This window comes from Pelomonas baiyunensis, assembly GCF_043555935.1.
GTDB lineage: Bacteria > Pseudomonadota > Gammaproteobacteria > Burkholderiales > Burkholderiaceae_C > Pelomonas > Pelomonas baiyunensis.
This window is the reverse complement of sequence record NZ_JBIGIB010000004.1, coordinates 390524-505866: the sequence shown is the minus strand read 5'-3', so window position 1 is coordinate 505866 and position 115343 is coordinate 390524. Positions and strand designations below refer to the sequence as shown.

General features: G+C 67.8%; 88 protein-coding genes and 1 pseudogene (2 of these 89 running past the window's edge). 49 read left to right on the top strand and 40 right to left on the bottom strand.

Annotated elements, in window-relative coordinates:
* Nucleotides 1-232, bottom strand: the 5' portion of a protein-coding gene (locus ACG01O_RS16385; protein WP_394386201.1) for a TMEM165/GDT1 family protein. 344 nt of this gene lie to the left of the window's left edge; 232 of the gene's 576 nt are visible here — the first part of the coding sequence; it begins with the start codon at nt 230-232; the stop codon falls past the left edge of the window.
* 82 nt (nt 233-314) lie between these two features.
* Between ACG01O_RS16385 and ACG01O_RS16380 the strand changes: the two genes are divergently transcribed.
* Nucleotides 315-710: a VOC family protein gene (locus tag ACG01O_RS16380; RefSeq protein WP_394386200.1), complete on the top strand. Its 396-nt coding sequence runs from the start codon at nt 315-317 to the stop codon at nt 708-710.
* A 44-nt stretch (nt 711-754) separates the two neighbouring features.
* On the opposite strand, the gene ACG01O_RS16375 is transcribed toward ACG01O_RS16380, so the two are convergent.
* Together ACG01O_RS16375 and ACG01O_RS16370 are read right to left on the bottom strand one after the other, a co-directional pair.
* Entirely contained in the window at nt 755-1528 is a 774-nt protein-coding gene (locus ACG01O_RS16375; protein ID WP_394386198.1) for a substrate-binding periplasmic protein, read from the bottom strand.
* 38 nt (nt 1529-1566) lie between these two features.
* Nucleotides 1567-1776 (bottom strand): hypothetical protein, encoded by a 210-nt coding sequence (locus tag ACG01O_RS16370; protein ID WP_394386197.1) that lies wholly within the window; start codon nt 1774-1776, stop codon nt 1567-1569.
* 69 nt (nt 1777-1845) lie between these two features.
* On the opposite strand from ACG01O_RS16370, the gene ACG01O_RS16365 reads away from it, so the two are divergent.
* The gene (locus tag ACG01O_RS16365) at nt 1846-2547 is read left to right on the top strand and encodes a helix-turn-helix transcriptional regulator (RefSeq protein WP_394386196.1); all 702 of its coding nucleotides are present in this window, start codon (nt 1846-1848) and stop codon (nt 2545-2547) included.
* Nucleotides 2548-2571: 24 nt separating this feature from the next.
* Here the strand turns inward: ACG01O_RS16365 and ACG01O_RS16360 are convergent, their stop codons facing one another.
* Together ACG01O_RS16360 and ACG01O_RS16355 are read right to left on the bottom strand one after the other, a co-directional pair.
* Nucleotides 2572-5364, bottom strand: coding sequence for an ATP-binding protein (locus ACG01O_RS16360; RefSeq protein ID WP_394386195.1), 2793 nt, complete (start codon nt 5362-5364; stop codon nt 2572-2574).
* A gap of 88 nt (nt 5365-5452) precedes the next feature.
* Nucleotides 5453-6547 (bottom strand): acyltransferase family protein, encoded by a 1095-nt coding sequence (locus ACG01O_RS16355; RefSeq protein WP_394386194.1) that lies wholly within the window; start codon nt 6545-6547, stop codon nt 5453-5455.
* A 180-nt stretch (nt 6548-6727) separates the two neighbouring features.
* Between ACG01O_RS16355 and ACG01O_RS16350 the strand changes: the two genes are divergently transcribed.
* The 3 genes from ACG01O_RS16350 (at nt 6728) to ACG01O_RS16340 (ending at nt 9572) form a co-directional block, all read left to right on the top strand.
* Entirely contained in the window at nt 6728-7264 is a 537-nt protein-coding gene (locus ACG01O_RS16350) for a DUF924 family protein (RefSeq protein WP_394386193.1), read from the top strand.
* Between the two features lie 161 nt (nt 7265-7425).
* Nucleotides 7426-9234, top strand: a complete 1809-nt coding sequence (locus ACG01O_RS16345) for a hypothetical protein (RefSeq protein WP_394386191.1) — start codon at nt 7426-7428, stop codon at nt 9232-9234.
* Nucleotides 9235-9356: 122 nt separating this feature from the next.
* Nucleotides 9357-9572 (top strand): hypothetical protein, encoded by a 216-nt coding sequence (locus ACG01O_RS16340; protein ID WP_394386189.1) that lies wholly within the window; start codon nt 9357-9359, stop codon nt 9570-9572.
* 99 nt (nt 9573-9671) lie between these two features.
* On the opposite strand, the gene ACG01O_RS16335 is transcribed toward ACG01O_RS16340, so the two are convergent.
* The gene (locus ACG01O_RS16335; RefSeq protein WP_394386188.1) at nt 9672-11555 is read right to left on the bottom strand and encodes a phosphoenolpyruvate carboxykinase (GTP); all 1884 of its coding nucleotides are present in this window, start codon (nt 11553-11555) and stop codon (nt 9672-9674) included.
* A gap of 431 nt (nt 11556-11986) precedes the next feature.
* Here ACG01O_RS16335 and ACG01O_RS16330 point away from each other — a divergent pair, with 431 nt between their 5' ends.
* From ACG01O_RS16330 to ACG01O_RS16305, 6 genes are all read left to right on the top strand, one after another.
* On the top strand, nt 11987-12763 hold the full coding sequence (locus ACG01O_RS16330) for an RNA polymerase sigma factor (RefSeq protein WP_394386186.1): 777 nt from the start codon (nt 11987-11989) through the stop codon (nt 12761-12763).
* Nucleotides 12763-13329: a hypothetical protein gene (locus ACG01O_RS16325; protein WP_394386185.1), complete on the top strand. Its 567-nt coding sequence runs from the start codon at nt 12763-12765 to the stop codon at nt 13327-13329. Before ACG01O_RS16330 ends, ACG01O_RS16325 begins: the two co-directional genes overlap by 1 nt.
* A gap of 2 nt (nt 13330-13331) precedes the next feature.
* Nucleotides 13332-16715 (top strand): UvrD-helicase domain-containing protein, encoded by a 3384-nt coding sequence (locus ACG01O_RS16320; protein WP_394386183.1) that lies wholly within the window; start codon nt 13332-13334, stop codon nt 16713-16715.
* 86 nt (nt 16716-16801) lie between these two features.
* On the top strand, nt 16802-17542 hold the full coding sequence (locus ACG01O_RS16315; protein WP_394386182.1) for a multiubiquitin domain-containing protein: 741 nt from the start codon (nt 16802-16804) through the stop codon (nt 17540-17542).
* Nucleotides 17517-18698 carry a ThiF family adenylyltransferase gene (locus ACG01O_RS16310; protein ID WP_394386181.1) on the top strand — a complete coding sequence of 394 codons (1182 nt, stop codon included), beginning with the start codon at nt 17517-17519 and terminating at the stop codon, nt 18696-18698. The genes ACG01O_RS16315 and ACG01O_RS16310 overlap by 26 nt, the downstream gene beginning before the upstream one ends.
* Complete coding sequence (locus ACG01O_RS16305; protein WP_394386180.1) at nt 18695-19150, top strand: ubiquitination-like system serine protease family protein; 456 nt, start codon at nt 18695-18697, stop codon at nt 19148-19150. Before ACG01O_RS16310 ends, ACG01O_RS16305 begins: the two co-directional genes overlap by 4 nt.
* Nucleotides 19151-19698: 548 nt before the next feature.
* On the opposite strand, the gene ACG01O_RS16300 is transcribed toward ACG01O_RS16305, so the two are convergent.
* The 6 genes from ACG01O_RS16300 to ACG01O_RS16275 all read right to left on the bottom strand — a co-directional run bounded on the left by ACG01O_RS16300 (nt 19699) and on the right by ACG01O_RS16275 (nt 25653).
* Nucleotides 19699-20388: a TniQ family protein gene (locus ACG01O_RS16300; protein ID WP_394386354.1), complete on the bottom strand. Its 690-nt coding sequence runs from the start codon at nt 20386-20388 to the stop codon at nt 19699-19701.
* Nucleotides 20389-20429: 41 nt separating this feature from the next.
* On the bottom strand, nt 20430-21386 hold the full coding sequence (locus ACG01O_RS16295; RefSeq protein ID WP_394386178.1) for a TniQ family protein: 957 nt from the start codon (nt 21384-21386) through the stop codon (nt 20430-20432).
* Nucleotides 21386-22321 carry an AAA family ATPase gene (locus ACG01O_RS16290; protein WP_394386177.1) on the bottom strand — a complete coding sequence of 312 codons (936 nt, stop codon included), beginning with the start codon at nt 22319-22321 and terminating at the stop codon, nt 21386-21388. The genes ACG01O_RS16295 and ACG01O_RS16290 overlap by 1 nt, the downstream gene beginning before the upstream one ends.
* Before the next feature lie 31 nt (nt 22322-22352).
* Nucleotides 22353-24218, bottom strand: coding sequence for an integrase catalytic domain-containing protein (locus ACG01O_RS16285; RefSeq protein WP_394386175.1), 1866 nt, complete (start codon nt 24216-24218; stop codon nt 22353-22355).
* Nucleotides 24219-24524: 306 nt separating this feature from the next.
* The gene (locus tag ACG01O_RS16280; protein ID WP_394386174.1) at nt 24525-25100 is read right to left on the bottom strand and encodes a Tn7 transposase TnsA N-terminal domain-containing protein; all 576 of its coding nucleotides are present in this window, start codon (nt 25098-25100) and stop codon (nt 24525-24527) included.
* Between the two features lie 259 nt (nt 25101-25359).
* The gene (locus ACG01O_RS16275; protein WP_394386172.1) at nt 25360-25653 is read right to left on the bottom strand and encodes a DNA-binding protein; all 294 of its coding nucleotides are present in this window, start codon (nt 25651-25653) and stop codon (nt 25360-25362) included.
* 319 nt (nt 25654-25972) lie between these two features.
* Here ACG01O_RS16275 and ACG01O_RS16270 point away from each other — a divergent pair, with 319 nt between their 5' ends.
* Nucleotides 25973-27694, top strand: coding sequence for an AAA family ATPase (locus tag ACG01O_RS16270; protein WP_394386171.1), 1722 nt, complete (start codon nt 25973-25975; stop codon nt 27692-27694).
* A 928-nt stretch (nt 27695-28622) separates the two neighbouring features.
* The gene (locus ACG01O_RS16265) at nt 28623-30170 is read left to right on the top strand and encodes a methyl-accepting chemotaxis protein (RefSeq protein ID WP_394386169.1); all 1548 of its coding nucleotides are present in this window, start codon (nt 28623-28625) and stop codon (nt 30168-30170) included.
* A gap of 203 nt (nt 30171-30373) precedes the next feature.
* Here the strand turns inward: ACG01O_RS16265 and ACG01O_RS16260 are convergent, their stop codons facing one another.
* The 9 genes from ACG01O_RS16260 to ACG01O_RS16220 form a co-directional block, all read right to left on the bottom strand.
* A complete protein-coding gene (locus tag ACG01O_RS16260; protein ID WP_394386167.1) occupies nt 30374-31330 on the bottom strand; it encodes a substrate-binding periplasmic protein in 957 nt (318 codons plus the stop codon).
* A 641-nt stretch (nt 31331-31971) separates the two neighbouring features.
* Nucleotides 31972-33318 (bottom strand): sensor histidine kinase, encoded by a 1347-nt coding sequence (locus tag ACG01O_RS16255; protein WP_394386166.1) that lies wholly within the window; start codon nt 33316-33318, stop codon nt 31972-31974.
* Complete coding sequence (locus tag ACG01O_RS16250) at nt 33318-33974, bottom strand: response regulator transcription factor (RefSeq protein WP_394386164.1); 657 nt, start codon at nt 33972-33974, stop codon at nt 33318-33320. Before ACG01O_RS16250 ends, ACG01O_RS16255 begins: the two co-directional genes overlap by 1 nt.
* A gap of 8 nt (nt 33975-33982) precedes the next feature.
* Entirely contained in the window at nt 33983-34591 is a 609-nt protein-coding gene (locus tag ACG01O_RS16245) for a hypothetical protein (RefSeq protein ID WP_394386162.1), read from the bottom strand.
* Nucleotides 34584-35825, bottom strand: a complete 1242-nt coding sequence (locus ACG01O_RS16240) for a TolC family protein (protein WP_394386160.1) — start codon at nt 35823-35825, stop codon at nt 34584-34586. The genes ACG01O_RS16245 and ACG01O_RS16240 overlap by 8 nt, the downstream gene beginning before the upstream one ends.
* On the bottom strand, nt 35822-36124 hold the full coding sequence (locus tag ACG01O_RS16235) for a DUF3240 family protein (RefSeq protein ID WP_394386158.1): 303 nt from the start codon (nt 36122-36124) through the stop codon (nt 35822-35824). The genes ACG01O_RS16240 and ACG01O_RS16235 overlap by 4 nt, the downstream gene beginning before the upstream one ends.
* The gene (locus ACG01O_RS16230; protein ID WP_394386156.1) at nt 36117-39218 is read right to left on the bottom strand and encodes an efflux RND transporter permease subunit; all 3102 of its coding nucleotides are present in this window, start codon (nt 39216-39218) and stop codon (nt 36117-36119) included. Before ACG01O_RS16230 ends, ACG01O_RS16235 begins: the two co-directional genes overlap by 8 nt.
* Nucleotides 39218-40321 (bottom strand): efflux RND transporter periplasmic adaptor subunit, encoded by a 1104-nt coding sequence (locus tag ACG01O_RS16225; protein ID WP_394386154.1) that lies wholly within the window; start codon nt 40319-40321, stop codon nt 39218-39220. The genes ACG01O_RS16230 and ACG01O_RS16225 overlap by 1 nt, the downstream gene beginning before the upstream one ends.
* Nucleotides 40322-40522: 201 nt before the next feature.
* A complete protein-coding gene (locus ACG01O_RS16220; RefSeq protein WP_394386152.1) occupies nt 40523-41086 on the bottom strand; it encodes a winged helix-turn-helix domain-containing protein in 564 nt (187 codons plus the stop codon).
* A gap of 259 nt (nt 41087-41345) precedes the next feature.
* Here ACG01O_RS16220 and ACG01O_RS16215 point away from each other — a divergent pair, with 259 nt between their 5' ends.
* From ACG01O_RS16215 to ACG01O_RS16155, 13 genes are all read left to right on the top strand, one after another.
* Nucleotides 41346-42206 (top strand): hypothetical protein, encoded by an 861-nt coding sequence (locus ACG01O_RS16215; protein WP_394386150.1) that lies wholly within the window; start codon nt 41346-41348, stop codon nt 42204-42206.
* Nucleotides 42207-42251: 45 nt separating this feature from the next.
* Complete coding sequence (locus ACG01O_RS16210; RefSeq protein WP_394386148.1) at nt 42252-44081, top strand: cytochrome C; 1830 nt, start codon at nt 42252-42254, stop codon at nt 44079-44081.
* On the top strand, nt 44078-47863 hold the full coding sequence (locus ACG01O_RS16205; protein WP_394386146.1) for a cytochrome c3 family protein: 3786 nt from the start codon (nt 44078-44080) through the stop codon (nt 47861-47863). The genes ACG01O_RS16210 and ACG01O_RS16205 overlap by 4 nt, the downstream gene beginning before the upstream one ends.
* 92 nt (nt 47864-47955) lie before the next feature.
* Nucleotides 47956-50088 (top strand): tetratricopeptide repeat protein, encoded by a 2133-nt coding sequence (locus ACG01O_RS16200; RefSeq protein ID WP_394386144.1) that lies wholly within the window; start codon nt 47956-47958, stop codon nt 50086-50088.
* Entirely contained in the window at nt 50078-50701 is a 624-nt protein-coding gene (gene ccmA / locus ACG01O_RS16195) for a heme ABC exporter ATP-binding protein CcmA (RefSeq protein ID WP_394386142.1), read from the top strand. The genes ACG01O_RS16200 and ccmA overlap by 11 nt, the downstream gene beginning before the upstream one ends.
* Nucleotides 50702-50709: 8 nt before the next feature.
* Nucleotides 50710-51423, top strand: coding sequence for a heme exporter protein CcmB (gene ccmB / locus ACG01O_RS16190; RefSeq protein WP_394386140.1), 714 nt, complete (start codon nt 50710-50712; stop codon nt 51421-51423).
* Nucleotides 51424-51425: 2 nt separating this feature from the next.
* On the top strand, nt 51426-52205 hold the full coding sequence (gene ccmC, locus ACG01O_RS16185) for a heme ABC transporter permease CcmC (RefSeq protein WP_394386138.1): 780 nt from the start codon (nt 51426-51428) through the stop codon (nt 52203-52205).
* A complete protein-coding gene (gene ccmD, locus ACG01O_RS16180; RefSeq protein ID WP_394386136.1) occupies nt 52202-52429 on the top strand; it encodes a heme exporter protein CcmD in 228 nt (75 codons plus the stop codon). The genes ccmC and ccmD overlap by 4 nt, the downstream gene beginning before the upstream one ends.
* Nucleotides 52426-52860 carry a cytochrome c maturation protein CcmE gene (gene ccmE / locus ACG01O_RS16175; RefSeq protein WP_394386134.1) on the top strand — a complete coding sequence of 145 codons (435 nt, stop codon included), beginning with the start codon at nt 52426-52428 and terminating at the stop codon, nt 52858-52860. Before ccmD ends, ccmE begins: the two co-directional genes overlap by 4 nt.
* A complete protein-coding gene (locus tag ACG01O_RS16170) occupies nt 52857-54836 on the top strand; it encodes a heme lyase CcmF/NrfE family subunit (RefSeq protein ID WP_394386132.1) in 1980 nt (659 codons plus the stop codon). The genes ccmE and ACG01O_RS16170 overlap by 4 nt, the downstream gene beginning before the upstream one ends.
* Nucleotides 54833-55399 carry a DsbE family thiol:disulfide interchange protein gene (locus tag ACG01O_RS16165; protein ID WP_394386130.1) on the top strand — a complete coding sequence of 189 codons (567 nt, stop codon included), beginning with the start codon at nt 54833-54835 and terminating at the stop codon, nt 55397-55399. Before ACG01O_RS16170 ends, ACG01O_RS16165 begins: the two co-directional genes overlap by 4 nt.
* Nucleotides 55396-55908, top strand: a complete 513-nt coding sequence (locus tag ACG01O_RS16160; RefSeq protein ID WP_394386128.1) for a cytochrome c-type biogenesis protein — start codon at nt 55396-55398, stop codon at nt 55906-55908. The genes ACG01O_RS16165 and ACG01O_RS16160 overlap by 4 nt, the downstream gene beginning before the upstream one ends.
* The gene (locus ACG01O_RS16155) at nt 55898-57088 is read left to right on the top strand and encodes a tetratricopeptide repeat protein (RefSeq protein WP_394386126.1); all 1191 of its coding nucleotides are present in this window, start codon (nt 55898-55900) and stop codon (nt 57086-57088) included. Before ACG01O_RS16160 ends, ACG01O_RS16155 begins: the two co-directional genes overlap by 11 nt.
* Nucleotides 57089-57124: 36 nt before the next feature.
* Here ACG01O_RS16155 and ACG01O_RS16150 read toward each other — a convergent pair whose 3' ends face one another.
* Both ACG01O_RS16150 and ACG01O_RS16145 read right to left on the bottom strand, forming a co-directional pair.
* Complete coding sequence (locus ACG01O_RS16150; RefSeq protein ID WP_394386353.1) at nt 57125-57967, bottom strand: NAD(P)-binding domain-containing protein; 843 nt, start codon at nt 57965-57967, stop codon at nt 57125-57127.
* A gap of 210 nt (nt 57968-58177) precedes the next feature.
* Nucleotides 58178-58417 (bottom strand): annotated as a pseudogene (locus ACG01O_RS16145) (NAD(P)-binding domain-containing protein); the annotation flags it as partial.
* Nucleotides 58418-58798: 381 nt separating this feature from the next.
* On the opposite strand from ACG01O_RS16145, the gene ACG01O_RS16140 reads away from it, so the two are divergent.
* The 4 genes from ACG01O_RS16140 (at nt 58799) to ACG01O_RS16125 (ending at nt 62265) form a co-directional block, all read left to right on the top strand.
* On the top strand, nt 58799-59797 hold the full coding sequence (locus ACG01O_RS16140) for a cation diffusion facilitator family transporter (RefSeq protein WP_394386124.1): 999 nt from the start codon (nt 58799-58801) through the stop codon (nt 59795-59797).
* A gap of 404 nt (nt 59798-60201) precedes the next feature.
* A complete protein-coding gene (locus ACG01O_RS16135; RefSeq protein ID WP_394386123.1) occupies nt 60202-60447 on the top strand; it encodes a hypothetical protein in 246 nt (81 codons plus the stop codon).
* Nucleotides 60448-60532: 85 nt separating this feature from the next.
* The gene (locus ACG01O_RS16130; RefSeq protein WP_394386122.1) at nt 60533-61099 is read left to right on the top strand and encodes an MOSC domain-containing protein; all 567 of its coding nucleotides are present in this window, start codon (nt 60533-60535) and stop codon (nt 61097-61099) included.
* Nucleotides 61096-62265: a right-handed parallel beta-helix repeat-containing protein gene (locus ACG01O_RS16125; protein WP_394386121.1), complete on the top strand. Its 1170-nt coding sequence runs from the start codon at nt 61096-61098 to the stop codon at nt 62263-62265. Before ACG01O_RS16130 ends, ACG01O_RS16125 begins: the two co-directional genes overlap by 4 nt.
* Here ACG01O_RS16125 and ACG01O_RS16120 read toward each other — a convergent pair whose 3' ends face one another.
* Nucleotides 62266-63351: an alkene reductase gene (locus ACG01O_RS16120; RefSeq protein ID WP_394386120.1), complete on the bottom strand. Its 1086-nt coding sequence runs from the start codon at nt 63349-63351 to the stop codon at nt 62266-62268.
* Nucleotides 63352-63453: 102 nt separating this feature from the next.
* Here ACG01O_RS16120 and ACG01O_RS16115 point away from each other — a divergent pair, with 102 nt between their 5' ends.
* Nucleotides 63454-64311 (top strand): 23S rRNA (adenine(2030)-N(6))-methyltransferase RlmJ, encoded by an 858-nt coding sequence (locus ACG01O_RS16115; RefSeq protein ID WP_394386119.1) that lies wholly within the window; start codon nt 63454-63456, stop codon nt 64309-64311.
* Nucleotides 64312-64341: 30 nt separating this feature from the next.
* On the opposite strand, the gene ACG01O_RS16110 is transcribed toward ACG01O_RS16115, so the two are convergent.
* On the bottom strand, nt 64342-65592 hold the full coding sequence (locus ACG01O_RS16110) for a D-alanyl-D-alanine carboxypeptidase family protein (RefSeq protein ID WP_394386118.1): 1251 nt from the start codon (nt 65590-65592) through the stop codon (nt 64342-64344).
* Between the two features lie 384 nt (nt 65593-65976).
* Nucleotides 65977-66333 carry a hypothetical protein gene (locus tag ACG01O_RS16105; protein ID WP_394386117.1) on the bottom strand — a complete coding sequence of 119 codons (357 nt, stop codon included), beginning with the start codon at nt 66331-66333 and terminating at the stop codon, nt 65977-65979.
* Nucleotides 66334-66557: 224 nt separating this feature from the next.
* On the opposite strand from ACG01O_RS16105, the gene ACG01O_RS16100 reads away from it, so the two are divergent.
* On the top strand, nt 66558-67640 hold the full coding sequence (locus ACG01O_RS16100; protein ID WP_394386116.1) for an IS110 family RNA-guided transposase: 1083 nt from the start codon (nt 66558-66560) through the stop codon (nt 67638-67640).
* Nucleotides 67641-68652: 1012 nt separating this feature from the next.
* Entirely contained in the window at nt 68653-68832 is a 180-nt protein-coding gene (locus tag ACG01O_RS16095; protein ID WP_394386115.1) for a hypothetical protein, read from the top strand.
* Nucleotides 68833-68884: 52 nt separating this feature from the next.
* On the opposite strand, the gene ACG01O_RS16090 is transcribed toward ACG01O_RS16095, so the two are convergent.
* The 3 genes from ACG01O_RS16090 to ACG01O_RS16080 form a co-directional block, all read right to left on the bottom strand.
* Nucleotides 68885-70603, bottom strand: a complete 1719-nt coding sequence (locus tag ACG01O_RS16090) for a M14 family metallopeptidase (RefSeq protein WP_394386114.1) — start codon at nt 70601-70603, stop codon at nt 68885-68887.
* A 164-nt stretch (nt 70604-70767) separates the two neighbouring features.
* The gene (locus ACG01O_RS16085; protein ID WP_394386113.1) at nt 70768-71577 is read right to left on the bottom strand and encodes a LytR/AlgR family response regulator transcription factor; all 810 of its coding nucleotides are present in this window, start codon (nt 71575-71577) and stop codon (nt 70768-70770) included.
* On the bottom strand, nt 71574-72632 hold the full coding sequence (locus tag ACG01O_RS16080; RefSeq protein ID WP_394386112.1) for a sensor histidine kinase: 1059 nt from the start codon (nt 72630-72632) through the stop codon (nt 71574-71576). The genes ACG01O_RS16085 and ACG01O_RS16080 overlap by 4 nt, the downstream gene beginning before the upstream one ends.
* A gap of 135 nt (nt 72633-72767) precedes the next feature.
* On the opposite strand from ACG01O_RS16080, the gene ACG01O_RS16075 reads away from it, so the two are divergent.
* From ACG01O_RS16075 to pcaF, 3 genes are read left to right on the top strand one after another with little or no spacing between them, the layout of a single operon-like run.
* The gene (locus tag ACG01O_RS16075; protein ID WP_394386110.1) at nt 72768-73565 is read left to right on the top strand and encodes an enoyl-CoA hydratase-related protein; all 798 of its coding nucleotides are present in this window, start codon (nt 72768-72770) and stop codon (nt 73563-73565) included.
* Nucleotides 73562-75013, top strand: a complete 1452-nt coding sequence (locus tag ACG01O_RS16070) for a 3-hydroxyacyl-CoA dehydrogenase (protein WP_394386108.1) — start codon at nt 73562-73564, stop codon at nt 75011-75013. The genes ACG01O_RS16075 and ACG01O_RS16070 overlap by 4 nt, the downstream gene beginning before the upstream one ends.
* A gap of 8 nt (nt 75014-75021) precedes the next feature.
* Nucleotides 75022-76224 carry a 3-oxoadipyl-CoA thiolase gene (gene pcaF / locus ACG01O_RS16065; protein WP_394386106.1) on the top strand — a complete coding sequence of 401 codons (1203 nt, stop codon included), beginning with the start codon at nt 75022-75024 and terminating at the stop codon, nt 76222-76224.
* A gap of 232 nt (nt 76225-76456) precedes the next feature.
* Here pcaF and ACG01O_RS16060 read toward each other — a convergent pair whose 3' ends face one another.
* A complete protein-coding gene (locus tag ACG01O_RS16060; RefSeq protein ID WP_394386104.1) occupies nt 76457-77662 on the bottom strand; it encodes an NAD(P)/FAD-dependent oxidoreductase in 1206 nt (401 codons plus the stop codon).
* A 127-nt stretch (nt 77663-77789) separates the two neighbouring features.
* Complete coding sequence (locus ACG01O_RS16055) at nt 77790-80465, bottom strand: TonB-dependent receptor (RefSeq protein WP_394386102.1); 2676 nt, start codon at nt 80463-80465, stop codon at nt 77790-77792.
* Nucleotides 80466-81152: 687 nt separating this feature from the next.
* Here ACG01O_RS16055 and ACG01O_RS16050 point away from each other — a divergent pair.
* On the top strand, nt 81153-84125 hold the full coding sequence (locus tag ACG01O_RS16050; RefSeq protein WP_394386101.1) for a TonB-dependent receptor: 2973 nt from the start codon (nt 81153-81155) through the stop codon (nt 84123-84125).
* Nucleotides 84126-84285: 160 nt separating this feature from the next.
* On the opposite strand, the gene ACG01O_RS16045 is transcribed toward ACG01O_RS16050, so the two are convergent.
* On the bottom strand, nt 84286-86457 hold the full coding sequence (locus tag ACG01O_RS16045; protein WP_394386100.1) for a malate synthase G: 2172 nt from the start codon (nt 86455-86457) through the stop codon (nt 84286-84288).
* Between the two features lie 155 nt (nt 86458-86612).
* Between ACG01O_RS16045 and ACG01O_RS16040 the strand changes: the two genes are divergently transcribed.
* Nucleotides 86613-87530, top strand: coding sequence for a LysR family transcriptional regulator (locus ACG01O_RS16040; protein WP_394386098.1), 918 nt, complete (start codon nt 86613-86615; stop codon nt 87528-87530).
* Nucleotides 87531-88271: 741 nt separating this feature from the next.
* Here the strand turns inward: ACG01O_RS16040 and ACG01O_RS16035 are convergent.
* From ACG01O_RS16035 to ACG01O_RS16005, 7 genes are all read right to left on the bottom strand, one after another.
* On the bottom strand, nt 88272-88640 hold the full coding sequence (locus ACG01O_RS16035; RefSeq protein ID WP_394386096.1) for a DnaJ family domain-containing protein: 369 nt from the start codon (nt 88638-88640) through the stop codon (nt 88272-88274).
* A gap of 181 nt (nt 88641-88821) precedes the next feature.
* Entirely contained in the window at nt 88822-90522 is a 1701-nt protein-coding gene (locus tag ACG01O_RS16030; RefSeq protein WP_394386095.1) for an AMP-binding protein, read from the bottom strand.
* A gap of 119 nt (nt 90523-90641) precedes the next feature.
* Nucleotides 90642-93500, bottom strand: a complete 2859-nt coding sequence (locus ACG01O_RS16025) for a serine/threonine-protein kinase (protein WP_394386093.1) — start codon at nt 93498-93500, stop codon at nt 90642-90644.
* Nucleotides 93501-93552: 52 nt separating this feature from the next.
* On the bottom strand, nt 93553-94137 hold the full coding sequence (locus ACG01O_RS16020) for an ECF-type sigma factor (RefSeq protein WP_394386092.1): 585 nt from the start codon (nt 94135-94137) through the stop codon (nt 93553-93555).
* A 37-nt stretch (nt 94138-94174) separates the two neighbouring features.
* A complete protein-coding gene (locus ACG01O_RS16015; protein ID WP_394386090.1) occupies nt 94175-95458 on the bottom strand; it encodes a tryptophan--tRNA ligase in 1284 nt (427 codons plus the stop codon).
* 62 nt (nt 95459-95520) lie between these two features.
* Complete coding sequence (locus tag ACG01O_RS16010; RefSeq protein WP_394386089.1) at nt 95521-96543, bottom strand: LacI family DNA-binding transcriptional regulator; 1023 nt, start codon at nt 96541-96543, stop codon at nt 95521-95523.
* A 42-nt stretch (nt 96544-96585) separates the two neighbouring features.
* Nucleotides 96586-98538, bottom strand: coding sequence for a glycoside hydrolase family 3 protein (locus tag ACG01O_RS16005; RefSeq protein ID WP_394386087.1), 1953 nt, complete (start codon nt 98536-98538; stop codon nt 96586-96588).
* 220 nt (nt 98539-98758) lie between these two features.
* On the opposite strand from ACG01O_RS16005, the gene ACG01O_RS16000 reads away from it, so the two are divergent.
* The 10 genes from ACG01O_RS16000 to ACG01O_RS15955 all read left to right on the top strand — a co-directional run bounded on the left by ACG01O_RS16000 (nt 98759) and on the right by ACG01O_RS15955 (nt 114402).
* On the top strand, nt 98759-101509 hold the full coding sequence (locus ACG01O_RS16000; RefSeq protein WP_394386085.1) for a TonB-dependent receptor: 2751 nt from the start codon (nt 98759-98761) through the stop codon (nt 101507-101509).
* Nucleotides 101510-101570: 61 nt separating this feature from the next.
* Nucleotides 101571-102923 carry a GH1 family beta-glucosidase gene (locus tag ACG01O_RS15995; protein ID WP_394386084.1) on the top strand — a complete coding sequence of 451 codons (1353 nt, stop codon included), beginning with the start codon at nt 101571-101573 and terminating at the stop codon, nt 102921-102923.
* Between the two features lie 134 nt (nt 102924-103057).
* On the top strand, nt 103058-104296 hold the full coding sequence (locus tag ACG01O_RS15990; RefSeq protein WP_394386083.1) for an ABC transporter substrate-binding protein: 1239 nt from the start codon (nt 103058-103060) through the stop codon (nt 104294-104296).
* Nucleotides 104297-104430: 134 nt separating this feature from the next.
* Nucleotides 104431-105315, top strand: a complete 885-nt coding sequence (locus ACG01O_RS15985) for a carbohydrate ABC transporter permease (RefSeq protein WP_394386082.1) — start codon at nt 104431-104433, stop codon at nt 105313-105315.
* Nucleotides 105315-106178, top strand: a complete 864-nt coding sequence (locus tag ACG01O_RS15980) for a carbohydrate ABC transporter permease (RefSeq protein WP_394386080.1) — start codon at nt 105315-105317, stop codon at nt 106176-106178. Before ACG01O_RS15985 ends, ACG01O_RS15980 begins: the two co-directional genes overlap by 1 nt.
* Nucleotides 106175-107230 carry an ABC transporter ATP-binding protein gene (locus ACG01O_RS15975; RefSeq protein ID WP_394386078.1) on the top strand — a complete coding sequence of 352 codons (1056 nt, stop codon included), beginning with the start codon at nt 106175-106177 and terminating at the stop codon, nt 107228-107230. The genes ACG01O_RS15980 and ACG01O_RS15975 overlap by 4 nt, the downstream gene beginning before the upstream one ends.
* The gene (locus ACG01O_RS15970) at nt 107230-108729 is read left to right on the top strand and encodes a tryptophan halogenase family protein (protein ID WP_394386076.1); all 1500 of its coding nucleotides are present in this window, start codon (nt 107230-107232) and stop codon (nt 108727-108729) included. The genes ACG01O_RS15975 and ACG01O_RS15970 overlap by 1 nt, the downstream gene beginning before the upstream one ends.
* A gap of 2 nt (nt 108730-108731) precedes the next feature.
* Nucleotides 108732-110114 (top strand): glycoside hydrolase family 30 protein, encoded by a 1383-nt coding sequence (locus ACG01O_RS15965; RefSeq protein ID WP_394386074.1) that lies wholly within the window; start codon nt 108732-108734, stop codon nt 110112-110114.
* Nucleotides 110115-110119: 5 nt separating this feature from the next.
* Nucleotides 110120-112078: a sialate O-acetylesterase gene (locus ACG01O_RS15960; RefSeq protein WP_394386073.1), complete on the top strand. Its 1959-nt coding sequence runs from the start codon at nt 110120-110122 to the stop codon at nt 112076-112078.
* A gap of 56 nt (nt 112079-112134) precedes the next feature.
* A complete protein-coding gene (locus ACG01O_RS15955; RefSeq protein WP_394386071.1) occupies nt 112135-114402 on the top strand; it encodes a putative bifunctional diguanylate cyclase/phosphodiesterase in 2268 nt (755 codons plus the stop codon).
* On the opposite strand, the gene asd is transcribed toward ACG01O_RS15955, so the two are convergent.
* The gene (gene asd / locus ACG01O_RS15950; protein WP_394386069.1) at nt 114389-115225 is read right to left on the bottom strand and encodes an archaetidylserine decarboxylase; all 837 of its coding nucleotides are present in this window, start codon (nt 115223-115225) and stop codon (nt 114389-114391) included. The two genes, ACG01O_RS15955 and asd, sit on opposite strands and share 14 nt — an antisense overlap.
* A gap of 75 nt (nt 115226-115300) precedes the next feature.
* Between asd and trhO the strand changes: the two genes are divergently transcribed.
* Nucleotides 115301-115343: the 5' portion of an oxygen-dependent tRNA uridine(34) hydroxylase TrhO gene (trhO, locus tag ACG01O_RS15945; RefSeq protein ID WP_394386067.1), read on the top strand. 752 nt of this gene lie beyond the right edge of the window; only the first 43 of its 795 coding nucleotides appear in the window; the start codon lies at nt 115301-115303; the stop codon falls past the right edge of the window.

Sequence of the window (115343 nt, the reverse complement as noted above, 5' to 3'; positions counted from 1 at the left end):
CGATGAAGCTCACGCCCAGGCCCCAGCGCAGCGCGTCGGGGCCGATGAAGCTGGTCAGCCAGGTGCCCAGCGCGCCGGCGGCCGCATGGTTGAACACCGTGGCCACAAAAATGCCCAGGATGATGGGCACCGGTCGCTGAAAACGCGCCGCGAGCATGAAGGCCAGAAGTTGGGTCTTGTCGCCAATTTCGGCGAGGGCCACCAGACCGGTGGCAATGAGAAACGCTTGCATGCCGTGATTGTCTCCAGCCCTGCTGACAGGCTCTGACAGGCGACCCGGCGCAGCATGCGGGCTTTCCTTCCGGGAGCCCCCCATGCGCTTTGCCTACACCCTCGTCTACGTGGCCGATGTGGCTGCGTCGCTTGCGTTCTTCGATCGCGCCTTCGGCCTGAAAACCCGCTTCCTGGCCGAAGGCGGCGCCTACGGTGAGCTGGACACCGGCGCCGGCACCACCACGCTGGCCTTTGTGGACCACACCACCGCCCGCGACAGCGTGCAGCACGACTACGTGCCCGCCGACGCCAGCCCCCAGCCACTGGGCATGGAGATCGGCTTCACCGTGGCGGACGTGCCGGCCGCCTTCGAGCGTGCGGTGGCCGCAGGCGCCCGACCGCTGGCCGCCCCGCTCACCAAGCCCTGGGGCCAGACCGTGGCCTACGTGCGCTGCCCCGACGGCACGCTGGTGGAGTTGTGCACGGCGATGGGCTGAGGCCCGCGCCGGCATCAGGCGGCGCAGGTCGGCCCAGGTCCGCCTCAGTCGGCCGTGGCCTCCGCCATGCGCCGCGCAATGCTGCCGTCGGCCCGCAATGATTGCAGCGCCTGAGCGATCCGTTCCCGGCACGGGTGCTGGGCCAAGGCCGGCGTGAGCCACAGCCGCACGTCGCGGCTGCCCAGCACCAGCGGCGGTGCGAAGTGATCGGGCCCCAGCCGCAACGCGCGGGCGGCCACCTGGAAGTTCTGCTCCACGCCCAGCGCAGCGTCCACCCGGCCGGTGCGCAGCATCTCGAGTTGCTGGCGCGGCGAGCTCACCGGGTACTTCTGGATGCGGGTGTCGTTCTGCACGCCCTCGTGGTAGGTCGGGCCGCGCAGCACCGCCACCGTGCGACCGCGCAGCTGTTCCAGCTGCCGCACCGTCGAGCCGGCCGGCAGCCACAGCTGCACCGGCAGCTGCGTGACCGTGCCGATCAGCAGGCCCGCGTCGTTCATGTCCTTGCGGTCCAGCATCATCGTGAGCTGGCTGTCGTTGTGCCCCACGTCCACGATGGAGCGCAGGATGGGCACCACCCGCAGCTGCATCGCGCAGTGGCTGCGCTCGGCCAGCAGGCGCATCAGGTCGGCGTACACGCCCGCTGGGGCGCCGTCCGGCCCGCGTCGGCCCCAGGGCGGGATGTCGATCACATCGGCCGTCAGCACCCCCGGCGTTTCGGTTTGGGCGGGGGCGGCCGGCCACCACACGCCGGTCACGCCAGCCACCCCGGCGGCCAGACTCTGGCGGCGGGTGAGGCAGGGCGGGGCGGTGCGGCGCATGCCGCGGTTTTAACTCAACGTCTGCGCGGCGGCCAGCGTCAGGGCTGGTGCACGCCGGCCCCAGCCTGGGGCGCGGTGGCGCGGCGCTTGTGCAAGCGGTCGTGGCGTTCGGCCGCGGGCCGGGCCGAGCAGGCCACGCCCACCCCCCAGCCGCCGCCCAGCAGGCCGTGGCGGGGCGCCTGCACGGGGCCCAGGGTGACGAGATCGGTGACGGTGGTGCCGCTGGAGCGCGATGCGATGAGGGCCATGACGTGAAACTGCAAGGTCAGACGCTTCAGGCATCGCAAGCCGCGTGCCAGGGCCGCCACAATGCGCGCATGCGCCGCGCCGACCGCCTGTTCCAGATCGTCCAACTCATCCGCGGCCGCCGCCTGACCACGGCCGACTACCTCGCCCAGCGGCTGGAGGTGTCGATGCGCACCGTGTACCGCGACATCGCCGCCCTGGCCCAGCAAGGCGTGCCCATCGAGGGCGAAGCCGGCGTGGGCTACCGCATGCGCATGGGGTTCGACCTACCGCCGCTGATGTTCAGCAAGCAGGAAGCGCAGGCCCTGGTGGCCGCGGTCCGGCTGGCCGAGTCACGGCTGGACGCCGCGCTGGCGCGCGAGGCTGAAAACGCGCTGTCCAAGATCCTGGCCGTGCTGCCGCTGGATGCCCGGGCGGCCGCCGAGAGCCTGGCGCTCTACGCGCCCCTGCCCGCGCTCGACGCGGCCACCAGCGCCCACCTCACCGCCATGCGCGAGGCCACCGAGGCCCGCCGCAAGCTGCGTGTGGGCTACCTGGACCTGGGCGGCGTGAAGAGCGAGCGCACCGTGCGCCCGCTGGCCTGCCTGTTCTGGGGCCCGGTCTGGACGCTGGCCGCCTGGTGCGAACTGCGCGGCGACTTCCGCAGCTTCCGCGTGGACCGGGTGGAGACGCTGCAGGTGCTGGACGACACCTTCCGCGACGAACCCGGCAAGACGCTGGCGGACATGAAGCGCATGCACGAATCGCAGTCGCAGGAGCGCGGTGCGGCGTGATGCGGGGCCGCCGGCGCCCCAGCGTCAGCGCCGTCCCAACACCCGGATCACCTCGTCCTCCGCCACCGGCTTCGCGATGAAGCCGTTCATGCCGGCGGCCAGTGCGGCCTGGCGTTCCTGGTCGAGCACCGCGGCGGTGAAGGCGTGGATGGGGAGGTGGGCGGTGGTGGCCTCGGCGCGCAGCAGCTGGGTGGCCTGCAGGCCGTCGATCTTGGGCATGTGCAGGTCCATCAGCACGCCGTCCAGGCGGTCGGCTTGCTCGCGGGCCAGGCTGACGGCCTGTTCGCCGTCTTCGGCTTCCAGCACTTCGGCGCCCAGGCGTTGCAGCAGCGCGGTGATGATGAGGCGGTTGACCGGGTTGTCTTCGGCCACCAGCAGGCGCTGGCCGGCCAGCGGGTAGCGCGGGGCCAGCGGGATGCGGCGGCGGGCGGCGGTGTCGTCGGCCGTGAGCCCGGTGGGCAGGGCCAGTTCGGCCCAGAAGCTGGAGCCGCTGTGGCCGTCGCTGTGCACGCCCACGCGGCCTTGCATGCGGCTGGCCAGTTCGCGGCAGATGGACAAGCCCAGCCCCGTGCCGCCGAAGCGGCGGGTGGTGGAGTCGTCGGCCTGGGCAAAGGGCAGGAACAGGCGCGATTGCTGGTCCACCGGCACGCCGATGCCGCTGTCTTGCACCACGATGCGCACGCGGCCGGGCTCGGCCGGGCTGAGCTTGAGCCGGATGTGGCCGCGCTCGGTGAACTTGAGCGCGTTGACCAGGAAGTTGGCCATGATCTGCCGCACCCGCAGCGGGTCGCCCATCACGAGGCGGGGCAGGTCGGGCGCGATCTCCAGCTGCATGTCCAGCCCGCGCTCGCGGCCCAGCGCGGCGCAGCCCTCGAAGCTGGCCTGGGCGAGGGCGTGCAGGTCGAACTCGATCTGCTCCAGCTCCAGGTGGCCGGCCTCGATCTTGGAGAGGTCCAGCACGTTGGAGACGATCTCGTTGAGCGACTCGGCCGCGCTGACGAGGTGGGCCAGGTACTTGGTGCGGTGGGTGTCGTGCGGGTCGGACTGTTGCAGCAGCCGCGCCAGGCCCAGCACGCCGTTCAGCGGCGTGCGGATCTCGTGGCTCATGGTGGCCAGGAAGGCGCTCTTGGCGTGGCTGGCGCTTTCGGCTTGCAGCTTGGCGGCCTGGAGTTCGCGCTCCTGGCGGCGGCGTTCGGTCACGTCCTCGGCCAGCCACAGCGTGGCAGCGTCGTGGGCGCCGGCCAGCGTGGCGGGCAGGCCGCGTGCGTTGAATTGCACGGTCAGGCGCTGGCCGTCGGGGCGCATGAAATCGCGCTCGAAGGCCTGGGCCGCCTCGGCCACTTCGCTGGCGCTGGGCAGGCGCGGCTGCCCGGGCGCCAGCTGCGGCTGCGTGCCGCCGAAGATGTCTTGCCAGTGGCGGTTGCTGCGCTCGAAGCGGTCGCCCCGGGTCATGGCCAGGCCCACGCTGGCGTGGTCGAGGATGGCTTCGGCCTCGATGCGGTCGCGCTCGCGGTCGGTGATGTCGCGGCCGATCAGCATCACGGCGGGCTCGCCGTCCCAGTCCATCAAGGCGGCGGACAGCAGCAGTTCGCGCCACTGCCCGTGCACGAGGATGGAGGTGCGGAAGTCGCGCACCAGGCCTGATTGGCTGAGCGCCTCGCGCAGGCGGCGGGGCTCGGTGTCGTCGGGCCACAGGCCCAGCTCCAGGCCCGAGCGGCCCAGCAGTTCCTCGCGCGGGCGGGCCACCAGGTCACAGAAGCCGGAGTTGGCAAAGCGCACGCGGTCGTCGCCGGTGTGGGCCACGCAGATGGCGTCGGGGCTGGCGCGCAGCACGCGGTCCAGCAGCGAGGCGGTGCGCTGGTGCTGCTGCAGGGCCAACCGTTCGCCGGTGATGTTGTGGCTCACGCCGCGCCAGCCGGTGTGCCGGCCCTGGGCGTCGAACACCGGCTCGCCCGAGCTCAGCGTCCACAGCAGCCGGCCATCCGGGACACGAAAGCCGTTGACACGGTCCCGGTAGGGGCGCAGCGCGCGGATGTCGTCCATCAACGCCTGGTATTCCGCGTCTTTCACCAGCAGGGCGCCGCCGGGCTGGCCCATGCGCAGGAAGTCTTCGCGCTTGTGGCCGGAGAGGGCCTCGAATTCATCCGACAGCGACACGGCCTGGAACTGCGCATTGCACTCCCAGGCCCAGTTGTGCGACACGCGCACCAGCCGGGCCAGCCGGGCTTCTTCGCCAATCGCGCGGCGCAGCGCGGTGCCCAGGATGCGGTTGAGCAGCAGGGCCGAGGCCAGGCCGCCCACGGTCAGCAGCAGGTGGGCGCTGAGCCGGCCTTCCAGTGTGGGTTGCAGCGCCGCGGTCTGGCCCGGGATGACGCCGTGCACCTCCAGCACCCCCATGCCGAACACGGCCAGCAGGTGCAGCACGGCCAGCGCGCAGGCAGCCACGTTGCCCGCCACACCGCCGGCCACGGCCACCAGCAGCGGCCCGGCCGCCAGAGCCAGCGTGTGCACACCCAGGCCGCTTTGCGCGGCGTTGGCCACCACCACCATCAAACTGCCGGCCAGCACCACGGTGGCGGCGGAGCGCTGGAACTGCCGGCGGCGCAGCAGTTCGGCCACCAGGCCCAGCCCCAGCAGGGCCACGCCTGAAGTGACCCGCTGGCTGTCCCAGGGCGCCACGCCCACGCGGTGGGCCATCAGCAGGCCCACCAGCAGCGTGAAGGCACCCATGCCGGTGCTGATCCAGACGAGGATGCGAGAGGCTTTGTCTTGCAGCGTCTCGGGCGTGTCGGGGGCGAAAGAAGACAGGGGGCTCATCGGGCGGGTGGGGCGCCCGGGTCAGTGGCAACAGCGCGGGCGGCGCGCGACCTTAGCACGCAGTGTGGGCGGGGCCGCCCCGGCGGCCTCAGGCCGTGCGCAGGCGCGGCAGCCAGGCCAGCGGGTCCCAGCGAGCGGCGGGGGCTTCCACCCAGCGGTGGAAGGGGCGGGCCAGCACATTGGCCAGGGCCCAGGTGGCCAGCAAGGCCACGGCACCGGCGGTGGCCGTGGGCGCCCAGCCCTGCGACTGGCCGTGGGCCAGCAGCCCGTTGGTGATCAACAGCACCGGGAAGTGCAGCAGGAACAAGGCGTACGACGGCGTCGCCGCGCGGGCCAGGCGCTCGGCCCAGCGGGCCGACACCAGCGGCAGGCCCGCGCTGTGGCGCTGCTGCGCCCAGGCCAGCGCCAGCGCGGTGAGCAGCGCCAGCGCCAGGCGGTCGCGCCAGTCCAGCGCCAGCGCCGTGCCCATGGCCAGCGCGAGGGCCACGAGGCCCAGGCGGCGGTGCGTCCACAGGCCCAGCCAGTGCACCAGGGCGCCCAGGCCGTACGAGACGAAGAAGTACAGGCCCCAGGCGTCCAGCGACGGCTGGCGGTTGAACACGAAGGCCGAGGCCAGCACACCGCCAGCCACCAGCACCGGGCCCACGACCAGGCGGCTGGGGTGCCGCCAGCCGCTGCGGGCCACCCACAGCAGGCCCACCAGTAGCGCGAACAGTTGCAGGTCGATGGCCACGTACCAGGCGCCCACGGTCAGGGCCTCGAAGCCCAGCACATCGTGCAGCAGCAGCGCGTGGGCCAGCAGCTGGCCGGCCGTCACCTCGCCGGGCACCAGCTCGGGCCAGCTGGCGGCCACCAGGCTGCTGGCGCCCAGCGTCAGGCCCACAGCGGCCAGGAAGGGCAGCGTCAGCCGCAGGTAGCGGCGCCACAGCAGCTCGGGCACGCCCACTTGCAGCGCCTTGCCGCGCGGTGACAGGCCGCGCGCGCTCAGGTAGCCGCCCACCACCAGGAACACCTGCACCGCCATGCGGCCGTACTGGTGCAGCGCGCCGGCGAGCCACGGCATCACCTCGTGCGCGGCACGGGCGATGGGGCCGTAGCTGACGAGGTGGTGCAGCACGATGACCTGAGCGGCGATGGCCTTCAAGGCGTCAATGTGCGGCAGGCGGCGAACGGGGGTGGACATGGGCAAAAAAAGAACGGGCCTGCAAGCGCAGGCCCGTTGTTTCGGACTGATGACAATTCTAGCGGGCCTCCTTCGGGGAAACCCCATCCGTTTCAGGTGGTTGCCGGCGCTTCACACGACTTTGCAAGCCGGCCGACAGGCACGCGGGCGGCGCGCGCGGGCCGCGCTATCGTGGCCGCCATGCAAGACGCCGTGTTGGACTTCTGGTTTCGAGAACTGCAGCCCGCCCAGTGGTGGAAGGTGGACCCGGCGCTGGACGCCGCCATCCACACCCGCTTCGGCCCGCTGCACGCGCAGGCCTGCCGCTGCGAACTGCTGGCCTGGCGCGCGACGCCCGCCGGCCGGCTGGCCGAGGTGATCGTGCTGGACCAGTTCTCTCGCAACATCCACCGCGGCACGCCGGCGGCGTTTGCGGCCGACCCGCTCGCCCTGGCCCTGGCCCAGGAGGCCGTGGCCGCCGGGGCCGACCTGGCGCTGCCGGAAGCCCAGCGCGCCTTCTTCTATCTGCCCTACATGCACAGCGAGTCGGCCGCCATCCACGCGCTGGGCGCGCCGTTGATGGCCGAGCGGGCCAGCGCCGCCACGCAGAAGTCCGGGCGGCAGCACCGCGCCATCGTCGAACGCTTCGGCCGCTATCCGCACCGCAACGCCATCCTGGGGCGCGCCTCCACGGACGAGGAACGGGTCTTCCTGACCCAGCCCGGCTCCAGCTTCTGAAGGCCGGCCGCCGGACTAACCCGGGGCCGCCAAATCGCTCAGGCGTGATCCAATCCGCGAATTGGAACCGATTCCAATTTAAGTTGCCAAACGATGCGCTGCCTTGGGCGGCCCTCAAGAGCGGCCCCAAGAACGAAGCAAGAACGAGACAAGGACGAGACATGCGAAGCCCTGCAGCAAGCCCGCGCCGGCCCGGTGCCGGGCGGCGCCTTCCCACCCTGGCCGCCGGGGTGGCTCTGGCCGCGCTGAGCGGCACCGGCGCCCAGGCTGCGCCCGCCGCCCCGGCGCCCGATTTCGGGCCCCACGTGCACGTGGTGGACCCCGCCACGCCCGGCCTGCAGCAGCGCATCGACGCCATCTACGAGGCCCAGCAGCCCAACCACTTCGGGCCGCGGCGCGACGCCATCCTGCTCAAGCCCGGCACCTACCGCGACTTGCGCCTTCCAGTGGGCTTCTTCACCCAGGTGCTGGGCCTGGGCGCGCACCCGGACGACGTGCACGTGATCGGCGACCTGCGCTCCACCGCGCTGCTGGACAACGACAACGCCACGCAGAACTTCTGGCGCGGCGCCGAGAACTTCTCGGTCACACCCACGCTGGGCATCGGCAACAACACGCTGCAGTGGGCGGTGTCGCAGGCCATTCCGTTCCGGCGCATGCACGTGCGCGGCAACATCCGGCTCAACCAGAACAACGGCTGGGCCAGCGGTGGCTGGTTCTCGGATGTGCTGGTGGACGGGCAGGTCAACTCCGCCACGCAGCAGCAATGGCTGTCGCGCAACAGCGCCTGGGGCAGCTGGACGGGCTCCAACTGGAACATGGTGTTCGTGGGCGTGCCCCGCCCGCCCGAGGGCGAGTTCCCCACGCCGGGGGCGCGCTACACCAAGGTCGCCACCACGCCGCTGGTGCGTGAGAAGCCCTTCCTCTTCATCGACGCCCAAGGCCGCTACGCCGTGCAGGTGCCTGGCCTGCGGCGCGACAGCGTGGGCGTGTCCTGGGCGGCCGGTGCGCCGGGCACCCAGTCAGCCCAAGCGGGCGCCGGGCGCGGCCGCACGGTGCCGATCTCGCGCTTTCACATCGCCCGGCCGGGCGACACCGCGGCGTCCATGAACGCGCAGCTGGCCGCGGGCAAGCACCTGCTGCTCACGCCGGGGGAATACCTGCTGACCGACACCCTGCGCATCACCCGCCCGGGCACTGTGGTGCTGGGCCTGGGCTTCCCCACGCTGCGCTCGGACACCGGCGTGCCGCTGGTGAAAACAGCCGATGTGGACGGCCTCACCGTGGCGGGCCTCTTTCTGGACGCCGGCCAACAAGACTCCGGCGTGCTGATGGAAGTGGGCCCGCCGGGCAGCCGCCAGCGCCACCGGGCCGACCCGACCGTGCTGCACGACGTGTTCTTCCGCGTCGGCGGTGCCGCGCCCGGCCGGGTGCACACGGCGCTGCGCATCCATGCGCACGACACCGTGGTGGACCACACCTGGATCTGGCGCGCCGACCACGGCGAAGGCGTGGGCTGGGACAGCAACCCGTCCGACCACGGCCTGTGGGTGGAGGGCGAAGACGTGACGATGTACGGCCTGTTCGTCGAGCACTTCCAGAAGGCCCAGGTGGTGTGGCGCGGCAATGGCGGCCGGGTTTACTTCTTCCAGTCCGAGATTCCGTACGACCCGCCCACGCAGGCCCAGTGGCGCAGCGCCACCGGGCGCGGCCACCCGGCGTACTGGGTGGACCCTGCCGTGACGCGCCACCAGGCCTGGGGCCTGGGCATGTACAGCGTGTTCCTGAAGCCCGAGGTGGTGCTGGACCGCGCCATCGAGGCGCCGACCGCAGCGGGTGTGCGCTTCCAGCACATGATCACCGTGTGCCTGGTGGACAAGGGCAGCATCGAGCACGTCATCAACGACGCGGGCGACGCCGCGCGCTGCCAGGGCGGCAGCAACACGGCCACGCTCAAGGCTTATCCCTGACGCGGCGGCACTGACGGGAGGGGCGCCGTCGGCCCCGTCTGACAGCCGGGTGCGCGCTTGTGCACCGGGCGCGTGCGGCGGCCGTCCGTAACCTGGGGGCCTCTCAAGTCACGGAGGTTGCCATGGGTGCCACCAAAGTCATTGCCATCCTGCTGCTCGTCGGGGGTGCGGTCAGTCTGGCCTTGGGCGGGTTCAGCTACACGAAGGACACCACGGTCCTGAAGGTGGGCTCGCTGGAGGTCTCGGCGCAAGAGCGCGAGCATGTGAACCTGCCGGTCTGGCTGGGGCTGGGTGCCTTGGCGGTGGGCGGGCTGCTGCTGGTGTTCAGCCGCCGCTGACGGCGCGCAGCCGTCGGCGCAAAGGACGGTGCAAAAAAAGCGGGCGCCCGAAGGCGCCCGAAAGTTGTTGCACTTGAAACGTCAGAGGGAACTCGGGGCTCAGGCGGCCGGCGTGTCGAGGCCAGCCAGGCGCTGTTCGATGCGCGCCTTCACGGCCGGCAAGGCGGCCGGCAGGTGGTGGGCGAGCTGCGCGAACAGCTCGTCATGCAGCTTCAGTTCGGCCTGCCATTCGGCCGCGTCGATGCGGGTCACCGCGTCGAACTGGGCGGGCGTGAAGGCCAGGCCGTCCCAGTTCAGGTCGTTGTAGCCGGGCGTCACGCCGAACACGTGCTCTTCGCCGCCGCCGGTGCCTTCCAGGCGGTCCAGCATCCACTTCAGCACGCGCATGTTTTCGCCGTAGCCGGGCCACACGAACTTGCCGTCGGCTCCCTTGCGGAACCAGTTCACGCAGTAGATGGCCGGCAGCTTGGCGCCCGAGGCCGAGAGCTTGGCGCCCAGGTCCAGCCAGTGCTGGAAGTAGTCGCTCATGTTGTAGCCCATGAAGGGCAGCATCGCGAACGGGTCGCGGCGCACCACGCCCTGCTGGCCGGCGGCTGCGGCGGTGGTCTCGCTGCCCATGGTGGCGGCCATGTAGACGCCTTCGGTCCAGTCGCGCGCCTCGGTCACCAGCGGCACGGTGGTGGAGCGGCGGCCGCCGAAGATGAAGGCGTCAATCGCCACGCCGGCCGGGTTGTCCCAGGCCGGGTCCAGCGCCGGGTTGTTGGTGGCGGCCACGGTGAAGCGGGCGTTCGGGTGCGCGGCCTTGGCGCCGGTCGCCTTGGCGATCTCTGGCGTCCAGTCCTTGCCTTGCCAGTCGATGCAGTGCGCGGGCGGCGTGTCGGTCATGCCCTCCCACCACACATCGCCGTCGTCGGTCAGCGCCACGTTGGTGAAGATCACGTCGCGCTGCAGGCTGGCCATGCAGTTCGGGTTGGTCAGCGTGTTGGTGCCGGGGGCCACGCCGAAGTAACCCGCCTCGGGGTTGATGGCGTAGAGCTTGCCGTCGGCATGCGGCTTGATCCAGGCGATGTCGTCACCGATGGTGGTGATCTTCCAGCCGGCAAAGGTCTGGGGCGGGATCAGCATCGCGAAGTTCGTCTTGCCACAGGCGCTCGGGAAGGCGGCGGCCACGTGGTACTTCTTGCCTTCAGGGTTCTCGACGCCCAGCACCAGCATGTGCTCGGCCAGCCAGCCCTGGTCGCGGCCCATGGTGGAGGCGATGCGCAGCGCGAAGCACTTCTTGCCCAGCAGCGCATTGCCGCCGTAGCCCGAGCCGTAGCTCCAGATTTCGCGCGTTTCGGGGTAGTGAACGATGTACTTGGTCGGGTTGCACGGCCAGGCCACATCGGCTTGGCCTTCGGCCAGCGGCGCGCCCACGGTGTGCACGCAGGGCACAAAGTCGCCGTCGGTGCCCAGCAGCTCGATCACGGCGCGGCCCATGCGGGTCATGGTGCGCATGTTCACGGCCACGTAGGGGCTGTCGCTCAGCTCCACGCCGATGTGGGCGATGGGCGAGCCCAGCGGGCCCATGCTGAACGGCACCACGTACAGCGTGCGGCCGCGCATGCAGCCCTTGAACAGGGCGTTGTCGCCGGTCTGCAGCAGCTCGCGCATGGCGGCCGGGGCCATCCAGTTGTTGGTGGGGCCGGCGTCGTCCTTGTTCTGGGAGCAGATGAAGGTGCGGTCTTCCACCCGGGCCACGTCGCTCGGGTCGGAGTTGGCGAGGAAGCTGCCCGGGCGCAGGGTGGGGTTGAGCTTCTTGAAGGTGCCGGCGGCCACGAGCTGGTCGCACAGGCGCTGGTATTCGTCGGTGCTGCCATCGCACCAGTACACGTCCGCCGCTTCAGTCAGCGCGGCAATCTCGGCCACCCAGGCAATCAGCCGGGCGTGTTTCACGTAGCTGGGCAGACTCAGGCGCAGGCCCTGCATCACGGGTTGGTTCATGGTGGAAGCTCCGATCATGGGGATGTGTTTGGGTCAGCTGTTGCGAGCTGGCCGAAGCACACCGGGCCGAGACGTGGATTGTCCGATTCAATGTAATCATGCTGTAACCACCGAGGTCGGTGGGGTCATGCAAAACCGGAATAACGCCATGCGACGCCCGGGAAATTGCTGACGCGGCTCGCGAAGGCGGGCTCGGCGGGTGGCGAAAGCGGGTGTAACCCGTGGTGGCTGTCGAAGTTCTTTGATTTCTGAACTTTGTTCGCTGAATCCTGAACTTTGGCTGCGAACCGGATTGGGCCTCACCGCGACCCACCCCCGCCTAGTTCCAGCGCCACTTGCCGGGCGAGTCAGGCCAGCGGCAGCCTCGCTGTTACATTTCCGGAGGAGCCCTCGCAGAAAGGGCCACACGCACACGAGACAGAGGAATAGTCGTGTCACGCCCCCTCCGCAAGAACACGCTTGACGGCATTCCCTATTGCCGGCGCGATGTAGTCGAAGCAGAACTCGCTGACCTAGCCGCCATCAGCCCCCAAGAGCTGGAAGCGCGCGCGGCCGCACGGAAAAGTAGCGCGCCAGGCTTTGTGTCGCCAGAGGCGCTGCTGTACTTCATCCGCAACGCGCCTGCTGGCACTCACCGCGACAAGCTCACACAGGCGCTCCTTGACCGCGTTGTTCGACTGGCGAGGTCGACCTCCAGGTCGAGCGGTGCCGTCAGCTCTCTGACCGAGAAGAACATCCAGGAGGAAGTTGTCGACCACTTCGTCGACCTGCTGCTCAGCGATCGGGGGCAGTACGACGAGCGGCTCGACTACTACGAAGTCAACTTCAACTCGGCCGTCGCGAGTGATCGTTACGACGCAAGCGACCGCCATTGGAAGCACGAAAATCGGTCCGAGGAGCTTGGCACCAACGATGATGAGGTGCCCGAGCATGTGCACGAAGCCATGGGCGACTACGACCCATTCAACGCCGACGCGCTCGACGAAAAAGATTACTGGTTGCTCCTCGATGACGCGATTGACAACCTGCCTGAGTTCCAAAGGAGGATTGTCGTGATGCTGCGCCAGGAAGTTCCCATCGAGTCGAGCGACCCCTCAGTTAGCTCTATCAGCGAAGTGTTGTGCAAGACCCCGAAGACCATTGCTACGCATCGGGATAAGGCTTTCGCATCGCTGCGGCGTCGCCTCGAGCGCAAGGGGAGGTTGTGATGACCAGAAATCACGCAACCCCGGCAGAAGACGTCCTCAGGGCTTTCGCCATGGACTTTGAGCCTGGCGCAGGCGTCCTCCAGCGCTACCTCGCTAAGTACCCAGAGCACGCAATCGCGTTGGTCGATCTTTCCAGGGAACTGTCCCGTGAGATTGACGACGACGATCCGCCAAGTGCCGCGGAAGTAGCCCTCATTTCGTCACGTATGGAGCGACTTCGCGAGAGCACTGTGTCCCTTCAAGCCCTTCAGGTTGCACCAGCTAGGACCTTCACGGCGGCGTTCGATTTACTTGCCCTGCCTCTGCAAGTTGGTGTTGCGTTCCGCGAACGTCGAATAGACGTAGCGACCTTGCCTCGACGTGTGGCCGCGACGGTGGCGGAGGCACTGAAGACATCGACAGAGACACTTCTTTCGTATCTCATGCTTCCTCCGATGGTCTCAGCGGTCCGAGCAAAGAAGTCGACCGTCAAGCCAACAGCACCTGAGAAGGTGTCGTTTGAGAAGGTCTTGCGAGACGCCGGCCTCGACGACCAAAGCATTTCGAAACTGCTCCGCGAGGAGTAGCTGTGGACCCGATAGAGCTGGGTCGGCAGCACGCTCGGCGACTGCACGATGAGGCAGTTCAACGTGGGCGCAATCCATGGGAGCCGTACGCGTTCGCTGTCGGGATAGCCAATGATCTCGGCATCAGGGTCGAAAAGTGCGCTCCAGATAGTGAACTACTCGATGGGGGCCGAGCCTGTTTTGACCCGGACATTCCCCTCATCCTCCACGAGACCAAAGGGTCACCTTTCGACCAGGCGTTCCTGGTAGCGCACGAAGTCGGGCACGCGGAGCTGGGTGATGGCGAAGAGGAGGCTGAGCCCTCAACAAGCATCGACCCGGCGCGAACCTCGGAGGCAGCACCTGTCGGGATGGACCGCGTCGTCGACTACAGCCGGCGTCAGCGGCGGGAAGTCCAGATGGACCTTTTCGCGCGGGAGCTACTACTTCCAAGACACTTGGTGATCGACCAGCATGTAGCCCAAAGCCAGACCTGCTCCGCCATCGCCGCGCGACTCGGGGCTCGGTTTGAGGTTGTCGCGCAGCAGATGCTGGACGCCCTGTTGCTGCCTGCCTTTCCGAACGTCGCCGCGGCAGAACCGGTCGAAATCCCGCTGAACGACAAGCAGAGAACCGCCGCCGAGCACCGCGGCGCTGCTTTCTTGCTCCAGGCCGGTCCAGGTACGGGGAAGACGCGCACGCTGGTGGCCCGCGTCGAGGGACTCCTCGACGATGGCGTTGACCCCAGGCGCATCCTCCTCCTCACCTTCTCAAACAAGGCCGCCGGAGAGATGGCGGATCGGCTCGCGCAGGAGCGCCCAAAGCAAGCGGCCGCGTTGTGCATTGGCACGTTCCACAGCTTCGGCCTGGACATCCTCAGGCGCTTCAACGACCGGTGTGGGCTACCCGAAAACCCTCGGCTGATGGACCGCACCGAGGCCGTTGAGTTGCTCGAAAACGAGTTCCCTCGGCTCGGTCTGAAGCACTACCGAAATCTGTACGACCCCTCGCAGACCGTGGCCGATATCCTCACCGCGGTCTCTCGTGCCAAGGACGAAGTCAGTGACCCCCAGGCTTATCTTGCCCTGGCTAAGGGCATGCGCTCGGCGGCGACCGACCCGGCCGACCTCGAAGCAGCTGAGAAGGCAGAAGAGGTTGCCAAGGTCTATGCGCTCTACGAGGAACTCAAGGCCACGGCAGGATGCGTCGATTTCGGCGACTTGGTTATGCAGTCGGTGCTCCTGCTAGAGCGCGACGAAGCAGTCAGGACCCAGCTTCAGGGCGACTACGACCACATCCTGGTCGACGAGTATCAGGACGTGAACCGAAGCAGCGTGCGGCTGCTTACGGCCCTTAAGCCCACAGGGGAGAACCTGTGGGTCGTTGGGGATGCCAAGCAATCCATCTATCGCTTCCGAGGAGCCTCGTCGTTCAACATGGCGCGATTCGGCCACCAGGACTTCCCAGGAGGGGTCCGAGACAGCCTAGACATTAACTACCGCTCCACCTCGGAAATCGTCGACGCCTTCTCGACCTTTGCGACCACCATGAGCGCAGCGGACGGGCCTACGGCGCTCAAAGCCGACCGCGGCGCAGGTGGCGCAAGGCCTGAAGTCATCACGGTCGATGGTGGCGCGCTGGTGACGCCGGCGCTCGTCGACAGCATCGAGCGCTTCCGGACAGCAGGCTTCCGCTATTGCGACCAGGCGGTTCTCTGCAGAGGCAATGACAGGCTGTCCGACACCGGCCAAGAGCTTGAGCGTGCCGGCGTGCCCGTACTGTTCCTGGGCAGCCTTTTCGAGCGCACCGAGATAAAGGACCTGGTTGCGGTGCTGACGCTCCTCGTGGACCGGCGCGCAATGGGCCTGATTCGCACCGCTTGCTGGCCCGAGTTCGCGATGGCGCTTGAAGACGCAGCGTGCGTGTTTGAGCGCTTGCGCAGTGCAGAAGTTGAGCCTGGAGCATGGCGGCAAGGAGCACCCGACGTCACGCCCGACGGGCAGGCCGCCCTAGCTGCACTTGGGGCCGCGCTGGACGGCTTCACCGCCACTTCCCAGCCTTGGACGGTGCTGGCGACTCTCTTGCTCGACCGAACCAGACGGGCGGCGCGCATTGCCTCGTCGTCCAGCGTTCCCGACAAGGCACAAGGCATTGCCATCTGGCAGTTCATGAACTTCGTGCGGGTCCAACCCAACGGCCAAGGTCTCCCGATTCAGCGCCTGGCGGACCGCGTCCGGAGGCTCCTGCGCCTGCGCGACGACAGGGACCTAAGGCAACTTCCTGTCGCGGCACAAGGCATCGACGCGGTGCGCCTGATGACTATCCATGGGTCAAAGGGCCTGGAGTTCCCTGTCGTCCACATGGTGGGTGTGAATCAGGACTCAATCCCGGGCGCCATCCGGCCCTCCAAGTGTCCGCCGCCGAACGGCATGGTCACAGGCGGGCAGGGTAGCCCAGACGAAATTGCCCGAGCCGCGCACAACGAGGAGCAGGAGTGCCTCTTCTACGTGGCAATGTCGCGGGCCAGGGACCATCTAGGGTTCTACGCCGCCACGACGAAGTCCAACGGCGCGTCCAGACCATTGTCCAAGTTCCTTGAACGAATCGGCGGCATCAAGCCAGAGCTGGTCATGCCATCGACGGTGTTGCCGCCGGCCCCAGATGTTGCGCACATACCGGTGAAGTTCTCAGGTACGCCGCGCTTTAGCGCCGAGGCAATTGCCCTCTATGAGGGGTGCGGGCGGCGGTTCCTTTACACGCATCTGCTGCAGGTTGGCGGCCGCCGACGAGTGAGCGCCTTCATGTTGATGCATGAGGCCATCCGTTACGTCTATAGAGCGGTCATTGCCGAGGGCGCCATCTCGGCAGGTCAGTGCGACACACTGCTTGCAGAGGCGTTTGTCGCCCATGGACTTCATGACCACGGCTACGTTGAGGAATTCCGTGCCATGGCGTCGTCGATGCTTGGCTACTTCCTCGAGTCACGGGCCGGCGCTCTGGTGGAAGCTCCAACTGCGTTGCGAATCACCTTTGACAACCATGAGGTTGAGGTCAGGCCTGACGAGGTTTTGGTGCGCAACGGGGTTCGAACACTGCGTCGGGTCAAGACCGGGCACGCCGCCGCCAGCGAAGGCAAGGACGTCGGGGCCGCAGCGTTCGTCCTCGCGGCTCGCGCCGCATTCCCGGATGCGGTCGTGGAGTTGGTCTATCTGGCCGACGCTGAAGCCAAGCCGCTGGTGCTGACGCCCAAGGAATTGACCAATCGCCAGGCCAAGTTGAGCGGCATCCTGGGCGACATCCGTGCTGGCAACTTCCGGGCAGTGGCGTCAGACATGACGTGCCCCAACTGCCCGGCATTCTTCGTGTGTGGCGCCGTGCCGCTGGGGACGTTGTTGAAGGCCTTCTAGAAAAAGTTTACCGGCGGCGTCAGGTCGGTCCGATTGATGGGGTGTAGGGCAGCAATGGAGCTTCCTACAGACCTCACAAGGACTATATGAACTACGACGACGTTGGTGATGCGATCCGCGAGGGTCGTGCTTTGAGGGAGGCTTCCGCCTATCGCTTCCGGTTTGCCCTAGAGGGGCTGACCTTCCGCAACATTGATGTGCCGGACCCGGTTCCCACCGGTAGGCAAATCCTGGCCAGCGCAGGCCTGGACCACCGCGCTGATTACATCCTGTTCGCCTACCTGGACACGGGTGACTTCGAGGATGTCCGCCTGGACGAGACCTTCGACCTGCGCGGCAAGGGCGCTGAGCGCTTCATCGCGTTCAAGTCCGACCGCGACTTCAAGTTCTGGATGAACGACCGTCAGCTGGCCTGGGGCCGCGCCGAAATCCTGGGCAGCGTCCTGTATGACCTCGCCGACGCCGCGCCGGACGAGGCCGTCTTCCTGGAGGTTCGCGGCGGTGAAGACCGCCTGATCGACCCGGATGAGCGCATCAACCTCGACGCCCCCGGCATCGAGCGCTTCATCACCGCGCCCAAGCCGAACACGGGCTACGTCATCTTGGTCAACTCTGAAGAAAAGATCGTGCCGGACAAACACGTCACCTTCGAGCAGGTGGTCAAGCTGTACTACCCGAACGCGGGCAGCGAGACGAACGTCAAGTTCTCGATGACCTACCGCAATGCGGCCTCGCTCCCCCACGCCGGCGAGCTCGGCGAGGGCGGCTCCGTCGAAGTCAAGAAGCAAGGGACGATCTTCAATGTCACCCGCACTGTTCAGTCTTAATCCCGACCTCGCCCGCCTTCGTTCGGAGGGCTACTTCGTGCGCATCCAGGGCAGCCTCCTGGTGATGCTGGAAGTGCCCTACGTCAACGCGCAGCGCGAGGTGCGCTTCGGCACGCTATCGTCGGCCCTTGACCTGGCCGGCGACCGCACCCGCAAGCCCGAGACGCATGTCATCAACTGGGACGGCGACTTCCCCTGCAACGCTGATGGAACGCCCCTGCCGGGCATCTCGCACCAGGAGCCGAACACGGACCTTGGCCAAGGGCTCAAGGCGCGGTTCACGTTCTCCAGCAAGCCGAGCGACCTGGGCTACCCGGACTACTACGCCAAGATGTCGACCTACGCGACCATCTTGTCCGGTCCGGCAGCGGTGCTGCAGGCAGGCTTCAGCCCGCGCGTGTTCCGTGGCGGCGACGAGGAAGAGGAGGCCAGCGTCTTCAACTACCTCGACACGGCTTCCAGCCGCGTCGGGATCGGCGCGCTGGCCGCCAAGCTGGAGCAGGAGGTCGTGGCCATCATCGGCCTCGGCGGCACCGGCGGCTACATCCTCGACTTCGTCGCGAAGACGCCGGTGAAGCAGATTCGCCTGTTCGACCCCGACGTCTTCCTGTCGCACAACGCCTTCCGTGCGCCCGGCGCGCCGACGCTGGAGGAACTGCGCGATGCTCCGAAGAAGGTGCACTATCTGAAAGGCATCTACGAGCGCATGCACCGCTTCATTGAGGCGCACCCCGTGGAGATGAAGGCGGAGGCGCTGGGGCTGCTCGACGGCATCACCTTCGCCTTCCTCAGCATGGATGCCGGCGAGGAGAAGCGCGCCGTCGTGGCCAAGCTTGAGGCCCTGGGCGTGCCCTTCATAGACGTCGGTATGGGCCTGGAACTCACGGACGGCAGCCTCGGCGGCATCCTGCGCGTCACCACGAGCACGCCAGAGAAGCGCGAACACGTCCACCAGGGCCGCATCTCCTTCGCCGGCGGTGGTGGCCAGGACCTGTATGCGTCCAACATCCAGGTCGCCGACCTTAATGCGCTGAACGCCTGCCTGGCGGTGGTGAAGTGGAAGAAGCTTCGCGGCTTCTACCGTGACCTTGAGCGGGAGCACCACTGCACCTACACCACGGACGGCGGGATGTTGCTGAACGGAGACCAGTCATGATGCGGCACCGCACTCTCGAGCACCGGTTTGTCCGGAACGTTCCGCGAGAGCTGGAGCCCGGCGTCCTGTACATCTCGATGGAGTACGCGACCGCGGTGCACTCGTGCTGCTGCGGTTGCGGCGAGCGCGTGGTCACACCCTTCACACCGACGGACTGGAGCATGGAGTTCGATGGGGAATCGGTAACGCTTGAACCGTCGGTAGGCAATTGGAACCAGGCATGCCGCTCGCACTACCTCATCAGGCGAAACCAGGTCATCGAGGCTGGCCCCTGGTCTGCCGCTCGTATCGAAGCGGAACGGCGGCGGGACAAGAAGGTGAAGGCGGCGTACTACGGCACCAAAGTGCCGCCGGCACATGCACAGCCAGACGCGTCGTCGACCTCGTCTGCCGGAGGTAAGGCGCCAACCAGCGGTCCGTTGTCCCGCCTCTTAGGGTGGCTTTCGAAGTAGCCAAGCGCTGTTTTGCCAGCAATTTGAAGACGGCAGCCGATGGAGGCCGGCTCACCTGCAATTGGCATCACTAGTCCGGCATGCGAGGCATGTCCGGAGCCGTCTTTGACGTTTCACAGGAGTGACTATGGGCATCAGGAACTTCCACGCGCCGAAGCCCCCAAAGCCAATTGACCGAATGCAGAACATGAGGACTCTTCAGCCACTCCGCAAGACCAAGTGGGTCAAGGCTCACTGGCGCTTCGACTACAGCACGCATAGGTGGGAATGGGTGCTCGGCCACTGGAGCGCCTAGTCCCAAAACGGCTCACACTTAACGAGCTTTGCGGTACGCACTCAACGCAGGGTGGAATACGCCCACACCACCGAGGTGATCCTCCTCCATCAGGCGATCAAAGTCCGGGCTTCCGAACTCACGGCCCACAGCGGGCGTTCGATCCCACGCCTCTATTTCCAAGCGAGCGCGCTGCTGGCGCCGCAGGGTTTGTGCTCGGCAGCTCTGCCGCCGTCGCTGTCGCATCGAATGCATGGCCCTTCCTCGCTCCTAGCTACTCTTCAGCCAGTCGGCTGGGAATCAAACCCTCGCGGTCGAGCGTCCTTAAGCTCTTCAGCGGCAAATTTGCACCTGTTGGACTGAGTCGAAAGCCGCCGTGATACAGGGCTGCAAGGACCGCACGCCCGTTCGCGTAGTGCATTTGCACTTGCGGTGAGTCGTGCGCGAGGCTGGTGCCTATGGGTGCTGCTCGTGAGTCGGACAAGGCGTGACCGCAGACAGCGCACTCACTCAGCTCAGCGATTCCACTCCCTTTTGGGCCTGCGGTCACCAATGAGACCGGTAGTCGAACGAAGCGATCGCATGCCGGGCAGGTGTCTCTCATCTGGCACGAATGGTCGGGGCAGTAGAGCCAGCAAGCGAAGCGCCAATGGATCCGAAAGTAGGGACTTGGGTCTGTCGCCAAGCATCGGGGGCAATAGCGATACCGACACTTGCGCCCATCAAACAGCAGTAGCCGTTCACTGGCCAGGCCGGATGCCTTGAACGCTTTCATCACGCGGAGTGCCACCTGCAGACGCCGCAACTCAGGCACGTCGCTAGGTACGCCATCTGCGTAGAAGTCAGCGAACCACTGATCGAGGTCCCGGCTCATCCAGCCCAGATACCTGACCATGCGCAAGACCGTGGTTCCCTGGCGCAGCGTTGCACGTGTCAGCCACGAGGCGGGCGACTCCAGCGGCATCGCAAAGCTCAGCCCTACCAGTGCGTTCAAGCGATCGGCAATCACGCCCAGCCCTCGAACAGATCACCCTGCCGATGAAGCACGTGCTTGGCATTCCGCCACCTCGAGGGCAGGCGAAGCCGCATGCGCAGCCCGGAGGCTGCGTTGCGGTCCTCCAGCGTGATGCCACGCACAGCTTGCTCGGCGAGTGAGTCGCCGCAGCCCATACCCAGCGCGATGTGTAGCGGCCGGCCCGCATCCACGTCTCGCAGGGCCTCCAGCCCCTGACGCAGGATCTCATGCACAGCGGCGGTGTCGAGCCAGGGGCATGCCGCATTGAGGTGCGCCCCGCGCAGCGCCCGCACACCGCCGCCCAGGCAGATGCACAGGCGGTACCAGCCGTCGATGCTCAACCCGTCGAAGCTCGCCAGTAGCGGCTCCGGCCGCGTTTGCCCCTCTATGGCGCCCATAACGGCCTTGGACAGCCATTGGCACCAGGCCAACATGCCGGCATCAGCGTCCTGACCTGGAGTGTCAGGCCGGCTCAGAAAGGCTCCGCACCGGCAGACGTCCACCGCAGGCCGATTCGGCTGCAGCGCACGGCCGCAGTCCGCGCAGCGGTCAACGAGCAGCTTGCGATGTACGGGACACGCGGTGTAGCCCATCAAGTCCCACTCCACCCTGGCGACGGCGGACCGCTCCAGGCATTCGGGGCACACCTGGGTGTATTGACCGCGCAGCGTCCAGTCATCACGCCACCGGGTGCCGAACAGCTCGATCTCAGGCCAATGGTCGCCCTGCCTGACGTGTGCGATGCGGCGCACGAACCACTCGGCAGGCGTGCCAGTGAGTTGCTCGTAGAGCGGGGCGTCTTCCGGCAGGATCTGGCGCCTGGTACTCCCCCGGGTCAGGGACAACAGCTCTCGCACGTTGGCACCATTGGCTGACAGCGCACGCAGCAGGAAGCCGCCGGTCGATTCGTTTGCCGTCGGTGTGACCGGGTTGAGCAGCGCAGCCATCAGATGCTCCAGGGGTTGCTGGCCTGTGAGCCCGCGCCGTAGACACGCTCGTAGGCCAGCGCCATGGTGGGCGCGTCGATCTCCGTCTTGCCGGCATCGACACCGACGAGCACAACCTCGGTCACCAGGGTTTTCAGGTCGCGCAGATTGCCCTTTGTCGCCTCGTGCAACGGACGTCGCTGGTCATCGCGCGCGAGGAACGACAGATCGAAGGTCGTGCAGAGCTTGACCATCGCACGCACCAATCCAAGCCACGGACCCGACAGATCAAAGTTGCGCAGTTCCAAGCGCGTCTGGCATCGACTGGTCAGGTAGGGGTCTGTGTCACCGAGCTTCTCCAGCTGCGGGCCGCCACATAGACACAGGCCGACCCCGGTCTCATCCATCAACTGCATCAACAAAGTCGTGAGCGGTGTGCCAGCACCCTGGGCCCGTGACAGGCTGGACGAGCTCAGACACAGGTGGTGTGCCTCGTCGATGAAGATCAAGCGAGTGCCCCTGCGCTTCACCGCCTTGGCGACCTGAGGTGCCTTCATGCCCACGGTGTTGTTGGACACCTTTGGGAAGGCGTACTCCAGGCCAGCCAACATGGCCTCCACCACCGGGCCAAGCGCTTGGGACTTGGTCAGGCGGATGAACAGCGTTTCCGCGCCAGGCGTGATCGAAGCGGACGGGGGCAATGTGTCGACAAACGTCTTGATGAGCGTCGACTTGCCACTGCCAGGAGGCCCGAAGGCCAACAGTCCTTTAGGCACGCTGAACTCCGGCCCGAGTTGGTAGATCCGATCCAGGCTCTTGAGGCCTCGCTCGAACTCGGCGTGGCGGACGATGATCCGATCCACGATACGGGCCGCAGCGAGCGCTTTGGTCGAATACATCTCCAGCCGGCGCGCAGCCAACTTCAGGCCTGCCTCGTCGACGTCTGCGTCGGGCATGACAAATTCTGGTGAGGATGGCATGCCGACCTCACACCGCCACGTACGCGTCGAAGTCCGGAACCTCGATCTCGGGCACCTTCAGGTCCTCCGGCGTAAGCAGGCGCTTTGGTATTGGCGCAGAGGGTGGCGGCGAAGCGCCGGTGGCCGCCGCGGTGGCACCACGAAGTGCATGGCTCGAAGTCAGGCCGGACAGCGCGCGCAACTGAGCCGCTTTAAGCCGCTTGCCGATGGCAGCGCTGGAGTTCCACAACTCCGTCAACTCGGTCTTGGCCTTCAGCAGTCGGTCAGCAATGTCCTTGCGAGCAACTTTGCCTTGGAGCCGCGCGCGGATCGCCTTGTGCTGAACGATGGACAGGCCGTCGGTGTATTCAGGCATACAGCTTGGAACAGGCAGCCACCCCTTGGTTCGTGGATCCTGGATGTGGACCACGTTCAAGTCTTCCGGGTTGAACTTGATCAACGTGCGGAAGTTCGTGCCCACGGCCTTGAGCAGAGCCTGCAGCTCATCGCTGTTGAATCGCAGGGAGTTCGGCACCACACCCTCTCCGCTGACCGTGTACTCCTCGGTCACAGCCACGATGAGGTCCAGTTCGGCAGTGCTCGTGGGCAGCGAGGGCGGCAGCAGCTTCTCCATGCCCTCGCTGAACCGGTCGAACGGAAGCCAGAGCTTGCGCTCGTTGACCTCGAATGGATGGATTTCCACGAAGGCCTTGAGCAGACCAGTACAGAGCGAGCCGAAGGTGATCGTGGCGCTTTTCTCCGGCTTAGGAGGCAGGTAGTTGTTGAGACGCTTTTCAACGCGTCCCTGGTGGGGCAGGTAGCGATGCAACTCGCCCAGGGTCCGTTCGACGAAGGGCTTCAGCCAAGGCTGGCGGACAGCGCAGAAGCGCAGGTCCATGTTCAGGTGCATCGCGATGTCGTGGAACTGGGGGGAATGGAACTCCAACCCGTTATCCACGACCATGAGCCCGGGAATGCCGTACGGTAGCCAGTTCGCTGCCAGGTTGTTGCGCGTGACGTACTCGTCCTTGGGAGAGATCGCCACCTTCAGTGCCGACAGGGTGGCCGCAAGCCCGGTACCCCAGAACGAAATGAAGAATCCAGCCACCAAGCCGCTGAAAGCATCGACGACGATCGTGATGGTGGGTCGTCCGAGCGGCATGCCAGTCCGGTCGCAGATCACAACGATGTCCAGCACGGTGTGATCGATCTCGTACCGCTGCATGGGCCTGTCGGCGCCGATGCCCTTTAACGAGTAGCGCCATCTGTGGCGCGCATAGGCAGCCCCGAAGCGAGCCACGTCTCGCTCGTACGGACTGATCTCTTCGATCAGGCGCCGAACGGTGCTGATGCTGATCGTCTTGCTGTCGAGGCTTTTGTCTGCAGTGAGCACCCTCTCGATCTGTTCCTTCGCGTCCTTGATCGTGGGTCTGCGCTTCGTGCAGTAGAACGTGCGAACTTGTGCTCGACCGATCTTCAGCACGCGCGGGTCCAACCGCTTCGGCGTGACGCGGACCGCGTGCCGGGTCAGCAGGCTCATCAGATTGCCGCCGCTGGTTTCCCAGCGTCTCATCCATTCCATGACGGTGGACGCGCGTGGTGGGCGGGGCTCCTTCTCAGCAGCGTCCATGGCCTCACCCATGGGTACTTCGCCTTTCAGTTCCGCGAGGGCGTGGGAAATGCGACCACGCATACCGTGCCTCAGGCCCTTGCGCTTCATGTAGATCACGTAGCGATAGCGCCTGCGAACCTCTTTGGCCTGGTGCTCCGGCAGGTCATTCAAGGTCTTGACGAGCGGCGCCGACACGCCGGTCGACGCCTCCGATGCGGGGTCACCGCTGACGATCTCCAGATCCCCTGCAAGCACGAGTCGCTGCAGCACGGCGGGCGTCATGGTGTGGGGGGTGCCAGAGACCTCGTCGATGAAGACCAGTTGCCCATCTTCCAAGTGACGCTCAAGGCGTCGGGTTCGGTCGCCGCGCCTGACGACCAAACCAACGTTCAGTGAGTACGTTCTCATTGGCGCCCCCCGACGCATGAGGTTGCCGACCTCACCGCCGAAGCGACAGATTCCGCCGCAGCGCGTGGCATCACTGGATACGTCAGCGGCAGGCCGAACGGACGACGTGTTGTCGCCTCTGGACTCGGACGCATGCCGGCGTCGAAGCGCCTGGGCCGAAGGGCTTTAGCGAGAGCCGACTTAAGACTCGGTCTTGCCGGTTGTGCCGGGTGGCCAAGGCATGCAGCCAAGCCACGATGCAAGAGATAGAAGCTCATCAGCGGTGTCCTGCGTGGTGAGCCAACTTCCGGGATTCAGTTCGAGCGACGGGTCAGTCAGCAACTGTCGGCGGCCGACGGCGTGCTGCAGCAGTGGCTCACTGAAGCCTGCCCCCAGCACATCAGCCACTGAGGCGCTTCGGCGCTCACGCACCCAATCGACGAGTGCGGTCAGTCCATCCGCTGGGGCGGAGCGCTTGGCCATGTCGTAGATCGTCTGCGCATACCAAGCGCGCTTGGGCCCCACCTGCTCGTCCGTGACGACGAAGTAGTCGACGTCCTTCTTGCGAAGCAGTGCAGCGCAAGCGTTGAACTTCACCAGGTGTTCCGGCACGAACTTCTTGGGCTTCACCTCAACGTAGGCGGTGGTGCCGTCGGCAAGGGTCAGGCCCAGGTCGGGAATGTGCCTTCTTTCCTTGTCCCCATTTATATAAGTCAGCGTGACGGGCTGATGCTGAATTTTCCTGACAGCATGCGCCATCAGCAGCACCTTGATCACATTGGCTTCAAGATCTGACTCATGATGAATGGGCGTGTCCTGGAACCAGTTCGCGTGAACTGCTCCCACCGTGCGTGCCGGTGACCTCGAAATGACTTGTCGCGCTGGTTTCATGCCCGGAGTCGGCAATATGAATCCACCCCGATCGAAACCGGGGGCTTGACGACGGGCACAGGGAGGTGGAAACTTCAGGTGCTACCCTTGATCGTTTCAACGATCCCTGAGCGCCGACTGTCGTGAGATTGGTCGGCGTTCTTGTTTACATGATGCGCTCCTTGACCTGCTCTGCGGAGATCACGCTGGGCTGCGCTTTGAGGCCGAGCGCTACTGCGATCTGGTGTGAACGCCCGCGTCGCGCTTGGCAGTGGCCGTTCAAGACTTGATAAACCGCGTTCACCGGGAACGCGTGGTTGCGCGCCCAATCGGCAACGGATTCGCCGCGCAAGAAGAAGTCTTCTCGAACTCGGCTTAGGTCGCTTGGTTGAATTTGCATTGTTGCAAAGGTATTTCGCGCTTGCTGATGAAATTTATCATCGTGTCGAAAAATACTCAAGCATGCGTCCGTTGGGATATTTTCTTATCGATACTAATATGCGAACGTATTCGCAAGCATTCTTTGAATGAGCTGCCGTTTGGCAGCGGCTAGCTGTTCAAGCTTTGGTCGTTTAAACCAATAATTCTGCTGTTTGTTGACGAGTGCGGCGCTGCGTCAGCAGGGGGTTTCAACCCGAGACTGAATCCGTGCAGCCTGAGAAGTGCGTACTACCCTTCTGTGCGTGCAACGAGAACGTGGCATGGCTCACGCCATGAGCCAGTTGAACATGAGACTTCCCCAACCGTTGACCTCTTGTCTAAACGGTTGGAGAGGCGAAATGCAAGACAACTCCGAATTCCATGCCCGGCTGACGTCCATCTTCTCGGACCTGACAACGAATTGCGCTGACTATCAAACGTGGGCCTTCGTTCGGCGCAAATTCGCCGCCGTGCTGGATCCTGGCTTGCCCATCGAGGAGCGGCGGCAGAGCTTGCTCGAGGCTGTGAGGGTCTTCCAGGACTCCGAAAAACTGGAACTGGCAAATGCCCTAGAGCACCACTTGTTGCTCAAGCTCAGCGAGACGACGCGTTGCCCCGCGGTGCAGTACCAACTCGCGCAGCTGCTGTTACGCCTGGACCATGTCCCACTGAAGCCCATCTCTCTGGGTGGCCGCGTTCTGTCGTATGAACTTGGCACCATTTCCACGACAGACGCCGAGCGTTACAGCCGACTCCCGCGAAAGGACGTGCTGCGCGGCGCCGGTGAGTCGTCGCCGATCTCATGCTGGATTCGCGGCCTGGCGTTTGCTGAGGGCTTGGCCGTCGATCGATCCGGTGCCATGGACGCGCAGCAGGCGATCGCAGGGCTGAGTTGCTTGGCGCAGGTGATCCTGAACCTGCACTGCATTGCCGACCGCGCTGAGGCCGACCAATTGGCAGAGCACATCTCCCGCACTGGTCCTGAGCTTTGGCACCGGTTGCAACGGAAACTTGTACAGGCACAGCAGGCGCGAGCGGAATTCCGGACGCGGGTGCACTCGTTTTCTGACGACATGTACGACATGCTCAAGCTGCGTCTTCGCTCGGAGTTGTACGAAGCCCAAGCCCGGCGTACGGCACGTGTTCCGGAGGTGCTTCCCCCAAAGGAGCCTGACCCCCAACCGGCTACTTCGAAGGGGATGTCAGCGCGGGTGGTTACTGAGCCCATTCCACCGGCGGCGTACAAGGAAGATCGTGAACAGCTCAAGCTGTATGAGGCGCTCACGACTCCGTTGGAGTTACGTTGCCTGCTTGGTGTGGATGACCTGTCACAGCGATTGGATCGTTTGCACGCAGAGTTCCCATGGGCACATCAGGCCATCGCGGAAGTGCGAACCGTGCTGGAGCCGCGCGCGCTGCTGGGTCGGCTCGACGTCAAGCTACCCCACCTGTTGCTGGCTGGGCCCCCAGGCGCTGGCAAATCGCGATTGGCGAGAAGGTTGGCAGCGCTGCTCAACCTGCCTTTCATCCCGATCAACGTGGGCGGATCAGCGGATGTGAAGATGATCGTTGGGACAGCTCGTGGCTGGGCCAGCGCCGCACCGTCGCCTTTGCTGGCGTCCATGCTCACGCATAAAACACCATCTGGGCTGGTGTTGCTGGACGAGCTGGACAAAGGTGCAAGCTCGTTCGATGGTGCGCGAATTGTCTCGGCTGTATTGGCCTTCCTTGAACCTGAGACCGCCCGGCAGTACCGTGACGGCTACCTTAATGCTGCGTGTGACCTGTCATGGCTGAGCTTTGTTGGCACGGTCAACGCCCTAAAGCTGCCTGAGGCGTTGCTGTCGAGATTCAGGATCGTGTACGTACCCTCGCCTGGGCCCGAGCACCGGCCCATCCTGGCCAAGACCATGGCTGCTGAACTCGCCGAGCAATGGGGCGTGTCACCCGACGTGTTCCCGCCTTTACCCGCTGAGCTTCTGGCGCGGGCTGGGACATCTGCGCGTGACATGCGACGTGCCATTGAGGACTACTTGGCCGATTGGCTGCGAGACACATTGCGGCCAAGTGCGCTTCATTGAAGAAGTGAACGGCCTAGATCGCAAGCGCAGAATCAGAGTCAAAGATCCGCGAGGTCCCGCCATGAAGGTAAGCGGTCGGCAGTTCACGACATCGCTCAAGCGAAGGCAAGACGGCACCCAGGAGGTGGTTCTGCCAGCGGCGGCGTGCGGGTGGCGGTTGGGCCAGCGCGTGTGGTTTCAGTTGGTCGCTGGCCGCATCGAAATAACGCCGGAGCCGCGAGGGCGTCGAGGTTCCAGCCGTTGCAGCCGTCGCATACGCAGGGGAAAGTTGAGCTCAGTGTGTTGCTAACCGGCTGACCAGTATCCTCCTGCGAGCAATTCCATGCGCAGGGATGCGAAGGTACTGTCTTGTAACGCGATGGATTTCGCAGCGACCCTCAAACTGTCACCCTGCTTTTGGCCAACTGGCGCCGTTCATAGACTCGTTAGCCGTTCAGCTACACATTCCACGGATCGCTGGCGCTGGGCGAAGAAGACGGCTGCAAGCCGACCGACTGCGGACGCAGTTCGAACGGCTGTCATTCCTTATTCGAAGACAGGCGTTCTTCGAGTGCATCACGCTCGGCTGCTAGCAATTCGCATTGCCAATTCAGCTTAGCGTGCTCAAAGCCAAGGAAGCCGGACGAAATCGCGTAGTTGCGAGAGAGTGAGTCGCGATTGAAGAGTGCCCCGTAGCGCATCGTGGCTCGTTTCGCCACCGTCGCCGAGTTGGAGAGCCCCGGAGCCGAGCCCCTTGACTCTGCGGCCGGGCGCTGGTGTAGGGGTTCGCTTGGATGGTGTGGTACCCGACCTGCGAGGGTCTGGCTACGAGTGGGATGGCAGCAAAAGTGCGATATGCCAACGCTTTTGGCATCGTGGACAGGTTCCTGCATGGCACGTCGTAGGCGCATCGGGCACGATGGCCTCGCCTTCGCAACGGGTTCCTGCCATGAAAACGCTCACCGTCAAATCCAAGCTCATTGGAACTTTTGCCTTGTTGATCGCCTTGGTCGCTTGCATCGCAGTGGTGGCAAGTCACCAATTGAGTGCTGAAAACGAGCGGTTTTCAGATTTCGTCAACGGAGTAGCCGCTCGATCCGAGCAGGTGCATCACATCCACGAAGCGGTCGGCGCTCGTGCCGTCGCGGCGCGGAACTTGGTGCTGACAACGACGCCCGCAGATGTCGCGCGAGAGAAGGAGGCCGTTGCTCAAGCTCAGAAAGAAGTTGACGAGCACTTGGCTAAGTTGCAACAACTCGCAGCTGCAAACGGCGTGTCATCTGATGTCCGTCAGAAGGTGAGCGAGATCGCCAAAATTGAGCGCAGCTATGCGCCCGTCGCTGCCGAGATCGTCAGATTGGCACTGGCAAATGAGGGCGCGGCTGCAATCGAAAAGATCAATCGGGAATGCAGGCCTCTGCTGGCCGCCTTGGTTCGCGCCACGCAGGACTACGCAGACTTCACTTCGAAGCGTTCCGCCAGATTGATCGAAGACGCCGAGGCTTCGCATGCGTCGCGGCGAATGTGGCTGATTGGCGTTTCAATGGCTGTCGTCCTGTGCATCGTGGCTGCAGCGCTGGCAATCACCAAAGCCATCACGGCCCCCTTGGAGTCTGCGATTCAGGTGGTCGAGCGTGTTGCCGCAGGCGACCTTTCCAGGGCGATTCCGTCAAACGCTTCGGACGAATTCGGCCAATTGCTCAAGTCGCTTGAATCGATGCAGGCGAATTTGGTGAAAGTAGTTGGAGAAGTCCGCCAAGGCGCGGAGATGGTGTCGACTGCAAGCTCAGAAATTGCGCAAGGCAACCAAGATCTGAGCTCCAGAACGGAAAACCAAGCCAGTGCGCTGGAGGAAACTGCCTCGTCGATGGAGCAGTTGGGGGCCACAGTTCGGCAGAATTCCGACAACGCCCAGCAAGCCAATCAACTCGCTCGCAATGCGAGCGGTATCGCTTCGCAGGGCCGGGAGGTGGTGGTGCAAGTGGTTGAGACCATGCAGGGCATCACCGACAGCTCACGGAAGATCGCCGACATCATCGGAGTGATCGACAGCATCGCTTTCCAGACCAACATTCTGGCCCTCAATGCTGCCGTCGAAGCTGCTCGCGCGGGGGAGCAGGGCCGTGGCTTTGCTGTTGTCGCGAGCGAAGTTCGCACGCTGGCCAGTCGGAGTGCCGCTGCGGCCAAGGAGATCAAGGAACTGATCTCTGAAAGCGTGGACCGCGTGGAACGCGGGAGTCAACTGGTCACCCAGGCCGGTGCAACGATGGGCGACGTGGTGACCAGCGTGGTTCGCGTCACTGACATCATGGGGGAGATCAGCACTGCAAGCGTTGAGCAAAGTTCAGGCGTCGGCCAAGTCGGTGCAGCCGTGATGCAGATGGACCAGGTCACTCAGCAGAATGCAGCCTTGGTGGAGCAAATGGCAGCAGCTGCATCGAGCCTGAGCAGCCAAGCGCGTAAATTGGTTGAGACCGTCAGTGTTTTCAAGCTCTGAGCCGACGCAGACTTCCTGGGCCATTCACGGCTGATTCAGGAGGCGCAGGCTGGAGCGCGCGCGTGGCGGACTCCCACCTGTCCACCACAGGAGAGTCTTCCCTGCAATACCCAAGGACCGGCGGGATGTGCGTGAATCGGCCGTTGCCGGTTGCCAACTAGGGCGACCTGAGTTGGCATATGCGATGGGGAAAGCAGAAAAAACTATTTCGTTGCGTTAGATTGCTGAATTTGCTTTTGCACTGGATCGGCCCTTGGCATCTTTTTTTGAAGCACATGCTGAATCCATAGTTTTTCAAGTTGGCCGGTTTTCTCTAAATTCGAAACACCAGAATTTATCAACTCGAGAAGATCTCCGCCACTGCTTAAATTGCGCGAAATCAGCATATGAAATTCAAGTGGCGCAACTCCTGGCACCGGATCGTGCCGAATATCACCCCCTGCGGGCGCGATCATGCCTAACCGGTCAATGCCAGCCATGACTTCAATTTGTTCGATGAACAAATCACACCGCCCCATGCGCAGCCTCTTAATGAGATTCGCATGACTCCCGCTTGCCTGGTCTACATCATCGTGGCCTAACCCGTACGGTTCGTAATTGAACCCGAATAGTCCACATACTCTGTAGTTTTTCAGGTCTGACAATCGATGGATCGGCATTCCATCGGGAAAGCGCTGCCTCAAATAAAAAATGTGACTGGATGTACGATAATATGACCTGCTGACTAGGTACTTCGATGTCCGATCCTGATTGAGGCTGGCTTGGAGTGCCATCTGATAGTTTTTCCCTCGCTCGACCTCTTGAAGGCACCGCCTCCACGGCAGGAGGTCAATTTTGTAAGGAATATCAGCGGTTTTGAGAATGTTTTTCAACACCTCGACAGAAAAGCCAGCGACATCTGTTTCGGCGTCGGCTTTTGAATGATCTTTTGTGACATAAATAAATGGAGGCCACCCGGGAGCGCCGTCACAGATCGCCAGCGAATCCTGGGAATACTTGGCGGGCGCGCTCCTGACATTCGCTAGGCGGGGGACGTGCTTGAGGTCATCGCTCGCCGCAACTTGTCCATGCTGGATGGGTGGCAATGCAGCAACGACGAACACTATCGCCGAGCGCAAACGCGAAGCGCTATCGAAACGGCTCGCGTGGAGGAGTCTCATGTGACGAGTGTGTCCGGAGGTCAACCGCCACACATTAAGCCCGCAACGCAATCCGGGTCATTTGTGCCAACACGAAGTCATCTCTTCACCAACACTTGTGAACTTGGTCACAAATCAATCGTTGGATGCAATTTGACTATCGGCATGATTGAGGAAATTGTCGGCGACAGATGGTCGGTAGCACGCAGCCCACATCTGTTGAGGCTTGCAGCGAACTGACCCGGCACGCTCGTTCAATACTGAACCACCTGGGAAGGCCACCTGAGGCTAGGTACTCAAATCGTAGTTGTCGCGCGCTAGTCAATCCAAATCGGGATTCCATCAAAGGGATGCGGCCCACGTGACTACCCGGCGCAGACAAAAAGAAAAGTCCCTGTGGCCACAGCCACAGGGACACAACCGGCGATGCCGGCCTGCTCAGGGAGGAAAAAGCAGGGGCTACACGAAAAGCCGAACGCAGTTTGCACTTGACGGCTTAATGCTTCCTGAAGGCCCACACTGACTCACTTCATGGACGTGCAACGCTCACCGCCAAACGACACGCGCCATGCTTGGCCGCTAACGGCAACGCGCGAAACGTCGCAGCGCGCAGGGCCTGGCAGCGTGAATACAGCCGCTACAGACATCCAGCCCCCAGTCAGTTAACCCACTCGGAGCGGAACCCTCTCCGTGGCGTTTGTCGGCACTGCTGCAAACCAGACTTCCACCAAAAAGCCCAGCTGATCGTGCACGGGTGCGGGAAGGATCAGACACCCGCCATGCGCCTGAGCCACCATGGAGGCAAGCCGCAGTCCCAGCCCCACGTCAGCGCTGGATTCAGGCAACTGAAGTGCGCGAGTGACCGCTATCCAGCGCTCCTGCGTGATTCCATGACCATCGTCCTGAACGCGAATGCACACCCGACTGGAATCTCTCCCGCCGTGGACACGAACATGGCGAGCACCGAACCGCACAGCGTTGTCTAGCAAGTTGACCAACGCGATGGTGGTGAGATCTGGGTCAGCCAGAAATTCCACATCGTCTTCGACGGTCACCGTCAGCCCTTCGACGGGAATCTCAGCCAGCAGTTCGGTGAGACGGCAAGGACGCAAATCCAAGGCCCAGTGCTCGCCTGCTCTAAACAGCGCCAGCAGGGACTGCACCACGCGGGTCAAGCGCGTGAGAGCGGCGCGCACCCGCTCGAGACGCCCCGGTTGCGCTTCCGGCGGTTCACGTTGCGCCAACGCCAGTTGCGCGTCCATGCCTGCCAACGGGGTTCTGAGTGAATGCGCGGCGCACGCGGAAAAGGCCCGTTCAGCCCTGACCTTTTGCGCAAGACTTCGACCCAGCGTGCGCACGGCTTCAGAGATGGCTTCCGTCTCCGCACGATCTCCCGGCTCCGGCTCGGTGGACGCCTCCAATGGGTCGTAGGACTCGATTTGTCGCGCGAGCTGCGCAAGTGGTCGCAAGCCACGATCCACTCGCTGGCGAAGCAGCAGAACCCACAAGAGGCTGACAGTCAGCGCTGCCAAGAGTACGGTGCCAACGGCCTCGTAGCGTGCCTCGTTTCGCTCCCGAGCCACTTGGGCGACGTAAAGCATCCTAGGCAGTGGTCCAGTCATGGGAATGCCATACACGCGCCACTGGCCGCTCTGGTCAAACAAGCCGCGGCGCGTCACGTCGCTCAGCGCTTGCGGAGGCGCCTTGTGCGACCGGCGAACCACCTGTCCCCGTCCATCAACGATCTGCCAAACAAACTTCTCTTCATGCGCCGGGGCCGGCAAGACCTCGGGAAGCGCGGCGCTGTTCTCCGCCAACTCAGGCGCGGTGGTCAACACCCCATACATCACCTCCGCCGCTTCCCGCAGCGCTTCGTCCAGCAGGTCATCCACCTCGTGGCGAACAGCCCAGGTCACGGTAAAGCCCAGCACCACCAGCCAGCAAAAAGCCACGACCGTGGTGAGCCGCACCAGTTCACGGCGCAGCGAAGGCAGGCGGTTCGGGCTCATCACTTCGGCACCCGGTAGCCCAGGCCACGGACGGTTTCGATGAGGTCGCGCCCCAGCTTGCGGCGCAGGTTGGACACGTGAACTTCCAGCACATTGCTGATGGCGTCGCCGTCAAACCCTTGCGACAGTGACTCCAGTTCAGTACGGGTCACCACCCGACCGGCACGCGAGGCCAGGGCTTCCAGCAGGCTCCATTCACGCGCTGTCAGCTCCACCGGCTGCTCGTTGCGCCAGACCGCACGGCCTGGCAAATCGACACTGATGCCACCTGGCAACGGCAACCGCGGTGCGCCGTGAGCCAACTGCCGGCGACGCACCGCGCGCAGCCGTGCCACCAATTCCTCCGGCGGGAACGGCTTCACAAGGTAGTCATCGGCGCCGCTGTCCAGTCCGTGGATGCGGTCCTGCAACTGGTCACGTGCGGTGAGAACGAAGATGGGCTGCGTCCGGCCCTGGGCGCGCAGCTGCCGCACCCAGTCCACTCCCGATCCGTCAGGCAGCTGCCAGTCCACCAGCAGCACGTCAAACGGCTCGCCAATCACGGCTCGTGCATCAGCCAAGCGCTGGAACCAATCCACCACGTGACCTTCCAGGCGTAAGAAGCCGGCCAGCGCATCGCCCAGCGTGATGTCATCTTCAAGAAGCAGCAGCCTCATACGGTCTCTCAGGGAGAAGGGCTCACGCTACCACCAGGGGCTCCTGGCATGGCGGCTACCTGGCGCAAGTCCAGGTCGGCCAACACGCGCGCCTCCGCGGCTCGCTGGCGAAAGCCAACACCCTCGTCCAAAGTCCACGCGAAGTCGAGATTCCAGAACGAGAGCCTGCCTGCAACCTCCGCGAACTGCACCCGGCCGGCGGCCAAGCTCAAGGGCTGGCGGATCTGGCCCGACCCCCAGCTGACGCTCATCTCATGGGCGCCCGGATTCAGGCGCAATCGCACCAAGCCACCGGGCACCAGCTGCGCAACAGGCTGGCCGTCCACCCGCAACTCCAAAGGCCGGGTGGCACCTGCGCGTTCCCGCCAATGCACGATCACCACGCCGCTGTCCCGCTCGGGTAGGAACTGCTGCACCTGTTGGGCCAGTGCCGGCGACACCGCAGGCTGCGCTGCACAGATGCGGTTGGGCTGATGCGTCTTGCGAAAGGTCAAACACGGCAGGCCTTCGACGTCGCGCACCGGCGGCAAGGTGCTGCCGCACGCCGCCACGCCCATCAGGCAAGCCAACACCAGCAAAAGGCGCTGGAGTCCGGATCGAACGCTAAGGTCAGTCATGTTCAAGGTCCCAAATTTGGTGGGCGTCGATCAGCAGCCGGGCTGCCCACCGCAGGGCCTCGGACTGGGCCTCCAGCGCCGCCTGGCTGTTCAGGCCTGACTGGCGCCGCGCCATCAACAGTGATTGCAAATCCGCCTCGCCCAACGTGTAGGCGCGCTGCACCAGCCGCGCGTTCTCGGCGGCAAGCGCAGCGGTCTGGCGCGCCAGCTGCCAGCGCTCGCGGCTGCCGGTGGCATCTGCCCAGGTTTCGCGCGCCTGCTGCTCCACCTCACGCCGCATCTGATCCAGCGCTGCATCGGCCATGTCAGCCTCCCGGGCCAGTTGAAGCGACCGCTGCTCCCGGTGCGTGCCGCCGATCGGCAGGGTCAGGCTCAAGCCCACCAGCCGCTCCTGCCCCCGCGCCTCGCTGGCGGTGAACACACCCACCACCGGGTCGGCCACCCGGTCGGCACGCGACCGGCTGGCCGCCAGGCGCACCCGCTCCGCTTCCGCCTGGCGCAGCTTGATCGCGTCTGCCTCCTCCAGCACACGGGCCAACCACGCCGCCTGCGTCCAGCCCGGCTCATCCACGTCGCCCAGCCGTGCATCGGCATTGGCCTCGGCCGCAAAACGCGTGCGAAGCCCAGCCTGCGCTTTGGTCAGCACCGTGCGCGATGCCACCAGCTCGCGCTGCGACTCGCCCACATCAGCGCGGGCCTGCTGTTCGTCCAGCACGGCCGCGTCACCCGCACGGCGTCGCTTCTGCACGGCGGCCAGGTTGGCCTCGGCCAGCGCAACCTGGCTGACCGCCAACGCCTCGCGCTGTCGAGCCGCCAGCACGCCCACCCACAGGTCGGCCAACGCGCGTGCGGACTCATGCCGCGCCTCGCCCAACTGAGCCCGGGCCACGTCTTGCTCAGCGCGGCCCAACTGGGCGTCCAGCGCCGCCTTGCCGGCGCTGCGCCACGGCCGCTCGACATGGGCCTGCCATTCGCGCGACGCTGCCGGCCCGTCCTGGAACTGGCGCCGCTGCGCCTGCAGGCGCAGGCTCCACTCCTGCGACCCCGCCGCCAGGGCCTGGGCCGCGTGACCTGCCGCGGCCGTGCCGTGGCGCGCCAGGGCCACGGTGGCGTCCTGCTCGATCCATTCGCCCGCCTGCACGGCCGGTGGCAACCAGCCCGGAAGTGGGGCGTGCTGTGCCAACGCGGCCCAAGGCTGCACCGCCAACACCAGCGCACTCACCCAACGCTTCATGCGAACTCTCCGTGATGCACCACCAAGGTCACCCAATGGCGTACGCCACCGCCGCGCAACGCCTGCTGCAGCTCTGCCATCAACCCCGGCAACTGGGCCTGCGGCAGCACCAACTGGATCAGGCAGGCCTCGCTGCAGCCGCTGACCTGCTCAGCCGCACTCAACCGGCCATGGGCAAACCCGTGGGCCTGGCCGGGCGCGCTCGTGAACACGCCCGCCTCAGCGCGGGCCAGGAGCAAGTCGATGGTTCGCTCCTCCAAGGCCCGCGGGCACAGCAGATGCAGACAACAGTCATTCATGGGCAATCTCCGGAGTGGCCAGGCCCGCAGGCGTAGGCCGGCCGTAGCGCAGGTACAGCGCCGGCAACAAGATCAGGGTCAAGGCTGTGGCCGTGATGAGCCCACCGATGACGACGATGGCCAGCGGGCGTTGGATTTCCGAACCGGGGCCCGTGGCCATAAGCAAGGGAATCAGCCCGAAAGCGGTGATGAAGGCCGTCATGAGCACCGGCCGCAGGCGGCGCTGGCACCCCTGCACCACGCACTGCACCAGGCTCAGTCCTTCGGCGTGCAGCTGGTTGAAGTAGCTGACCAGCACCACGCCGTTCAACACCGCAATGCCCAGCAGCGCGATGAAGCCCACCGACGCCGGCACCGACAGGTATTCCCCCGTGACCCACAGGCCCACGATGCCGCCCACCAGGGCGAACGGAATGTTGCTCAGCACCAGCAGGGACTGGCGCACGGACCCGAAGGTGGAGAACAGGATGATGAAGATGATGCCCAGCGCCAGCGGCACCACCAGGCCCAGACGGGCCGCTGCGCGCTGCTGGTTCTCGAACTGGCCACCCCAGCTGAGCCGGTAGCCGGTCGGCAACTTCACTTCGTCGCTCACCTTGCGGCGCGCGTCTTCCACAAAGCCCACCAGGTCGCGTCCTTCAACGTTGGCGATGACTACGCTGTAGCGGCTGCCCAGTTCGCGGTTGACTTGCACCGGGCCGCCGGTGCGCGACAAGGTGGCCACGCTGCGCAGCGGCACCGTGCGCCCGTCCGGCGTTGCAATCTGCAAGGCTTCGAACTCGGCCGGCGACAGCCGCACCGACTCCGGCCCGCGCAGCACGATGGGTGTGCGCCGCACGCCTTCGATCAACTGCCCGGCGCGCTGCCCCTCGACCTGCGCACGCAACGCGTCCTGCACCTCCTCCACGGTCAAGCCATGCTGGCCGGCGGCCAGCCGGTCAATGGCCACGCGCAGGTACTGCACCCCGTCGTTGCGCACGGTGTAGACGTCCTGGCTGCCAGGCACGGTCTTGACCACCGCTTCAATGCGCGCCGCCAGGTCGCTCAGCACCGTCAAGTCGGGGCCGAACACCTTCACGGCCAGGTCGCCCCGCACGCCCAGGATCATCTCGGACACGCGCATGTCGATGGGCTGCGTGAACGCATACCGGATGCCCGGCAGGCCGTCCAGCACCTCGCGGATTCGGGCGATGAGGGCGTCCTTGTCGGCCACCTGCCACTCCTTGCGGGGCTTCAGCACCAGGAAGGTGTCCGTCTGGTTCAAGCCCATCGGGTCCAGGCCGATTTCGTCGGCGCCCGCGCGTGCCACCATGCCCTGGATGTCCGGGATCTGGCTCAGCAGGGCCTGCTGAACTTTCAGGTCCAGCGCCGCGGATTCCTCCAGGCTGATGGACGGCAGCTTCTCGATGCCGACGATGAGGTCGCCCTCGTCCATGGTGGGCATGAAGGTCTTGCCGACCTGCAAGTACACAGCCCCCGCCAACACCAGCAGGCCTGCGGCAAAGGCGTACACCGCCTTTTCGCGCCGCAGCGCAAGCTGCAACAGCGGCGCGTACACGCGCTGCAGCTGGCGCACCAGCCACGGTTCCTCGTGCGACGGGTTGTGGATCAGGAAGCTGGCCACCACCGGGATCACCGTCAGCGACAGCACCAGCGAACCCGCCAGCGCGAACACGATGGTGAGCGCCACCGGCACGAAGAACTTGCCTTCCAGGTTTTGCAGCGTCAGCAGCGGCAGGAACACCGTCACGATGATGAGCACGCCCGCCGCCACGGGAGACGCCACCTCGCGCACGGCACGCAGCAGCACATGCAGGCGCGGCAGTCGGCCGGTACCCTGCGCGTGCGCCAGGTGCTGCACCACGTTTTCGACCACCACCACCGCCGCATCCACCAGCATGCCCAGCGCGATGGCCAGCCCCCCCAGGCTCATCAGGTTGGCCGACATGCCCCACAAGCGCATCGCGATGAAGGTCCACAAAGCCGCCAGCGGCAGCACGAGCGCCACAGTGACGGCCGCGCGCAAGTTGCCCAGGAAAGCCCCAAGCAACACCAGCACCAGCACCGTGGCCTCCAACAGAGCCTTGGACACCGTGCCGACCGCCTGGTCCACCAGCCGCGCGCGGTTGTAGAACGGCTTGATCGTGACGCCCTGCGGCAGCGTGGCCTGTAGCTCGCTGATCTTGCGCTCCACGCCTTCCACCACCTTGCGCGCATTCGCGCCGGCCAGCCCCAGCACCAGGCCCTCCACGGCTTCGCCCTTGCCGTCCTGAGTCACCACGCCGTAGCGCGTGAGGCTGCCCAGCCGCACTTGCGCCACATCACTGACGCGCACCGGCACACCTTGGCGCCGCAGCACCACGGTGGCGGCCACGTCCTCCGCCGAGCGCAGGTTGCCCTCGGCGCGCACCAGCAGCACTTCGTCGCCATCGCCCAGGCGGCCGGCGCCGTCGTTGCGGTTGTTCTGCTCGATGGCAGCCTTCAAAGCCGAGGTGGACAGCCCCAGGGCCGCCAGCCGGGCAAGATCTGGCACCACCTCGAAGGCTCGCACCTTGCCGCCCAGCGCGTTTACATCGGCCACGCCGGGCACGGTGCGCAAAGCCGGCCGGATCACCCAGTCCAGCAACGCGCGCCGCTCCTCCAACGTCATTGCCGGCGCTTCGACGGTGAACTGGAACATCTCGCCCAGCGGCGTCGTGATGGGCGCCATGCCCCCGCTCAATCCCGGCGGCAGGTCGGCCTGGATGCCCGCCAGTCGCTCCGCGACTTGCTGGCGGGCCCAGTAGATGTCCACGCCGTCTTCGAAGTCCACCGTCACGTCGACGATGCCGTACTTGGACACCGAGCGCAGCATCTTCTGCCGCGGAATGCCCAGCATCTCGACCTCGATCGGCGACGCAATGCGGGTCTCGACCTCTTCGGGTGTCATCCCCGGCGCTTTCAAGATGACCTTGACCTGGGTGCTGGACACATCGGGGAAGGCGTCAATGGGCAGATCCCGGAACGACCACCAGCCAAACCCGGCCAGCAAGACCGCACCGAGCAGGACAAACAGGCGCTGCGACAGCGCGAATTGCACAAGCCGCCCCAGCATCACTCGCCCCCGCCGTGGCCCAGCCACGCGGACTTGATCGCCACCACCGAGCGAACCGCCACCTCCTGCCCCGCCTGCAGGTTGCCGGAGACCTGCATCACACCTGCCGCTCCAGCACTCACCACCACCGGCACAGCGCTGAAGCCGCGGGCGGTGCGCACGAACACATGGGCCCGGCCCTCGTGGTGCACCACGGCCGCCTGCGGCAACGCCCAGCTGTTGCCGGCCGCGCGCGGCACGGCCACCTGCAGCACCTCACCCGGCCGCAGCAGGGCCGCGCCCCGCGTCACGCGCACGCGCAGCGTCTGGGTCTGGCCTTCGCTCACGAGCGGCCCCAGGGCTTGCGCCACGGCGGTCACGTCACGCCCCAACACGGTCACGGCCTGGCCGGGCGTCACAGGGCTTCCCACGGGCAGCTGCACCTCGAGCCACACCTCACGCGGGTTGGCGATCCGCACCAACGCGTCAGCCTCGCGAACGCGCTGCCCGGGCCGCACCTCCAGGGCCGTCACCCAACCCGCCATGCGTGCGGACACGGTCACACCGTCTTGCATACGCCCGCCGGCGGCCACGCGCTGGACGGCGTCATCCCCCAACCCGGCCAGGCGCAGCGCAGCCTCAGCCTGCCGCTGCCCCGCCAGGGCCGACCGATGGGCCGCATCGGCTTCCTGCACGCGACGCGCAGGCACGATGCCCTCGTCCAGCAAGCGGCGCTCGCGCTCCAGCGTTTGCTGCGCCAGTTGCAGCCGGCTGCCAGCCTCCATCAGGCGCAACTGCATTTCGCCCAGCGCCGGGCTGGCCAACCGCAACAGCGGCTGGCCGGGCTTCACGGTGTCTTGCGGGTTGACCAGCACCTGCGTCACCACACCGTCCACCGGAGCGCTGACCCAGGTGTCCAGCTCGGGCGGCAGCACCACCTTGGCCGGAGCCGGCGCCGCGACGGCGGGCACCGCTGCCACCAGCTTCTGCACACCAACACCCAACGCCTGCAGCTGGGCCGGCGCCATCACGAAATCCGCCGCGGGCGCGGCTGCGCCCACCACGCTGGCCCAGCCACTGAGCAATAGAGCGGGCCACAGGCGGCGCCGACGAGAAGACAACACAGGCGTACTCCCGGAGAGGTTGGTTCTGTCGCCCTGGGTTGCACCCCGGAGGCGGTGCACGGCGACAGGTGTTGCCAACAGTCTGGAAGCGCCCCCTTAAGCACGCCTGAAGTCAGAGAGGATTTCCACCCACGTGGGCGTTATGAACAGGGGGTTGGAAGCAGCTCACAGCCGGTCGGGGCATGCCCCCAGGCTCAACGTTCAGCGCCGGGGACGCAACGCGTAGCCGAACCCGCGAACTGCACAGATGCCAGCATCGGGCAACTTGCGGCGCAGTCGATGCACGTGCACATCGAGTGTGTTGCTCTCGAACTCTTGCCCCCAGGCGTGCACCGCAGCCTCCAGGGTCTCGCGAGAGACGGCCTGACCGGTGCGGTCCAACAGCGCCTGCAGGATGCGGCACTCCTTGGGCGTCAGGTGCACATCCTGTCCGCGGTAGCGCACGGTGCGGGAGACGGCATCCAGGCGCAAGGCCGGCGCGGCCATCAGCTGCGCCAGTCGCGACGCCAGCAGGTCCGCTTCGCCGGGCCACGCCAGCCGCACGGCATCGGCCGCGGCAGCGGTCGCCCCTGAACACGCATCGAGCAGCAGCAGCCCGCGCGGCGCGGGCGCTTCGGCCGCGACGCACACAGCCGCCCAGCATGCCGCCGTCGCCACCACCACGTCGCCCGCACGCACGGCGGGCGTGGTGCGCTCATCCCGTTGAACCGCCCAGCCGTTCGCCCGCGCAACCGCCAGCACGGCAGCAGCGGCATCGGGCGGCATTTCGTGCACAGCCAGCGTCAAACAGTTCCTTGAGCTCATCGGCATAGGGCGGCGAGCTTGGGGGCCGAGGCTGAAGCCCAGGTGAACTTGCGTGGCAACGCTTCGCCGACTGGAAACCCTGCCTCTGCGCTGACCCCGACTTCAGGCGCCCTTCAGGCTGGGGCGCCATCGTTCACATGAAACCAACCCATCAGCAACATTCCCTTACGTGCTTCATGTGGCCATTTCTGGTTCCTGAGAGTCTGTGGACATGCCGGAAATGATCACCACGCCCTCCACTGCCTCCCTCGGTCGCACCACCCGGCGAAGCCTGCGCGCGAGGGGCGAAGCCTGGATCAGCGCCGCCATCGGGATGACCGTGGCCGCGGCCTGGGTCGTGGTGCAGGTTGCGGGCCTGCAGGCGACCGACGACCTGGGCTATGCGCTCGGCATCGCTGGCGGTGTGGCCATGTTGTTACTGTTCGCGTACCCGCTTCGCAAGCGCGTGCGCGCGCTGCAACAGCTCGGGTCCGCCAAACCCTGGTTCGTCGTGCACATGGTGCTGGGCGTGGCCGGGCCGGTGCTGATCCTGCTGCATTCGGGCTTTCGCATCGGCTCACTGAACGCCGGGGTGGCCTTGTGGAGCATGCTCATCGTGGCCGGCAGCGGGGTGGTGGGCCGGTTCCTCTACCTGCTGACGCACCGCGGCCTGCATGGGGAGCGTGAAGAACTCGGCCGCCTGCTCCAAGGCCTGGGCCTGGCCGAAGCGCGGGGCGACTCGGTCTGGGGAGACACACCCACGGTGACCGCGCCCCTGCATCGGTTCGTGACCGACGCGCGTGACCTGGCCGCCCGTCCGGGCCACGACCTGCGGGGACATTTCACGGCATTTGTGGTGCTGCCCTGGCGCCAGCACCGGGAACTGCGCGAGGTGCGCAAGGCCCTGCGCGCCCTCACGCGCGCAGGCGACCGCACCCACACGCTGGCGGACCTGCGCGACGCCTACGCCGGCGCCCTGCGGGTGGCGCAGTTCGGCCGCGCCACGCGGCTGTTCGAGCTGTGGCATGTGCTGCACGTGCCCTTCGTGTACCTGATGGTGGTCTGCGCCGTGGTGCACATCGTGGCGGTCCACGTCTATTGAGGCCATGGACCGTGCAGCACGAACACCTCCCCGCGAATGCCGCCCATGACGCGCCCGCCTCATCCTCCGTGTCGGGTGACGCGCCTGTGCGCGTGGTGCCTGTGGCTGGTGGCCCTGCTGCTGGGCTGGGCGCCCACGGTCTGGGCGGCGGGCTCTATGGAGTCGGCCTTGTCACCGGGGGTGCTGACACAGGCCCACGCCAAATGGGACGACGCCTGCCGCAGCTGCCACACGCCGTTCGACCGCAAGGATCAAGACCGGCTGTGCGCCGACTGCCACAAGGACATCGGGCGCGACCTGGCGGGCCACACCGGCCTGCACGGGCGCATGAAGCCGGGGCAGAGCTGCCGCTCGTGCCACACCGAACACAAGGGGCGTGACATGAAGATCGCCCCGCTGGACACCAAAACGTTCGACCACGCGCAGACCGACTACGTGCTGCGCGGCAAGCACCGCGACACCGACTGCGCCAAGTGCCATGCTCCCGGCCGCAAATACAGCGCGGCCGCCCACGACTGCAACAGTTGTCACCGCAAGGATGACGTACACAAGGCGTCCCTCGGCGCCAAGTGCGACAGCTGCCACGATGAGCGCAGCTGGCGGGACACGCGGTTCGACCACAGCACCACCCGGTTCGCCTTGCTCGGCGCGCATGACGCGGTCAAGTGCGACAGCTGCCACCGCACCCGCGAATACAAGGACACGCCGCGCGACTGCATCGGCTGCCACCGCAAGGACGACAAGCACAAGGCGCAATTCGGCGAGAAGTGCGAGAGCTGCCACAGCGAGAAGCGCTGGCGCGACATCAGCTTCCGCCACGACGTGGACACCCGCTACCCCTTGCGCGACAAGCACCGCGAGGTGAAGTGCAGCAGCTGCCACACCGGCCACCTGTACCGCGACAAGCTGGAGACCGCCTGCGTCAGCTGCCACCGCAAGGACGACAAGCACAAGACCACCCTGGGCAGCGAGTGCAGCAGCTGCCACACCGAGCGTGGCTGGCGCGAGGTGCGGCGCTTTGATCACGACCGCACGGCCTTCCCGCTGCTGGGGCGGCACACCCGCGCGGTGTGCAAGGACTGTCACCAGAGCCTCGTCTACCGCGAGGCGCCCAGCACCTGCATCGGCTGCCACAAGAAGGATGACAAGCATCAGGCAACCCTGGGTGAACGCTGCGCCGACTGCCACATCGAGACCGACTGGAGCGCCCGTCGGTTCGACCATGCGCAAACCAAATTCCCGCTGCGGGGCGCGCACGCGCTGGCCACGCTCAAGTGCGACAGCTGCCACCGCGATCTGCGGAGTTACCGCGGCACTCCGACCGCCTGCATGGACTGCCATCGCAAGGACGACAAGCACGACGCGCAGCTGGGCGAGCGGTGCCAGTCGTGCCACGGCGAGGCGAGTTGGAAGGTGCCGCGCTACGACCACGGCCGCGCCCGCTTTGCGCTGACCGGCGCGCACCAAACCACCGCGTGCAAGGCCTGCCACGCCACGCCGCGCTTCCGCGATGCGCCTCGCACCTGCATCGGCTGCCACGCCAAAGACGACCAGCACAAGGCTCGGCTGGGCACGGCCTGCGAGTCTTGCCACGGCACCCGAACCTGGAAGGCCTGGCGCTTCGACCACGACCGCGAAACCCGCTACCCGCTGGTCGGGCGCCACATGGGCGCCCGCTGCGAAAGCTGCCACACCCAGCCCGCGCCGACGGGCAAGCGCGCTGCGCCCCTGACGACCGATTGCGTCAGCTGCCACGCCCGCGACGACGTGCATGAGCGGAGCTTCGGCCTTCGCTGTGATCAATGCCACCAGCCCAGCGGCTGGCGTGACCTCGACGCGCGGCGCAACCCGCGCCCTGCAGGAGCTCCGTCATGACGCGACACCCTGGACGTCTCCTGCGGGTCTGCTTGACCGCGTTGCTGCTGCTGGCCGCGCTGGTGGTGGGTCTGCGAATCGCCAGCCCGGCGCGGGCCGCCACCGGCGGCGTGGAGTTCGACCACCTGAAGACGGGCTTCGCCCTGACCGGCTCGCACCAGAACCAGCGCTGCGAAACCTGCCACCAGGCGGGCGTGTTCAAAGGCACGCCGCGGGATTGCGAGTCGTGCCACACCTCAGGCGCCCGCCTGGCCAAGACCAACGTCGTCAAGCCCGCCACCCACATCCCAACCACCCAGACCTGCGACAGCTGCCACGGCACCCGCAGCTTCGCCGGTGCGCGCATGGACCACAAGGGCATTGCTGCCGGCAGTTGCGCCACCTGCCACAACGGCGTCGTGAGCACCGGCAAACCAGCCGACCACCTGCCCACCACGGCCGCCTGCGACAGCTGCCACCGCACCTCCGCCTGGAAACCGGCCACCGGCTTCAACCACGCGGGCGTGGCCCCCGGCAGCTGCGCCAGCTGCCACAACGGCGTGAAGGCCACTGGCAAGTCCGCCAACCACACGCCGTTCACGGGGGTGGCTTCGCTGGCCAACCTGACCTGCGACAGCTGCCACAAAGCCGGCTTCACCGCCTGGACACCGGCCAAGCTGCATGCCAGCGCCACGGTGACCGACAGCTGCGCCACCTGCCACGCCGCCAACAAACCCAACACGGCCGTTCACGCGGGCCAAACCACCTGCGAGACCTGCCACAAGAGCACCACGGCCTGGTCCGGGGCCAAGGTCGATCACAGCAGCTTCACGGCCGCCACCAACTGCACCAGTTGCCACAACGGCAGCAGCGCCACGGGCAAGCCCTCGGCCCACATCCCCGTCGCCGCAACGAACTGCGTCACTTGCCACGCCACCACCGGCTGGAAGCCCACCAAGTGGAACCACACGCAGCTGCCCGTGACCGGGCAATGCGCCAGCTGTCACAGTGGTGCCTTCCCGCCAGCGGACGGCAAACCTGCGAACCACACGCCCTACACCAGTGTTTCGGCCCTCGCATCGCTTGGCTGCGACAGCTGCCACAAGGCCGGCTTCACCGCCTGGGCGCCGGCCAAGCTGCACGCCAGCGTCAACGTCACGGGCAGCTGCGCCACGTGCCACGCCGGCGCCAAGCCCAACACGACCGTCCACGCGGGCCAAACCGTCTGCGAAAGCTGCCACAAGAGCACCACCGCCTGGGCCGGCGCCAAGGTGGATCACAGCAGCTTCACCGCCGCCACCAACTGCACCAGCTGCCACAACGGCAGCGCCGCCACCGGCAAGCCGGCCGCGCACATTCCGGTGGCCGCCGCCAACTGCATCAGCTGCCACGCCACCACCGGCTGGAAGCCCACCAAGTGGAACCACACGCAACTGCCCGTGACCGGGCAATGCTCCAGCTGCCACAGTGGTGCCTTCCCGCCAGCGGACGGCAAGTCGGGCAACCACACGCCGTATCAGCTAGTGAGCACGCTGGCCAGCGCCAACTGCGACAGCTGCCACAAGGCCGGCTTCACGGCCTGGGCCCCTGCCAAGCTGCACGCCAGCGTGAATGTCACCGGCAGCTGTGCCACCTGTCACGCGGCCATCAAGCCCAACACGGCGGTCCATGCGGGCCAAACCGTCTGCGAAAACTGCCACAAGAGCACCTCCAGCTGGAACGCCGCCAAGGTGGATCACTCCGGCTTCACTGCGGCCACCAACTGCAGCAGCTGCCACAACGGCAGCGCCGCGACCGGCAAGCCGGCCGCGCACATTCCGGTGGGCGCCACCAACTGCATCAGCTGCCACGCCACCACCGGCTGGAAGCCCACCAAGTGGAACCACACGCAACTGCCGGTGACGGGCCAATGCGCCTCCTGCCACAGCGGCGCCTTCCCGCCGGCCGACGGCAAGTCAGCCAATCACACGCCGTATCAGCTGGTGAGCACGCTGGCCACCGCCAACTGCGACAGCTGCCACAAGGCGGGCTTCACCTCGTGGACGCCGGCCAAGCTGCACGCCAGCGTCACGGTGGTCAACAGCTGCGCCAGCTGCCATGCGGCCATCAAGCCCAATACGGCCGTTCACGCCGGCCAGACCACCTGCGAAAACTGCCACAAGAGCACCACCGCCTGGACGGGGGCCAAGGTGGACCACAGTGCCTTCACCGTGGCCACCAACTGCAGCAGCTGCCACAACGGCAGCGCCGCGACCGGCAAGCCGGCCGCGCACATTCCGGTGGGCGCCACCAACTGCATCAGCTGCCACGCCACCACCGGCTGGAAGCCCACCAAGTGGAACCACACGCAACTGCCGGTGACGGGCCAATGCGCCTCCTGCCACAGCGGCGCCTTCCCGCCGGCCGACGGCAAGTCAGCCAATCACACGCCGTATCAGCTGGTGAGCACGCTGGCCACCGCCAACTGCGACAGCTGCCACAAGGCGGGCTTCACCTCGTGGACGCCGGCCAAGCTGCACGCCAGTGTCACGGTGGTCAACAGCTGTGCCAGCTGCCATGCGGCCACCAAGCCCAACACGGCCGTTCACGCGGGCCAAACGGTCTGCGAGAACTGCCACCGCAGCACCACCACCTGGACGGGCGCCAAGGTGGACCACAGCACCTTCACCGTGGCCACCAACTGCAGCAGCTGTCATAACGGCAGCGCTGCCACCGGCAAGCCGGCGGCCCACATCCCCGTGGGCGCCACCAACTGCATCAGCTGCCACGTCACAACGGGCTGGAAGCCCACCAAGTGGAACCACACCCAGCTGCCCGTGGCCAACCAATGCGCCAGCTGCCACAACGGCGCTTACCCGCCGGCGGATGGCAAGTCGGCCAGCCACACGCCCTACCAATTGGTGCCCACGCTGGCCGCCGCCAACTGCGACAGCTGCCACAAGGCCGGCTACGCGGCCTGGACCCCCGCCAAGCTGCACGCCAGCGTGACGGTCACCACCAGTTGCTCGTCCTGCCACCTGGCCGTGCGGCCAACCAACGCGCTGCACATTGGGCAAACGGTCTGCGAAAGCTGCCACAAGAGCACCGCCACCTGGACCGGCGCGAAGGTGGACCACAGCACCTTCACCGTGGCCACCAACTGCGCCAGCTGCCACAACGGCAGCACCGCCACCGGCAAGCCGGCTGCGCACATGCCGGTGGGCACCACCAACTGCATCAGCTGCCACAACACCACCGGATGGAAACCTACCAAGTGGAACCACACGCAGTTGCCCGTGGTGGGTCAGTGCGGCACGTGCCACAGCGGCGCCTACCCACCGGCTGACGGACGCCCCGCGGGTCACATCCCGTACCAAACGCTCACGGGCGTCGTCATCGCCAACTGCGACAGCTGCCACAAGGCCGGATATGCCTCCTGGGCCGGCGGTCGCTTCCACGCCAACGTCACCGTCACGGGGCAATGCAAGACCTGCCACAACGGCAGCTTCACCTCGCAGGGCGCCACCGCCAAGCCGGCGAATCACATTCCTGAGGCGCAGCTGCTCAATGGCGCGGCGATGGAGTGCAACGCCTGCCACACGAGCGTGACCAGCTGGGTTCAAAAGATGAACCACAACGGCAGCCAGGGCAGTGGCGCCGGCTGGTGCAAGGCCTGCCACGCCTCGGGCACCAACTACCTCGGGTCCATGGAGCGCATGTCGCTGACCCACCGCACCAAGACCCCGGTGCCCACCGATTGCTCGACCTCCGGCTGCCACCGGCCGCTGGGCAACAAGGGCACGCCGTACACGAAATGGGACTGACCAGCATGCATCTTCATCGCCCGGGGCCAGGGGCCCCCACGCGCCGCCAAAACCGGGCACTGCCTGCGTTCACACTGGCTGTCCTTCTTGGCGTGGCCCAGGCTCCAGCCCACGCCCAGGTGCTCGACGACGTGGAAGCCCGCCGCGAAGGCGCCAACGCGGTGGTGACCGTGCGCTTTGCGGCGCCGGTGCAACTGGTGCGCACCGTCTCGGCCCGCAGCGGCGATCTCGCCCAGGTGTACTACGACGTGCTGGCCACAGGCGACGCCCCCAACCTCGTCACGAGCGAGCGCCGCGTGCCGCTGGCGCAGGGGGGCTTCCTGGTGCTGCTGACCGACGAAGCCGCGGGCACCACGGAGCGCAGCCGCAAGCTGGTGTTGCGGTTTGGCGCGGCCACCCAATTCACCGCCCGACCGGGTCAGAACAACCGCAGCATCGAACTGGTGCTGGCCAACCAGGCCGCGGCCTTGACCCCGGCGGCACCGAACCCATTGCCAGCACCGGTGGCCGCCGAGCCCGCGGCCCGCCCCTTGACCGACGCCGAGCGGGAGCGCTCACGCACCGCACTGGCGGCCGCCCGCCAACTCATCGACCAAGGCGAACACGGCCAGGCGCTGGAGCGGCTGGACGAGGTGCTGGCCCTGCCGCCCCACGAAGGTCGCATCGACGCGCTGGAGCTGCGCGCGACAGCCCGCTGGCGCCAGGGCGACCCCGACGGGGCCCGGGCCGACTACGAACGCTACCTGGTGCTCTACCCCCAAGGCCCCGGCGCCGCCCGCGCCCGCGAGGCCCTGCTGACCCTGGCGCCGCCCGCACCCTCGGTGGTGGAGGCAGCCATCCAGGCCGGCCGCGACCCAGCCCGGGCGGCGGCCACCACCACGTTGGCCGGCTCGTTGGCCGTCATGTACTACGGCGGTCAGTCCAAGGTGCGCACGCAAGAGTTCCAGGACTCGCCACTGGGCGGCCTGCCGCAGCTCGTCAACGACGCCACGCTCTCCGGCACCGACCAGCGCCAGCTGCTGAGCAGCGTGGACGTGAACTGGCGCCGCCGTGATGCCGACAGCGACCTGCGCCTCGTGCTGCGCGACACCAAGACCAACGACCTGATGCGGCCCGAAAAAAACCGCAACAAGCTCACCGCGCTGTACGTGGACTACAAGCTCACCGCCCCCGGCGCGCAACTGCGGCTGGGGCGGCAATCGCCCACCGGTGGCGGCGTGATGGGCCGCTTCGACGGCGTGCAGGCGGGCTACCGCTTCGCGCCCCGCTGGCGCGTGAACGCCGTGGCCGGCGCCCCGACCGACCCCTTGCTGGACACCAAACGCCGGTTCTGGGGCGTGTCGCTCGATGCCGATGAAATCGCCAAGGGCTTCGGCGGCAGCCTGTACTGGATCCAGCAGACCGTGGACGGCCAGTCCGACCGCCGTGGCGTGGGCGCTGAGCTGCGCATGCTCGCCGGCCCGTTCACCGCCCTGGGCTCGCTGGACTACGACCCCCAGCTCAAAGGCTGGAACATCGTCTCCACGCAGTCGACCTGGCAGGGCGCGGACAACACCATCGTCAACGTCCTGTACGACCGGCGCGCCACGCCCATGCTGATGCTGGGCAACGCCCTGTTCTTCCAGAACCCGGTGGCCCAGGTGCAGGCCCGCACGCTGTACGAGCTGCTGCTGACCCAAAGCCTGCCGATGCTGCGCCAGCAGGTGCGCGGCACCACCGCCTTCAGCACACAAGCCATGGTGAGCGTGAGCCGGCCGATCACGCCGCACTGGCAAGCCGGTGCCGATGTGCGCCTGACCAATGTGGGCGCCTTGCCCCCGGTGGCCGACATCCTGCCCAACGGTCAACCCGGCACCGGAAACGTCTGGAGCATGGGAGCGCAGCTGATCGGCACCAACCTCTACTCGGCCCGCGACACCCACGTCGTGCTGCTGACGCTGCTGCGCGGGCCGACCTACCACGGCGAACTGCTCTCCTACAACAACGCCTCCGCCGTGGGTGAGGGCTGGCTGCTGGAGCCTTCGCTGCGCCTGTACCAGCAAACGGAAGACAGCGGGCTGCGCACGCGGCGCTGGGCGCCGGGCCTGCGCGCCAGCAAGCGACTCATGACGCGCTGGGTGGCCGAGTCCGAATTGAGCATGGAGTTCAGCAACGCCAAGAGCGCCACGCGCAACGAAAGTTCGCACCGCACCTTCTACTACGCCGGGCTGCGCTATGACCTCTGATCGCGACTGCCTGATCCAGGCCCACAGCCTCAGCTGTGACCGTGGCGGGCGCCGCGTGCTGACGCTGCCGCAGCTGTCGCTGGCGCGCGGCGCGGGGCTGTGGCTGCGCGGGCGCAACGGCTCGGGCAAAACCACCCTGCTGCGCACGCTGGCTGGCTTGAGTGCACCCGCGGGCGGCACGCTGACACGGCATGACCGCGCCCAGTGGCTGTACGTGGGCCACACGCTGGCAATCAAAGACGAGCTGAGCGTGGCGGAAAACCTCGAATGCCTGGCCGAGCTGGGCGCACTGGACACCCGCCCGCGCGGCGTGCAGGGCGCCCTGGTGCGCTGGCAGCTGTGGGAGCGCCGCGACCAACCCGCCCGCCGGCTCTCCCAAGGCCTGCGCCGCCGCGTGAGCCTGGCACGCCTGGACCTCGCCGCAGGCCGCCATCTGTGGCTGCTGGATGAACCGTTCGATGCATTGGACGACGAGGGCCAGGCGCTGCTGACCGTGGCGTTGATGCGCCACCAGGTGCGGCGTGGAGGCTGGATTCTGAGCAGCCACCAGGGCCTGCCCGGCGAACTCCAGGGCGTGCAAACGCTGTGGCTGGATGCCAAGGGCACGGCATGAGCCACGTGATGACCGACACCCCCGCGCCGCCGGCGGCACCGCCAGTGAGCGGTGTTCTGCGCGCCACGCGAGCGGTTTGGCGCCGCGACTGGAGAACTGCGCAACGCCGCAAAGGCGAGGCCCTGTTGCCGCTGGGCTTCTTTCTGGTCAGTGGTGCCCTGCAGCCCTTGGGGCTGAACCCCGACCCGGGCCTGATGCGCCAGGTCGCCCCAGGCCTGATCTGGTCGGCAGCGCTGTTGGCAGCGCTGTTGCCCTTGCCCGGGCTGTTCGCCCAAGACCAGTCCGACGGCAGCCTGGACCAGATGTGCCTCGGGGCTGCGCCACTGTGGTTACTGGGGCTGGTGAAAGTGGCGGGCCACTGGTGCTGGGCCGGAGCCCCCCTGGTGCTGGCCGCCCCCCTGCTGGGGGTGCTGTACGGGCTGGACGGCGACGCCCTGCTGAGCCTGCTCGCCAGCTTGTTGCTGGGCACGCCCGTGCTCAGCCTGCTCGGGGCCGTGGGCGCCGCGCTCACCGTCGGGCTGCGCCAGGCCGCGGCACTGATTCTTCTGATCGTGCTGCCACTGGCGGTCCCCGTGCTGGTGTTCGGCACCAGCGCCGTGCAGGCCACGATGGCCGGCCAATCACCGTGGGCGCCACTCGGGCTCATTGCCGCCCAATTGCTGGTGATGGCCTGGCTCGCCCCTTTCCTGATTGCCAAGGCGCTGCGCCTGGCGTGTGAGTGACCATGCCTTCCACCTCCAGCCTTCCCCTCCCGGCCTCCCGTTGGCGCGCGTTCTCGCTGGCCTCGCCGGCGCTGTTCTGCCGCGTCATGTCGCCCGCCGTGCCCGCCTTGTGGACGCTCAGCGCGCTGCTGGCGGTGGCTGCGCTCTATGTCGGGTTCGTCGTGGCACCGACAGACGCCACCCAGGGCGAGGCCTACCGCATCATCTACATCCATGTGCCAGCGGCCTGGCTGTCCATGGTGCTGTACGTCGCCATGGCCTTCTGGGCAGTGCTCGGCTGGGCGTGGAAGGTGCGCATGGCCTCGGTGCTGGCGCAAGCCATTGCCCCCACGGGTGCCCTGTTCACGGCGCTGGCCTTGTGGACGGGGGCCTGCTGGGGCAAGCCCACCTGGGGCACCTGGTGGGTGTGGGACGCGCGGCTGACGAGCGAACTCATCCTGCTGTTTCTGTACGGCGGCTTCATGGCCCTATCGGCCAGCCTTGAAGACCCCCGTCGCGCGGATGCGGCCTCGGCCCTGCTGGCGCTGGTGGGCGTGGTCAACGTGCCCATCATTTATTTCTCCGTGAAGTGGTGGAACACGCTGCACCAGGGCGCCTCCGTCAGCCTGACCGCCGCGCCCAAGATGGCCTCCACGATGTTGACGGCCATGCTGCTGATGACGCTGGCCTGCTGGGCCTATGCCTTTGCCACGGTGTTTGCGCGGGCCATAGCGGCCGCGATCGAACGTGACGCCGACCACCAATGGGTGGCTGAGTTCCTGGATTCGGAGACCATTCGATGAGCTTCACTGCGCTGAGCGAGGCGCTGGCCCTTCAGGGTTACGGCATTTACGTGTGGCCCGCCTACGCCGTGATGGCGGCGGCGCTGCTGTTCGAACCTTGGTGGGTGTGCCGCCGCAAAGCCCGCGCGCGCCGCGACGCCCGCCACCAGTGGCGTGCCACGCAGTGGGGTGCCGATGGCGCCAGCGCCTGGGGCGACACGCGCCCGCCGGGAGACCTGCCATGAAGCCGCGCCACTGGAAGCTGGCGGCCGCCGCTGGCGCACTCGTCACGCTGGGCGTGGTGACCGCCCTCGTGCTGCGGGCCTTCAACAGCAACCTGGTGTTCTTCTACACGCCCACCCAGGTGAGCGCAGGCGAAGCCCCGTCGGGCCGCGTGTTCCGCGTAGGGGGCATGGTGGAAGCTGGCAGCGTGCAGCGAGACGGCGTGAAGGTGAGCTTCCGGGTCACCGACACCGCCCGCACGATGACCGTGGCCTACGAAGGCATGCTGCCCGACCTGTTCAAGGAGGGCAAAGGTGTCGTGGCCCAGGGTCGCCTCGTCAACGGCGAGTTCATCGCCCAGGAGGTGCTCGCCAAGCACGATGAGAACTACATGCCGCCCGAAGCAGCGGCCGCCATGAAGGCCGCTTCGGCCGCGCGCGGAGGCCGCACATGACGGCAGAACTCGGACACCTGGCCCTGTGGCTGGCGCTGGGCACCTGCCTCGTGCAGTCGGTCATGCCGCTGTGGGCCCTGCATGGGCAGCGCGACGCTTGGCTGGCCCTCACCCGCCCCACCGCCCACGCCACTGCGGCGCTGGTGGTGGTGGCCTTCGCATGCCTGACCCTGTGCTTCGTGCAGGACGACTTTTCGGTGCTGTACGTGGCCGACCACAGCAACACCGCCCTCCCGTTGGCCTACAAGGTGGCGGGCGTGTGGGGCGGGCATGAGGGCTCGCTGCTGCTGTGGCTGCTGATGCTGCAGGTCTGGACGGTGGCCGTCTCGCAGGCCAGCGGCCGGCTGCCCGAGCCGCTGGTGGTGCGGCTGTTGACGGTACTGGCCTGGGTGGCGCTGGGCTTCCTGCTTTTCATGCTGCTGACGTCCAACCCCTTTGAACGCCTGTGGCCGGTGCCGCCGGATGGGCGGGACTTGAACCCGCTGCTGCAAGACCCCGGCATGGTCATCCACCCGCCCATGCTGTACATGGGCTACGTCGGCTTCTCGGTGGCGTTCGCGTTCGCCATCGCCGCCCTGCTCAGCGGCGAGCTGGACGCGCAATGGGCCCGCTGGACCCGCCCCTGGACCACCGCCGCCTGGGTGTTTCTGACGCTGGGCATCGCCTTGGGCAGCGGCTGGGCGTATTACGAGCTGGGCTGGGGCGGCTGGTGGTTCTGGGACCCGGTGGAGAACGCGTCGTTCATGCCCTGGCTGGTGGGCACGGCGCTCATGCACTCGCTCGCCGTGACGGAAAAGCGCGGCGCCTTCAAGTCGTGGACGGTGCTCATGGCCATCCTCGCGTTCTCGCTGTCGCTGCTGGGCACCTTCCTGGTTCGCTCGGGCGTGTTGAGTTCCGTGCACGCGTTCGCGTCCGACCCCAAGCGCGGCCTGTTCATCCTGGCGCTGCTGGGCATCACCGTGGGCGGTGCGCTCGGGTTGTACGCCTGGCGGGCCGGCAAGGTGGGCCTGGGGGCGCGCTTCGCGATGCTCTCGCGCGAGACCCTGCTGCTGGTGAACAACGTGGTGCTGCTCGCAGCGGCGGGCGCTGTGCTGCTGGGCACGCTGTACCCGCTGGTGCTTGACGCGCTGGGACTGGGCAAGATCTCGGTGGGCGTGCCGTACTTCGAGGCGGTGTTCGCGCCGCTCATGGCCCCCATCCTGTTCCTGATGGCGCTGGGGCCGCTGGCCCGCTGGAAGCAGACCGATGCAGCTCCGCTGCTTCGGCGCCTGCGCTGGGCCTCGGTTGTGGCGGTGGCTGCCGGCCTGCTGGCCAGTGGCGCCGCCGGCCGCATCGGCTGGGCCAGCGCGGCCGGCTTGGCCGTGGCCTTCTGGATCCTGCTCAACCTGGGGGCCGACCTCTGGCCTGCGCACGGCGGCCTGGCGCGCCTGACCACGCACCTGCGCCAGCTCGGGCGCGCCCGCTGGGGCATGTCGCTGGCCCATGCCGGGGTGGCGGTATTCGTCATCGGCGTGACGCTGGTGAAGGGCTACGAAGTGGAGAAGGACGTACGCATGCACGCTGGCGAGACGGTCACGTTGGCCGGCTACCAGTTCCGCTTTGACGGCACCCGCGACGTGACCGGCCCGAACTACCAAGCCGTGCAGGCCGGCGTCAGCGTGACCCGAGGTGGCGACCCGGTCGCCTTCCTGACGCCCGAAAAACGCGTGTACCGCGTGCAGCAAAACCCGATGACGGAGGCAGCCATCGACACCGGCCTGACGCGGGACCTGTACGTGGCCCTGGGTGAGCCCATGCCCGATGGCGGCTGGACGCTGCGCGCCTACGTTAAGCCGTTTGTCGACTGGATCTGGGGCGGCTGCCTGCTGATGGCCCTGGGCGGCGCCTTGGCTGCCAGCGACGTGCGGTACCGCCGCCAAAGGACGGCGCCGCAAGCCGCGCCCGCCCCATCTCACCTTCAGGAGGGCCTCGCATGAGCGCCACCCCTCGACGCCTGTGGCCCGTGCTACTGCCGCTGGCCGCGTTCGGGAGCCTGGTCGCCGTGCTGGCCGTGGGCCTGAACCGCGATCCCCGCGAGGTGCCCAGCCCGCTCATCGGCAAGCCCGCGCCGCCTTTGATGCTCCCGCAACTGGACAACCCCGGCGCGCAGGTGTCGGGTGAAGCGCTCAAGGGCCGGGTGTGGCTGCTGAACGTGTGGGCCAGCTGGTGCGGCGCCTGCCGCGAAGAGCACCCGGAACTGGTCGCGTTCGCTCGTCGGCAGTCGGTTCCGGTGTACGGGCTCGACTACAAGGACACCCGCCCGCAGGGGCAGGACTGGCTGCGGCGCCTGGGCAACCCCTACGTGGCCTCGGCGTTTGACGAACTGGGCCGCGCCGGACTGGACTGGGGCGTGTACGGCGTACCCGAGACTTTCGTGATCGACGCCCGCGGCGTGGTGCGCCACAAGCACATCGGGCCGCTCACCGCGCAGGTGCTCAAGGAGCGGATCGAGCCGCTGCTGGCGCGCCTGGCCACCGAAGCGACAGGAGCCGCACCATGAGCAAGCCCGCGTTCGAGCGCTTGCCCGCGTGGCTGCGCACCGTGGCCATCGGGCTGGTGGCCCTGACGTGCCTGGTGCTGCAAGCCGACGCCCAAGGCACCGCTCCAGTGCGGGAGGCGCAACCCACCGCCGACGATCCGGCCCTTGAAGCGCGCGTGCTGGCGCTGAGCGCCGAGTTGCGCTGCCTTGTCTGCCAGAACCAGACCGTGGCGGACTCTCACGCCGCGCTGGCCGTGGACCTGCGCAACCAGGTGCGCGACATGCTGCGCCAGGGCGCCCGCGAGGACGAGGTGCTGCGCTACATGACCGACCGCTACGGCGACTTCGTGCGCTACCGCCCGCCACTGCAAGCACGCACCGTGCTGCTATGGGCTGCGCCCGGCGTGCTGCTGGTGGGCGGCCTTGCGGCCTTGGGCCTGCATCTGCGCCGTCGCCAGCGCTGGGGCGACGACGCGTTCGAGCCGGACCCTGACACCCCTGACTTTGCCGAGAACCGCCATGTCCGCTGAACTGCAACGCGTGCTCGCTCAAATCGAGCACATCGAACTTGCCCGCGCCCAGGGTGGCCTGCCGTCGGACCTGTACGCCGAGGCGCGCCGTCGCTTGGACGCGGCTCTGATGTTGGCTCTGGCGACCGACGCCCCGGGCGCAGCGCCGGGCCCGGCTGCCGCCCCCCGTGCGCGCTGGGCCACACGCCAGGCCGCCGCCGTGGCTGCCTTGGCCGTGATGGTGGGCGGTACCGGCTATGCCTGGAAAGGCAGCCCGCGCCAGGGCGCCGCGGCACCGGCCGGGTGGGCCGCCACTTCGGGTGGCCTCACGCCCCCCTCGCCCGCCGCCGGCGCCTCGGCCCCGCATGCGCTGGGCAACGACGCCATGGTGGGCATGGTGCAGGCGCTGGCAGAGCGGCTCAAGGCCAAGCCCGACGATGGCGAGGGCTGGGCGATGCTGGCGCGCTCGTACACCACGCTGGGGCAGGTCGATGCCTCGCTTCCGGCGTACGCCCAGGCACTCAAACTCGCCCCAAAGGACGCCGAGCTGATGGCCGACTACGCCGACGCGTTGGCGCTCAAGCAAGGCCGACAGCTGACGGGGGAGCCCCTGACCTGGGTGAAGAAGGCGCTGGCCCTGGACCCGCGCCAGCCCAAGGCCTTGCTGTTGGCCGGCACCGAGGCCTACAACCGGCAGGACATGCCAGCGGCAATCCGCTACTGGGAACAGGTGGTGGCCGCCGGCCCCGCAGGCAGCGGCCTCGTGGAGCAAGCCCGCAGTGGGCTGGCCGATGCGCGGCAGGCCTCGGGCGCCAGCCCGGCGCCGGTTGCCGCCCCCGCAGCGCCGAGCGTGCCCCAAGCCAAGGTGGGCGGCATGGTGCGCCTGGCGCCCGAGTTGGTGCGCGAGGCCAAGCCGGACGACACCGTGTTCGTGTTCGCCCGCGCCGCCGAGGGGCCGCGCATGCCGCTGGCCTTGATACAACGCCGCGTGCGCGACCTGCCGTTGCGGTTCGAACTGGACGACAGCCAGGCCATGAATCCGGCCGCGAAACTGTCCAGCGCCCAGCAGGTGGTGGTGACGGCTCGGGTCAGCCGGTCAGGCCAAGCGCAACCGCAGCCCGGCGACTTGGAAGGCGCCAGCGCTGCCGTGGCCCTGGGCCGCAGTGACCTGGACGTGGTGATCGGTGCGCGGGTGCGGTGACGCTGTGAGGCCCTGAGCCCGCCGCACTGCGGCCGCTCAGGCCGTGCCGTGTTTGGTGTCGAACGCGATGCCCATGGCCTGCAGCAAGGGCGTGGGCAGGACGCCCCCGGCGCAGACGATGACGTCGTCATTGGGCACCGTGTCGAGGTGCCCCTCGCTGCTCAACGTGACCTGGGCAAGCTCGATGCTTGCCACTTCGGTGCTCAAGTGCAACTGGATGCGCCCGGCAGCCACCGCCGCCTCCAGCGCCTGCCGGTTCTTGCCCTTCACCCGATTGAACGCCGCGCTGCGATAGGCCAGGCGCACCGGCGTGCCCGGCTGTTCGGACAGCTGAACCGCGGCCTCCAGCGCGCTGTCGCCCCCGCCCACCACCAACACGCGGCGGCCCCGGTACTGTTCGGCGTCGATCAGCCGGTACACCACATTGGGCAGTTCCTCACCCGGGCACCCGAGCTTGCGGGGGCTGCCCCGCCGGCCGATGGCCAACAGCACCGACTGCGCGCGGTAGGTGCCTCGCGTGGCATGCACCACGAAGCCCGTGCCCTCCGGCTCGACGCGTTGCATCGCATCCTTGAAGCTCAGCTGCAGACCGTGCTGCTGCACCACGTCTTGCCAGAACGCCAGCAGCTTTTCCTTGGACACCTCGGACATGCGCACCTGGCCCACGAGCGGCAAGGTGACTGGCGCGGTCATGGCGATCTTGGCCCGCGGGTAGTGGTACACCGAGCCGCCCAACGAATCTTCCTGCTCCAGCACGAGGTAACGCAGCCCATGCGCCTGGGCTGACAACGCCGCCCCCAAGCCCGCCGGCCCGGCGCCGACGATGATCACGTCGTACACACCAGCCGGCGCCCGCCCGCGCCGCCGAATGCTGTCCATGGCTTGAACGCCCTGACTTGCCGCCTTGCGGATCAAACCCATGCCACCCAGTTCCCCGGCAATGAACAGGCCGGGCACGTTGGATTCGAAATGCGGGTCGACCCGCGGTATGTCTACGCCACGCCGAGCCGTGCCGAAAACCAGCTGAATGGCCTCCACAGGGCAAGCCGCAGCACACGCTCCGTGCCCGATGCAGGCCGCCGCGTTGATCAATTCGGCCTTGCCTCCGACGATACCCAGCGCTCCCTCCGGACAGGTTTGGGCGCAACTGCCGGATCCGATGCAGCGGACCGGGTCTACGAACGGGTGAAGGGATGCCGGCTCGTTGAGTCCAGCCGCCAACACTTCTGCCTTTACGGCAGCGCCCTTGCGCTCCCGGCGACGCCTGAAAACAAGATGCAGCGCAATCGCCAACACAGCGAGCGCCAGATAGGGCAGCAGGTTTGACATCGACCAAGCGTGCGGACAGCGGTTACGCAGTCTGCAAGGTCAGGCTGAAGCAAACCTGAACGCGCTCAAGATCAGTGGCTGCCGACCGGCGTGCCGTTTCAAAGGCTTTTCGGCAATTCCCGAAATCGAACGCCACCAAGAAAGGCCCCGGCGCGAGGCCGGGGCTGAACGCTCTCGCTGTCACGAGATCGCCTGCTCAGGGAGGAAGAAGCAGGGGTCCCTAGGAGAACCGATTTGACTGTGCAACGGAAGGCTGAATGCAAGCTGAACGACGACCTTCGCTAGATCCACCGAACCCAGCATTCCGTTTGCCCGTCTCGTTCATCCACTGTTCAGGTCGATTGCTTATCCTGATGCGAGTCAACCAGCCGACCTGCTTGTGTGAAAACCACTCCACTGCCAGAAGAGGACTCTGAAGCCTCGGACCACTCGGCCGCAGAACGGGCCGCTGCGGCCTCCCGCAGCACCTGGGTCAGCGTCATCGTCAATTTGACGTTGACGACGCTTCAGATCGTGGCTGGCGTGCTGACCAAATCCCAGGGCCTGATTGCCGACGGCGTGCATTCCCTGTCCGACCTGGTGGCTGACTTCGTCGTGCTGTTCGCAAGCCATCACAGTCAGAAAGACGCCGACGAAGACCATCCATATGGCCACCATCGCTACGAAACGGCTGCTTCGTTGGTACTTGGCCTGCTGCTGTTGAGCGTGGGGCTTGGCATGCTGTGGTCCGCTGCTCTCAAACTGGAACAACCCGAGGTCATTCCTCAGGTCCACCTGGCCGCCCTCTGGGTAGCCCTTAGCGCTCTGGCTGCCAAGGAACTGCTATTTCGCTACATGCTGACCGTGGCCAAGCGGGTGAAGTCCAGCATGCTGGTCGCCAATGCGTGGCATGCGCGTTCCGACGCCGCATCCTCTCTCGTTGTGGGTCTGGGCATCGTCGGCAACCTCGCGGGCTATCCCATCCTCGACCCCATCGCTGCGGCTATCGTCGGCTTCATGGTCACCAAGATGGGCTGGGAGTTCGGCTGGGACGCACTGCACGACCTGATGGACCGCGCGATTGACGAGGAAGAAGTTGCAGCAATCCGTCAGACGCTGGCGGAGACCCCCGGCATCCAGGGTGTGCATGACATCCGAACCCGCAAGATGGGCGACATGGTGGTGGTCGATGCTCACATCGAAGTGGATGCCACACTCACCGTCGAAGCTGGTCACGACATCGCGGTGGAGGCGAGGCGTCGAGTCATGCAGCGACATCGCGTGCTGAACCTGATGACTCATGTAGACCCGTGGCAACGACCCGATGCTGACCATCACAAGACTGCCGCCTCCACTGACTCCGGGATTGAGATGCAGCCGAATGCGGTTCGACGCGTGTAGCTGATCTGAACGCCCAGCAGTTGCGCCCTGGCGAGCAGATCCTCCGCACCGCTTCTTGTTCAGGCTGCCTTGAGGGGCAAACGGACATGCTTTGTCGAGACGTCTCCCGCTGCGCCTGCTGTACCTGATGGCAATGCGGTCACGCGGCCAATCACGTTGAACGGCACGCCCGCTCCGTAGAGTGCGCGCGCTGCGACGTCCGCACTCAACTCGCCACTTGCCAACTGCTCAATAGTCACCTGGACCAGTCGTCTCATTGCGATTCGCTGCCTTGCATCCATTCGCGCCTCCTGGGGGGGTGTCGGCATCCTGCGCCTCCCGCCTGAAGCGGAGATGAACACTGTCGGGACCGCAGCCGAATTGAGCCGCTTTTGGGTCTTGTGCCGACGATCTAGTGAGTCACGTTGGCTTTCCTCCGACCTCCATGCCTGCTGGTCACTGGGACTGAACAAGCGGCGCAGTCGAAGGTCGGCGCGGTGGCTCACTTTGGCGTCGTCGGCAACAGTCATGCGCTTCTGACGCTTGATCTCAACGGTCAGCTCGGACGGTTAAGAAAAGTTCAGAACTCAATGAACGCAAACCTGAAAAGTTCAGAACTCAGCGAGCAGGCCGTCCAGAATCGCCGGAGCCGAGATGCGGCAACCCATTGAATTCCCACGCCGGCCGGTTCAGGATTCAGAGAACTTCGACAGTGGCTCGGGGTGGGATGGGCGCGCTCCCGGACAATCCCGCCCCATGCAAGTCCACAGCGTCAACACCGCCTGCGTCGAGCAGTTCGTGGCCACCGATGGCCAGACCGTCACCTCGGCCATCCGCAAGCGGCCGCGCACCGGCCCCGTGGCGGTGAAGCCGCTGGGCCTGGAAGGCGACGAGCAGGCCGACCTCACCGTGCACGGCGGGCTGGCCAAGGCGGTGTACGCCTACCCGCAGGAGCACTACGCCGTGTGGCAGACCATGCGCGCCCAGGCCAAGGTGAACCTGCCCCTGCAGCCGGGCGACTTCGGCGAGAACCTCACCCTGACCGGCCTGCTGGAAACCCAGCTCTGGATCGGCGATGTGCTGCGCTTTCCGGACTGCGAGCTGGTGGTGTCAGAGCCCCGCTACCCCTGCTTCAAGTTCAACGCCCACATGGGCTTCAACCAGGCGGCCAAGCTGATGGCGCAAAGCGGCTACTGCGGCGTGTACCTGGCGGTGAAGCGCGAGGGCAGCATCGCGGCGGGCCAGACTTTCGAGCTGGTGCCGGGCCCGCGCGAGGTGGGCATCGTGGAGCTGTTCAAAGCCAAGATGAAGGCCAAGGCGTGACCCTGCGCCGCGCGCTGCTGGCCGCGGCCGTGGGGCTGCCGCTGGGGGGCGTGGCGCAGCCGGCTGCACCGCGCCCGCGCCCCGTGCTGGCCGTGGGCCCCACGCGGGCCGTCAAGACGCTGGCGGCCGCCGCGCGCCAGGCCCAACCGGGCACCGTGGTGGCCGTGGACGCGGGCGACTACGTGGCCGACGTGGCCGTGTGGCCCCAGGCCGATCTCACCCTGCGTGCCGTGGGCGGCCGGGTGCGGCTGCTGGCGGCGGGCGCGCACGCGCAGGGCAAGGGGCTGTTCGTGATGCGCGGCGCGCGCCAGCGCATCGAGGGGTTCGACTTCATCGGCTGCACCGTGCCCGACCGCAACGGCGCTGGCGTGCGGCTGGAGGCGGGCTCGCTGACCCTGGTGGACTGCGGGTTCCGCGACAACGAAAACGGCGTGCTCACCGCCAACGACGCCAGCATCGAGCTGGACGTGGTGGACTGCGACTTCGGCCCCATCGCCCCCCGCGAGGGCAAGACGCACAACCTCTACGTGGGCGCCATCGCACGCCTGGCGGTGTCGGGCAGCTACTTTCACCACGGCCTGCACGGCCACCTGCTGAAAAGCCGCGCGGCGCTGAACCACATCCTCTACAACCGGCTGACCGACGAAATCGGCGGCCGGGCGAGTTACGAGCTGGAGTTTCCGAACGGTGGCGTGGCGGTGGTGATGGGCAACCTCATCGGCCAAAGCTCCACCAGCGAGAACCCGCACCTCATTTCGTTCGGCGCGGAAGGCGCCACCTGGGCGCAGCAGGCGCTGTACCTCGTGCACAACACGCTGGTGGACGCGCTGCCCAGCGGCGGCATCTGGCTGCGCGTGGCGCCGCCGCAGACCGAGGTGGTGCTGGCCAACAACCTGTGCGTGGGCACGCCCAAGCTGGCGGCCGAGGGCCACTGGACGCGGCGCGGCAACCAGAGTGCCGACTGGAGCGAGTTCGTGCGCGCCGCGCGCGACGACTACCGCCTGCGGCCCGACTCGGCCCTGCGCGGGCAGGCGCAGCCGCTCGGCGACGGGCAGCGGACGGGCGGTGGCCTGGCGCTCAGCCCCACGCGGGAGTACCGCCACCCGCGCGGCACGGTGGCCTTGCCGGCCGCCGGGGCACGCAGCCCCGGGGCGTTCCAGGCCTGATCAGCCCGCCGAGCGCAGGCTGGGGTAGTCGGTGTAGCCCGCAGCCCCCCCGCCGTAGAACGTTTCCTTCTGGGGCGCGGCCCAGGCCAGGTTGTCGCGGATGCGTTCCAGCAGGTCGGGGTTGCTGATGAACGGCCGGCCGATGGCCACCGCGTCGGCCCAACCGCGGGCGATGGCGTCCAGCGCCATGGTGCGGTCGTAGCCGTTGTTCACCAGGAACGGGCCGCCAAAACGGCGGCGCAGCTCGGCGTAGTCGAACGCGGCGTTGTCGCGCGGGCCGCCGGTGGCGCCTTCCACCACCTCCAGGAAGGCCAGCTTCAGCGGGTTCAGGCGGTCGGCCACGTGGTTGAACAGGGCTTGCGGGTCGCTGTCCTGACCGATGTCGTTGGCCGGCGTGACCGGGCTCAGGCGCAGCCCGGTGCGGCCCGGGCCGATGGCCTCGGCCACCGCCGTCATCACCTCGATCAGCAGGCGCGCGCGGTTCTCGATGGAGCCGCCGTAGGCATCGGTGCGGTCATTCGTGCTGTCGCGCAGGAACTGCTCCAGCAGGTAGCCGTTGGCGCTGTGCACCTCCACGCCATCAAAGCCCGCCTCGATGGCGTTGCGCGCGGCCTGGGCGTAGTCGGCCACCAGCTGCGGGATTTCGTCGGTGCGCAGCGCGCGGGGCGTGTCGGTGGGCACCAGCTCGCCGTGGGCGGCGTAGGTGCGCGTCTTGGCGGCACGCGCGGTGGACGACACCGGCGGCTGCCCGCCCGGCTGCAGCCGGTTCACCGAGATGCGGCCCACGTGCCACAGCTGGATGACGATCTTGCCGCCCTCGGCGTGCACCGCGTCGGTCACGCGCTTCCAGGCCGCAATCTGCTCGGGCGTGTGGATGCCCGGCGTGTCGAAGTAGCCCTGGCCGTCGGGGCGGATCTGCGCGGCTTCGGTGATCAGCAGGCCGGCGCTGGCGCGCTGGCGGTAGTACTCCACCTGCAGGTCGGTGGGCGTCTGGTTCGGCGCGCGGTTGCGCGTGAGCGGGGCCATGACGAGGCGGTTGGCGAGCGTGATGTCGCCAAGGCGAACGGGGTCGAACAAGGTAGGCATGGCGGGCAAATGGGGCCAAAAACGAAGGCCGCAAGGCTAGCCGCTGCAGGCTGCCCCCGGCCACCCGGGGTTGATGGCGGGTGTGTTAGCGACAATCCCCCCATGCTCGCCTACCGCCACGCCTTCCATGCCGGCAACCATGCCGATGTCCTCAAGCACCTGGTGCTGACCCGCGTGCTGCGCTACATGGGCGAGAAGGACAAGCCCTACACCCTCATCGACACCCACGCCGGTGCCGGCGGCTACTCGGTGGAGGGCCGCTACGCGCAGAAGAACGCCGAGTACGCCACCGGCATTGCCAAGCTGTACGACGAGGTCGACACGCTGCCCGCGCCGCTGGCCGACTACGTGCAGCTGGTGCGTGACTTCAACCCCGACGGCCAGCTGCGCCAGTACCCGGGTTCTCCGGCGATCGCCAACTTTGTGCTGCGCGACACCGACCGGCTGCGCGTGTACGAGCTGCACCCCACCGACCACCGCATCCTGGCCAGCTACCTGGAAGCCCGGCCCAACACCCAGGTCAGCGACCGCGACGGCTTTGCCGCCATCAAGGCCGAGCTGCCGTCGTCCACGCGCCGCGCCGCGCTGCTGATGGACCCGCCCTACGAGATCAAGACCGACTACGCCAAGGTGCTGACTGCCGTGCGCGAAGCCCTGGAGCGCGCGCCCGACACGGTCGTCATGGTCTGGTACCCGCAGCTGCAGCTGCTGGAAAGCACCCAGCTCGCCCAGCGCCTGAAGGCCAGCGCCGACGCGGCCGCCAAGAAAGGCTGGCTGCACGCCCGCCTGACCGTGGCGCAGGCCGACGAGCGTGGCTTCGGCATGATGGGCAGCGGCATGTTCATCGCCAACCCGCCCTTCACGCTGCACGACGAACTGGCCGAATGCCTGCCGCTGCTGGTGGAGCAGCTGGGGCAGTACGACGGCGCGAACTTCGTGCTGGAACAAAAGGCGTCGTGACGCCTTTGGCGGGGGAACCCGTCTCCGCGCTTACTTCGAGAACCAGCCCACCACGCGCTGGCGCAGGCGCTCGAAGAAGCCGGCGCGTTCCACGTCGGCCAGGGCCACCACCGGCGCTTCGCCCAGCGGCTTGCCGTTGGCCGTGGCCACGATCTTGCCGATGACGGCGCCCTTGGCGATGGGTGCTTCGAGCGCGGGGTTCAGCGTGACGGCGGTTTGCACCCCGGCGGCCTGGCCCTTGGGCACCACCAGCGTCCAGGGCTGGGCGATGCCGGCGTTCACCGTGGGCACCACGCCGTAGGTGACCTTGGCGCTGCCCAGCGTGGCGCCGGCCTGGGCGGGCGTGGCTTCCTCGAAGTTGGCGTAGCCCCAGTTGAAGAGCACGCGGGTCTGGTCGGCGCGGGCCTGCTTGCTGTCGGCGTTCATGATCACCGAGATCAGCCGCATGCCGTTGCGCTTGGCGGAGGCGGTCAGGCAGTAGCCGGCTTCGTCGGTGTGGCCGGTCTTGAGGCCGTCCACCGTGGGGTCGGTGTACAGCAGGGCGTTGCGGTTGCCTTGCTTGATGCCGTTGTAGGTGAACTCGCGCTCGGCGTAGATGGGGTAGTACTCGGCGCTGTTGCGGATGATGGCGGCGGCCAGCACGGCCAGGTCGCGGGCGGAGGCCTTGTTGTTCGGGTCGGGCAGGCCGGCCGCGTTGGCGAACTGGGTCTTGCTCATGCCCAGCTTCTTGGCCTCGGCGTTCATCATCGCCACGAAGCCGGCCTCCGAGCCGCCCAGGTGCTCGGCCAGCGCCTTGGAGGCGTCGTTGCCGCTGGCAATCACCACGCCGCGCAGCATGTCCATCACCGAGGCTTGCGCGTTCAGCGGCACGAACATGCAGCTGTCACCGCCCTTGCCGCCCCGGCACCAGGCGCTCTCGCTCATGGTGACGGGGTCGGTGGGCTTGACCTTGCCGTTCTTGAGCCCCTGCTCGACCAGGTAGCTGGTCATCATCTTGGTGAGCGACGCGGGCGGCAGCGGCTCGTCCGCGTTGGACGCGGCCAGCACCTGGCCAGTGTTGTAGTTCATCAGCACCCAGGCCTTGTTGGCCAGCACCGGCACCGACTGGCCGTTGGCATCGGTCGTCATCGCTTGCTCGGCCGGGGCGGCGGCCTTGGCCGGCTTGTGCGCGGCGGCGCGCGCCTTGCCGTGCGGGGCGCTGAGGGCGGCGGTGGGGGCCGCGGTGATCAAGGCGCCGGCAAGCGCGGCGGACAGCAGGGAGGCGGTGGGGAGGCGGGACATCATCAGCGGGAGGTGCGGTTTCAACAGGGCGGCAGCGAGGCGCGCAATGGGGGAGCCGGGCGGCGGGCGACCCACCAGAGAGGGTCGTCACAACGCCGGGTCGGCGTCATGCCCGTGGCGTCACAGGCGCGATTGTCGGGGTGTGAGGGCACAGAGGCCCGAAGCTGTGGGTGACAACAGCGAAAAGATGTCAGGGCGTGTGGGGCGCGGAATTGCCGCTCCAGGGCATCCACGTGGCAAGCGTTTGTGGCCGTGGGTGGCCCGCCGCTGGGGGGCGATTCTGGTCGCCAGCTGATCCGAACTTGGCGTTTGGAGGCTGCCGCTCATGGTTCGATGTTGCGGGCGGCTCGTGGAGTGGCTGAGCCGCGCTAAAACGATGTAAGCCTACGAGGCAACCACGCGCGCAGCGATTGCCAATAGAGCCGACACGACCACCAGGGTGACGATCATTTGCCATTGCAGTCGGCGCTGCTTCGCTTTTGCAAGGCCGACTGCGGCACAAATCAGAGCGCTTGGAGTTGCGAGTAAGACGGTTGCAAAAGACGAAAGCCAAAGCCAGTCAGGTAGGTGCCAGCGCTTCGCCTGCATCTCTGGGGAGGGGAATTTCGAGACGAACGGCCCGGCATTCCAAAGAAGAAAGAGTGCAATCACGGTCAGCCCAAAAAATAGCAAAGAGGCTGCGAACCAGCGCCCGTTGCCTCGCTGCTTTTCTTCAGCCGGGGGTCTTTCTTTATGGTGCATTGCTCAGTGAGATCGTGCGCGGCTTAACGCCCTAGTTAACCGGCGCCGGAGCACGGAGTGCGCAAGGTACCAATGCAGGCCATAAAAATGGCGAAGCCACGGCCTGCATGGGCGTCCGCGTTGAACGAATACGAAGGGACTTCCCACCTTCTGGCCAACGGCGTCGAGGCGCCAAGATTGATGGTGCGAAACGTCAATCTGCAGCTATGTGAAAGGGGAAGCCCATGAACGAGATTACCCGAGTCGGGGTCGATTTGGCCAAGGGCGTGATCCAGGTCCACGCGGTTGATGCCACCGGCCGCGTGGTGGCCGCCAAGGCCCTGCCCGCCGACAGGTTCGCCGCCTGGTGCGTGCAACTGCCCGCCGGCTGCCTCGTCGCCATGGAGGCCTGCGGCGGCGCCCACCACTGGGCGCGCAAGCTGCGCGGCTACGGCCTGGATGCGCGCTTGGTTGCCGGCCACTTCGTCACGCCCTACCGCATGGCTGGCAAAGGCGGCAAGAACGACGCCAACGATGCCGCCGCCATCTGCGAGGCCGCGGGCCGCCCGCACATGCGCTTCGTGCCGGTGAAGACACCCGCGCAGCAAGCGCTGCTCGCCATCCACCGCTTGCGCGAGGGCTACAAAGAAGACCGCACTACCTGCATCAACCGCATCTGCGGCCTGCTCACCGAGTTCGTCATCGTCTTCGCGCAAAGCCCCGAGGCGCTGCGCCTGGGCCTGGCCGACGTGCTGGAAGACGCCAGCAACGAACTGCCCGGCATCGCCCGCCTGGCACTGCAGGAGGGCCGGTTGCACTGGATCGAGCTGGAATGCCACATCGCCAGTTGCGACGAGCGCATCACGGCGCACGTCCGTTCGGACGAGCAAGCCAAGGCTGCAGCCCAACTCGCCGGCATCGGTCCGATGACGGCGTCGGCGCTGGTGGCCACCGTGGGTGACTTCAAGCAGTTCAAGAACGGCGCGCAGTTCGGTTCGTGGCTGGGGCTGGCGCCGCGGCAGAACTCCAGCGGCGGCAAGACAGTGCTGGGGCGCACCACCAAACGCGGCGACGACTACCTGCGCACGCTGCTGATCCAGGGCGCCAAGTCCGCCGTCATGACCGCGCACAAACGCAGCGACAAGATCTCGCAGTGGCTCGTGCAGTTGCTGGCGCGAGTGGGTTGGCAGAAGGCCGTGGTGGCGCTGGCCAACAAGAACGCGCGCATCGTTTGGGCGCTACTGGCCAAGGGGCGCGTGTTCGACCCGAAGCACGTGTCGGTCAAGCCGGGCGACGTGGCGGCGATACCGGCCGTGATGCCGGCCTGAAACCCATCCACAACCCAACAAGTTCTTGCTCGTAGACGTGCGTTCGAAGATGCAATTCACAGGTCAGACCGGCGGCAGGCCAGCTCGACTAACCCTGTGCCGCGCCCAGGATGGCGACGGCGGCGAACGAATGGAGCCCTGCTGAGCGGTTGGTATCTGGGCCCGCACCGAAACCCGAGTGCAACAAGGTCGCCTGTCGATGTGCAGTCTGTTCTCTGTGGTGCTGCATCGAACCCGAACTCAGGTCTTGAGGAAAACAGCAAAGGCGACTATCGAAAGCAGCCAATACTGAACAGGTTGATTTACTGGGAAGTCCCTGTAGAAGGGTTAGGCAGACTTGGCGAATTACTTGGGGGCATGCTTTTTCTCAAGCTTGTATATGCCGGAGGCGTGCACGCCGTTTCCGAACCACCAACAATTGCTCAGCTGAGTAACCTTGATGGCGCGCCGAGTCAGGCTGGAAAATCGCAAGACGCATATGCCAAGTTCAGGAGCTTGAGGGCCTTCGCTCGGACCCGCGCTTTTGTATAGCCCAGTGTTCCCCGAGATTTCCATCGTGGCGCCTTCGACACTTCCAACGTTTGCCATAGGCGAGTCCGTTTCACAGTCACGACGACATCTTGCGATGGCTATGCTGAAAGTTGCGGTCTTCGCGTCTAGCGCATGAATAGTGAGAGTTCCTTGATCCCATTTTTCGCCCGAAAGCGCATAGGTGCCAGTTTGCCAAGGTGATTTGGCTTCAAGTGCCGGAGTTGGAAGTGCTAGTAGGGCCCCGATGGAGGCCATAGATAGAACCCGCATGTTCTCGCTGCCTAACTTGTTATGGAGAGAGGATCTGCTGCACAACATCGGTGCTGCCTCCCTAATGTCGTAGAACGACACGCACTCAAAGTGCTTGTTGAGGCTTCAATTTTTGGAATTTGGCGGTCAACTCGTGCCGCATTAATTTGCAGGCGCTTTCCGGGCTTTGTTGCATGTCGCTGGGGTGGTCTTCTCGGTCCCAAAAGGGCGCATGCTGCCATCGCTTCACCGCGCCTTGGCACTCCGCAGAACCCTGCGTCCAACGTCCACCGTGCAGTCGTTTGGCGCGGGTCGTGACCTGCCCTACAGCTTCCGCTGCATCGAGCCGCTGTACGACGGCTTTGTGGCTGCGACGCTGATGGCGTGGCAGCAGGGGTTGCTGCCCGCCTGAGGCGACCGCCCCGCATCCCTCGCACGGCAGCATCGCCCCAAGCCAGGCCCCCTCAGTCCAGCACCACCTCCGTCCGCACCACGCCCGCCCGCTCCGCGCTGGCGCTGAGGGCCAGGCGTGTGCCCACTGGGGCGCGCACCACCCATTCGGCCACGGCGCGGTCGCCGGTGGGGTGTTTGTTGAACAGGAAGGCCAGCTGGCTTTGCTTGGGCGCGTGGCCTTCCAGTTGCGGGCCTTCGATGCGTTCCTTGCCGTTGACGAGGCTGATGGCCGGGTCGTTCACGGGCATGTGGATCTCGAACATCACGCCGCGCACGGTTTTGCGTTCCAGCGCGCGTTGCGTGACGTAGGCGGGCAGGTAGCCGGCGTTGCCCACGGCCATGCGCACGCGCCACATGTCGGGGCCCAGCGCGCGCACTTCGGTGCGGATGAGTTCCAGTTGGGGCAGGCTCATCGCAATCTGCGTGAGCCAGGCCGGGAAGCGCGCGGCCTCGCGCTCGCGCAGGTGCGGTGGCGGGTTGCGCCAGTAGTTCATCTTGTCCCAGCCGCCAATTTCCACGGCGCCGAGTTGCGGGTGCTGGAAGGGCTTCCAGTCCACATGGGCCTGGCCGCCGCAGTGCTCGTCGCTCCACTTCAGCAGCTTGAGGTCGTCTTCCACCGGGTGCTGGCGGTACCAGTCGATCCACTTCGTGGTTTCAACGCCGGCCTCCTTGTTGGGCGACCACAGCTCCACCACCCAGAACAGCGCGCCCAGGTGCTCGTACACCCAGTCTTGCGTGCCGGTGATGACTTCCTTGGGGTGGTAGCGGAAGTCTTCGTAGATGCTGACCGCGGGGTAGCCGGTGTGCTTTTCGCCCAGGGCCGAGAAGGTCTGGAAGAGCCACAGGTCTTCCGGTGTCATGTCCTTGTCGCTGCGGGTGCCGCAGGGCCGCAGGATGACGCCGCTGTGGGTGTGGAAGCTCACCGCCGCGCCGATGTTGGGGTGCTGCACGATGAAGTCCACCATGGCGCGCACCTCGGGCTCGCTGGTGGGGTAGGGGCCGGCACCCAGCTGCTGGTACTCCTGGCGCCATTCGCCGGGGAAGTTGCGGTTCAGGTCCAGCCCTTCACGGTCGGGGTTGACCTTCACGGTCAGGCCGTCGTGGTTCTTGATGAAACCCTCGGGGATGAGGCGGTAGTACTCGCCGCCGAATTCGCCGGGCTCGCGCGGCACCATCAGGCGCGGGTCGCCGGCGTGCTTTTTGTAGCCGCCGTGCGGGTCGGGCACGCGCATGGTCAGGATGCGGCCGTCGCCGTCGATGTCTTCTGCCGTCAGGCCGTCCACCGGCTCTTCGGTGTAGGGGTAGGGGCGGGTGGAGCTGCGGATGTGGCGCGGCCGGTCGGCCAGGGCCAGCTCGGCGCCGTCGGGGTTCAGGCGCGGCACCAGGTAGAGGGTGCGGGTGTCCAGCAGGCGGTTGATCTGGGCGCTCTCGGGTGCGGTGCCGCCATGCGCGCTGAGCAGCTGGTGCAGGAAGTACAGGCAGGTGGTGCTGGCGGTCAGCTCGGCGGCGTGGATGTTGCCGTCCACCCAGAGGGCCGGCTTGTCGATGTCCATGCCGCTGGCCAGGTTGGTGACCACCACCACCCAGATGTCGCGGCCTTCGTAGCTCTTGCCGATGGAGCGCACCGACACCAGGTTGGGCCGCGCCTCGGCGTAGGCGAACAGCAGGGCGGTGAGTTCGTCGTGGCGGTAGAAGTGGTCGAAGCGCGGCGTGGGCAGGGCGGTGGGCATGGCAGCGAAACCTTCAGGGCGCCTCCCCAACATTAGGGAGGACAGGCAGCCGGCCATTGTGAAAGGCCGCCGGGCGCAGGTTCGGCTTCACCCCCGAATCGCGGGCCGGGTTTGTCCGAGGGCTGAAGGCGAACGGAAGGCGGGCTGAAGGCGAGCGGCCCGGGTCACTGCCCCTTGAACAGTGCCTGGAACTGGCGCGACACGGGCAGCCGCTCGTCGCGCCCGCGCAGGGTCACCACCATCGTGCCCTCGTCCACCCGCACGGCCTTGGCGATGCAGCGGCTGTTCACCAGCACGCTGCGGTGGATTTGCCAGAACTGGTCGGGGTCCAGTTGGGCCAGCAGCTCGCGCAGCGGGGTGCGGATGAGGGCATCGCCGCCGTGGTGCACCACGCGGGTGTAGCGCTGGTCGGCCTCGAAGAACACGATGTCGTCGGGCTGGATGAGCTGCACCTCGCGCCCCACGCTGGCCTGGATGGGGCGGGGCGTGGGCTTGGCCTGAGGCAGGCTGGCCAGCAGGCGTTGCAGGGCGGCCATGTCAGGCGCAGCCGGGGTGGCCTGCGACGTGGCGGGTTGGTTGCGGGCCTGGAGCTGGGCCTTCAGGCGCGTCAGCGTCTGCGCCAGGCGCTCGTCGTCCACGGGCTTGAGCACGTAGTCCACGGCGCCGGCGTCGAAGGCGGCCAGGGCGTGGTCGTTGTACGCCGTGACGAACACGATCAGCGGGGGCGCCGCCAGGGCCGACAGGCGCCGGGCCACGTCCAGCCCGGTCAGGCCCGGCATGCGGATGTCCAGGAAGGCGATGGCCGGCTCATGGGCCAGGCAGTCGTCCCAGGCTTCGACGCCGTTGGTGCTGGCGGCCACGATGTGCAGTTCGGGCCACAGCCGGGCCAGAGCAGCGCGCAGTTGTTCGCGGGGGGCTTCTTCGTCGTCGGCCAGCAGGGCGGTGATGGGGGTGGGGGCGGTGGAGGAGGTCATACGGTCAACGTGGCCCGGCAGCCGGGCGCGGTGTCGGTGAGAGTGAGGGTGGCCAGGGGCAGGGCGGCGCGCAGGCGGCGGCGGGTGTTGGACAGGCCCACGCCGTCCGTCCAGCCGGGGGCGAGACCGGGGCCGTCGTCGCCCACGGTGATGACGGCGTGCTCACCGTCGCGGCGGGCGGTCACGGTCACCTGGCCGCCGCGCAGCTGGGGTTCGATGCCATGTTCGATCGCGTTCTCCACCAGCGTCAGCACCAGGCCGGGCGGCAGCAGGGGGTCGACGTCGGCCGGGGCGTCGATGTGGAACGTCAGCCGCGCGCCCAGCCGGGCCTGCATGATGGCCAGGTAGCGCTGCACCATGGCCAGTTCGTCGCTGAGGGACTGCATCTCGCGCTCGAACATGGGCAGCGTGGCCCGCAGGTAGGCCGTGAACTCGCGCAGCAGCGGTGCGGCCCGGGCGTCGCCGGTGTCCACCCAGTGCTGCAGCGAGGCCAGGGTGTTGAACAGGAAATGCGGCTGGATCTGCGCCGCCGCCAGCCGGGTGGACAGGCGCAGCGCGGCGTCCTGGTCGGCCAGTTCACGCAGGCGGCCTTCGATCTGCTGCACGCGGAAGATGGTCACCATCCACCAGGCACTCAGCACGCCGGTCATGCCGGCAATCAGCCCGGCCTGCTTGTCCAGCACCCAGGCCACCGGCACCAGCTTGAGCTTGACCATCAACCCCAGCACCAGACCCAGCACGAACATGGCGCCGTAGCAGTACTGGTTCAGCCGTTGGCGCGTGGGCTGGCGCCACAGCAGGCGCGCACCCAGCAGGGCGAACGCCGCCAGGCCGCACCACACCAGCCACCAGCCGGCTTGGTCCAGCCAGGCGCGGCCGTGGCGCGTGTAGGCCATGGCGGGCAGCAGGGCCACCAGGTTGATGGCCACGTAGCTGTCCACTGCCACGGGCCAGGGTTGCTGGCCGGCGCGGGACATTTCTTCGGGGCTGAAAACCCGCTTGGGGCCGGGGTAGAACCACTGGCGCCAGTGCAGGCGGTCAAGGAGGGAAGCCATGGCGGCGAAGTCTAGGGGCCGCCACAGGCATGCCGGGCGGGCTTGCGGCGAACGGTCGGCTGGCCTGCGCGAATGGCAGAAACCGCGGCCATTGGGTTGTTCGACCGATCGGTCGGGAAAATGCAAAATGCCCGGATGCCTGACTGGACCGCCCTTGAACTCGACCGCCGCGCCGACGGCGTGGCCGTGCTCACCATGAACCGGCCGGCGGTGTTCAACGCCTTTGACGAGGTGTTGATCGCCGAGCTGGACGACGCCTTCGCCACGCTGGGGGCCGACGCCACGGTGCGCGCCATCGTGCTGGCCGGCGCCGGCAAACACTTCAGCGCGGGCGCCGACCTGCAGTGGATGCAGCGCGCCGCGGCCGCGTCGCAAGAGGCCAACCGGGACGACGCCCGCCGCTTCTCGGCCATGCTGGCCCGCATTGCCGAGTGCCCGAAGCCCACGCTGGCCCGCGTGCAAGGCGCGGCGCTGGGCGGCGGTGTGGGCCTGGCCTGCGCCTGCGACCTGGCCGTGGCGGCCGACGTGGCGACGTTCTCGGTCAGCGAGGCCCGCATGGGCATCCTGCCGGCGGTCATCGGCCCGCACCTGGTGAACGCGGTGGGCCTGCGTGAGGCGCGGCGCCTGGCGCTGACGGCCAGCCGCATCGATGCCGCCGAGGCGCTGCGCGTGGGCCTGGTGCAGCGCGTGGTGCCGGGGGCCGAGCTGGACGCGGCGGTGGACGCACTGCTGGCCGACCTGCTGGCGTGCGGCCCGCAAGCGCAAGCGGAGATCAAGCAGCTGTACGCCCGCCTCGCGCCGGGGCCCGTGACGCCCGAGGTGCGCGAACTCACCGCCCACACCATTGCCCGCGTGCGCAGCACGCCCGAGGCACGCGAAGGCTTTGCCGCCTTCCTGGGCAAACGCAAGCCGAACTGGAACGCTTCCGAATGAACCTCGACAACGCCCGCATCCTCGTCGTCGGCGCCGGCCTGATGGGCGCCGGCATTGCCCAAGTGGCCGCCCAAGCCGGCCACAACGTGCTGCTGTTCGACACCCGCGCCGGTGCTGCCGACGCCGCCAAGGCCAAGCTGGCCACCACGCTGGAAGGCCTGGCCGCCAAGGGCAAGCTCACGCCCGAGGCCGTGGCGGCCACGCTGGCGCGCATCACCCCGGTGGCCGCGTTGCAGCCGGCCGACCTCGTGATCGAGGCCATCGTCGAGAACCTGGACATCAAGCGCGCGCTGTTCGCGGAACTGGAAGCGCTGCTGCCGGACGAGGCCATCATTGCCACCAACACCTCGTCCATCTCGGTCACGGCGCTGGCCCGTGGCATGAAGCAGCCGGAGCGCCTGGTGGGCATGCACTTCTTCAACCCCGTGCCGCTGATGAAGCTGGTGGAGGTGGTGTCGGGCCTGGGCACCGACCCGCACGTGGCCCAGGCCATCGAGGCGCTGGCCGCCCGCTGGGGCAAGACGCCGGTGCACACCCGCTCCACGCCCGGCTTCATCGTCAACCGCATCGCCCGGCCGTATTACGCCGAGGCGCTGATGCTGCTGCAAGACCACGCCGCCACGCCCGAGCGCATCGACGCCTGCTTGCGCGCCGCGGGCTTCCGCATGGGCCCGTGCGAGCTGATGGACCTGATCGGCCACGACACCAACTTTGCGGTCACGAACTCGGTGTTCGCGGCCAACTTCTTCGACCGCCGCTTCACGCCCTCGCTCGTGCAGCAGGAGCTGGTGGACGCGGGCTATCTGGGCCGCAAGACGGGGCGCGGCTTCTACCGCTATCCCGAGGGCGCGCCGGCGGTGCCGGTGAGCGGCGGCTCGGCACCCACCGCGCAGCGCCTGGTGGTGCACGGTCAGGGCTTCGTGGCGGAGCGCTTGACCGCCGCCTTCCCGCAGGCTGCGCGTGACACGGCCAGCGACTGGGTGGGCCTGGAAGCTGACCGCGCGCAAATACGACTGACCGACGGCCGCACGGCCCGCGAGATCGCGGCCGAGCGCGAGCTGCAGGCGCCGGTGGTGGTGTTCGACCTGCCGCTGGGCGAGGGCGGCCACTTGGCGTATGCGACGTCGGGCGACTTCGCCGCCCCGGTCGGCTGGCTCGCCGCCGCCGGCTTCCAGCCGGTGGAGATGGTGGACGTGCCTGGCCTCATCGTCGCCCGCACCATTGCCATGCTGGTGAACGAAGCCAACGACGCCGTTCAGCAAGGCGTGTGCAGCGAGGCAGGGGCTGACGCCGCGATGAAGCTGGGCGTGAACTACCCCGCTGGCCCGTTCGAGTGGCAAGGCCGCTGGGGCGCGGCGGCCATCGTGGCGCTGCTGGACCGCCTGGACACCTACTACCGCGGCGAGCGCTATCGCGTGAGCCCCTACCTCCGCCTCACCACGCTGTGAACCGCCCCATGACCCACGCCTACATCTGCGACGCCATCCGCACCCCCTTCGGCCGCTACGGCGGCGCGCTGTCCAGCATCCGCACCGACGACCTCGGCGCCCTGCCGCTCAAGGCCTTGATGGCCCGCAACGCCAAGGTCGACTGGGCGCAGGTGACAGACGTGCTCTACGGCTGCGCCAACCAGGCCGGTGAAGACAACCGCAACGTGGCCCGCATGGCCGCGCTGCTGGCGGGCCTGCCCCTCGAAGTGCCGGGCGCCACCCTCAACCGCCTGTGCGGCTCGGGCCTGGACGCCGTGGGCAGCGCCGCCCGCGCCATCCGCGCCGGCGAGGCGGGGCTGATGATTGCCGGCGGCGTGGAGAGCATGAGCCGCGCGCCCTTTGTCATGCCCAAGGCCGAATCGGCCTTCAGCCGCAGCAACGCGGTGTACGACACCACCATCGGCTGGCGCTTCGTCAACAAGTTGATGAAGGCGCAGTACGGCGTGGACTCCATGCCCGAGACGGCCGAGAACGTGGCGCGCGACTTCGGCATCGAGCGCGAGGCGCAAGACCGCATGGCGCTGGCCTCGCAAACCAAGGCCATTGCCGCCCAGCAGCGCGGCTTCTTCGAGCGCGAGATCGTGCCTGTCGAGGTGCCGCAGAAGAAGGGCGACCCGCTGCGCGTGACGCTGGACGAGCACCCGCGCGCCACCAGCCTGGAAGCACTCGCCAAGCTCAAGGGCGTGGTGACGCCGGACGGCAGCGTGACCGCCGGCAACGCCAGCGGCGTGAACGACGGCGCCTGTGCGCTGCTGTTGGCCAGCGAGGCTGAAGCTGCCCGCCACGGCCTCACGCCGCGCGCCCGCGTGGTGGGCATGGCCACGGCCGGCGTGGCACCGCGCATCATGGGCATCGGCCCGGCCCCGGCCACGCGCAAGGTGCTGGCACTCACGGGCCTGACGCTGGCGCAGATGGACGTGATTGAGCTGAACGAGGCCTTCGCGGCCCAAGGCCTGGCCGTGCTGCGCGACCTGGGCCTGGCGGACGACGACGCCCGCGTGAACCCCAACGGCGGCGCCATCGCCCTGGGCCACCCGCTGGGCGCCAGCGGCGCGCGCTTGGTGACGACGGCCGTCAACCAGCTGGAAGTGACCGGCGGCCGCTACGCGCTGTGCACCATGTGCATCGGCGTGGGGCAGGGCATCGCGCTCATCATCGAGCGGGTCTGACGGGCCCCTCGCCCAGGCGGGCCGCGCTGAATGCGGGCCAGCCTGGTCGGTCTTGCAGACCGCGCAGCGGCCAAGTCCGCTGCCCTTCGGCAGGCACGCCGAACCCACAGGGCTCGCCGTGTCCGGCCTCAGCCCCCGAGGGGACGGTGATGCTCGCGGCATGGAGCCGCAAGCACATCACCTCAGGCGGGCTGGCTTGGGAGCGGCCCGGCGCTCGGCCCGCGAAACTCGGCTACTCGAAGAACAGCCGTGAGATGCCCTTGAGGCTCACCAGGTTCCCCGGGTTGCTCGTCTCGTTCAGCACCCCGCTCATGCGCTTCAACAGGCGCGGGCTTTTCTTGGCGCGCCAGATCAGCAGGTCGGCCAGCCAGGGGTGGGCGTTCACGCGGTTGGCGCGTTCGTAGAGGTCGAACTTGGGCTTGAGCGCGGTCAGCGCGGCCTCGTACTGTGCGCGCACGGCCGCGTCGCTCTCGGGCGCGTCGCGGTGGGCCAGGATGGCGTCGGCCGCGAGCATGCCGGTCTCCATGGCCTTGCCAATGCCTTCGCCGGTGAAGCTGTAGGTGCTGCCGGCCGCCTCGCCGGTGACGAGCAGGCCGGGCCGCGTCCACTTGGCGCCGGTCAGCGTGCAGCGCAGCGGCGCGCCTTTGAGCTCGCCCACCAGCTCGCCCGCGCGCATCAGCTCGGCGGCGGGCGGGTACTTGGCCACGAAGGCGTCGAAGATGGCACGCAGGTTCACGTCCTTCTTCTGGCCCTTGCCGCCGCCGAGGTCCTTGTGCGAGTCGGTCACGCCGACGCCGATGTTGAAGTGGCCGTCGGGCGCCGGGAAGATCCAGCCGTAGCCGGGCTGCACGGCTTTGTCCCACACCACTTCCAGCGCGGTGATCTTGCCGACCATCTGGGGCGCCTTCACGTAGCCCCGCAGGGCCACGCCGCTGGGCGTGTGGCGCTCGCACATGCCGGCGGCGGTCAGTGCCTTGGGCACGGCGCCGGTGGCCAGCACCACCCAGCGGGCGCGCACTTCCGTGATGTCGTCGCCGCGCTTCAGGCGGGCGCCCACCACGCGGCCACCGTCTTCCAGCGGGGCCTCGAAACGCGCTTGCTCGAACCGCGCGCCGGCGTCTTGCGCGCCTTGCAGCAGCAGCGCGTCCAGCTGTTGGCGGGGCAGCACGGCCAGGGTGCCGGGCACGTCCACCCGGCCGCCGCGCGGGCCGATGCAGCCCACGTGGCCCACCGGCTGCGCGCGTTGCATCACGGCGTCCAGCAGACCGAGGCGCGCCAGGGCCTTGTGGGCGTCCGGAATCAAGCCGTCGCCGCAGGTCTTGTCGCGCCCGGCGGGGTGTTGGTCCACCAACAACACGGCCTGGCCGGCCTGGGCCAGCACGCGCGCGCAGGCGCTGCCGGCGGGGCCGGCGCCGATGATCAGAACGTCAACATGCATCGGGAAGAACGTGTTCAAAGGCTGGGGTGAGGGGCTTGGGACGGAGGGCGCGCATTGTCGGCCACGGTCGGCGCGCCCATGAAAAAAGGCCCGCCGAAGCGGGCCTTCCGTGGCACGGGCCGAGGGCTTAGAAGCCGTAGGCAGCGCGCACGAAGTACGCACGACCGGCCGGGTCGGTGTAGCGCGGGTCGAAGCCGCGCTGCGAACGGGCCGATTGGTTGGAGAACGGCGGGTTGGTGTCGAACAGGTTCTTCACGCCCAGCGTCAGCGAGGTCATCTTGTTGAACTTGTACGTGCCGGACAGGTCCACCAGCGTGTACGAGCTGACATCGCCGTAGAACGAGGCACCACCCACCACGGTGGACGGATCGTTCTGGTCGCGGTAGCCGCTCTGGTTGCGCAGGCCCATGCGAGCACCCCAAGCGTCCTTGTTCCAGGCGGCGCTGACGTTGTGCTTCCACTTGAACACGACCGAGCCGTCCACGAACGCGCTGACGTTTTGCTTGAACGGGTCCAGCGGGCTGATCTGGTACAGGTAGCTGCTGACGTAGGTGCCGTCGTAGCTCAGAGCCAGTTGGCCGAAGGCGCCCAGCTTGGTGTTGTAGCCAGCGCTCAGGTCAAAGCCCTTGGCCTTGATCGAGCCCACGTTCTCCAGCGGCGTTTCGATGTAGCCGATGGCGGGGCTGTTGTTGTCCAGGCCGGCGCAACGGTTCAGCGTGTTTTGCACGGACACCGACAGCGTGTTGCAGCGGATGAACTTGGCCTTGTAGACGTTGTAGTTGGAGATCAGCGAGTCGACCGGGATCGAGTTGATCTGGTCGCGGATGTTGATGTTCCAGTAGTCCACAGCGAACGTCAGGTCCTTGATCGGCTCGAACGCGGCGCCCACGGTCCAGGTCTTGGACTTCTCGGGCTTCAGGTTCGGGTTGCCGGCGTTCTGGACTTGAGGCTGCAGGCCGCAGTCACGGCCTTGCACGCCGCCCAGCGAGGCAATCGCCTTGCCGTTGGCATCGCACAGCAGCGGGTCGTTCTTGGCGCCAGCGGTGAACGTGACGGCCTTCGGGGCGTACAGGTCGTCCAGACCCGGCGCACGGAAGCCCGTGTTGTACGAACCGCGCACCAGCACTTCCTTCATGGGTTGGAAGCGGATGCCGATCTTCGGGTTGGTGGTGCGGCCGGCGTCGGAGTAGTCGTCCGAACGCAGGGCCAGCTGCACTTCCACCGTCTTCAGCACGGGCAGCAGCAGTTCCACGCCCAGGGCCTTGACCGTGCGGTCGCCGCCCACGTGGTTGGGCGAGCGGCCGGCCGACGGGATGGCCACTACGACGTCGTCGTTCGTGTCGCTGCGGTAGGTTTCCTTGCGGGCTTCGGCAGCCAGCGCGATGGCGGCGTTGCCACCCGGCAGGGCGAACAGGTCGCGCGAGGCGCGAACGTCGATGCCCTTGGTCTCGCCCACGGCGTAGGCAAAGATGCCGCGGCGCTTGGCTTGCTCGATGATGGCCAGCTGAGCGGCGGTGGCGGGCTCGAACGGGTTCAGGTTGCCCAGGCCGACTTGCGTGCGGATGAAGGGGGCGTTGACGTAGCCGTCCACCGCGCCGTCATTGGCGGTGCTGCGCGAGTAGATCAGGCCGGACTTGTAGTCCCACTCGCCGATGGTGCCGCTCAGGTCGATGACGGCGCGCTTGGCCGAGGCGTTGGACTCGTTCGTGCGGTTGCCGGCCGGCACCATGCGCCAGCCCACGCTCACGGGCAGCGAGGTGTTCAGGCCCGGGTAGCTCTTCGGGTAGAACGGGTTGCTCGGCTGCATCGTGATGCCGGTCACCGGGTCCGGTGCCACGCGCGAGGTGTTCTTGTTGTCGGTGGCCAGGCCTTCGACGGTCAGCACGTGGTTGTCGGCCAGCTTCAGGGCCGCACGGGCCGTGACGGTGTTCTGGCGAACGTCCGGAATGATGTCGATCGTGGAGCTGAAGTCGAACACGCATGCCTTGTTGTTCGACGGGTTCACCACCGACAGCGGGGGCACGCAACCCGGCGCGGTCAGGTTGGCCGTGCCGATGGTGCTGTTCTGGGCGAAGTTGCCGGGGAAGGTGGTGCCCGAGTTGCCGTTCACACCGCGGCTCGGGATGATGCCGGTCTTGGAGAACTCACGGTCCAGGGCGCGGATGCGCTGGGTGCGACGGGAGTCGATCGAGCCCCAGAAGTTGAACTTGTCCTTTTCCAGGTCACCGAAGCCGAAGGTGACGGAGGCGCCTTCCTTCTTGCCGCCGTCGGCGCTGGGCTTGGTCATCTCGCCAACGATCTGGCCACCTTGGAAGTTGGACTTCGTGATGAAGTTGATCACGCCGCCGATGGCGTCGGTGCCGTACACGGCGGAGGCGCCGTCACGCAGCACTTCCACGCGCTCGATGGCGGCGAACGGGATGCTGTTCAGGTCCACGGCGTTGGCGCCGAAGGCGAAGGCGGTCATGCGACGGCCGTTCAGCAGCACCAGGGTCTTGTTGGCGCCCAGGGCGCGCAGGTTGGCGTACGAGGCGCCACCGGTGCCGGAGCCGATGGAGTTGCTGGCAGGGGCGCTGGACTGGCTGGCCGACAGCAGTTCGATGATGCCTTCGACGCTGTTCACGCCCGATTGACGCAGATCGTCCACCTTGACGACGGTGATGGGCAGGGCGCCTTCGTCGTTGATCGAGCGACGGATGGCGGAGCCGGTGATCTCGACGCGCTCCAGGGTCTGCTGGGCGAAAGCCGGGACGGCGGCAAGGCAGGTCAGCGCGGCAACGCTGATCGCACGACGTTTGAACATGGAAAAACTCCTGATTCCGGACAAAAGAGACCGGCCTCGATAGAGGCCGGTGAGCTAGCGACCGGAGCGTGATAAGCCCCGGCGGGCGCGTCGAAGTGTGAGGAAACTTTGCTCGCTGACCTTACGGGTTCCCACCAATTGAGCCTGTGGACCTTGACCCAGGGGCGCCCTCTGCGTTCAACGTGCAGCTTTTCCCGACCATCTGGTCGAATTTCCATCTCAACATCGCCAAGCTTGTGGTGAAAAAGCTGCAATGACCCTGTCATCAACCGGTGCGAAGGGACGCTGACGCCACAACCGCCGCCACCCATTCAAGGGGCGGTCGTTTCGGCGCGCCCGCGCGAGGCCTGGGCTGCCTTGGATGTCACGCGTTGCGTGCGCGCATCAGGGCTGCACTCGGGGTTTGCCAGAGGCTCGCCGGCCGGTCCGCGCACCCCGCGCCAGCCGTGCACCACCCACGAACCTTTCGCGAAGCCTTCAAAAACAAGGGTTTGCGCCGGATACCTGCCCCGGCTTGGGGCGCCGAATCGGCGCTGCGCGACTTTGGGGCGGGCACCCGGTGCGGGGGCGGCAAGGGCTTTCCCCGCCGCGCGCCAAGACAGGGGCCACCACACTCGCGCCGCCACAGGCACGGGCGCCCACGAGGCGCCACCCTTCGATTCCCTCATCCCATAAAGGACTGTCTCGATGTCAATGTCGTTGCGCACCCCCGCCCGGCGCTCCCACGCGCTTTCATCCACGGCGCTGGCCGTGGGCCTGCTGATGTTCTCGGCCGCTCATGCCCAGCAAACCAGCGGTTCTCTCAACGCGGTTGCAGCCAAGGGAGACAAGGTCACCGTGGTCAGCAAGGCCATCGGTATCAGCCGGGAGCAGGTGGCCGACAAGGACGGCGCGGTGGCCTTCAACCAGCTGCCGGCCGGCGACTACGTGGTGACCATCCTGCGTGCCGACGGTTCCACCGTGACGCGCAACATCAGCGTGCAGCCCGGGCAGAACGCCAGCGTGAACGTCGCGCAACTGGAGCAGGTCATCGTGACCGGCCTGGCGACCAAGGCCATCGACGTGAAGTCGGCCGAGTCGGTGCAGATCTTGTCCAAGTCGGAAATCGACCGCATTCCCGTGGCCCGCAACACCACCGCGATCGCCTTGCTCGCGCCGGGTGCGACGTTGGGTGACGGCCGCATTGGCTCCACCAGCTCTCGGGCAGGCAACGTGCCGTCGCTCGGCGGCGCGTCTCCGGCCGAGAACGCGTACTACATCAACGGCTTCAACGTCACGAACATCGTGAACGGCGTGGCCTTCAACTCGGTGCCGTTCGAGGCCGTGGGGTCGCAGCAGGTCAAGACCGGCGGCTACGGCGCGGAGTTCGGCCGCTCGCTGGGGGGCGTGATCTCGGTGACCACCAAGCGCGGCACCGACGAGTGGCACGGCGGGGCCAACGTGACCTGGGAGCCGGACTCGATGCGCGGCTCGGCCGTCTTCTCCAAGAAGGACGACCCGAACAGCACCAACCCGAACGACTGGTACCTGGCCAAGGGGCCCGGCTACAACGAGACGCTGCGCACCAACGTCTGGGCCGGCGGCCCGCTGATTGCGGACACGCTGTACGGCTTTGCCCTGGTGCAGGCCGGCGGCCAGAAGATCCGCTCCTACGGCACCAGCCAGCAGTCGGAAACCAAGAACGACACGCCCCAGTACCTGCTGAAGCTGGACTGGAACATCAACAAGAACCACACGCTGGAGTTCACATCCTTCAGCGACAAGTCCACCGACAAGATCCAGAACTGGAAGCAAGTCACGGCCAACGGCACCGCCAAGGGCGACTCGCTCGGCACCGACGAATACACCAGCGGCGGTGACACCAACATCCTGAAGTGGACCGGCTGGCTGACGGACGACCTGACCGTGTCGGCCCTGTACGGCGTGGGCAAGTACAAGCGCACCTCGGCTGTGGAGTCGGCCGGCTGCCCGTACGTGCAAGACCGCCGCACCGCGCCGACCAAGATCCTGGGCTGCGCCACCACCATTCCCATCAGCGACCCCAAGGCTAACGACAAGCGCACGGCCTACCGCGTGGATGCCGAGTACTCGATCAACCCGCAGCACACCCTGCGCGCGGGTCTGGACTCGGAGGTCTACGACACGGTGGACGGCTCGGTGTACCCCGGCCCCGACCGCAAGCTGTACCAGATCCGTCGCCTCGGCGCGGGTTCGCGCCTGTCCAACGGCTACGTCAATGGCGCCACGCCGATGGACTACGTGCAGGTGCGCGAGTACTTCAACGGCGGCACTTTCAAGACCGAGAACGCCGCTTGGTACGTGGAAGACAACTGGCAGGTGACGAAGAACCTGCTGGTGAACATCGGCCTGCGCAACGAGTCGTTCACCAACAAGAACGCCGACGGCATTCCGTTCGTGAAGGTCAACAACACCTACGCCCCGCGCCTGGCCGCGGCGTGGGACGTGATGGGCAACGCCGACCTGAAGGTCTACTCCAACGTCGGCCGCTACTACATCCCGGTGTACGCCAACACCAACGTGCGCCTGTCGGGCCAGCAGCTCGACAAGACCAACTTCTACGCCTACACGGGCAGCAACAGCGCCGACAAGTTCCAGGTGCCGGGCCTGGGCGCCAAGCTGGGCGGTGAGGTCGTGAACTCGCCGGGTGCCGCGCCCGATCCGCGCACCATCGTCGACCCCAACCTGAAGCCGATGTTCCAGGACGAGTTCATCGCTGGTTTCCAGAAGGCGCTGACGGACCGCTGGTCGGTGGGCTTCAAGTACACGCACCGCGTGCTGAAGAGCTCGATGGACGACATCTGCTTTGGCGCCGGTGCGGCCGCGTGGGCGGCCAAGAACGGCTACACGGCCGACCAGGCCGCCGCCATCGGCGACACCGTGGACCACTGCTTCCTGGGCAACCCGGGCCGCGACCTGACCGCCAACGTCGACCTCAACGGCGACGGCAAGCTGGTGGCGGTGACGATTCCGAACTCGGCGCTGATGTTCCCGGAAAAGCCCAAGCGCACCTACGACGCGCTGGAGTTCACCTTCGAGCGCGCCTGGGACAAGAAGTGGAGCTTCCAGGGCTCGTACGTGCTGGCCTTCAGCAAGGGCAACACCGAGGGCTACGTGAAGTCGGACATCGGCCAGGACGACGCCGGCATCAGCCAGGACTGGGACTACCCCGGCCTGATGGAAGGTGCCAACGGCTACCTGCCCAACGACCGCCGTCACACCTTCAAGTTCTGGGGCAGCTATGCCGCCACCGATGAGGTGCGGCTGGGCGCCAACGTGATGATCCAGAGCGGCCGGCCAAAGAACTGCCTGGGCTACTACGGCGGCACGCTGGACGACGTGTCCATCGCCTACGGCTCGTCGGCCTTCTACTGCGGCGGCAAGCTGGTGCCGCGTGGCAGCGTCGGCCGTCTGAAGTGGTTCAAGGAAGTGAACCTGCAAGCCACCTACACGCCCACCTGGCTCAAGGGTGCCACCGTGTCGGTCGACCTGCTGAACATCTTCAACACCCGCACCGTCCGCGCGATCAACGAAGCCGGCGAAGAGGCGCTGGGCACGCCGTCGCCCACCTATGGCCAGCCGGGTGCGTCCAGCATCCAGGGCCCGCGCCGCGTGCGCATCCTGGCGCAGTACGAGTTCTGATCGAACTAGGCGTCGGGCCCCGGCTCGACTGCCAGCCTGACTGCCTGCCGGCCCGTGTGCGGCAGCGGTTGGGCAGCCCCAAGCAAAAGGCCCGCTCAGTGAGCGGGCCTTTTTCATGCGCCACGGTGGCGCAATCGGGAGGTGTGATCGGGAGGCGTGATCAGGCCGCCTTCACCTTCAACCGCCACGCATGCAGCAGCGGCTCGGTGTAGCCGCTCGGCTGTGCCTCGCCCTTGAAGACGAGATCCAGCGCCGCCTGCATGGCCGCGCCTTGCGGGTGGGCGGCGAGGGACTTGTAGGCCGCGTCGCCTGCGTTCTGGCCGTCCACCACGGCGGCCATGCGGGTGAAGGTGTCGCGCACCTGTTCGGCGCTGACCACGCCGTGGCGCAGCCAATTGGCGATGTGCTGGCTGCTGATGCGCAGCGTGGCGCGGTCTTCCATCAGGCCCACGCCGTTGATGTCGGGCACCTTGGAGCAGCCCACGCCCTGGTCGATCCAGCGCACCACGTAGCCCAGGATGCCCTGCACGTTGTTGTCCAGCTCCTGCTGGCGCTGCTCGGGCGTCCAGTCGGCGCTGGGCGCCACAGGGATGGTCAGCAGCGCGTTCAGGATGGCGTCACGCTCGGCGGCCACGTCCACCTTCTCCAGCTCCTGCTGCACGGCGGCCACGCTGACCTGGTGGTAGTGCAGCGCATGCAGCGTGGCGGCGGTGGGCGAGGGCACCCAGGCGGTGTTGGCACCGGCCTTGGGGTGGCCGATCTTCTGCTTGAGCATCTCGGCCATCAGGTCGGGCATGGCCCACATGCCCTTGCCGATCTGGGCGCGGCCTCTCAAACCGCAGCTCAACCCGGTCAGCACATTGCTGCGCTCGTAGGCGGTGATCCAGCTGGACGTCTTCATGTCGCCCTTGCGCAGCATGGGGCCGGCGCGCATGGCGGTGTGCATCTCGTCGCCGGTGCGGTCCAGGAAGCCGGTGTTGATGAAGGCCACGCGGCTGGCGGCGGCGGCGATGCAGGCCTTGAGGTTGACCGAGGTGCGGCGCTCCTCGTCCATGATGCCCAGCTTGACGGTGCTGTCGGGCAGGCCCAGCAGCTTCTCGACGCGGCTGAACAGCTCCGACGCAAAGGCCACCTCGGCCGGGCCGTGCATCTTGGGCTTCACGATGTAGACCGAGCCCGTGCGGCTGTTGCCGCGGCGCTTCAGGTCATGCATGGCGATGGTCGTGGTGACGACCGCGTCCATGATGCCTTCGGGGATCTCGCTGCCGTCGGCCAGCAGGATGGCCGGGTTGGTCATCAGGTGGCCCACGTTGCGCACGAACATGAGGGACCGGCCGTGCAGCGTCACGCTGCCACTGCCGTTGGGCGCCGTGTAGACGCGGTCGGCGTTCAGGCGGCGCGTGAAGGTGGTGCCGCCCTTGGCGACTTCTTCGGTCAGCGTGCCCAGCTGAATGCCCAGCCAGTTGCGGTAGGCCAGCACCTTGTCTTCGGCGTCAACGGCGGCGACCGAGTCTTCCAGGTCCAGGATGGTGGACAGCGCCGCTTCCAGCACCACGTCGGCCACACCGGCGGGGTCGGTCTTGCCGATGGCGGTGCTGCGGTCGATGCGCACATCCAGGTGCAGGCCGTGGTGCACCAGCAGCACGCTGCTGGGCGCGGCGGCATCACCCTGGTAGCCGGCGAATGCGGCCGGGTTCTGCAGGCCGGTGGTGGCGCCCGAGGCCAGCGTCACGACGAGCTGGCCGCCCTCCACGCGGTAGCCGGTCGAGTCGGCATGCGAGCCGCTGGCCAGTGGGGCGGCCTGGTCCAGCACCTGGCGGGCGTAGGCAATGACCTTGGCGCCGCGCACCGGGTTGTAGGCGCCGGCACGGGTGGCGCCGTCGGCTTCAGGAATGGCGTCGGTGCCGTACAGCGCGTCGTACAGCGAGCCCCAGCGGGCGTTGGCGGCGTTCAGTGCGTAGCGGGCGTTCAGGATGGGCACCACCAGCTGCGGGCCGGCCTGCACCGCCAGCTCGGCGTCGACGTTGGCGGTGGTGGCCTGCACCTGCGCGGGCGGCTCCACCAGGTAGCCGATGCGCTTCAGGAAGGCCTGGTAGGCCGGCATGTCGGTGATGGGGCCGGGGTGGGCCTCGTGCCAGGCGTCCAGCTCGGACTGCAGGCGGTCGCGCTCGGCCAGCAGCGCGCGGTTCATGGGGGCCAGTTCATGCGCCAGCTGGCTGAATCCGGCCCAGAAGGTGTCGGGCGCCACGCCGGTGCCGGGCAGCACTTCGGTGTCGATGAAGCGGGCGAGGTTGGCATCAACCTGCAGGCGGTGGAGCGTGGTGCGGGACATGGGGCCTCCAAGAGGGCAGTTGACAGGATTGGGGTCTATCTTGCCGCCGTGCGCGTGTCGATTCACACCGTGCAACGCAGGGAATCTGTGACTAAAACGCAAAGATGAGTCGCTGATTGGGCAACTTTGCGTTGCTGGTTCAGCACAATCGGGGCATGGACAAGCTGAAGCAGATCGAGTCCTTCGTGCTGGTGGCGGGCAAGGGCAGCCTCACCGCTGCGGCGCAGGCCGAAGGCGTGGCGCCGGCCGTGATGGGCCGCCGGCTCGACGCGCTGGAGGCGCGGTTGGGCGTGAAGCTGATGCTGCGCACCACGCGCCGGCTCACGCTCACGCCCGAGGGGCAGTCCTTCCTGGAAGACTGCCAGCGCCTGATCGCCTCGCTGGCCGACGCCGAAGCCGCCGTCAGCGCCGGCGGCCTCAAAGCCAGCGGCCACCTGCGCATCACCGCCCCGGCCGGCTTCGGGCGCCGCCATGTGGCGCCGCTCGTGCCCAGTTTCTTGGCCGAGCACGCGGAACTCAGCCTGTCGCTGAACCTCAGCGACCGCATCGTGGACATCGTGCACGAGGGCTTCGACTGCGCGGTGCGCGTGGGCGACCTGCCGGATTCCAGCCTCGTCAGCACCCGCCTGGCCGACAACCGGCGGCTGTGCGTGGCCTCGCCCGGTTACCTCCGGCGCGCCGGCGTGCCCCGGCACCCGGACGAACTCGGCCGCCATGCCTGCCTCACGCTCAGCTCCGAGGCGAGCCAGACCCGCGGCTGGGCGTTCCAGATCGACGGCGTGGTGCAGCACCTGCGGCCCGAAACCCGCGCCCAAGGCCGGCTCGATTGCAGCGACGGCCAGGTGCTGCACGACTGGTGCGTGGAGGGCCTGGGGCTGGCCTGGCGCAGCACCTGGGAGGTGGAGGCCGACCTGGCGGCAGGGCGGCTGGTCAGCGTGCTGGATGAATTTGCGGCTCCGCCCAACGGCATCTACGCCGTGTTCCCGCAGTCACGCCACCTGCCGCTGAGGACGCGACTGTGGGTGGAGCACCTGCGGGCGCACTACGGGCGGGCGGAGTACTGGCGGGGTTGAGGGCTGCTGGAACATCGCGGTGCAGCAGCGGAGGGTTTTCTGGCTGAGCCTGGACTCGTTGACGCCCAGTGCCGGCGATGGCCGGGTGAGCCTGGAAGCGGCCATTTGTTTGCCATCCAGAGCAAGGTGCCGAGCACTCAACCTCGCTTCGCTTTGCGATATGCGTCCAACACGAAGGGCTCTGGAGCGCTGTATTTGTCGCATCCGCCCACCTTGCCTCCGAAAGCAGTGACAAGCGCTTCTTCACCAACCGTGAACCTGACCACGTTGCAATATTCAGAGCTGGCGGGGACCTTCACTTCAACACCTTGAGGCGGCCCTTTGAATGACTCAATGACCAGCAAGGTGCCCTCCCCATTGGATGAGACAGCAATGACCCGTGCGTGGACAACGAACGTGGCCTCTCGTAGGAATCGCTGAGCCGATTCGGCCCGCAGCTTGGGCGAAAAGCATGTGCAGGCTTCGGCTGATTGCGCCCCCAGTGCGACGCCAGCGGCCAACGCGAGTGTTCGTAGCATGCTCGAGCTCCTGAAAATCAGTGCAACGCCTGCGGCAGCTAACACCGAGGGCGCTGTGACTATAGGCCGTTGATCCACACCCGGCTGACCGCTTCCGCTGTTGAGCGGCCGCTAACCACACATCGACACCGCTGCCGTGGTCCCTGAAGGCCAGCACTGACGGTTGAGTGCGAACCACCGCCCACCTTCCTGCGGTCAACAAGCTCTCAGCCAGCCACCCCGCTCAAAGCTTCCCGCTGGCCCGCATGCCTTCCAGCCGCAAGGCCAATGCCTGCTCCAGGGCGGCCAGCCGCTCCCGCAGCCCCTGCTTCTCGCCCTCGTCCACAGCGGCGTCGAGTTGGCGGCGCAATGCCGCCCGCTCCTGGAACACCGCCAGTTCCGGCGGCGGCACGCCGGCGTTCTTGAGTACCTTGAACGCCATGCGGAACTCCACCGGCGTCTCGTCCCAGCCATCGGCTTCGCTCAGCGGCTTGCCGAAGCTCGCCGCGCTTTGCAGCTCGCCCGAGCGCATCGACTCGGCGAGGTCGCGGGCGATGCGCTCATCCTGCTCGCGCAGCAGCGTGTTGCGATGGGTGTCGGGGTCAGCAGCCATGCGGACGATTGTGCAGGTGCAGGCCCTTCATGCCATCCGCCCTGCATGGCGGCAGTCCTTCGTGAGCCGTCAGACAGGCCGCAGGGCCTGTCCTCGGTGCGCACTCATGCCATCCGCCTTGCAGGGCGTCTGTCCTTCGTGAGCCGTCGGACAGGCCGCAGGGCCTGTCCTCGGTGCTCACTCAGTCCCCGAACTGGACCTTGCTCTTCTTGCCCACCCAGCCCTCGAAGCTGCCGGAGTAGACCTCTTCGATGCGGTTGCGCTTGACCTTGAAGGTGGGCGTGATGAAGCCGTTGTCCACCGTCCAAGGGGTCTTGATGAGCACCAGGGTGTCGAGCTGTTCGTGCGGGTCCAGGCGGGCGTTGACGTCGTCCAGGTGCTTGGACAGCTCGGCCATCAGCGCGGTGCGCTCGGCTTCGCTGCTGGCGCGCTCGATGCCCTGCGGCGACAGCATCGCGATGCCCAGCGGCTGGCCCATGTTGGCGCCGGCCACGCAGCAGGCCTCCACGTTGGGGTTCATGCCCAGGCGGTCTTCGATCGGGGCCGGGGCCACGTACTTGCCCTTGCTGGTCTTGAACAGGTCCTTCACGCGGCCGGTGATGCGCACGCAGCCTTGGGCGTCCTGGCTGGCCTTGTCGCCGGTGCGCAGCCAGCCGTCTTCGGTGAAGCTGTCGCGGGTTTGCTCGGGCGCCTTGTAGTAGCCCAGCATCACGGCGGGGCTGCGCATTTGCAGCTCGCCCGTGGAGGCGTCGATGCGCACCTGCACGCCTTCGTAGGCCGGGCCCACGGTGCCGCGTTGGTTCTTGCCCGGCAGCGTCAGGTGCGACAGCGCCAGGTTTTCGGTCATGCCGTAGCCCTCGTTGATGTGCAGGCCCAGCGCGGCGTACCACTCCAGCAAGGCCACCGGCATGGGCGCGGCGCCACCGGCGGCGAACTTGCATTCGTTCAGGCCCAGGGCCTTGCGCACCTTCTTGCGCACCAGGCCGCCGATGATGGGCAGGCGCAGCAGCTTGTTGAGCTTTTGCTGCGGCATCTTGGCCTGGATGCCCTGCTGGAACTTCACCCACAGGCGCGGCACCGAGAAGAAGATGGTGGGCAGGGCGCGCTGCAGGTCGGCGGTGAAGGTGTCCAGCGATTCGGCGAAGAAGATCTTGATGCCGCGCGCCAGCCAGCCGTGTTCCACCAGCGTGCGCTCCACCACGTGGGCCAGCGGCAGGTAGGACAGCATGCGGTCGTCGCTGCCCATGGGAATGCGCTTCAGGCCGGCGTCCACCGCCCAGGCGAAGGCGCCGAAGGTGTGCATCACGCCCTTGGGCAGGCCGGTCGTGCCGGAGGTGTAGATGAGGGTGCAGAGCTCGTCCGCGCCGCGCACCGGCGACTCCTTCATGGGCTGGGTGCGGGCGCAAATGGCGTCCCAGCCTTCGTAGGCCTTCTTGGCGTCGTCGGGCGAGAGCGCATAGCTGGCACCGGGCAGGGTCTTGGGCACGCCGGGCTTCATGCCTTCCCAGCCGTCGAGCTTGCCGATGAAGATGAAGCGCGACTCGCTGTGCTCCAGGATCTGCGTGATCGTCTCGGGTGCGAGCGTGGGGTACAGCGGCACGCTGACGTAGCCGGCCATCCAGATGGCCAGGTCGGTCATCAGCCACCAGGCGCAGTTCTTGGACAGGATGGCCACCTTGGCGTCCGCCGGCCAGCCTTCGGCCGCGCCCTTGGCCTTCAGGAAGGCGGCCATGCGGCGCACCTGGTCGCCCACCTGGGCCCAGGTGAAGTCTTTGACGTCCGCACCGCCCATGGGTTGGGTCAACGTCACGGTCGAACCCGCCGTGCGCTCCCAGTGGTAGAGGCGTTGCAGGGCAAGGTGGTCGGCGGCGATGGTGGCCATGTCGGTCTCCTGGGGTCTACTTTTCGGAATCCGAAAGTTAACCGGGTGTAAACACTGAGGTGCTACGGGAAAACACCTCTGACCGTGACCAGATGCCCGAAAGGCCTAGAGGAAGGGCTCTAGAACTGGCCCGCCCAGGGCGCGCTGCTGCTGCCTCGGCCCAACGCGGCCCGCAGCGCGTCCATGGGGTGGCCGGGCGGCAGCCAGTCGGGTCGCAGGGCGTCGGCCCGGGCCAGGGCTTGGTGGGCGTCTGGCGCCTGGGTGGCCACCAGGCTGGCGGCCAGGCTCAATTGGGCGCGCCAGTGCAGCACGCCCTGGGGTGGGGGCAAGCCATCCAGGTGTGCCAGGCGTTCCCGCAGGGCGGGCAGGCCGCGGGCGGCGTCGCCGCGTGCCCGGTCCAGCTCAGCGCTCATCTGCCCGACGCGGGTGCGCCAGCTGGCGTAGCCCGCCATCCAGCCCTGGCCTTGCATGGCCTGCAGCGGGGCGAGCAGCCGTGCGGCCAGGCCCAGATCGTTCAGGGCCAGGGCGGCGCGCGCCGTGGTGGCCACGGCTTCGGCCCAGGGCGGGCCGGCTGGCAGTTGGCCCGACAGCAGCTCGTCGCTCAAGCGCTTGGCACGGGCGCGCAAGTCGGCGGGGTGTTGCGGATGGGCCAGCGTGTCGGCCAGCAGGGCCACGGCCTCGCGGGGCAGGCGCAGCGCGAGGTTGAGTGCGGCGCTCTCGGGCAGGCGACGGGCCAGCAGCGCCTGCACCTCGGCGGCGCGGCGGTAGTCGCCCCGGTCCAGCAACATGCGGGTCAGGTCGTTGAGCTGGCGCTGGCTGCTGGAGTTGCCGGGGCCCAGCAGGGCGTCCATGGCGTCGGCGCGCTCCAGCGCCTGCTCGGCCGTGATGCCGGGCTGGCCCAGGCGGGTCTGCACCACCCACAGCATTTGCTCGGCGCGGTGCGCAAAGCGCGCGAACTTCACGTCCGCGTGCTGGCCGGCGGCCACCAGCGGCAGCAGTTCGGCCTCGGCGTCGTGCCAGCGCTCCTGGTTGTGGCGCAGCGTGAACACGTACATGCGGAAGAACTGGTACTCGTAGTCGCTGGGTTGGTAGCGCTCTTGCACCAGCGCCCAGGCCTTCTCGCGCATGGCCTCCGCTTCGGCAAAGCGGCCCACGTTGCCGTAGGCCACCAGCAGTTGGTACAGCAGGTTCTCGTAGTCGCCCGGGGCGGCGGCCGGGTCCAGGCGGGGCAGCACCTGCTCGCCGATGGCGATCACCTCCATGGGCGAGCCCAGCGCCGTGTAGGTGCGGGCCAGGCGCAGCTGGGCGCGCAGCGTGCGCAGGTCGTCGTCGCCCCAGAGGCGGCGGCGGGCTTCCACGAACTCGCGGGCCAGCGGGATGGAGATGTCCTGCCGGTTCATCTCGTCGTAGGTGGCGGCCATCACCTCCAGCACGCGGGCGTAGGTGAGGTCGTCGTGCGCGAATCGTTCGCGCAGCGTGCCGCGGCTGGTTTCCAGCACCTCGAAGATGCTGGGGATGTGGCCACCGTGCTTCTCCGGGCTGGCCGACGCCAGCAGCTCGGTCAGGTATTGGGTCACTTCTTCCGACTGGCGGGCCGCGAGCTGGGCCTGCTCGCGCTGCCACAGGCTCACGGCCAGGCCGGCGCTCAGGGCCACGAACACCAGCGTGCCGGCCGCCGCCACCACCGCATTGCGCCGCACCCACAGGTGCACGCGGTGCCGCCAGTCTTCGGCCCGCACGCTGACCGGCCGCTGCGTCAGCCAGCGCTCCAGGTCGTCGATGAAGCCGCCCACGCTGGCGTAGCGCTCGGCCGGCGCGCGGCGCAGGGCCTTGGCAGCCACGGCTTCCAGGTCGCCCCGGGCGCGTGCGGCGTCCAGCGGGCGGCCCGGGCCGCTGGCGCGGGCGGCTGGCCCGCCGGTGCCGGTCAGCGGCGCGTCGGTGTCTTCGGTGCGCACGGTGCGGGAAATGCGCTTGGCTTCGCCGTGCAGCACCGCGTGCTCCAGCGCCGTGCGGCTGCCGCTGCGGGTGCCGAAAGGCAACTCGCCACTGGCCAGTTCGTACAGCATCACGCCCAGCGAGTAGATGTCGCTGGCCACGCCCATGGTGTCGCCGGTGATCTGCTCCGGCGCGGCATAGGCCGGCGTCAGGCGCCGCCCGGCCAGCAGGGTGAGCTGGTGGTCGGCCTGCTGGCCGGAGTCGTCCAGCAGCCCGGCGATGCCGAAGTCCAGCAGCTTGGTGCCGCCATGGGCGTCCACCATCACGTTGCTGGGCTTGAGGTCGCGGTGCACGATGAGTTGGGCGTGGGCGTGCTCCACCGCCCGGGCCACCTGCACCATCAGCCGCACCCGGGCGTCCAGGGTCAGGTCGTGCTCGCGGGTGTAGTCGGCCAGCGTCTGGCCCGGCACGTACTCCAGCACCAGGTAGGCGCGGCCGTCTTGTTCGCCGGCGTCCAGCAGCCGGGCAATGCCGGGGTGGGTCAGCCGGCCGAGCAGGTTGCGCTCGCGGGCAAAGCGTGCGGCCAGGCCGGCCGAGGCCAGGTCACCGCGCAGCAGCTTGATGGCCGCTTCGCCGTCGTACAGCCCGTCGGCCCGCCGTGCGCGCCAGACCTGGCCCATGCCGCCTTCGCCCAGCAGCGCCTCCAGCCGCCAGGGGCCGAATCGGTCGCCGGGCTGGGGCGGCGCGGGGGCGGCGGGCGGTGCACCCAGCGCACGCGACAGCGGAGACTTGAAGCCCGGCAGGTCCAGCCGCGCGGTGGCGGCGTCGTCGGCCGGCAGGCTGGCCAGCATGCGCTGCAGCCGCTCGGCCAGGGCCGGCGGCTGCACCGTGGCCAGGCGGTCGGCGCGCGCCTCGGGCGGCAGGGCGGCGAGTTCGTCGAACAGCGCCGACAGGCGGGGCCAGTCGGCCGCGCTCAGGCCGGGCGCGCGGTCAGGGCCGGGGCCAGGGCCGGGGCCGGGGCCAGGGGTAGGCTCGGGCGTCATGGCTGACTCCGGGCCGAGCCGTCCGAGCCGGTCAGGGCGGCCCCGCGGCGCATCAGTACACCGTGTCGGGCGTGTCGCCCAGCAGTTCCTGCAGCAGCGCGCGGGCCTTGAGCAGCTCGCGGTTGATGCTGCGGGTGGACACGCCGCGCACCTCGGCCACCTCGGCCAGCGTCAAGCCGGCAAAGCCCACCATCTCGATCAACTCGTACAAGCCGGCGTCCAGCGTTTGCATGCGGGCCAGGGCGCGGTCCAGGTGGACGATGTCCATCGCTGGGCTGCCGCCATCGGCCACATCGGCCGCGGCCGACAGCGTGACCATCACCGCGTCGCCGCCGCGCTTGTCGCGACCCTCGGTGCGCAGGTGGTCGATCACCACCGACCGCAGCACCCGGCCGATGTAGGCGAAGAACTGGCCGCGCGACTCGCCCTGCACGCCTTGCTGGTCGGCCATGCGCAGAAAGCCCTCGTGCACCAGCGCCGTGGTGTCCAGCCCGGCGGGGCGGCCGTGGCTGCCGCTGCGCGCCAGACGCAGCCGCGCGATGCGCTTGATCTCGGGGTACAGCAGCGCGTAGAGCGCTTGCAGCGCCGCCGGGTCGCCGCGGGCCGTGCCTTGCAGCAGTTCGGTCACCTGCGCCATGTCAACGGGCCCGTGTCACGTGGACCATCACGCCGGCTCAGGCCTCCTGGAAGGCCGCCAGCGCCGCGGCCACGTCGGCCTCGGAGGCCTCGCGCTGCACCGGGGCATCCGCCACCCAGCCCTCGCGCTTCAGGCGCGCCACCCACTGGCCCGCGTCGCGGCCTTGCTCGAAGGCGTGGCTTTGCAGCAGCAGCGTGCCGTCGGCCGACAGCAGCTTGAAATAGAACTTGCCGTCCGCCTCGCGGTACTGCTTGAACACCGGCTGGGCCACCTTCTCGGCCTTGGCTGCCGCGGTGCTGGCGGTGGCGGTGTACGGGCGCAGGCCGCAGGCCTCGCGCAGCGTCTTCAGGAACGGCACGGCGATGGCCCGCGCCTTGACGGCACCGGCCTGCAGGATGGCCTCCAGTTGCTCCGGGTGCGCCATCAGCTCGGCGTAGCGCGCGCGCATCGGGCCGATCTGGCCGTCGATCAGTGCCACCAGCTGTTGCTTGGCCTCGCCCCAGCCCAGGCCGGCGCGCAGCGCTGCGCGGAACGCGGCGCGCTGCTCGGGCGTGGCGAAGGCGTCGTACAGCGTGACCAGCGTCTGGCCTTCCGGGTCCTTGGGCTCGCCCGGCAGCTTGCTGTCGGTGACGACGCGGGCGATGGCGTCCTTCAGCGCCTGCGCGCCGCCCTCGAAGAGCGGAATGACGTTGTCATAGCTCTTGCTCATCTTGCGGCCGTCCAGGCCGGGCAGCAGCTCCATTTCGGCGTCCACCACCGCCTCGGGCAGCACGAACAGCTCCTGGCCGCGGCCGAAGAGGTGGTTGAAGCGCTGGGCCACGTCGCGTGCCATCTCGATGTGCTGCACCTGGTCCTTGCCCACCGGCACTTTGTGCGCGTTGAACATCAGGATGTCGGCCGCCATCAGCACCGGGTAGCTGAACAGGCCCATGCTGACGTGGGCGTCCGGCTCCTCGCCGGCGGCCGTGGCGGCATCCACCGCGGCCTTGTAGGCGTGGGCGCGGTTCATCTGGCCCTTGGCGGTGACGCAGGTCAGCAGCCAGGTCAGTTCCGGGATCTCGGGGATGTCGCTCTGGCGGTAGAGCGTCACGCGGTCGGTGTCCAGGCCGGCGGCGATCCAGGTGGCGGCGATGGAGCGGCTGGAGTGGGCCAGGCGGTCCGGGTCGTCGCACTTGATCAGGGCGTGAAAGTCCGCCATGAAGAAGAAGCTCTCCACGCCGCTGGCGCGGCTGGCCGCGATGGCGGGGCGGATGGCGCCGACGTAGTTGCCGAGGTGCAGGGTGCCGGTCGTGGTGATGCCGGTCAGGACGCGATGGGACATGGGAGAGGCGGCGGAGAGGGGCTGCTCGGAGGTCGAGCCCCGGATTGTGGCCGCTGGCGGCTTCAGCGGCGTTGACGAGATGGGGGGGCGGCCACCGAGGCGCGCCAGGTCACGCCGATCTCGAACTGGCGCGACACGGGCAGGTCCAGCCCGTAGCAGCGGTTGAGCAGCCAGTGCAGGCCCGCCAGCGTCACCTCGTGGCTGGGCACGTGCACCGAGGTCAGGCGCGGGGCGGCGAACTCGGCGCTGGGCGAGTCGTCGTAGCCCAGCACCGACACCTGGTGCGGCACCGACACGCCGCGCTCCTGGAAGTGCGCGAGCAGGCCGATGGCCATTTCATCGTTGGCGCAGAACACCGCGGTGGGCAGTTTCTTCAGCTTCAGCAGCACGTCGGCCGCGTCCCAGCCGGCCTGGTTGGAGAAGTCGCCCGGCACGGTCAGCACCTTGGAGACGTCATGCCCGCGCAGCGCGAGCTCGCCCATGAAGCCGGACAGGCGCGCCACGTTGTCGGGCGAGGTGGTGGGGCCAGACACCACGGCGATGTCTTTGTGCTTGTGCTGCAGCAGCGCCCGCGCGGCCTGCACGCCGCCTTGCACGTGGTCGGCGGTGAAGCACTGCTCTTTGATGCGGTCGAAGTGGCGGTTCAGCACCACCACCTGGCGGGCGGCGGGGCCCAGGGCCTTGAGGTCTTCGTCTTGCAGGGCGTTGGACAGCACCACCAGGCCGTCGCAGTCGCGGTCCAGCAGGAAGCGCATGCCGTCGTTGGTTTCGACGCGCTCGTCCTCGATGCCCTCGCCGAACGCCACCACCATGTGCAGGCCCTTGGCGCGCAGCACCAGGTCGATGGCGCGCAGGATGGGCGTGTAGTAGGTGCCGCGCAGGAAGGGGATGTAGACGCCGATCAGCTTGGACGTGCCGGCCCCCAGCGAGCGTGCGGTCTGCGAGGGGCGGAACTTCAGCTGGGCGATGACCTGGCGCACCCGCTCGGCGGTGGCCGGGGCCACGGAACCGTTTCCGCTGATGACGCGTGAAGCGGTGCCCACGCCCACACCGGCCAGCCGTGCCACGTCCTTGATCGTTGCCATGCGTCCCCTATCTCGACGAGCCGGATTGGATCACAGGGGTCTTCACAGCGGGCAGATGGGCTGCGGGTCGGCCGGCTCGGGCAGGCGCGCGGTGCGGGCCGTGGTTTCCTTGCCGCTGAGGCCGCCGCCCACCGGCCACCAGGGCTTGGCTTCATGCGTGCTGAACTGGCAGGGCGCGGCCGGCCACGGGAACGACAGGCGGCCGGTGAAGCCGGGCCAGGGTTGGCCTGCGGCCGGGGCGATGAGCACGTCGGTCAGGCCCGCGCCCTCGCTGCCCGGCTGCCAGGCGGCGATGAAGGCGTCGCTCAGGTTGGCCAGGTCGTTCACGTACAGCGGGCGGCCGGAGTACAGCAGCGTCACCACCGGCGTGCCGCGGCCGGCCACGCGCTGCAGCAGCTGGGCGTCTTGCGGGTGGCGGCGGCTGTGGCGCAGGTTCTCGGTGATGCGCACGTCGCCCTCGCCCTCGGCGTAGGGCGTTTCGGCCAGCACGGCGATCACGGCGTCGAACTGTTTCGGGTCGCTGTGGCGGCCGTCGGCATCGAAGGTCACCTGCGCGGCGCCCAGGCGCTGGCGCAGGGCGGCCAGCAGGCTGGTGGCCTGCGGGTAGTCGGCATTGGTGGTGTCGCGCCCTTGCCAGGTGATGCTCCAGCCGCCGGCCTGGTGGGGCAGGCTGTCGGCGGCGGCGCCCACCACCAGCACGCGGGCGCTGGCCTTCAGGGGCAGCAGGCCGGGCGTGTGTTTCAGCAGCACCAGCGACTCGCGCACCGCGCGCCGCGCCAGCTCGGGCGCCTGCATCGCCTCCACCGTGGCGGGCACGGCCGAGGGCACGGCCAGGCTGAACTTCACGCGCAGGATGCGGCGCACCGCGTCGTCCAGCCGCGCCATCGGGATGCGGCCGTCCTCCACCGCCTTCACGGTGTTGTGAAAGAAGGTCTTCCAGTGGAAGGGCACCATCACGATGTCGATGCCCGCGTTGATGGCAGCGGGGCAGTCGTCGTTTTTGCAGCCGGGCAGCTGGCCGATGCCGTCCCAGTCGCTGACCACCAGGCCGTCGAACGCCAGGCGCTGCTTGAGCAGGTCGTCCAGCAAGGTTGCGTTGCCGTGCATCTTGCCGTGCTCGACGTAGCCGGCCGTGTCGGTCCAGCTGCTGAACGAGGCCATGACCGTGAGCACGCCGGCGTCCAGCGCGCCCAGGTAGCCGGCACCGTGCACGCGTGCCAGGTCGGTCGGGGTGGCCTGGGTCACGCCCTGGTCGATGCCGCGGCGGGTGCCGCCGTCGCCGATGTAGTGCTTGGCCGTGGCCAGCACGCCGCGGCCGTCCTTCAGGCCGTCTTGCAGGCCTTCCACCGCGGCCTGGCCCAGGCGGCGCACCAGCGCGGGGTCGGTGCCGAAGCTCTCGTAGGTGCGGCCCCAGCGCACGTCCTGCACCACGGCGAGCGTGGGGGCGAAGGCCCAGTGCAGGCCCGAGGCGCGCACCGCGCGGGCGGTGGCGCGGCCGATGTCGCGCACCAGGTCGGCGTCGCCCGTGGCGCCGAGCGCGATGTTGTGCGGGAAGAGCGTGGCCCCGCGCACGTTGTTGTGGCCGTGCACGGCGTCGGTGCCCCAGATCAACGGGATGCCCGGCGTGGCCTGCAGCGCAGCGGCCTGGAACTTCTCCGACAGCTCGCGCCATTGCGCCGGCGTGGCCGCGCGGTTCTGGCCGGGCCAGCCGCCGCCGCCATTCAGCACGGTGCCGATGGCGTACTCGCGCACTTCGTCAGGCGTGATCGCGCGGATCTCCGGTTGCGTGATCTGGCCCACCTTCTGGCGCAGGTTCAAGCCCTTCAGCGCTGCCTCCACACGGGCTTCCAGCGCCGGGTCTCGCACCGGCTTGCGGGCCGGCCAGGCCTGCAGGATGGAACCGGTTTCCACGGGCGGCGCCGTGGGTGCGGCCGGGGCGGCCCAGGCGGCCAGCGTGGCACAGGTCAGGAGCAGAAGGGCAGGGCGACGGAGCATCGGGAAACCTCGGGTCAGGGGGCGCGACGGTAGTGGGTGAAGCAAAAAAACGTCAACCCTCGGGCCGACCAGATTGACAGCTTCGGTGGCGGCACATTAGATTTGCGTCGCGTTTGGAACCGGTTCCATTTTGCGGTGTGAAGACCTTGCCGGCAAGCAAGGGCTCGCACGCCGCGGACCTCCCCAAGCAGCGAACAAGATCGAACCAGGAGACAACTCAATGTCAGTCCAGAAGCTGCGCGCCGCAGAGCGCGCCGTCACGTCCCTCACTTCCTTTGCCGCCCGCCAACGCCTGACCCCTGTGGCCGCGGTGTGCGCCGGCCTCGTGTGCCTGCCGCTGCTGGCCCAGGCGCAAACCGCGCCGGCGGCCGAGCAAAAGCTGGAAACCGTCAACGTCACCGGCTTCCGCGCGAGCCTGGAAAACGCGATTGCCACCAAGCGCAACGCCGACGCCATCGTCGAAGCCATCTCGGCCGAAGACATCGGCAAGCTGCCCGACGTGTCCATCGCCGACGCCATCTCCCGCCTGCCGGGCCTGACCGCGCAGCGCGTGGCCGGCCGCTCGTCGGTGATCAGCATCCGCGGCATGGCGCCGCGCTTTGGCGTGACGCTGCTCAACGGCCGCGAGATCGTGTCCACGGGCGACAACCGCTCGGTGGAGTACGACCAGTTCCCCAGCGAGCTGATCAACGCCGCCACCGTCTACAAGACGCCGGACGCCAGCCTGTCGGCCCAGGGCCTGTCGGGCACCATCAACATGAAAACGCTGCGTCCGCTGGACTTCGGCAAGACGCAGGCCGTGGTGGGCGCGCGCCTGGAGCGCAACTCCAACGGCTCGCTCAACCCCGAGATCTCCGGCACCGGCAACCGCCTGTCGGCCTCGTACGTGACGCAATCGGCCGACCGCACCTGGGGCGCGGCCGTGGGCTTTGCGCACCTGGATTCGCCCAACCAGGAAAAGCACTACAAGAGCTGGTGGTGGGCCAACACCAACAACTGGGGCTCGCCGCTGGCCGGCGTGCCGACTGACTCAGTCGCTCTGCAGGGCTTCGAGCTGGGCGCGGCGTCGTCCCGCCAGAAGCGTGACGGCCTGATGGGCGTGCTGGAGTACAAGCCCAGCGCCGAGTTCCACAGCACGCTGGACCTGTATTACTCCAAGTTCGACCAGACCGAGGCCCGCCGCACGGTCATGTCCGACATGTCGACCTGGTCCGGCGCGGTCTGGACGAACGCCCAGACCAGCGTGGTCAACGGCGACAAGATCGTCACCAGCGCCGTGGTCACCAACGCCACGCCGGTGGCGCTCACCACCTTCAACAAGCGCAAGGACGACGTCAGCGCGATCGGCTGGAACAACGAGCTGAAGCTGGGCGACTGGAAGTTGATGGGCGACGTCAGCTGGTCCAAGGCCAAGCGCGAAGAGCAAAACGCCGAAGTGGAAGCCGGGGCCAAGACGCGCGTGAGCCTGGGCCAGGCCAACTTCGTCACCGGCGACGGCCGCTCGACCTTCCAGCCGGCGTTTGATTTCTCCGACCCCAAGAACGTCTACCTGACCGACCCGTCCAACTGGGGTCGCGACGGCCGCAGCCAGTTCCCGAAGGTGAAGGACGAGATCAAGGCCTTGAAGCTGAGCGCCGGCCGCACCTTTGACAGCTGGATGAACAGCATCGAAGGGGGCCTGGACTACTCCGAGCGCGACAAGTCCATGAACCGCACCGAGGTGTACTACAACCTCAAGAACAACCGCGCGCCCGTGCTCATCCCCAGCAACCTGCTGCGTGAGCCCACCGACCTGAGCTTTGCGGGCAGCAACATCCGCATGGTCAATTTCGACCTGCCCAGCGTGCTGAGCCTGTACGACGTGGCGCCGGCCTCGGCCGATCAGGCTCCGGGCCGCATCTGGTCGGTGCATGAGAAGGTCACGGCCGCCCACGCCAAGCTGGGCCTGGAGTTCGACTGGGGCGTGCCGGTGCACGGCACGCTGGGCCTGCGCGTGGTGCACGCCCAGCAGTCCAGCAACGGCCTGCTGTGGAACTCCAAGACCAACGCGAGCGACCCCACCACGGGCGGCACCAGCTACACCGACACGCTGCCCAGCCTGAACCTGTCGGCCGACCTGACGGCCAACACCATCCTGCGCTTCGGCGTGGCCAAGGTGCTGGCGCGTCCGAACATGGAAGACATGCGCGCCGGCTTCTCGGGCATCAACGTCAGCAGCACCGACCGCACCTGGTCGGCCAGCGGCGGCAACGCCAAGCTGGAGCCGTGGCGCGCCGATGCGGTGGACCTCTCGGTGGAGCACTACTTCAGCAAGCGCAGCTACTTGGCCGCCGCCGCGTTCCACAAGAACATCAAGAACTTCGTTTACTCGCAGTCCATCCCGTTCGACTTCACCGGCTTCCCCAACCCGACGACCTACACGCCCATCAGCAACATCGGCCTGCTGAGCACCAAGGCCAACGGCCACGGCGGCATGGTGGCAGGCACCGAGTTGAGCGGCACCTTGGACGCGGGCCTGGTGACGCCGTCGCTGGACGGCATCGGCGTGACCTTCAGCTACTCCAACACCCGCAGCTCGCTGCACGAGGACAACAACCTCAACAACCCGTTGGATGGCCTGTCGGGCGTGGCGACGAACTTCGTCGTGTACTACGAGCGTGATGGCTTCTCGGCCCGCCTGGGCAGCCGCCACCGTTCGGCCTTCGTGACGACGGTGCGTGGCACCTTCGGCGAGAACGTGCCCAGCATGATCTCGGCCGAAACCATCATGGACGCGCAGCTGGGCTACGCCTTCGACAGCGGCACCTTCAAGGGCCTGAGCCTGACGCTGCAGGTGAACAACCTGCGCGACCGGCCGTACCGCACCCGTGTGGGCATTTCCACCGGCGCCAAGGACCCCAATGCCACACTGCCGGAGCGCTACACGTCCTACGGACGCCAGTTCCTGCTGGGCGGCACCTACAAGTTCTGATCTGACTTTTCGTTCCTGAAATCGCGCCGGCCCGCGTGGCCGGCGCCCTCACATCCGACCCATGAGCTCCCACAACGCCCCGACCCGCAAAGACTTCCCCGCTGACTTCCGTTGGGGCGTGTCCACTTCCTCGTTCCAGATCGAAGGCGCCGGCCGTGAAGACGGCAAGGGCGAATCCATCTGGGACCGGTTCTGCAGCGAACCCGGCCGCATCCGCGACGGTGCCAACGGCCTGGTCGCGTGCGACCACTACCACCTCTACCCGCAAGACCTGGACATGGCCAAGGGGCTGGGCGTCAACGCCTACCGCTTCTCCATCGCCTGGCCGCGCATCCTGCCCACTGGGCGCGGTGCCGTGAACGAAGCCGGCCTGGCCTTCTATGACCGGCTGGTGGACGCCATGCTCGAGCGCGGCCTGGACCCCTGGTGCACGCTCTACCACTGGGACCTGCCCCAGGCCCTGCAAGAGCAGGGCGGCTGGACCTCGCGCGACACCGTCACGGCCTTCCTGGAGTACACCGACGTCGTCACCCGCCGCCTGGGCGACCGCGTCAAGCACTGGATCACGCACAACGAACCCTGGTGCTCCAGCATGATGAGCTACTGGGAAGGCGTGCACGCCCCGGGCGGCAAGAGCCTGCCGGACGCCATCCAGGCCTGCCACCACATCCTGCTGTCGCACGGCCAGGCGATTCCCGTCATCCGCAAGAACGTGCCCGGCGCCGACATCGGCATCACGCTCAGCCTGCACCCCATCACCGCCGCGAGCGACAGCGCCGAAGACCTCGCCGCGCTGAAGCGCCACGATGGCCTGCGCAACCGCTGGTTCCTGGACCCGCTGCACGGCCGCGGCTACCCCGCCGACACGCTCGAACTGTTGGGCGATGCCGCCCCGCGCATGGAGCCGGGCGACCTGGAGGCCATCGCCACCGCGACGGACTTCCTGGGCGTGAACTACTACTTCCCCGAGATGGTGGCCAACGACCCGACCGCCAGCCACGGCCCCATGCGTGCCAAGCTGGTGGAGCGCGAAGGCGTGGAGCGCACCGGCTTCGGCTGGGAGGTGTCGCCCCAAGGCCTGGTGGACCTGCTGACCCGCGTGCAGCGCGACTACAACCCGCCGGTCATTCAGCTCACCGAGAACGGCTCCACCTTCGAAGACGTGCTGACGCCCGAGGGCCGCGTGCACGACGTGCAGCGCCTGTCGTATCTGCAGCGCCACCTGGCGGCTTTGAAGCAGGCCGTGGACGCCGGCGTGCCGGTGAAGGGCTACTTCGCCTGGAGCCTGCTAGACAACTTCGAGTGGGCCGAGGGCTACCTGCGCCGCTTCGGCCTGGCCTATGTGGACTACCCCACCCAGCGCCGCATCCTGAAGGATTCGGGCCTCTGGTACGGCCAGTTCCTGAACGAATGATTAACGGCTCTGCCCCACAAATTGGTGGGGTACGGGCGGTTTCTAAATGAAATATTACAGGGTCAGCCCTCAGGCGCAATGCGCCTGAGCGGGCGACACTGCGCCTCGCCGCACCACAAAGATCCGGAGACACGATGAAGTTCCCCCGCTGCGTTCTGGCCGCTGCCGCCCTGGTGGCCGCCTCCCTGCCTGCTGCCGCCCAATCGGGCGCCCCGTTGAAGGCCGAGGTCATCCACTGGTGGACCTCGGGCGGTGAATCCGCCGCCGCCAAGACCCTGGCCGAGGCCTACAAGGCGCAGGGCGGCCTGTGGGTGGACACCGCCGTGGCGCTGGGCGAACAGGCCCGCTCGGTGGCCATCAACCGCATCGCGGGCGGCAACCCGCCCACCGCCGCGCAGTTCAACACCACCCAGCAGTTCCGCGACATCGTGGAGCAGGGCTACCTGAACAACGTGGACGCGGTCGCCCAGCGCGACGGTTGGGACAAGTTCCTGCCCGAGGCGGTGCTGCAGGCCATCAAGGTCAAGGGCCACTACTACGCCGCGCCGGTCAACATCCACAACATGAGCTGGTTCTGGTTCTCCAAGGCCGCCTTCAAGAAGGCCGGCATCGCGGAGGAGCCCAAGAACTTCGACGAACTCTTTGCCGCGCTGGACAAGCTCAAGGCCGCTGGCCTCGTGCCCCTGGCCCACGGCGGCCAGCCCTGGCAGGACGGCATCGTCTTCACCGCCACGCTGGCCCATTACGGCGGCCGTGACCTGTACCTCAAGGTCTTCCGCGACCGCGACACCAAGGCCATCCTGGGCGAAGACTTCAAGAAGGTGCTGCTCGCCTTCAAGAAGCTGCAGAGCTACACCGACAAGGGCTCGCCGGGCCGCAACTGGAACGACGCCACCGCCATGCTGATCAACGGCCGCGCGGGCGTGCAGATCATGGGCGACTGGGCCAAGGGCGAATTCGCCCAGGCCAAGCAGGAAGCCGGCAAAGACTACGGCTGCGCCCCGGGCTTTGGCGCCAACGCCCCGTACATCATCCAGGGCGACGTGATGGTCTTCCCCAAGACCGACAAGCCCGACCAGATCAAGGCCCAGCAGCTGCTGGCCAGCGTCATCACCCAGCCGGCCACGCAGGTGGCGTTCAGCATCAAGAAGGGCTCTATCCCCATCCGCACCGATGTGGACGTGAGCAAGATGGACGTGTGCGGCCAGATGGGCGTGGCCGCGATGAAGGACAAGTCGCGCCACCTGGCCAACGGCGAGATCTACATCACCCCCGACCAGAACGGCGCCCTGCAAGACGTGCTGACCGGCTACTGGAACCGCAACATTCCGGTGGAGAAGGTCCAGAAGGACATCGTCTCCGCATTGAAGTAGCCCACCCCCTACGGCCTGACGGCCGCCCCCTCAAGGGGGCACTGCCAGCGGCCCGGCGGAGCCGGTTCCGCGGCAGTCGCTGGAAGGGCGGCGCGGCTTCGCCGGCGCCTGGTCAACCTGCACACGTTGGACTCATGAAATCCAAGTTCTTCAATCGATGGTCGGCTTGGGCAGCTTTGCTGCCGCTGGCCGTCATCGTCGGTGTCGGCTACGTCGGCACCGTGCTGTGGACGCTGCGCACCTCGGTGTCCAGCTCCCGCACGTTCCCGAGCAGCGACTTCGTCGGCCTGCAGCAGTTCGAGCGGCTGCTGGACAACGACCGCTGGCAGCTCGCCATCCACAACCTCGCCATCTACGGCGTGCTCTACATCGTGGCGGCCATGCTGCTGGGCTTCCTGCTGGCGGTGTTCATCGACCAGAAGGTGCGCGGCGAGGGCGTGTTGCGCACGGCCTTCCTGTACCCGTACGCCATGTCCTTCGTGGCCACCGGCCTGGTGTGGCAATGGGTGCTCAACCCCGACAGCGGCCTGCAGAACGCGGTGCAGCAATGGGGCTGGACGAACTTCACGTTCGACTGGATCGTGGACCAGGACATGGTCATCTACACCGTCGTCATCGCCGGCACCTGGCAAGGCGCGGGCCTGGTGATGGCGCTGATGCTGGCCGGCCTGCGCGGCATTGATGAAGAAATCTGGAAGGCCGCACGGCTGGACGGCATCCCCACTTGGCGCGTGTACCTGTCCGTCGTGCTGCCCATGATGGGCCCCACGCTGGCCACCGTGTTCACGCTGCTGGCCACCGGCGTGGTGAAGGTGTTCGACACCGTCGTCGCCATGACCCAGGGCGGCCCCGGCACCGCCAGCGACGTGCCCGCCAAATTCATCATGGACCACCTCTTCGGCCGCGCCAACCTGGCGCTGGCCTCGGCAGGCGCGGTGATGCTGCTGCTGACCGTGCTGGCGCTGGTGGCGCCGCTCGCCTACGTGCGCAGCCGCAAGCAAGTTCAAGGAGGCCACTGATGGCCAAGCGCAAATCCACCGCCCTGTGGGCGCGGGTCGGCGTCTATGCCTTCCTGCTGTTCGCGGCCGCGTTCTTCCTGCTGCCGCTGTACGTGATGCTCACGACCTCGTTCAAGAGCATGGAGGAGATCCGCCTCGGGCAGATCTTCGCGCTGCCGTCCAGCATCACCTTCGACGCCTGGCGCGCCGCCTGGAGCGAGGCCTGCACCGGCGTCAGCTGCGAAGGCGTGCGCGGCGGGTTCTGGAACTCCGTCACCATCGCCGTGCCGTCGGTCGTGCTGCCCATCCTGCTGGGCGCGCTCAACGGCTACGCGCTGAGCTGGTGGAAGCCCAAGGGCAGCCAGTGGCTGTTCGGCATCCTGATGATGGGCGCCTTCATCCCCATCCAGGTGATGATCTATCCGCTCGTCAAGCTGGAAGCCGCCATCGGCATCTACAGCAGCCTGCCCGGCATCGTGGTCGTGCACCTGGTGTTCGCCATGCCCATCATGACGCTGCTGTTCCGCAACTACTACGCCAGCCTGCCGGCCGAGCTGTTCAAGGCGGCGCGGGTGGACGGCGGCGGCTTCTGGCGCATCTTCGTGCAGCTGGTGCTGCCCATGAGCACGCCCATGCTCATCGTCGCGGCCATCATGCAGATCACCGGGGTGTGGAACGACTACATCCTGGGCCTGACCTTCGCCGGCCGCGAGAACCAGCCCATGACGGTGCAGCTCAACAACGTCATCAACACGACGACGGGCGAGCGCCTCTACAACCTCAACATGGCCGCCACCATCCTCACGTCGGCGGTGCCCTTGTTGGTCTATCTGATTTCCGGCCGCTGGTTCGTCCGCGGCATTGCAGCGGGAGCCGTCAAGTGAGCGGTGTGAACATCCAGGGCCTGAGCATCAAGTTCGGCGCCAACGAAGTCATCAAGGGCCTGAACCTGCAGGTGCAGGAAGGCGAATTCCTCGTGCTGCTGGGCCCCTCGGGCTGCGGCAAGTCCACGCTGCTGCACAGCATCGCGGGCCTCATCGACGTCTCTGGCGGCAGCATCCACATCGGTGGGCAAGACATGACCGACGCCGAGCCGTCGGAGCGCGGCATCGGCATGGTGTTCCAGAGCTACGCCCTCTACCCGACCATGACGGTGGAGCGCAACATGAGCTTCGGCCCGCGGGTGGCCGGGGTGCCCAAGGCCGAGATCGAAAAGCGCGTGGCCCGTGCGGCCGAGATGCTGCAGCTCACGCCGCTGCTGAACCGCAAGCCCGCGCAACTGTCGGGCGGCCAGCGCCAGCGCGTGGCCATCGGCCGGGCGCTGGTGCGCGAGGCCGGCGTGTTCCTGTTCGACGAGCCCCTCTCCAACCTCGACGCCAAGCTGCGCGCCGAGCTGCGCCGCGAGCTCAAGCTGCTGCACCAGAACCTGGGCAACACCATGATCTACGTGACGCACGATCAGGTGGAGGCCATGACGCTGGCCTCGCGCATCGTCGTCATGAAGGGGGGCGTCATCCAGCAGATCGGCACGCCCTCCGAGGTGTACGAGACGCCCGCCAACCTGTTCGTGGCCGGCTTCCTGGGCGCGCCCGCCATCAACCTCGTGCCGGCCACGGTGGGGGCGGACGGCTGCTCGCTGCAAGGCGCGCTGGCCCTGCAATTGGCCGCCGGCCGCGCCAAGGCCGGCCAGCAACTGGTGCTGGGCGTGCGCCCCGAGCATGTGCGCCTGCACGACGGCGGCCGCTGGCGCGCCACGGTGGAGCTGGTGGAGCCCATGGGCAACCACCAGGTGCTGTGGATGAAGCTGGGCGACCAGGGCTTCTCCGCCCTGGTGCACGACGGCCGCCGCGTGACGGCGGGCGACGTGCTCGCGTTCGACGTGGACGAGTCGGCACTCAGCGTGTTCGACGCGACGACCGAACAGCGCCTGGCCTGATGAACGCCTTGCGCCGCATCGTCATCGTGGGCGGCGGCAGCGCCGGCTGGATGTGCGCGGCGGCGCTGGCGGCGCGGCTGCAGCCGGGCGAGGGCGGCTACGAGCTCACGCTGGTGGAGTCCGACGAGATCGGCATCGTCGGCGTCGGTGAGGCCACCATCCCGCCCATCCGCGGCTTCAATGCCCGCATCGGGCTGGACGAAGACGAGTTCCTGCGCGAGACCGGTGGCACGTTCAAGCTGGGCATCGAGTTCGTGAACTGGGGCGCCGTGGGCGAGCGCTACATGCACGCCTTCGGCGACATCGGCCGGCCGCTGGACGACCTGCCGTTCCACCAGCACTGGCTGCGCGCCGGGGTGCCGCGGCCGCTGGCCGAGTATTCGCTGGCCAACCAGGCCGCACGGGCCGGCCGCTTCCTGCGGCCCCGGCCCGACATGGCCGGCTCGCCGCTGGCTGACATCGCTTACGCCTTCCACTTCGACGCCGCCCGCTACGCCGCGCTGCTGCGCCGCAAGGCCGAGGCGGCCGGCGTGCGCCGCGTGGAAGGCCGCATCGCCCGCGTGGAGCGCGACGACGCCGGCATCCGCCGCCTGCACCTGCACGGCGGCGCGGTGGTGGAGGGCGACTTCTTCATCGACTGCACCGGCCTGCACGCACTGCTGATCGGCCAGACCCTGGGCGTGCCCTTCGAGGACTGGAGCAACTGGCTGCCCTGCGACCGCGCCTGGGCCGTGCCCACCGCCTCGCACGGCCCGCTGTTGCCCTACACCCGCGCCACGGCGCGTGAGGCCGGCTGGCAGTGGCGCATCCCGCTGCAGCACCGCACGGGCAACGGGCATGTGTTCGCCAGCGCCTTCACCAGCGAGGCCACTGCACGCGAAACCCTGCTGCAGCACCTGGACGCTGAAGCCCTGGCCGAGCCGCGCCTGATCCAGTTCCGCACCGGCCGCCGCCAGCGCGCCTGGGTGGGCAACTGCGTGGCCATCGGCCTGTCCAGCGGCTTCCTGGAACCGCTGGAGTCCACCAGCCTGCACCTCATCCAGAGCGCCGTGCTGCGACTGATCGACTGCTTCCCGGCCGACGGCTTGGCGGCCCCCGACATCGCCGAATTCAACCGCCAGACCGAGGCCGAGTGGGTGTCGGTGCGCGACTTCATCGTGCTGCACTACAAGCTCACCCGGCGCGACGACACGCCCTTCTGGCGCCACTGCCGCGCCATGGCCGTGCCCGACTCGCTGCAGGCGCGCATCGACCTCTTCGCCAGCCACGGCCGGCTGTTCCGCCACGGGCAGGAGCTGTTCTCCGAGCCCAGCTGGCTGCAGGTGCTGCTGGGCCAGGGCGGGCAGCCGCGCGGCCACCACCCGCTGGCCGCCACGCGCCCGCTGGCGCAAGCCCAGGCTTTTGTGGACGACGTGCACCGCGTCGTCCAGCGCTGCGTGGCGGTCATGCCGCCGCACGCCGAGTTCATTTCCGCTCACTGCGCGGCCCCGGCCGCCTGACCATGAAGACCCTGCTCCTGACCCTGACGGCCGCGCTCGCCGGACTGGCTAACGCCGCACCTGTGCGGGCTTTCCTCACCACGGCCGACCAGCAGCACCTGCTGGCCCCCAGCACCGTGGACAAGGCCGCGGCGGCGGGCGATGTGATCCGCATCGACCCCACACGCCAGCACCAGCGCATGGCCGGCTTTGGCGCCGCCATCACCGAGGGCTCGGCCTGGCTGATCCGCCACGGCATGACCCAAGCACAGCGCGACGCGCTGATGAAGGAGCTGTTCACGCGTGAAGGCAACGGCGTCGGTTTCGAGCTCACGCGCCTGACCATCGGCGCGTCCGACTTCTCGCGCAGCCACTACAGCCTCGACGACATGCCCCCGGGCCAGACGGACCCGGAGCTCAAGAATTTCTCGCTCGCCAAGGAGCGCGAGGACGTCATCCCCGCAGTGAAGCAGGCCCTGGCGCTGAACCCGCAGCTGCAGGTCATGGCCTCGCCCTGGAGTGCGCCGGGCTGGATGAAAACCACCGACAGCCTGGTGCAGGGCCAGCTCAAGCCCGAGCACTACGGCAGCTTCGCCAAGTACATGGTGCGCTACGTGCAGGAGATGAAGGCCGAGGGCGTGCCCATCTTTGCGCTCACGCTGCAGAACGAGCCGCATTTCGAACCCGGCGACTACCCCGGCATGCGCATGACGCCGCGCACCCGCGCGGAAGTCGTGGGCCGGCACCTGGGCCCCTTGCTGCAGGCCCAGGGCCTGAAGACGCAGATCCTGGAGTGGGACCACAACTGGGACGAGCCCTGGAGCCCGCTGTCCATGCTGTCCGACGCCACGGCGCGCAAGTACGTCTCGGGCGTGGCCTGGCACTGCTACGCGGGCGATGTGTCGGCCCAGTCGCAGGTGGCGCAGCAGTTCCCCGAGCTGGACGTGTGGTTCACCGAATGCTCCGGCGGTGAATGGAAGCCCCAGTGGGCCGAAACCCTGCCCTGGATCACCCGCAACCTCATCATCGGCAGCACCCGCCACGGCGCGCGGGGCGTGCTGATGTGGAACCTGGCGCTGGACCCGAACTACGGCCCGCACCTGGGCGGCTGCAAAGACTGCCGCGGTGTCGTCACCATCGACCCCAAGGACGGCAAAGTCACCCGCAACATCGAGTACTACGCCTTCGGCCACGCCAGCCGCTTCGTGAAGCGCGACGCCCGCCGGGTGGACTCGGACGGCGGCGCCAAAACGCTGGACCACGTGGCCTTCACCAACCCCGACGGCAGCACCGTGCTCATCGTCAGCAACTCGGGCAAGGCCGCCCAGCGCTTCACCGTGCAGGCCCCCGGCCAGCGCTTCAGCTACGAGCTGCCCGCCAGCGGCATCGCCACGTTCACTTGGTGACCGACATGCGCCCCCTGCTGCTCTCCGCCCTCATCGCCGCTTGCGGCTCGGCCCAGGCCCAGGCCCTGGAACTGGCCGGCGTGTTTGCCGACCACATGGTGCTGCAGCGCGAAGCGCCGCTGCGCGTGTGGGGCCAGGCGCAGCCCGGGCAGCGGGTGCGCGTGGAACTCGCCGGTCGGTCTGCCCAAGCCAAGACCGGCCGGGACGGCCGCTGGCAGGCCACGCTCGCGCCGCTGAAGGCCGGTGGCCCGCACCGCCTGCAGGTGCGCGCCGGGGCGGAGGAACGCACGCTGGACGACGTGCTCATCGGCGATGTGTGGGTGGCCTCGGGCCAGTCCAACATGGAGTGGCGCCTGGCCGATGCGAACAGCGCGGCGGCCGAGGTGGCGGCTGCGGGTGAGCACCCGCAGATCCGCCACGTGAAGATGCCGCACCGCGTGAGCCTCACGCCGTTGAAAGACACGCCGCCGCTGCGCTGGGAGGTGCCCAGCCCGCAAACGGTGGGCGATTTCAGCGCCGTGGCCTGGCACTTTGCGCGCCGGGTGCAGGCCGATGTGCGCGTGCCCATCGGCATCGTCAACACCAGCTGGGGTGGCACCCATGCCGAAACCTGGACCAGCCCGCGCGCCAACGCCGTCGACCCCGACATTGCCGCCGTGATGCGCGCCATGCCGCCTGACACCGCGGCCTTCGTGCAGCAACGCCAGGCCGTCATGCTGGACCGCGTGCAGGCCTTCCAGCACGCCGCACCGCAGGCGGTGGACGGGGCCGACCCTGCGTTGGACGACCACGCCTGGCCCACGCTGGACACCCCGGGCGTGTGGGAGCGCCAGGGCCTGCCCGGCCTGGACGGCGAGGTGTGGATGCGCCGGCGCGTCACGCTCACCGCCGCCCAGGCCCAGGGCCCGGCCGCCCTGCACCTGGGGCCGGTGGATGACTGCGACGCCACCTTCATCAACGGCCAGCCAGTGGGCAACACCTGCGGCTGGGAGACGCCGCGCGTCTACGCGCTGCCGCCGGGCGTGCTGCGCGAGGGCGACAACCTCATCGCCGTGCGCGTGACCGACACCGGCGGCGACGGCGGCATCCACGGCCCGGCCGACAACCTGCGCCTGGAAACCTCGGCCGGCGCCGTGCCCCTGGCCGGCCCCTGGCGTGCCCAGGTGGCCTCTCTGCAACCCGTGACCGAACCCGGCCCCAACGACCTGCCCAGCCTGCTGTTCAACGGCATGGTGCGGCCGTTCACGCCGTTGGCCGTGAAGGGCGTGATTTGGTACCAAGGCGAAAGCAATGCGCCGCGCGCGGCCCGCTATGCCCAGGCCTTCCCGCGCCTGATTCAGGACTGGCGTGCCCGGTGGCGCGAGCAAGGGCTGAAGGCGCCACTGCCGTTCTACTTCGTTCAGTTGTCGTCTTACGGCCCGCGCCCGCCGCTGCCTGAGGGCAGCGCGTTTGCCGAACTGCGTGACGCCCAGCGGCAGACCCTCTCGCTGCCCGCCACCGGCATGGCGGTGAGCATCGACGTGGGTGACGCCAACGACATCCACCCCCGCGACAAGCGCACCGTGGGCGAACGGCTGGCCCGCATCGCGCTGGCGCAGACCTACCACCAGCCGGTGCCCTTCAAGGGCCCCACCTGGAAAGCCAGCCGCACGCTGCCTGACGGCAGCATCGAGCTGACCCTGGCCGACGTGGCCGGCGGCCTGGCCACGCGCGGCGGGGGGCCGCTGCTGGGGTTTGCCGTGGCCGGCAGTGACCAGCGCTTCGCCCCGGCCCGGGCCGAGATCGTGGCGCCGGACCGGGTGCGGGTGTGGGGTGCAGCCGGCACGCCGCCGGTGGCCGTGCGCTACGCCTGGGCCGACTCGCCCCTGGAGGCCAACCTCACCGACGGCGCCGGCCTGCCGGCCACGCCCTGGCGCACCGACCGCTGGCCGTTGGCCACTCGTGACATCCGGCCGGAGTTCTGAGCTGCCGAGCCTTCATTTGCCCGGAAGGCCTCGGCGCGCTGGCTAGCATCCCGTGGATGACGGGCTTCGTGCTGATCAGTTCCGCTTTGATCGCCTTGCTTGGGGTGGCACTGCTGGTGCTGGCCCGGCTGGAGCCTGACCATCGCCACACGCAGGACTGGGGCTGGAGCCATGTGCTGCTGTCCATCGGCCTGGCGCTGGGCGTGGCCTGGGTGCCAGCCGGCGAAGGTTCGTTCGGCGGCCAACTGCAGATGGCGGCGGCGGCTTCCGCCATCGTGGCCAGCCTGGCCTTGCAGCTGGCGGGCACCGCCCGCTACCGCGGCATGGTGTGGAGCTGGCGGCAGCAGTGGCCGCGCTGGGCGCTGCTGACGCTGGTCATCCTGGGCCTGGCCCGGGTGGATTACCCCATGGGGGTGGCCGCCGGGGCCATGGTGCTGGCTGCCAGTGCGGCCTGGGCCGCGCGCTGGCTCTGGCAGGGTGGGGGACGCGGCGAACGCGTGGTGGCGGGTTGTTTCGCGGTCTATGCGGTCGTGCATGGCACCGCCCCGATCCTGGATCCGCTGGCCCGCTCCTTCATCACCCATCTGGTCGGCAACTTCGTGCAAATGGTGCTGGCCATGGCGCTCATCCTGCTGTCGGTGCGGCGCGCGCACCACGAGGCCGAGCGCGTCAACACCCGCCTGCGTGACCTGTACGAGCAGTCCATGCAGGGGCTGGTGGTGGTGCGCGGGGGGCAGGTGGCCTACATCAACCCGGCGGCGCTGGCCATGTTCGGCTTCGAGCGGCGAGAGCAGGTGGGGGGCGTGGAGCGCTTCATCGCGCCGGAGGATGTGGAAGGTTCTCGCGCTCGATACCGCCGCTTGCTGGAACAGCGCAGCGGCCGCATCAGCTGGGAAGGCGAGCGTTACCGCCGCGATGGCAGCCCGCTCTACCTGCGCGGCACCTCCAGTTATGTGGAATGGGAAGGCCAGCCCGCGCTGCTGGTGCTGATGCTGGACGAAACCGAGCGCCAGCGGGCCACCGAGGCCCTGCGCCGCCAGGCGCTGCACGACGAACTGACGGACCTGCCCAACCGCCACGCCGCGCTGGCCCGCTTGGCCGAATTGACGGTGCCGGGCAGCTCGGGCTTCGTGCTGCTGTCGGCCGATGTGGACCGCTTTCAGCTGGTGAACGAAAGCCTGGGCCATGAAACCGGCGACGCGCTTTTGCAGGCCATGGCCACCCGCTTGCGCACCGCCCTGCCGCCCGACGTGATGCTGGCGCGCCTGGGCGAAGACCAGTTCCTGCTGCTGCATCCCGGTGTGGACGACGAGGCCTCCGCCGTGCTGGCCGGCCAGGGGCTGCTGGCCTTGATGCACGCCCCCTTGACCGTGGAGCACCGGGCGCTGTACGTGCACCTGTCGGTGGGCCTGGCGCGGTTCCCGGCCCATGGGCAGGACGGCGCCTCGCTGCTGCGCGCGGCCGACATCGCCATGCACCAGGCCAAGCAGCAGCCGGGCGCGGCCGTGGTGGCCTACGAGCCCGGCATGGCCGCCTCGGCCGGCGGCTTGCTGGAGCTGGAGCAGGCCCTGGCCACCGCCATCGTGCGCGAGGAATTTCTGCTGGACTACCAGCCCAAGTACTCGGCCGGCAGCCGCGAGGTGACGGGCTTCGAGGCGCTGGTGCGCTGGCTGCGCCCGGGGCAGGGCCGCGTCAGCCCGGCCGACTTCATTCCGGCCGCCGAGCGCACCGGGCAAATCGTGCCGCTGGGCGCCTTCGTGCTGCGGGAAACCGCCCGCCAGCTGCGCGCCTGGCAGCAGGCCGGCCTGCAACCGCTGCCGGTGGCGGTGAACGTGTCACCGCTGCAGTTCGAAGACCCGACCTTTGCCGACGGGCTGCTGGCGCTGCTGCAGACGCACCAGGTGCCGCCGACGCTGGTGGAAGTGGAAATCACGGAAACCGCCGCCATGACCCACATGGACCGCGTGCTGCCGCAGCTGGCGCGGCTGCGCGACGCCGGGGTGGGCGTGGCGTTTGATGACTTCGGCACCGGACAAAGCTCGCTCACGCTGCTGCGCCGCCTGCCCATCACCACCCTCAAGCTGGACCGCAGCATGATCGACCCGCTGCCCGAGTCGTCGGCGGGCGCGGTGGTGCGCGCGGCCTGCGTGCTGGCCAATGCGCTGGGCCTGGCCATCGTGGCCGAAGGCGTGGAAACCGCCGATCAAGCCGCCGAGGTGGAGCGCCTGGGCTGCACCCACCTGCAAGGCTGGCTGCTGTCGCACCCCATGGCGGCGGCTGACGCTGAACGCTTGCTGAAGCCGGCCGCCGTCAGCGCGCCATGACCTCGCCCATGCGCACCGCGCCGCCCGGCTGCCAGGCGGGGTTGAACTGCAGGTTGTTCTTGGGGAACAGCATCACCACGGTGGAGCCCAGCAGGAACCGGCCCATCTCGTCGCCCTGCGCCAGCGTCACCTCGCCCGGCGCGTAGGTCCAGTCCCGCACCGGGCCGCTGCGCGAAATCAGCCCGTGCCAGGGCGTGGCCATGCTGCCCACGATGGTGGCGCCCACCAGCACCAGCACGTAACGGCCCAGGGCCTCGTCGTCGAACACGCACACCACGCGCTCGTTGCGGGCGAACAGCCCCGGCACGCCCCGGGCGGTGGTGGGGTTCACCGAGAACAGCGCGCCCGGCACATGCGTCATGCGCACCAGCCGGCCCGCGGCAGGCATGTGGATGCGGTGGTAGTCCCGCGGGCTCAGGTACAGGTTGGCGAACAGGCCGTCCTGAAAGCCGGCGGCCAGTTCGGCATCGCCGCCCACGAGCGCCGTGGTGGAGAACGTCTGGCCTTTGGCCTGGTAAACCTGATCGCCCAGGATGCGGCCCACCTGGCTGATCGCGCCGTCCACCGGGCAGATCAACGGCGCGGCGCTCAGCGGCCGTGCGCCGGGCTTGAGTGCGCGGGTGAAGAAGTCGTTGAACGTGGCGTAGGCGCCGATGTCGGGCTCGGCCGCCTCGGCCATGTTCACGCCGTAGCGCGCCACAAAGCGGCGGATGGCCGCCGTGGTGAGGCTGCCCATGGGTTTGGACGCGTAATGCCCGGCCAGGCGCGTGAGCGCCAGCTTGGGCATCAGGTATTGGGGCAGAACTTTGAGGCGGTCGGACATGGTGTTGAGGCCCGATGCACAGCCGGGCTCCCGTGTTTTTTGGCGGGCAGTGTACGGGGCCGACAATTCGGCCCCATGGCCCTGCTGCACAGCTCTTTCTACCGTTTTACCCCGATGG

Bases quoted from the DNA above. Each gene is read 5' to 3' on its own strand.
- ACG01O_RS16130 (WP_394386122.1), top strand. From the start codon at position 60,533: ATGCAAGTCCACAGCGTCAACACCGCCTGCGTCGAGCAGTTCGTGGCC.
- ACG01O_RS15955 (WP_394386071.1), top strand. From the start codon at position 112,135: ATGACGGGCTTCGTGCTGATCAGTTCCGCTTTGATCGCCTTGCTTGGG.
- ACG01O_RS16220 (WP_394386152.1), bottom strand. From the start codon at position 41,086: ATGCCGCCCGATGCCGCTGCTGCCGTGCTGGCGGTTGCGCGGGCGAAC.
- ACG01O_RS16075 (WP_394386110.1), top strand. From the start codon at position 72,768: ATGCCTGACTGGACCGCCCTTGAACTCGACCGCCGCGCCGACGGCGTG.
- ACG01O_RS15970 (WP_394386076.1), top strand. From the start codon at position 107,230: ATGAACGCCTTGCGCCGCATCGTCATCGTGGGCGGCGGCAGCGCCGGC.
- ACG01O_RS16090 (WP_394386114.1), bottom strand. From the start codon at position 70,603: ATGCCCACCGCCCTGCCCACGCCGCGCTTCGACCACTTCTACCGCCAC.
- ACG01O_RS16025 (WP_394386093.1), bottom strand. From the start codon at position 93,500: ATGACGCCCGAGCCTACCCCTGGCCCCGGCCCCGGCCCTGGCCCCGGC.
- ACG01O_RS15995 (WP_394386084.1), top strand. From the start codon at position 101,571: ATGAGCTCCCACAACGCCCCGACCCGCAAAGACTTCCCCGCTGACTTC.
- ACG01O_RS16155 (WP_394386126.1), top strand. From the start codon at position 55,898: ATGTCCGCTGAACTGCAACGCGTGCTCGCTCAAATCGAGCACATCGAA.
- ACG01O_RS16360 (WP_394386195.1), bottom strand. From the start codon at position 5,364: ATGAGCCCCCTGTCTTCTTTCGCCCCCGACACGCCCGAGACGCTGCAA.
- ACG01O_RS16215 (WP_394386150.1), top strand. From the start codon at position 41,346: ATGATCACCACGCCCTCCACTGCCTCCCTCGGTCGCACCACCCGGCGA.
- ACG01O_RS16295 (WP_394386178.1), bottom strand. From the start codon at position 21,386: ATGGCTGCGCTGCTCAACCCGGTCACACCGACGGCAAACGAATCGACC.
- ccmC (WP_394386138.1), top strand. From the start codon at position 51,426: ATGCCTTCCACCTCCAGCCTTCCCCTCCCGGCCTCCCGTTGGCGCGCG.
- ACG01O_RS16050 (WP_394386101.1), top strand. From the start codon at position 81,153: ATGTCAATGTCGTTGCGCACCCCCGCCCGGCGCTCCCACGCGCTTTCA.
- ACG01O_RS16230 (WP_394386156.1), bottom strand. From the start codon at position 39,218: ATGCTGGGGCGGCTTGTGCAATTCGCGCTGTCGCAGCGCCTGTTTGTC.
- ACG01O_RS16170 (WP_394386132.1), top strand. From the start codon at position 52,857: ATGACGGCAGAACTCGGACACCTGGCCCTGTGGCTGGCGCTGGGCACC.
- ACG01O_RS15965 (WP_394386074.1), top strand. From the start codon at position 108,732: ATGAAGACCCTGCTCCTGACCCTGACGGCCGCGCTCGCCGGACTGGCT.
- pcaF (WP_394386106.1), top strand. From the start codon at position 75,022: ATGACCCACGCCTACATCTGCGACGCCATCCGCACCCCCTTCGGCCGC.
- ACG01O_RS16350 (WP_394386193.1), top strand. From the start codon at position 6,728: ATGCAAGACGCCGTGTTGGACTTCTGGTTTCGAGAACTGCAGCCCGCC.
- ACG01O_RS16375 (WP_394386198.1), bottom strand. From the start codon at position 1,528: ATGCGCCGCACCGCCCCGCCCTGCCTCACCCGCCGCCAGAGTCTGGCC.
- ACG01O_RS16105 (WP_394386117.1), bottom strand. From the start codon at position 66,333: ATGCACCATAAAGAAAGACCCCCGGCTGAAGAAAAGCAGCGAGGCAAC.
- ACG01O_RS16305 (WP_394386180.1), top strand. From the start codon at position 18,695: ATGATGCGGCACCGCACTCTCGAGCACCGGTTTGTCCGGAACGTTCCG.
- ACG01O_RS16160 (WP_394386128.1), top strand. From the start codon at position 55,396: ATGAGCAAGCCCGCGTTCGAGCGCTTGCCCGCGTGGCTGCGCACCGTG.
- ACG01O_RS16355 (WP_394386194.1), bottom strand. From the start codon at position 6,547: ATGTCCACCCCCGTTCGCCGCCTGCCGCACATTGACGCCTTGAAGGCC.
- ACG01O_RS16035 (WP_394386096.1), bottom strand. From the start codon at position 88,640: ATGGCTGCTGACCCCGACACCCATCGCAACACGCTGCTGCGCGAGCAG.
- ACG01O_RS16095 (WP_394386115.1), top strand. From the start codon at position 68,653: ATGCTGCCATCGCTTCACCGCGCCTTGGCACTCCGCAGAACCCTGCGT.
- ACG01O_RS15960 (WP_394386073.1), top strand. From the start codon at position 110,120: ATGCGCCCCCTGCTGCTCTCCGCCCTCATCGCCGCTTGCGGCTCGGCC.
- ACG01O_RS15985 (WP_394386082.1), top strand. From the start codon at position 104,431: ATGAAATCCAAGTTCTTCAATCGATGGTCGGCTTGGGCAGCTTTGCTG.
- ACG01O_RS16315 (WP_394386182.1), top strand. From the start codon at position 16,802: ATGAACTACGACGACGTTGGTGATGCGATCCGCGAGGGTCGTGCTTTG.
- ACG01O_RS16020 (WP_394386092.1), bottom strand. From the start codon at position 94,137: ATGGCGCAGGTGACCGAACTGCTGCAAGGCACGGCCCGCGGCGACCCG.
- ACG01O_RS16080 (WP_394386112.1), bottom strand. From the start codon at position 72,632: ATGGCTTCCCTCCTTGACCGCCTGCACTGGCGCCAGTGGTTCTACCCC.
- ACG01O_RS16045 (WP_394386100.1), bottom strand. From the start codon at position 86,457: ATGTCCCGCACCACGCTCCACCGCCTGCAGGTTGATGCCAACCTCGCC.
- ACG01O_RS16300 (WP_394386354.1), bottom strand. From the start codon at position 20,388: ATGCCGCTGGAGTCGCCCGCCTCGTGGCTGACACGTGCAACGCTGCGC.
- ACG01O_RS16365 (WP_394386196.1), top strand. From the start codon at position 1,846: ATGCGCCGCGCCGACCGCCTGTTCCAGATCGTCCAACTCATCCGCGGC.
- ACG01O_RS16255 (WP_394386166.1), bottom strand. From the start codon at position 33,318: ATGAGCCCGAACCGCCTGCCTTCGCTGCGCCGTGAACTGGTGCGGCTC.
- ACG01O_RS16000 (WP_394386085.1), top strand. From the start codon at position 98,759: ATGTCAGTCCAGAAGCTGCGCGCCGCAGAGCGCGCCGTCACGTCCCTC.
- ACG01O_RS16235 (WP_394386158.1), bottom strand. From the start codon at position 36,124: ATGAATGACTGTTGTCTGCATCTGCTGTGCCCGCGGGCCTTGGAGGAG.
- ACG01O_RS16240 (WP_394386160.1), bottom strand. From the start codon at position 35,825: ATGAAGCGTTGGGTGAGTGCGCTGGTGTTGGCGGTGCAGCCTTGGGCC.
- ACG01O_RS16310 (WP_394386181.1), top strand. From the start codon at position 17,517: ATGTCACCCGCACTGTTCAGTCTTAATCCCGACCTCGCCCGCCTTCGT.
- ACG01O_RS16040 (WP_394386098.1), top strand. From the start codon at position 86,613: ATGGACAAGCTGAAGCAGATCGAGTCCTTCGTGCTGGTGGCGGGCAAG.
- ACG01O_RS16270 (WP_394386171.1), top strand. From the start codon at position 25,973: ATGCAAGACAACTCCGAATTCCATGCCCGGCTGACGTCCATCTTCTCG.
- ccmE (WP_394386134.1), top strand. From the start codon at position 52,426: ATGAAGCCGCGCCACTGGAAGCTGGCGGCCGCCGCTGGCGCACTCGTC.
- ACG01O_RS16290 (WP_394386177.1), bottom strand. From the start codon at position 22,321: ATGCCCGACGCAGACGTCGACGAGGCAGGCCTGAAGTTGGCTGCGCGC.
- ACG01O_RS16325 (WP_394386185.1), top strand. From the start codon at position 12,763: ATGACCAGAAATCACGCAACCCCGGCAGAAGACGTCCTCAGGGCTTTC.
- ACG01O_RS16150 (WP_394386353.1), bottom strand. From the start codon at position 57,967: ATGGACAGCATTCGGCGGCGCGGGCGGGCGCCGGCTGGTGTGTACGAC.
- ccmD (WP_394386136.1), top strand. From the start codon at position 52,202: ATGAGCTTCACTGCGCTGAGCGAGGCGCTGGCCCTTCAGGGTTACGGC.
- ACG01O_RS16370 (WP_394386197.1), bottom strand. From the start codon at position 1,776: ATGGCCCTCATCGCATCGCGCTCCAGCGGCACCACCGTCACCGATCTC.
- ACG01O_RS16010 (WP_394386089.1), bottom strand. From the start codon at position 96,543: ATGGCAACGATCAAGGACGTGGCACGGCTGGCCGGTGTGGGCGTGGGC.
- ACG01O_RS16380 (WP_394386200.1), top strand. From the start codon at position 315: ATGCGCTTTGCCTACACCCTCGTCTACGTGGCCGATGTGGCTGCGTCG.
- ACG01O_RS16265 (WP_394386169.1), top strand. From the start codon at position 28,623: ATGAAAACGCTCACCGTCAAATCCAAGCTCATTGGAACTTTTGCCTTG.
- ccmB (WP_394386140.1), top strand. From the start codon at position 50,710: ATGACCGACACCCCCGCGCCGCCGGCGGCACCGCCAGTGAGCGGTGTT.
- ACG01O_RS16070 (WP_394386108.1), top strand. From the start codon at position 73,562: ATGAACCTCGACAACGCCCGCATCCTCGTCGTCGGCGCCGGCCTGATG.
- ACG01O_RS15980 (WP_394386080.1), top strand. From the start codon at position 105,315: ATGGCCAAGCGCAAATCCACCGCCCTGTGGGCGCGGGTCGGCGTCTAT.
- asd (WP_394386069.1), bottom strand. From the start codon at position 115,225: ATGTCCGACCGCCTCAAAGTTCTGCCCCAATACCTGATGCCCAAGCTG.
- ACG01O_RS16260 (WP_394386167.1), bottom strand. From the start codon at position 31,330: ATGAGACTCCTCCACGCGAGCCGTTTCGATAGCGCTTCGCGTTTGCGC.
- ACG01O_RS16165 (WP_394386130.1), top strand. From the start codon at position 54,833: ATGAGCGCCACCCCTCGACGCCTGTGGCCCGTGCTACTGCCGCTGGCC.
- ACG01O_RS16030 (WP_394386095.1), bottom strand. From the start codon at position 90,522: ATGGCCACCATCGCCGCCGACCACCTTGCCCTGCAACGCCTCTACCAC.
- ACG01O_RS15990 (WP_394386083.1), top strand. From the start codon at position 103,058: ATGAAGTTCCCCCGCTGCGTTCTGGCCGCTGCCGCCCTGGTGGCCGCC.
- ACG01O_RS16335 (WP_394386188.1), bottom strand. From the start codon at position 11,555: ATGAACCAACCCGTGATGCAGGGCCTGCGCCTGAGTCTGCCCAGCTAC.
- ACG01O_RS16055 (WP_394386102.1), bottom strand. From the start codon at position 80,465: ATGTTCAAACGTCGTGCGATCAGCGTTGCCGCGCTGACCTGCCTTGCC.
- ACG01O_RS16005 (WP_394386087.1), bottom strand. From the start codon at position 98,538: ATGCTCCGTCGCCCTGCCCTTCTGCTCCTGACCTGTGCCACGCTGGCC.
- ACG01O_RS16340 (WP_394386189.1), top strand. From the start codon at position 9,357: ATGGGTGCCACCAAAGTCATTGCCATCCTGCTGCTCGTCGGGGGTGCG.
- ccmA (WP_394386142.1), top strand. From the start codon at position 50,078: ATGACCTCTGATCGCGACTGCCTGATCCAGGCCCACAGCCTCAGCTGT.
- ACG01O_RS16085 (WP_394386113.1), bottom strand. From the start codon at position 71,577: ATGACCTCCTCCACCGCCCCCACCCCCATCACCGCCCTGCTGGCCGAC.
- ACG01O_RS16250 (WP_394386164.1), bottom strand. From the start codon at position 33,974: ATGAGGCTGCTGCTTCTTGAAGATGACATCACGCTGGGCGATGCGCTG.
- ACG01O_RS16060 (WP_394386104.1), bottom strand. From the start codon at position 77,662: ATGCATGTTGACGTTCTGATCATCGGCGCCGGCCCCGCCGGCAGCGCC.
- ACG01O_RS16205 (WP_394386146.1), top strand. From the start codon at position 44,078: ATGACGCGACACCCTGGACGTCTCCTGCGGGTCTGCTTGACCGCGTTG.
- ACG01O_RS16345 (WP_394386191.1), top strand. From the start codon at position 7,426: ATGCGAAGCCCTGCAGCAAGCCCGCGCCGGCCCGGTGCCGGGCGGCGC.
- ACG01O_RS16115 (WP_394386119.1), top strand. From the start codon at position 63,454: ATGCTCGCCTACCGCCACGCCTTCCATGCCGGCAACCATGCCGATGTC.
- ACG01O_RS16110 (WP_394386118.1), bottom strand. From the start codon at position 65,592: ATGTCCCGCCTCCCCACCGCCTCCCTGCTGTCCGCCGCGCTTGCCGGC.
- ACG01O_RS16285 (WP_394386175.1), bottom strand. From the start codon at position 24,218: ATGACGCCCGCCGTGCTGCAGCGACTCGTGCTTGCAGGGGATCTGGAG.
- ACG01O_RS16120 (WP_394386120.1), bottom strand. From the start codon at position 63,351: ATGCCTACCTTGTTCGACCCCGTTCGCCTTGGCGACATCACGCTCGCC.
- ACG01O_RS16245 (WP_394386162.1), bottom strand. From the start codon at position 34,591: ATGACTGACCTTAGCGTTCGATCCGGACTCCAGCGCCTTTTGCTGGTG.
- ACG01O_RS16015 (WP_394386090.1), bottom strand. From the start codon at position 95,458: ATGTCCCATCGCGTCCTGACCGGCATCACCACGACCGGCACCCTGCAC.
- ACG01O_RS16210 (WP_394386148.1), top strand. From the start codon at position 42,252: ATGACGCGCCCGCCTCATCCTCCGTGTCGGGTGACGCGCCTGTGCGCG.
- ACG01O_RS16100 (WP_394386116.1), top strand. From the start codon at position 66,558: ATGAACGAGATTACCCGAGTCGGGGTCGATTTGGCCAAGGGCGTGATC.